Below are 112616 nucleotides of genomic sequence, written 5' to 3' on the forward strand. Positions count from 1 at the left end.
GTCAACGCAAAGCGTTGTTTTGAAAAGGCGTCGGAGGATGAGCATGCGGCTTCCATGTTCAATCTGGCGCTCATTTACGCAGATGAAGCGGCCGACGAGGAGACCCTCGCCCGGGTCAAAGACCTGTATGAGCGCGCTGCCGCTAAAAACCATGCGGACTCGATGTATAACCTCGCCCTCATGTATTACGTGGGTGAGTTCGGTGAGCTCGATCGGTCACAGGCGGCCGCCTGGCTCGAAAAAGCAGCCGGGCTAAGGGATGCTGACGCGATGTTTGTGTTGGCCAAAATGCATAAATTCGACGAGTTTCCGGGCTCCGATGAGCAGAAAGCGCTGGCGCTTTTTTCCGCTGCGGCCGAGTTGGGGCATCCGGAGGCGCCGTCCTTCCTGCCCAACCCGATGATCGCGGCTGTTCTGGCCTCGCTTGAAGCCGAGAAAGTAGAGGCGGAGCTCAGGGCGAAAGCCGCCGTCGCTCTGGAGAATCTCGAAGAAAGGTTTTTCGACCTTCGGAGCAAACATTTGATCCAGGAGCCGGTGACGCTTGCGCATTTCACGACCTGGTCCGCGATCGAGAGCCTGTTGAGCCTGGAACCCGGCAAGGATGGTCGGAACTGCTTGCGCCAGTACCTGGTCGACTACATGAACGATCCGTCCGAGGGGCGGCGGCTGTTGAATTTTTGTGAGCTCGAATCAAGTGCGGAGTTTCCAGACGCTCGCGCAGCCAGTGAACTTCTGCGCGAGCTGTTCGACACCCAGTATTTCGGATCGTTTGCACGGCACAACAGCACCGCGCATCTATTGCCCTCGGTGTTTACCGTCTCGCTCACGCAAGAATCCGACCGTCTCGACCTGTGGCGGGCATATGGCAGGGATGGCGAGGGCTACTGCCTTGTCCTTCCTATTCCGGACAGGGAAAGGTCTGTCGTTCACGTCCGGAACCGGGATTCTTCCAAGGTTTTCCTGCCGGAGCAGTCGGCGACCGACGAGGAAGATGCAGAAGGGCAGCTGCTCGGCAAGATCGTCGTGGAGCCTCCCTTGCTGTATTGGATAAAGTATCAGGACGAAGACGTCGTCGAGCTGCTAGAAGAATTGATGGAACCGCTATCGGCTGTGCTGGAGCTGCAAGCCGCGGTATCCCCGCCCGTCTGGGACCGCATTGCTTCGTGTGCCACGGCGATCTTGCTCGAGCTGCTTTATCTGTTCAAGGATGAGCAGTATTCGACCGAGAAGGAGGCGCGGGCATTGACGGTGATGCGACTGGATAACCCGAAGATCCGGATCGACGAGAGGAAGCCTGGCTGCTTGTATTGCGAAACGCCTGCTTTCCTGTTTGGCGCGCCGCAGTCCGAAGTCATCCTGGGCCCCAAGGTAGACAAACCGACCGCCGCGTTGTGGAATATCCGTTATCGCCTGACCCAATTGGGCTTCGATGGCAACACCGTCGTGAAACGTTCGCGCGTTCCCTACAGGTAGCTCAGTCGGTAGAGCGACGAACTGTTAATCCGCAGGTCCCTGGTTCGCCTCCAGGTCGGGGTGTCAGAATATTGAGAAGGCCGCGTGCGCACGCGGCCTTTTTTGTTTTGCACCCTCGCGTATAGCGTGAACTCCGTTCACGGGGTGGCGCCTGCATGCCGCAAGCGGTGCAACGACGTGCAGGCGAAAAAAATGGCGTCGCGATGGCGCCATGTCGGGAGGCGGGCGGCCAGCCCGTCAGCGGCCCGGCACCGGCTTCACGCAAGCCGCGGCGGCCAGCGCCCGCTCGCGCGCCGTGCCGATGTTGCGCGCCGTCGCCAGCGCCACGCCCATGCGCCGGCGCGTGAAGGATTCCGGCTTGCCGAACAGGCGGATATCGGTCTCGGGCACCGCCAGCGCCTCGGCCACGCCTTCGAACGCGATGCCGGCGGCGTCGATTGCGCCGTAGATGACGGCGGACGCGCCGGGCGTGCGCAGGGCCGTATTCACCGGCAGGCCCAGCACGGCTTTCGCGTGCAGCTCGAATTCGCTTTGCACCTGGGTCGCCATCGTCACCATGCCGGTGTCGTGCGGGCGTGGGCTGACTTCCGAGAACCAGACCATGTCGCCCTTCACGAACAGTTCGACGCCGAACACGCCCAGGCCGCCCAGGTTGGCGGTGACCTTTTCCGCGATCTCGCGCGAGCGTTCCAGGGCCAGCGGCGCCATCGGATGCGGCTGCCACGACTCGACATAGTCGCCCTGCACCTGCTTGTGGCCGATCGGCTCGCAAAAGCCGGTCGTCACGGTGCCATCCGCCGCGCGCGAGCGGACGGTGAGCAGGGTGATCTCGTAGTCGAAGTCGATGAAGCCTTCGGCGATCACGCGGCCGGCGTCGACCCGGCCGCCTGCCGCGGCAGCATCCCAGGCGGCGCGTACGTCGGCCGCGCTGTCGAGTTTCGACTGTCCCTTGCCCGAGGACGACATGACCGGCTTCACCACGCAGGGGAAGCCGACCGCGGCGCAGGCTTCCTCCAGCTCGGCCAGGCTGCTGGCGAAGCGGTAGGGCGAGGTGGCCAGGCCGAGTTCCTCGGCGGCGAGGCGGCGGATGCCTTCGCGGTTCATGGTGAGCTGGGCCGCGCGCGCGGTCGGGATGCAGGCGATGCGGCCGGCCGCTTCGAGCGCGGCCAGCGTGTCGGTGGCGATGGCCTCGATTTCCGGAATCACGAGGTCGGGCCGTTCGCGCTCGATCAGCGCGGCCAGTGCGGCACCGTCGGTCATGTCGATCACGTGAAAGCGGTGCGCCACCTGGTGGCCCGGCGCGTTCGGGTAGCGGTCGACCGCAATGACCTCGACGCCGAGACGTTGCAGGGAAATGATGACTTCCTTGCCGAGCTCGCCGGAGCCGAGCAGCATCACGCGGGTGGCCGATGGGGAGAGGGGAGTGCCGAGAGTGCGGGGTATGGTCATGGTCGTATGCGGGAATCGCGCGTGGTAAGGACGGGTGCCGCGACTATAACAAAGCCGCGCCGGGAAGGTGCGGGACCGCAAAAAACGCTAGCGACAGGGCAGAGCCGGCTTGTATAGCGAGCTCGTCTGTTGACGCAGCTCAGGCGTTTGCCGATTGCCCTTTTTCTCATGGATTTTTCCTCCGGCCACAAACTCTAACTTTGTAACACATCAGCCTGCCGCGACCATGGTGGTCCGGGTGGTTGGTGCGCCTGGCTGGAGTACGAGCTAATCGACACGAAAGAGAGGCAGTCATGACCAAGAATCCGACAGGTTTCCTCAGCTACGCACGCGGCGACGATGTGCACGAGGACGGTCGTCTGACGGAGTTCCGCAGGCGCTTGAGCAGTGAGCTCACCCTGCAAACGGGAGCGCGCGCCGACATCTTCCAGGATACCAGCGACATCGCCTGGGGGCAGGATTGGGAGCAGCGGATCGGCGGCTGCATCGACAGCGCCTCCTTTCTTGTTTGTATGATCACCCCGAGTTTCTTCGGGAGCGAGGCATGTCGCCGGGAAGTGCTGCGCTTTGCCCTGCGCGAGCAAGCCCTGGGGCGTACCGACCTGATCCTGCCGGTGTACTACATCCATTGTCCAGCGCTGGGCGACGAGGCGAGGTGCCGGGACGATCCGGTGCTGCGCCTGATCGGCGCGCGCAACTACGTGGACTGGCGCAGCCTGCGCTTCGAGTCGCACCGTTCGCCGCGCTCGAAGAAGATGTTTGCCCGGCTGGCGGGCGATATCCGCAAGGGCTTCGACCCGACAGTGGGCGCAATCCTGCAGCCCTGACGCGGCCTTGGCGGCCCCTGCATTGAAATTTTCGTACGGGACTCGCCAAACCGCGTTCGGCCCGCTATAATGTTGCCTCAATTCCCTGATAGCTCAGTCGGTAGAGCGACGGACTGTTAATCCGCAGGTCCCTGGTTCGAGTCCAGGTCGGGGAGCCAGAATAAGGAAGGGCCGCGTCGATGACGTGGCCCTTTTTGTTTTCGGGCGAGGTAATTGGTTCGTAGGGTGTAGGGTGGACTCCCGAGTCCACGGCTTGCACGTTGAGCAGTGGTGGACTCGGGAGTCCACCCTACGAGCGGCGCTTCTTGTCGTTCGAGGTGTAGGTGCGGGTATAGAAGTCGGACGGTTTCCTTGCGACCCAGTCGATGAAGGCGCGGATCTCCTCGTGGCCGCGCAGCGCCTCCCAGGTATGGTAGCTACGCAGCAGTTCGCGCTCGGTGAACGCCGAGTGGATCTTGCGGTGACAGATCTTGTGGATCGGGAACTGCTCCTTGCCCTTGAAGCGCTTCGGCACAAGGTGATGGCGGTCGATGTTGACCGTTCCCAGTGCCCGTCCGCACAGCGGACAGCATGCGTCCTGCATAGCCTGGCCTCGATAATGTCGCGTCCCCATGAAGGTGGTGGCGCAGGGCTGCCGTCACAAGGGCCGGGTTCGCGCGCGCCTGGATGTGTGTGTATCGTAGATACATGGTGTAGAATCAACGCTTCACAAAATGCAACATGGCCTCGTTGTTATTGTTAAATGGGGTCTCGACACGATGATCGAAGACGATTCCAGTACCTGCTCGATCCTGCTGATCGATGACGAGCCATTTGCACAACAAATCATCGAGCACGGGCTGAAAACCTGCGTCAAGCATGTGTTGCGCTACGAGTCGGATGCGGCCCGTGCCGTCAGCCTGGCGGCGGAGCTGAACGTCACCGTGGTGCTGGTCGACCTGCGCATGCCCGACCTCGACGGATTCGAATTCACGCGCCGCATGCGCGCCCGTCCCGATACCGAACACATCCCCATCGTCATGCTGTCGTCGGAAGACGACCCCGAGATCAAGGCGATGGCGTTTGCCGCCGGCGCCAACGACTACATGGTCAAGTGGCCGGATCCGCGCGAGCTCGTCGCGCGCGTCCAGTACCACAGCGCCGCCTGCGTTGCCCGGCGCGAGCGCGATGCCGCCTTTGCCTCGCTGCGCGTGAGCCGGGAGCAGCTGGCGGCGAGCGAATCGGCGCTGCACCAGGCGCAGAAGATGGAGGCGATCGGCCAGTTGACCGGCGGCGTCGCCCACGACTTCAACAACGTGCTGCAGATCATCGGCGGCAACCTGCAACTGCTGAAACTCGTCGGCGGCCTGAACGATGCCTCGCGCAACCGCGTCGAGATGGCGCTGGCCGGCGTCGAGCGCGGCGCCAAGCTGTCGGCCCACCTGCTCGCGTTCGCGCGGCGCCAGCCGCTGCAGTCGGTGGTGCTCAATCCCGGCCACCTGCTGCGCGAGATGGACGACATGATGCGCCGCGTGCTGGGCCCGAACGCGCGCATCGTCACCGATATCGACCCCTCGCTGTGGAGCACGGTCGCCGACCCCAACCAGCTCAATAACGTGTTGCTGAACCTGGCCATCAACGCGCGCGACGCGATGGGCGGCAACGGCACGCTGCTGATCCGCGCCAGCAATGCCTCGAGCCGCGCCCAGGGGGCCGGCATGGCCCTGCCGCCTGCCGTGCCGGGAGGCGACTATGTGATGATCGAAGTGGCCGACACCGGCCGCGGCATGGCGCCCGAGATCCTGCAGCGCGCTTTCGAACCCTTCTTCACGACCAAGCCGGTCGGGCAGGGCACCGGGCTCGGCCTGTCGATGGCGTATGGCTTCGTCAAACAGACCGGCGGCGAAATCGTGCTCGAGAGCGAACCCGGCCGCGGCACCAGCGTGCGCATCTTCCTGCCGCGCAGCAGCACCGAGGCGCAGGAGCCGGACAAGGCGCTTGACGCCCCGCTGTACGGCGGGCTGGAGACGATCCTGGTGGTGGAAGACGAAGAAGACGTGCGCAGCGCAACCTGCGCGATCCTGTCCGCGCTCGGCTACCAGGTGCTCGAAGCCTGCGACGCCGCGAGCGCCATCGCCCTCATCGAAAGCGGCCGCCACATCGACCTGGTGTTTTCCGACGTGATCATGCCGGGGCCGGTGAGCAGCCTGCAACTCGGCGAGGCGGTGCGCCAGCACCTGCCCGACGCCCAGATCCTGTATACCTCGGGCTATGCGGAAGGGGTCCTGGCGCACGAGGGCAAGGTCAGCGCCTCGGTGCACCTGTTGCAGAAGCCGTATCACCCGGACGCGCTCAGCGCGCGCATCCGCCACCTGCTGCGGCGCAAGAAGGGTAGCGCCGCCGGCGACGCACAGCGCGCCGCGGCACCTAGCCAACAAGGGGTTTCGTAGGGTGGGCTCTGCCCACGCGGTACGGCGCCTGCGAATCAGCCGGCTTGCAACACCGGTGCCTCTGCGCTCGGGGTGCGACCGCGCGGGCTCGAGAGCCCACCCTGCATCCAATCAGGCCGGCGGCACGTAACGGTGCGAGCCCGGCGGCGGCTCGTTGAGCACCGCCCAGAAAATCCCGAGGTCGGCGATCGCGCGCACGAATTCCTTGAAATCGACCGGCTTGACGACATAGGCGTTCACGCCCAGTTCGTAGCTGCGCACCAGGTCCTGCTCCTCTTTCGAGGAGGTCAGCATCACCACCGGCATTGCCTTCAGGTGCGCGGTGGCGCGGATCGTGGCCAGCACCTCGAGCCCGTCCACCTTCGGCAGCTTCAGGTCGAGCAGGGTGACGGCCGGGTTGCCTTCGTCGCGCGCGGCAAATTCGCCGCGCCGCAGCAGGTAATCGAGCGCCTCGGCGCCGTCGCGCACGACCACGACTTCGTTGGCGAGCTGGCTTTTCGCCAGCGCCACCAGGGTCAGTTCGAGATCGTGCGGATTATCTTCGACGAGCAGAATGGGTTTTAACATGGTTGTGGTCCTCGCCGGTTAGAGTGCGAGTTTTCGCGGGATACTGAAAGAGAAAGTGGCGCCCTGGCCCTGGACCGACTCGGCCCAGGCGCGTCCGCCATGGCGCTCGACGATGCGGCGCACGTTGGCCAGGCCGATGCCCGTGCCCTGGAAGTCTTCCATCCGGTGCAGGCGCTGGAACACGCCGAACAGCTTGTGGACGTAATCCATGTTGAAGCCGGCGCCGTTGTCGGCGATGTGGAAGACCGTCTCCTGCGCGTTTTCCTCGGCCCAGACGCGAATCGTCGCCGGGTCGCGTTGCCCGGTGAACTTGACGGCGTTCGACAGCAGGTTGAGCACCGCCAGGTGCAGGAAGTTCGGGTCGGCCGTGATGCGCGGCAGCGGCGCCAGTTGCCAGTCGATGTTGCGCCCCCGCGTCTCGATCGACAGCTTGTCTATGCAGGAGGCGACCAGCTTCGACATGTCCACTTCGACCGGGCGCAGGGCGGCGCGGCCCATCTGCGAAAAGCTCAGCAGGTCGTCGACGAGCTTGCCGGCCAGGCGCGCCGATTCCTTGATGTTGGTGAGGAAGCGCTGGCGCATGGTGGTGTCTTCGCTGCCGCTCGATTCGAGCAGCAGGTCGGAAAAGCCGACGATGTGGCGCAGCGGGGCGCGCAGGTCGTGCGAGACCGAATACGAAAACGCTTCCAGTTCCTTGTTGGCGCGGCCCAGTTCCTCGGCCAGTTCGGCCATCTGTTCGGCGCGCTCGAGCGCGATGCCGAGCATGGCGGTACGGAATTCGCCGGTCAGCTCGATCTCGGCCGGGTGCCAGGGCAGGCTCACGCCGTGGATCACTTCGCGCCAGGTGGCAAAGCTGGTGCGCGGGGTCAGCTGCACCATCCTGCCCGGCACGGAATCCTTTTCATGCGGGTTGCCGGCCCATTCGATGGTATGGACCACCTCCGGGCGGAACCACAACAGGTAATGCTTGTGCACGCGCGAGATCGACATCGCCAGCAGGCCGCTGGCATTGCGGCGGATCGCCGCGGCCGCCGGGTACAGGTTCGACAGCTGGTCGGTATGGAAGATTTCGTGGCCATGGCCCTGCAGTTCGAGCCAGGACACGAGCTCCTCGATGGCGGGCACGTCGGGGGTGTCGCCGTAGGTCAGCACGCGCTCGTCGGCGACGATCGCGACCCCGCCGGCGCGCGCAAAGCGCAGCAGTTCGGGGAAGACCGAACCCATGTTCTCGATGATGTCGGCACCCTTGGTCAGGTTGCCGAGCATGGCCACCATCATGCGCCGCACGTCGAGGCGGAACTGCAGGTCGCTGGCGTCCTCGCGCGATTCGATGCACAGCGCCAGCACCTGGCCGAGCTGCTCGCAGGCGCTGCGCTTCTCGAAGGGCAGCGGGCAGGGCGACTCGTTGTGGCAGGAGATCAAGCCCCAGAGCCGCCCCTTGACCATCAGCGAGACCGACATCGAGGCCAGCGTCCCCATGTTGCGCATGTATTGCAGGTGGACCGGGGAGACGCTGCGCAGGGCCGCGAACGAGAGGTCGTTGCGCGCGCCGGTGACGGGATTCTCGGGCGGCACCAGCTGCGCGGGCGTGTAGTTGGCGTCCTGGATCAGGCGGATGCGCGAGGCGGCGTACAGCTCGCGCGCCTGGGCAGGAATGTCGCTGGCCGGGAAGCGCTGGCCCAGGTAGGAATGGTAGCTGTCCTCTTTCGACTCGGCCATCACGTGGCCATGGCCGTCGCGGTCGAACTGGTAGACCATCACGCGGCCGAAACCGGTGACCATGCGCACGTGGTGCGCCGCCTGTTCGGCCACCGATTCGACCGTCTGCGTCTGGTCGATCTTCAGGAGGAAGTCGCCGAGCAGGGCGTACAGGTGGCGGAAATCGGCCGCGCCGGCACGCTCGACGGCTTCGAATTCGAGGATCAGCAGATCGTCCCAGCGGTGGCCGAGCACGTCGAAATGGCTGGCATTGCCGGCAGTGATGGTGTCGATATAGAACGGGCGGTTGCCCAGGTCGACGGCCCGCAGCGCGCCGGCCAGGCGTTCGCCGGCCGGCCCGAGGACGTCGGCGAGCGAGCCGCCGATCGCCGCCTGGGCCTCGATTCCCAGCCATTGCGCCAGGTTGGCGCTGGCCTGGAGTACCTGTGTTTCCGCCGACAAGGTCAGCAGGAATCCGTGCGGCTGGATGCTGCCAGGCGTGCGGATCGGTTCCCTGTCGCAACTGGACAGGTCGAGCGGTGCGGATGGAGCTGGATTCATGGGGCGCAGGCGTGGGAACGGCTGGGTTACAAAAGCGCTATTTTAGCCTGAAAGACATGAGTGGAACGGCGTAATGCCAGTCCCTGAAGCGCGCACGGCCACACCGAGTGAAACGTGAAGTTTTTGGGCGGATTAGTGCTTGACTGAATCGTCAATACTTGATTCGCACGCGAAACAGTTGCGTGGGCCCATGCCGGCTTTTGGGGTTATGATGGTGTGTTAGCCAACATTGTCCAGTTCCAGCCACCATGCACAACGCCGTCGAAGCCAAGCAAGAGCTGACCGAAGAACAGCGCGTCCAGTACCTGATCTCGGGGATCAGCGACTATGCAATCTACATGCTCGACCCGGACGGTCGCGTCAGCAGCTGGAACACGGGCGCCCAGCGCTTCAAGGGCTATCAGCAACACGAGATCCTGGGGCGTCACTTCTCACAGTTCTATACGCCCGAGGACCGCGCGGCCAGCCTGCCGGCGCGCGCCCTCGCCACCTCGCTGGTCGAAGGCAAGTACGAAGCCGAGGGCTGGCGCATGCGCAAGGACGGCACCCGCTTCTGGGCCAGCGTGGTGATCGACCCGATCTACGACGAATACGGCACCCTGCTCGGCTACGCCAAGATCACGCGCGACATCACCGCCCGCCGCGACGCGGAAAAGGAACTGCGCGCCAGCGAGGAGCGCTTCCGCCTGCTGGTGCAGGGCGTCACCGATTACGCCATCTACATGCTGTCGCCGACGGGCGAGGTCAATAACTGGAATGTCGGGGCCGAGCGCATCAAGGGCTATATGGCCGACGAAATCGTCGGCCAGCACTTCTCGCGCTTCTATACGGAGGAAGACCGCGTCGGCCGCCTGCCGTGGCGGGCGCTGGCCACCGCCGAGCGCGAGGGCCGCTACGAGGCCGAAGGCTGGCGCCTGCGCAAGGACGGCACCCGGTTCTGGGCCCATGTCGTGATCGATGCCATCCGCGACGAGAGCGGCGAACTGCTCGGCTTTGCGAAAATCACGCGCGACCTGACCGAGAAAAAGGCCGCCGCCGATGCGCTCGCCGAGGCCAATGCCGCCCTGTTCCAGGCGCAGAAGATGGAATCGATCGGCCAGCTCACGGGCGGCATCGCGCACGACTTCAACAACCTGCTGTCGGTGCTGGCCAGCGGCCTCGAAGTGCTGTCCCTCGGCCGCGGCGGCAATGTCGACGGCAAGACCCTCGACAGCATGCGGCGCGCCATCGACCGCGGCGCCACGCTGACCCAGCAATTGCTGGCCTTTGCGCGCCAGCAGCCGCTGCAGGCGGAAACGCGCAGCGTCAACCGTCTCATTTCCGGCTTCGAATCGGTGCTGCGGCGCGGGGTGAACGCCGCGATCGAGTTCGAGCTGCGGCTCGACCCCCACATCCGCAACACCGTCATCGACAGCGCGCGCTTCGAATCGGCCCTGCTGAACCTGGTGGTCAATGCGCGCGACGCCATGCCCGACGGCGGCAGCGTGCACATCGAAACGGCCAACGTCGACCTGGTCGAGCACGAGGTGCGCGGCCTGGCGCCGGGGCCCTATGTGCGCGTGACCGTCAGCGACACCGGCACCGGCATGCCGCCGGAGGTCGCCGCGCGCGCCTTCGAGCCCTTCTATACGACCAAGGAAGTGGGCAAGGGCACCGGCCTGGGCCTGTCCCAGGTCTACGGCTTCATCAAGCAGTCGGGCGGCGAGGTCGTGATCGGCAGCGCGCCCGGCGAAGGCACGGCGATTTCGATCTTCCTGCCGGCCGCGCCGGGCCAGGACCTGGCCACCCAGCGCGAAGCGAACGAGCTGGTGCTGATCGTCGAGGACGAACCGGACCTGATGGACGTGGCAGCGGCCCTGTACATCAGCATGGGTTACGAGGTCGTGACCGCGTCGAACGCCCAGGAAGCGATGAACCTGCTGGCCAGCCGCGACGTCGCCATCCTGTTCACCGACATCATCATGCCGGACGGGATGAACGGCATCGAGCTGGCCGTCTTCACGCGCGACAATTATCCGGGGGTGAAGACCATCCTGGCGTCCGGCTATCCGCTGCCGGCCCTGAAAGTCGACCCGGCCTACCTCAACGAATTCGTCTTCGTGCACAAACCCTACCGGCTGTCGGACCTGGCGCGCGCGCTGCGCACGGCGGCCTGACGGGGACGCGGCGCATGCAGCTTCACCTCGACACGCCCCTGGTCGAATCGAACGCCATGGCTTGCCGCGCGGGCCAGCGCGTCTGGCTCAAGATGGAGGCCTTGCAGCCGAGCGGCTCGTTCAAGCTGCGCGGCATCGGCCACGCCTGCGCACTGCGGGTGGCCGCCGGCGCGCGCCGGATCGTCTCCTCCTCGGGCGGCAACGCCGGGCTGGCCGCAAGCTATGCAGGACGCCGGCTCGGCGTGCCGGTACTGGTCGTGGTGCCGGAAACGACCAGCGCGCGCGCCCGCGAACTGCTGGCGCGCGAGGGCGCCGAGGTGCGGGTGCAGGGGTTGTCCTTCCAGGAAGCGAACGCCCACGCGCAGTCCCTGCTTGGCGCGCACGACGCCTTTATTCACCCGTTCGACGATCCGCTCCTGTGGGAAGGCCATGCCGGGATGATCGACGAAGTGGCACGCGCCGGCCTGCGGCCGGACGCGGTGGTGCTGGCGGTCGGCGGCGGCGGGCTGCTCAGCGGGGTGGTGGAGGGCCTGCGCCGGCAGGGCTGGAACGAGGTTCCCGTGATTGCCGTCGAGACCCGCGGCGCCGACTCCTACGCGCAGTCGCTGGCGGCCGGCCGGCGCATCGAATTGCCGGCCATCGCCAGCATCGCCACCTCGCTCGGCGCGCGGATGGTAGCCGAACATGCCTTGGCGCTGGCCGCCGAACATCCGATCGCCTCCGTCGTCGTCAGCGACCAGGAGGCGGTGGCCGCTTGCCTGCGCTTCATGGACGACCACCGGGTCGTGGTCGAACCGGCCTGCGGCGCGGCGCTGGCGCTGGCCTACGAGGCCGGGGAGCGCCTGGCCCGTTTCGACAATGTGCTGGCCATCGCCTGCGGCGGCGCGACCGCGACGGTGGCGCAACTGCAGGCCTGGGACGCGCAGTTGTCGCAGTTACCGCAAGGGCCGGCAGCTTGAGTACGGCCGTCCTCCTCGAACGCGGACCCTCGCGCCTGCACGCGGCGCTGCTGATTTCCCTGGTCTTTCACGCGCTGCTGCTCAGTATCAGCCTCGGCGGACACAGCTTCGGGCTCCCCGGCCTGAACCTGCCCTGGAAGGAAAAGCGCCTGGGCGCCGACGAGTTGAGCATCGTGCTGGCGCCGGCGCAGCCTGCGTCTTCGGCAAACGAAGCGAAGCCGGCCGCTGAGCCGGCGACACCCGCAAAGACCGCCTCCACTGCGGCGGACAAACCTGCGCCGGCAAGCAGCCCGGCACCCATCGCGCTGCCGGCGCCTGCGCCTGGCGGGGCCAAGCCGCCCGGGGCGGCGGTGCCGCCACCGCCCCCTGCGCCGCCGGCTCCCGTCGCGCCTGCGCCGCCGGTCGCGGTTCCGCCTGCACCCGCGCCCGCACCCGCACCTGCACCTGCACCTGCACCTGCACCTGCACCTGTACCTGCACCGCCACCGCCCCCCGCGCCTGAGCCTGCGCAGCCGGCCGCAGCGGCACCTTTACCTGCCGAGGCCCCTGCGCCAAGCGCGCCCGACGTGCCGCGGGTGGGGGCAACCGCTACCGTGGTGGCGCGCAACACGGCGGACGAGGATGCAGCACTGGCGCGCGAAGCGGCAGAAGCAGCCGAAGCAGCCGAAGCAGCCGAAGCAGCTGAAGCGTCCCGGAAGCAGGATGAACAGATCAAGCAGATCATGCTCGAGCGCGAGCAGAACGCAGAGCGGGAGCGGCAGGCCGAATTGATGGCCCAGGCGCAGCGGGAGGCGAGGCAGGAACAGCAGCGGCAGGAACAGCAGCGCCGGGAGGCCGAGCTGGCCGAGCAGGCAGCGCAGCGCGAGGCGGCGCGGCTGGAGGCGGAACAGGCCGAGCTGGCCCGGCAGGATAGCCTGCGCCGTGACGCACTCCAGCGCGAGCAGGCCAGGCAGGAGGAGGCGTTGCGGCAGGAGGCAGCGCGCCAGGAACAGCAGCGTGCCGAGGCCGCGCGGGCGGACGCCGCGCGGCAGGAACAGGCAAGGCAGGCGCAGCTCGACGCTGCGCGCCAGGCCCAGCAGGAAGCGGCACGGCAGGAGGCCATGAGGCAGGAGGCAGCCCGGCGGGAAGCGGAGACCGCCCGGCAGGCAGCCGCGCGCCAGGAACTCGAACGGGCTGAAGCCGCGCGCCAGGAGCAGGCAAGGCAGGCACAGCTCGAGGCGGCGCGGCAGGAGGCAGCGCGTCAGGAAATCATTCGCCAGGAAGCAGCGCGCCAGGACGCAGCACGCCAGGAAGCAGCGCGCCAGGAAGCGGCACGCGAGGAGGCAGCGCGCCAGGAGGCAGCTCGGCAGGAAGCGGCACGCCAGGAAGCGGCACGCCAGGAAGCAGCTCGGCAGGAAGCGGCACGACAGGAAGCGGCACGGCAGGAAGCGGCACGCCAGGAAGCGGCACGCCAGGAGGCAGCGCGCCAGGAGGCAGCTCGGCAGGAAGCGGCACGCCAGGAGGCAGCTCGGCAGGAGGCAGCTCGGCAGGAAGCGGCACGCCAGGAGGCAGCGCGCCAGGAAGCCGGAAGGCAGGAAGCGGCGCGCCAGGAAGCCGCCCGCCAGCAGCAGGCAAAGCAGGACCAGGCGCAGCGCGAGCGTGCCGAGGAAGAGGCGCAACGCGAGGAGCGACTCCGCGCCATCGGCCGTCAACTCGACAGGGAAGCGGCCCAGCGCGACCCGGCCGCCGCCGGCCCGACGCTGCCGCCCACGACCAGCAGCCTGCGCCGCGGCTGGCTGTTCGGCCGCGCCGACCCGAACGCCGACCTCGTCCAGTACGCCCAGGCCATGAGCCGCAAGATCGAGCTGAACATGACCTTCGACACCGTGCGCGAGCTGGTGAAGCAGCCGCATACCGCGCCGATCGTGACGGTGGCGGTGCGCGCGGACGGCTCGGTGGAGAAGGTGACCTTCGTCGTCTCGAGCGGCGTGCCGGCGCTGGACGAAGCGATCCGGCAAGTCGTCGCCAGCCAGGCCCCTTACGGCGCCTTCCCGCCGGCGCTGGCGCGCCAGTACGACGTGATCGAAATCCGCCGCACCTGGCTGTTCGACACCGCCATCCGCCTGCAATAAGCAGCGCCGCCACCGTCAAAGCGCAAACAGGATCTCGCTGATGCGCTCGTAGATGGGGTCGGCGGGCGGCCCCTTGTTCGGCCAGTTCAGGATGTCGAAGTGGTCGTAGCCGCGGTAGTTACCGAGAAAATTCCAGTAGCCCTTGACCGGCGTGCCGTCGAAGTCGCGCACCGGATGGCCGGCGGGTGCGCGCATGCTGGCCGTGTTGACGACCCCATCGTTGGCGAACCAGGCGCTGTCGATGCGCACCCGCCCCGGGGCGCTTTGCGTATAGCTGCCCATGCCGCGCTGGAGCATCGACGGCACGATCCACTCGCCGGCAAAGCGCTTGTAATAGCCGAACATGTCGGCGCGCGGATACTGGTAGCGCGCGCTCTGGAGCGGGGCGAGGGCGCGGTCGGTGCCGTTGCAGCACCAGGCGCCGGCCTCGGTGGCCAGCGTACCGACCGAAAAATAGTAGATGTGCGGCGAGGTGCGTGCCCAGCGGTTGAAGTTGCGCGCGCCGTCGGGCGCCATCTCCCAGTTGCGCAGGTCGTGCTCCAGCCAGTCGCGCAGGGGCGAGCGCAGCTGGGGCAGGATGTCGAGCACGGCGTCGCGCAGGGTGGTGCCGTTGTGCGGACTCGAGATCGTGGTGACGCTGCGCACCCAGCCGACCTTGCCGCCCTGATACAACTCGCCGTCGCCTTCGCCGGGCGCGCCGTGTTCGAGTAGTTCGACCAGGGCCCGGACGGTCGTGCCGCCCTGGCTGTGGCCGATCATGTGCAGCGGGTGGCGTGCATCCCAGGCCGGGTAGAGCGCCGGCGGATGGCCGAGCGGGTTGCGTGCCGGGTCGGCGGCCCAGCAGCGCACGGGCTTCTTCTCGCCCGCCGCCTCGGCTGCCGTGTCGGCCGCGGTGTCGGTTGCCCCATGGCTGAGCCCATAGTCGACGCAGCCGCCCTTGATCTGCGCGTACAGCTCGGCTGCGCGCTCGCGGTTGCTGGCAATCGCGCCGACGCTGGCCGTCAGCACCGTGTGCGGTCCGTGATGGAGGCGCAGGTGGGCGGCGATGTCGCCATAACCGCCCCAGTACAGGAAGCCGCTGCGCGGAAACTGGTCGGGACCGAAGCCGAGGAAGCCGTGCACCAGCACGATGGGGTCGTTATTGGCGGCGCGTGCGCCGGCAGGCAGCAGGGCCAGCAGCAGGATCAGCAACGGGGTCAGCAAAAACGCCAGCGCTGCAAACAAGGAGCGGAAGCAATGCGGGACCGGCTGCGGCATGACGGGCTCCGAGGGACGAAGGCTTCATTGTCGAAGCGGGCGCACCAAGCCGGTTTGCGCTATGTCGCGTATGGATGAGGAACAAATGACGAGGTAGCAGCATCCGGCGCACCATAAAGGCTGCGCCGGATGCTTGACGAGCTATATATTCCTGGACGGAACGACTTACTGGGCTTTCGGCGCCGGCTGGGCCGGCGGTGCCGCCGGCGCCGGCACCGTGCTGCCGACCGCGCCCGGCGCGCTCGCATCCGGCGGCGGTGCGATCGAGGCGGTCATGCTGGCCTTCTCGGCGGCATCGATGCGCTCGCCGTTCCAGACCACGTAGTCGTCGATCGAATACAGCTTGCAGGGCTCGCTGCTCTTGGACGAGCAGGTGGCCAGCGCGCGCGCTTCCGGCGCTTCGCCTTCCTCGGCCCAGGTCCAGGCGCCGCTCGGCGAGACTGCAAAGGCGCGCGGCGTCATCTTGGTCAGATAGTCCGCGTAGGCCAGGCGCCCGTGTTCCGAGAGGAAGGGCACGGCCTCGACGTCGTCGACGCTGGCGAAATCGGTGCGCGGCGGCATCGGCGGCGCCGGCACCTTGTAGATCTCCTCGGTCGGCATGCCGACGCTGCGCAGGAACTGCATCGTGTCGGCCAGCCAGACTTTTTCGCCGTCGCGGCTGGCCAGCATGCCGTGGGCATCGCGCTTGAAGGACGGGAACTCGACCAGGCGCGCGCGCCCGCCGGCCTGGCTGTAGGCCTCGTGCAGGCGGTTCGCCAGGTCCGGGCCGAACAGCGAGTCGTTCTCGCCGTACATCCACAGGCTGGGCAGCTTGCTCTTCGCGCCGTACTCGGCAAAGGCCGATACCAGCGAGGAGCGCCAGGCGCAGCGGTCGCTGTCGTCGCGCAGGCCGCCGGCAAAATTGATCAGGCCGCGCACGCCCGGCAGGTTCTCGGTGCCGAGCGCCATCGTCGCCAGGCCGCCGTAGGACTGGCCGGCCACGACCACCTGGCCGGCGTTCACCCACTTCTGGGCGCGCGCATAGTCGAGGGTGGCGCGGATGTCGTCGGCCTGCAGGTAGCCGTTGGCGGTCATGTCGCAGCCGCGGTCGCGGTACTGGCCGGTCGAGTTGGCGAAACCCTGGCGCATCGGCACCATCACCGCATAGCCGCGTTTCACGAAGGCCGCGGCCATGTAGTAGAAGCGGTCGCGCGGCTGCGAGCTCGGGCGGCCCGGGTCCTTGCCGTGGTTGATGATCAGGAGCGGGAAGGGGCCGGGCCCGTTCGGCTGGAACACCGTCGTCTCGAGCATCGCGCGGCCACCCGCGGCCGGCACCTGGACGACGCGTTCGTTCATGCGGTGGTCGAGCTGGAGCTCCTGCATGATCGCCACGCCGGGCAGCAGGGCCGTGCCGGCGAGCAAGGCAGTGAGGGACTGGCGGACGGTGAGGCGAACTCTAAACATGGGCGACTCTGGAGTGCTGCCGGTGCGACAGAATTGCTTTAGGGAATAAATTGATTCTAGGCACCTAGAAAGTGCAGGGCAATATCCGAATCGCCAATTCGGGCGCTAAATTTTCGTGTGTGATCAAGATGCTTATGCAGATCGATAAGGAACATGCACCGATGCCCCGTCGAGCCCGCTTTATGCGTTGAAGAACGGCCAATATTGATGAGCAGGCAAGGGCTCTGGGCCGTCGTATTGAAGAGACAAACCGGGCCCCGGCGTGGAAGCGGGCGGGCAACGCCCGTGGAGCAAAACCGGGCTGCTACAATCGCGCCTTTCCTTCCCGTTCGCCGATGACGCCTGCTCCCGTTCCCCGCCGCGCCACCTGCGCCGCCTGCCTGCGCGCGCAGCCAGCCTGCATCTGCCGCTGGGTTGCGCCCGTGCAGAGCGCGGCGGCCTTGCTGATCCTGCAGCACCCGCTCGAGGTCGGCAATGCCAAGAACAGCGCGCGCCTGCTGCACCTGAGCATCCCCGGCAGCGTGCTGGCCGTGGGCGAGGCTTTCGAAGAGACCGAACTGGACACGCTGCTGCATGCCGGCGGCCGCAGCCCGGTGTTGCTGTATCCCGACAGCGCGAATGCTGCTGCCCCGGCCTTGCCGCCCGCCGCCGGCCTGCGCCTGGTGGTGCTGGATGCAACGTGGCGTAAAAGCCGCAAGATGCTGTACCTGAACCCCGCCCTGCAAGGTCTGCCGCGGCTGGCCCTGCGCGACATGCCGGCATCGAGCTACCGCATCCGCAAGGCCCATGCGCCCGACCAGCTCTCGACACTCGAGGCGGCCGCCCACGCGCTGGGACAGGTCGAAGGCGATCGGTCGCGTTTCGCGTCCTTGTTCGATGCCTTCGACGGTTTCGTCGAACAGCAGGCCGCATTCGTGCCGCGCTTGAAATCGCCAGAATAGCCGCGTACCATACTGTATAAATATACAGTCATGGGTGGGCCATGCAACATCGACAGCAGACAATTGACCGGGAATACAGCGCCGAGCAGCCAATCCCGGCTCCGCATCCAGCGCAGGTACAGGCTCCGCGCAAGGGGCGTGGCGCCGTCTCGAATATCCAGGGGCGCTACGAGCTCGAGGGGCGAGAAGGCTTCGACGACGGCTGGGCCAGGGAGGACGCAGAACTGCCCGGCTACAAGACGCAGGTCACCGACGAGATCGCGAAAAGCATCCTGTCGCGTAATGCATCGCCTGACATCCCCTTCAACGTTTCCCTCAACCCCTACCGGGGATGCGAACACGGCTGCATCTACTGCTTCGCCCGGCCTACGCACAGCTATCTCGGCCTGTCTCCCGGCCTCGATTTCGAAAGCCGCCTGTTCGCGAAAGTGAATGCGGCCGACCTGTTGCGCCAGGAACTGGCGCGCCCCGGCTACCAGCCCGAGAACATTGCGATCGGCGTCAACACGGATGCTTATCAACCCTGCGAACGCGAGCACCGCATCACGCGCGAGGTGCTGGAAGTGCTGGGCGAGTGCCGCCATCCGTATGGGCTGATCACCAAGTCGGCGCTGATCGAGCGCGACATCGACCTGATCGCGCCCATGGCGGAGCAGGGCCTGGCCTGCGCGGCCATCACGATCACCACCCTCGACTCCGAGATTTCACGCACCCTCGAGCCGCGCGCGGCGGCACCGGCGCGGCGCCTGCGCGCCATCCGCACCCTGACCGAGGCCGGCATCCCGGTCAGCGTCAGCGTGGCGCCGATCATCCCGTTCGTGACCGAACCGGAAATCGAACGCATCCTGGAAGCGGCGCGCGACGCCGGCGCCGTCGGCGCCCATTACGTGGTGCTGCGCCTGCCCTTCGAAGTCAACCCGCTGTTCCAGGAGTGGCTGGAAGCGCATTTCCCGGAGCGCGCGGCGCGCGTGATGAACCGGGTGCGCGAGATGCGCGGCGGGAAGGATTACGACAGCGATTTCGGCAAGCGCATGCACGGGGAGGGCGTCTGGGCCGACCTGATCCGCCAGCGTTTCAACAAGACCGTGGCACGGCTCGGACTGGGCGGCTTCGGCGGGCGCTTCCAGCGGCTCGATACGAGCCAGTTCCGGCGCCCGCTGGTGGTGCCGCCATCGGTCGTCAAGACCGGTGCGCGGGCAGCGGGGCAGCTCGACCTGTTCTGAGGTCGGCCAAGGTTTGGCAAAGCCACTTTGACGGAACCCATCCAGGTTCGACCGCGATTCGTCCTGAAACGCCCGGAGAGGTCGAATGGGGACGATGGAACGGTGTACTGGTTCAAGCACCGTCTGCTGGGACCGCCCGGCTATGTGCCGCTGGCGGAGGCTGAGGCAAGCCGTTCCGAACAACTGAGCACTCAAGCGATTCCTGGCTGGCAATACGTTCACTGGTTCCGACGAACCTGAGTATGACGCGTTTTACCTGAGTGCGCTCAAGTTGCTGTATAGGCAGGATGTAACGATGAATAAATGTTAGCGATCTGCACGGCGACACGGTCCCACGACATACTTTCCACTTTAGCGCGACAGTCCATTGGGTCGGGCCTGTCCGCCAGGACCTCCAGCACAGTTTCGCGTATGGCCCGTACATCAAATGGATCAACGACGCGTAAGCAGTACCCGTCCGGCTGCAGGTCCAATCCATTGTCGCGCGTAATGATAGCCGGCGTGCCTGCGGCAAGCGATTCGAGCGCCACAAGTGGAGCTGCCTCGGCCTTGCTCGGCATGACAAGCGCGCTGGCTGCAGCATAAGCCCCAGAAAAGGTCGGGCTCGTTCGATCGAGGTTGCCCAGGTAGACGACTTTGGCTGCCGGAACGGCCAGGCAGGCATCGAGTGTCGCGCGGCTTTTCCCATGCAGTGGTCCAGCAAGGACGACGGTGATATTGGTGCCGGCCAGAGCTCTCACCAGAGTCAGCTGATTCTTCCACGATGATATCTGGCCTGGATAGAATACGAAGGGTCCGGTTACGTCGTATTCGGCATGGAAGGCCGCTTTGTCCGGCTCGAAGAATTGCTTGGAGATCCCGTTCGGGACGACAGATACGCGCTTGAAGCCTGTTCCGAACGATTTATTGATCACATCACGCTCCCAATTGCCCAGAGCGATGATGTGGTCGGCGCTGCTTAGTGCGCTGTGAACGCTGCGTAAGTCGGTTTTGACTTTATAACCTGAAATACGGCTAATCAATGACTCGAGAGAGTGTATTAGAGCAAGTCGTAGGGGCGCGTCGATAACGAATGCCGGATTGAGCAAGCTTGATAAAACGACCTTGCAGCCTTTGGCGCGCGCCTGCTCCACCAGCTTTACATTCCCATGTTGGACGGAAAAGACGTGAATAATGCTAAAGTCCGAAAAATCATCGCGCGTGGTGTCGAGGATTTTCACATCAATACCCAATTTCTGTAGTGCAACCTGGGTTTCACGAACCTGAACTTGTAATCCGCCCTCATTTTGAAATAGCGTCGGATAGGAAACGAGACCGACTTTCATGGGATTATCCTGAGGAAGTGCGTTTGGTGAAAAGATCCTATTCGTAAGGCTGTCGCCATGTTTTTCGTCGAAAGGCGAAGACGCAGTTGGTACTGATGGAAATTCCCTTGCGCGATCAGGCGTTCTTTCGCGTGTTTTAAATGTTTCCATAATATTATCGTCACGTTTTATGATTGCATATAGTTTGATGCGAATAATAAAGCCTTTGAGCGGATCATCCAGGAATTAATTTATATGACTGGCGATATATTTTTCCGGAAAGTCTGCCCAAGGGAAATAAATGTTCTCGATCGTCATCAAATTCCCAAGATGAGTGGTCGGGTGCACCCATTTCCAGGATAAGAAGATGGCGTCCCAATAATAAACGTGGCCTTTGGATTAGTGTACGAAATTCGCAGCCGGACCAGGCTGTTTACGTTTATGTAACATGGAAGAGTGGCCACAGCTGTCGTGGAAGGCGAGCTCTGCTCATATCCTGTTTTGGTCCGTTTTGTCTTGCTAGAAAGTTCTCAGCAGTTCTTCCAAGAATTTACTGCTGTTGTCGCCGCCCAAGCATAGTCGTGTCGACCATGTTCCGGAGCGCGTTTGAGTACGGCGGCGAGGTTTGTGCCCCAGGGGCAGCCCGGTTTGTTCGGATACCAGGCAAAGGCGCGCTTCCTGGCACCCAGATGTTCGCGGTCCGTCGCTCAATCGGCTTTCCGGTTGACCGGCAGCGGCTCGATGGGAACGTGACATCTTGTAACGTCCCTTACAACTCTCGGCTGGCGACCAAGCGGCGTTTCCTTTGTAATCAAGGGCTGGCTGACTTCCTAAACCCTTCAAATGAAACAACGCGACCAGCGCCTGTCCCCCTTCCACTGGCCCACCTCCGTTCTTGCGGCGACCTTTCCCTCCGGCAGACATCGCCATCGCGCTGTCGTGCGCTATCCGGAGGCGCTACGGTGACAGGCGATCCGCAGGCAGGCAAGGAGCGCGGCTACGACCGCCGCGATCAGCGGATGTCGAAGCTGGTGTACAAGTCGCAGATAGTCCGCGATGTGTTTGGAGTCCGGCTCGCCCATGTGTTCATGCATCTGATGAAGGTCGATGCCGGCGTGGCACGCCGGGTGCTGGGCGCACCAAGGAACAAAATGCGGCGTTAGCGGCCTGGTGCGATCGAACGCTCGATCGGCAAACCGGCACGACAGGCGCGTTCCGGAACGGCCAATACCGCTTCGGTGTCCCAGGGGGAGGGGCGAGCGCGTCCAGCGTTCCCAAAGGCGAAGCGGCCGCACCGAGCAAGATCCATAACATTTCTTCCCTGGGGCGGGAGCCGCTGTGCAAAGTGCATAATGCTGGATCGTCCCACCCTCACCATGAAGGAACCAGCATGAGCAGCACCCGCACACCCGATTACCCCATCGACCGGCAGTTCGTCGAGCGCTGGTCGCCGCGCGCCTTTGCCGATCGTCCAGTGACGCAGGAACAGGTCCTGACCGTCCTGGAGGCGGCGCGCTGGGCGCCATCGGCGTCCAACCTGCAGCCCTGGCGCTTTTTCTATGGCGTGCGCGGTGAGCCCGAGTTCGACACGCTGCTCAGCCTGCTGGTGCCTTTCAACGAAGGCTGGGCCAAGGACGCGGGAGCGCTGATCTTCATCACCTCGATCACCTCGTTCGACGGCACGCGCCAGATTCCCACCCACAGTTTCGACGCCGGCTCGGCCTTCATGTCGCTGTCGCTCCAGGCGCACAGCATGGGCCTGGTGGCGCACGGCATGGCGGGCATCGAGTTCGACAAGGTGCCGCTGGTGCTGCGCCTGCCCGATAATCTGAAGGTCGAGGCCGCCGTCGCCATCGGCTACCAGGGCGACGCGGCCGCCTTGCCGGAAGCCCTGCAAAAACGCGAAACCCCGTCGCAAAGGCAAGCCTTGTCCGAGATGGTCTTCAAGGGCCACTTCAAGGGCGAGATCAAGGCGCCTTGACCGATAGCCCGGCGGCGCCGCGCGCCGCCTGCTAACCCTGGCGTCGGGCCTGCGCCGGCCGCTCCCTCGAGCCCATCGACTTCCCGGTTGCTCCTCAGGTATTCGTGTCCTGCGGCGCGATCCCGCCGGGAATCGGCGCCGCCGCGCCGCCGCCGGTGCCTGCCATGGCGGGATCGCATCCGAGCACGAAGCTGGTCATGGTCAGCGCGCCCATCACGCCGCCCTCGACCAGCACCTGTGCGCCTTCGCCGGCCGCGCTGGCCAGGCCGGCCAGGTAGGCCAGCGGCAGGAAGTGCTCCGGCGTCGGCACCGCCAACCGGTAGGCCGGGTGGCTGGCGAGGCGGGCCAGTGCGCCCGGACTGGCGGTCATCAGCTGCCGGGCCTGGGCGTCGAAGTCGGCGGCCCAGTCGAAGGCGGTGTCAGGCATGCTGCGTTCGACCAGGCGCAGGTTGTGCACCACGTTGCCGCTGCCGACGATTAGGATGCCGCGCTCGCGCAGCGGCGCCAGTTGCCGGCCGAGATCGACGTGGTAGGCGATGTCCTCGCCGGCATGGATCGACAACTGCAGCACCGGCACGTCCGCTTGCGGGAACATGTGGGCCAGCACCGACCAGGTGCCGTGGTCCAGGCCCCAGCTGTCGCGGTCGAGGGCAACGGCGCCGGGACGCACGGCCGCGGCGATTTCCTCGGCGATGTCGGGCGCGCCGGGCGCCGGATAGTCGAAGTCGAACAGTGCCTGCGGAAAACCATAAAAATCGTGGATCACGCGCGGGTTCGCCATGGCCGTGAGGGCGCTGCCGCCGATGAACCAGTGCGCGGAGACGACCAGGATGGCGCGCGGGCGCGGCACGGCCTGTCCGAAGCGGCGCCAGGCTTGCGTGTAGCGGTTCGACTCCAGCGTGTTCATGGGGCTGCCGTGGCCGATGAAGGCGGCGGGCATGCGGGATGGTGTCATGGATTCGCTCCTGGAAGGGGAATGCGCAACATGCGCCGCAGCAGGACGCCCAGCCTGTGGCGCAGGCGCGGGCTGTGCAGGCAGGCGGCGCCGCCCAGGCCGATCGCGCAGCCGAGCACCGTGTCGAGGAAGCGCGCGCGGATCAGCAGCGCGGCCGGGGTGTGGCCGAGGGTCGCTGCCTCGGCCAGCAGGATCGTCAGCGGCGTGATGAGGGTCGCGGCCAGCGCGTAATGGCGCACGATCAGCGACTCGATCAGGAAAGTGAGCAGCATGACGGCCATTGCGATCGCCCACTGGCCGAGCGGCAGCGAGAGCAGGCCCCAGGACAGCAGCAGGCCGGCCGCCGTGCCGATCACGCGGTGCAGCTGCTTGGTCCAGACCGCCCGCAGGCTCGCTCCCTGGATCACGGCAAGGCAGCTGACCGGCACCCAATACGGCTTTTCCAGCTGGAAGGCCTGGGCCACGGCGAGCGAGACGCCGACCGCGAGGCCGATGATGAGCGCATCGACCACGACGAAGTCGAAGGCGGGCGGCGGCCCCGCGTAGGGCGGCTTGGGCGGGATTTTTCGCAGCATGAACAGGCTGTAGACGAAGCCGACCAGGCAGGCCACCATGCAGCCCAGGGCGAACAGCCCGACCATGCGCGGCCATTCCGGCACCGCCACCGGAGAGTAGGCGCCGATCGAGGCCACCATCACGAAAAACAGGCTGCCGGGCGGCCCGACGTTGTACAGGCGGCACATCATCGTCACCAGGATGGTGATGCAGACCAGGGTCGGCAGTATCAGCGGCGGCACCAGCTGGCTGGCCAGCCCGAGCGCGTAGCAGGCCAGCATGCCGAAGGAGCAGGCCATGATCACCACCATCCGGTGCGACAAGGGCGTCACCGGCAGGTAGAGGAAGGCCAGGCCGCCGATCGAGCCGACCAGGCCGTACCCGATCTGGCCGAACCAGGCGCCGGCCACCAGCGGCAGGCCGGACGAGAGCGCGGCCGCGAGCGGCATCTGCCAGCTGCGCTCGCTCTTCTGGAAGACCAGCAGCTGGCGCCATTGGGCCAACAGTAGCGCCTTGAGGCGGGCCAGCGGACCGCTGTGCGCCAGGTCGGCGCGGCTATCGTCCACGGGACGTTCCGCAGCCCGCCTGGGCGCCGGTATGCAGGAAATGATTCATGTTATTCGGGCGTGAAACCTTGAGGTGCGCGCGCGCAAGGGCGCTGCCGCTGATGGTGTGCAAATTGTAACGCCCTTCGGCGAGAGCGGTCGCCCGGTGCATCCTAGATCGCCAGCTCCGCGATCACATTCCTCAGCCATTGATTACCCGGTTCCTTGTGGAAGCGCGCATGCCAGAACAGGTTGACGTCGAACTCCGGCACCGGCACCGGCAAGGGCAGGTAGGTCAGATTGAAGGGCGCCATGCTTTCGCGCAGGTAGCGCTCCGGCACGGTGGCGATCAGGTCGGTGCTGGAGAGGATGTTGCCGAGGGCGATGAAGTGCGGCACGCTCAGGCGCACGTTGCGCCGGATGCCGCGCCGCGCGATGGTCTCGTCGACCATCGCGTGCCCGGTGCCGCCGGCCACCACCACCACGTGCTGGGCGCCTTCGAAATCGTCGAGCGACATGCTGCCCCGGTCGAGCCGGTGGCCCTTGCGGAAGATGCACACATAGCGCTGCCGGAACAGCAGGCGCTGGAAGAAGCCTGCCTTCAGCTGCGGCAACAGGCCGATCGCGATGTCGACCCGGCCCGATTCCAGCTCGTCGCCCAGGTTGACGCTGGTATTGCGCACGGTGCTGATCGTCACGCCGGGACCGACCTCGGCCAGCCTGCCCATCAGGCGCGGCAGGAAGTGGACTTCGCCGAGGTCGGTCATGGCCAGCGTGAAGGTGCGCTCGCTGGCGACCGGGTCGAATTCGAGCTGGCGCTCGAGCGTGTCGCGGATCGAGGCCAGGGCATTGGCGATCGGCTCGGCCAGGTAGCTGGCATAGGGCGTGGGCTCCATGCCGCGCCCGGTGCGCAGGAACAGTTCGTCGCCCAGCATCTTGCGCAGGCGGGCCAGGGCATTGCTGACGGCCGGCTGGGTCAGCCCCAGGGTCTCGGCCACCGCCGCCACCCGCCGTTCCTTGTACAGCTGCTGGAACACCACCAGCAGGTTGAGGTCGATGTCTCTCAGGTTCAGCATCTCATTTCCGACATTCATAAAATCTATTTTGATGATTCACGGGATTTTGTTTTTTTATTTTAGTGCAAAACCTATACTTTCTTCCAATAACGCATAACCGATATAGCAAGACCGTATGACATTGCCGTCGCTTCCATTGCGCCGGCATGACACAAGGAGACCAGATGGACATGCAAGCAAGCGGCACGCTGGCCGACAAGGACAACGTGAAGGAACAGCGCGCCGAGTTCTACCGGCGCATCGGCGGCGACAACATGACCCCGCTGTGGGAAGTGCTCGGCGCCCTGGTGCCGAAGGCGCCGACCTCGCCCGTGGCCCCGGCCCTGTGGCGCTACAGCGAGGTGCGCGGCCACGTGATGGAAGCGGGCCGCCTGATCACCGCCGAAGAGGCCGAGCGCCGCGTGCTGGTGCTGGAAAATCCCGCACTGCGCGGCAATTCCTCGATCACCCAGTCGCTGTATGCCGGCCTGCAGCTGATCATGCCGGGCGAAGTCGCGCCGGCCCACCGCCACAGCCAGTCGGCGCTGCGCCTGGTGCTCGACGGCGAGGGCGCCTACACCGCGGTCGACGGCGAACGCCACACGATGCGCCGCGGCGACTTCATCATCACCCCCTCCTGGACCTGGCACGACCACGGCAACCTCGGCAGCGAGCCGGTGGTCTGGCTCGACGGCCTCGACATCCCGACCGTGCGCTTCTTCGACGCCGGCTTCGCCGAGCACGGCAGCGCCGCGTCGCAGCAGACGGCGCGCCCGGAAGGCGACGCGCTGGCGCGCTACGGCCACAACATGGTGCCGGTCGACCTCCAGCAGGCCCCGTCCGACCCGACCAAGGTCTTCGTGTATCCGTTCGCCGAGACGAAGGAAGCGCTCGAAGGCATCGCCCGCACCGCGCCCGACGCCCACTTCGGCCACAAGCTGCGTTACGTGAATCCGGCCACCGGCGCCTCGCCGATGCCGACCATCGGCGCCTTTGCCCAGCTGCTGCCGGCAGGGTTCGCGAGCCAGCCTTACCGCAGCACCGACTCGACCGTCTACGTCTGCCTGGAAGGCGAGGGCAGCGCCCAGGTCGGCGACGAAACCTATACCTTTGGTCCGAACGACATCTTCGTCGTGCCGTCCTGGCACACGCTGCGCCTGCAGGCACAGGCGAACACGATCCTGTTCAGCTTCTCGGACCGGCCCATGCAACAGGCACTCGGCCTGTGGCGCGAAGAAAAAATACAGTAACCCCTCATTGGAGAACAACATGGAATACGCAGTAGCGCCGTCCCCGGTGTACGGCTTGCCGGTCGCCGGCAGCAACGAGCAGTTTCCCGTCAACCGCATCTTCTGCGTCGGCCGCAACTACGCCGCCCATGCGCGCGAGATGGGCAAGGACCCGGACCGTGATCCGCCGTTCTTCTTCATGAAGCCGGCCAACGCGACGGTTGTCTGCGGCGCGCAGGAAACGACGATCCCGTATCCGCCGAAGACGAACAACTTCCACCACGAGATCGAGCTGGTGGTCGCGATCGGCAAGGGCGGCGCCGACATCGCCGTCGAAGCAGCGCTGGACCACGTCTACGGCTATGCCGTCGGCCTGGACATGACGCGCCGCGACGTGCAGCTCGAAGCGCGCGACAAGGGCCGGCCATGGGAGTTCGGCAAGTCCTTCGCCAAGTCGGCGCCGATGGGCCCGGTCCACCGCGCCGCCGATGTCGGCCACATCGCCGAGGGCGAGATCGCCGTCACCGTCAACGGCGAAGACCGCCAGCGCTCGGACGTCTCCAAGCTGATCTGGTCGGTGGCCGAGTCGATCGCCTACCTGTCGGAATACGAGACGCTCGAACCAGGCGACATCATCATGACCGGCACCCCGGAAGGCGTGAATTCGGTCAAGCCGGGCGACCTGATGGTCGGCACGATCGCCGGCCTGGGCGAGATCCGCGTGCGCGTGGCCGGCTAAGGTAATACTGGAGTAGAGGAGACAATCATCATGGGCGACACCCCAGTCGTATTCCCGATCCGCCCGGTGTGGGAATCGAAAGAAAGCAGCAGCCGCATCCCGTTTGCGGTGTACACCGACGAGGAACTGCACAAGCGCGAACTCGAGCGCCTGTTCTACCACGGCCACTGGTGCTACATCGGCCTCGAAGCCGAAGTGCCGGAGGAGGGCGACTTCAAGCGCACCGTGGTCGGCGAGCGCTCGGTGATCATGGTGCGCGGCGCGGACGGCGCCATCAACGTGGTCGAGAACGTGTGCGCCCACCGCGGCATGCAGTTCTGCCGCGAGCGCCACGGCAAGAAGAAGGAATTCGTCTGCCCCTACCACCAGTGGAACTACAAGCTCAATGGCGACCTGCAGGGCGTGCCCTTCCGGCGCGGCGTCAAGCAGGACGGCAAGGTTCAGGGCGGCATGCCGAAGGAATTCAAGCCCGAGGAGCACGGTCTCACCAAGCTGAAGGTGGCGGTGCGCGGCGGCGTCGTGTTCGCCTCCTTCGACCATGAGGTGGAGTCGCTGGAAGACTACCTGGGCCCGGACATGCTCGGTTATTTCGACCGCCTGTTCAACGGCCGCCAGCTCAAGATCCTCGGCTACAACCGCCAGCGCATTCCGGGCAACTGGAAGCTGATGCAGGAAAACATCAAGGACCCCTACCATCCGGGCCTGCTGCACACCTGGTTCGTCACCTATGGCCTCTGGCGCGCCGACAACAAGTCGCAGCTGGTGATGGACGAGCACCACCGCCATGCGGCGATGGTCTCGACCCGCGGCACCGGCGGCGCCAAGTCCGAAGTCACGGCCGGCGTCACCAGCTTCAAGGAAAGCATGGAGATCGAGGACAAGCGCCTGCTCGACATCGTGCCCGAGGACTGGTGGGGCGGCCCGACCGCGGTGATGATGACGGTGTTCCCGAGCGTGATCTTCCAGCAGCAGGTCAACAGCGTCTCGACCCGCCACATCCAGCCGGACGGCAAGGGCTCCTTCGACTTCGTCTGGACCCACTTCGGCTTCGAGGACGACACGCCCGAGATGACGGAGCGCCGCCTGATCCAGGCCAACCTGTTCGGACCGGCCGGCTTCGTCTCTGCCGACGACGGCGAGGTGATCGAGCTGTCGCAGATGGGCTTCGAGCAGAAACCCTTCCACCGGGCGCTCGCCGAACTGGGCGGCTACGGAGAAGAGAATACCGACCACATGGTGACGGAAACCCTGATCCGGGGCATGTACGGCTACTGGCGCAAGGTGATGGAGGATTGAAGATGACTGACAAAGACGACATCCAGACCTATCTGGCGCTGGCCGCCCTGAATGCCGACTACGCGGCCGCCATCGATTCCCAGGACTGGGACCGCTGGGTCGGGTTCTTCACCGAGGACTGCGAGTACAAGGTGCAGCCGCGCGAGAACTACGAGCGGGGCTTCCCGCTCGCCACCCTCGCGCTGCTCAGCCGCGGCATGCTGCGCGACCGCGTCTACGGCATCAAGGAGACGCTGTTCCACGACCCGTACTACCAGCGCCACGTGGTCGGCCTGCCGCGCATCCTGCGCCGCGAGGGCGACCTGATCGAGGCCGAGACCAACTACGCCGTGTTCCGCACCAAGCTGAGCCAGGAGACCACGGTGTTCAACGTCGGCCGCTACCTCGACCGCGTGCGGGTCACGCCCGAGGGGCTGAAACTGGCATCGCGGCTGTGCATCTATGACACCGAGATGATCCCGAACTCGCTGATTTATCCGATTTAAACGGTAAGGCGTATGAAGGCCCGGGCTTGCCCGGGCCTTTGTACATGCAAGCACCACCTCGTTTCAAGGAGTACCCATGTCTGCCGCAGCACGCATCGACGTCCAGAAGCTGATCGATACCGGTCGCTTCTCGGGCTATCAGTTCCTCGTCGCCTTCCTCTGTTTCGTGATCATCGCCATCGACGGCTTCGACACGGCCATCATCGGCTTCATCGCCCCCTCGCTGCGCACCGAATGGGGCCTGTCGCCGGCCCAGCTCGCGCCGCTGCTGTCGGCCGGCCTGGTCGGCCTCGCGGTCGGCTCTTTTGTTGCCGGCCCGCTCGGCGACCGCATCGGTCGCAAGGCCATCCTGGTGCTCTCGGTCCTGTTCTTCGGCATCTGGACCCTGGCCTCGGCCTACGCCGATTCGCTGTTCACCCTGACCCTGTTCCGCTTCCTGACCGGCCTCGGCCTGGGCGGCGCCATGCCGAACGCGATCACGCTCACCTCCGAATATTCTCCCCAGCGCAGCAAGTCGGTGGTGGTGACGATCATGTTCTGCGGCTTCACCCTCGGCTCGGGCCTGGGCGGCCTGCTGGCCGCGCAGATGATCCCGGACTACGGCTGGCGCAGCGTGCTGCTGCTCGGCGGCTACCTGCCGATCGGCTGCGCCTTCCTGCTCTGGTTCCTGCTGCCCGAATCGGTGCGTTTCCTGGTGCTGCGCCGGCCCGACAGCGCCAAGATCGCGGCCATCCTGCGCCGCATCGCGCCGGGCGCCTCAAGCGTGACGCTCAGCGGCGCCAGCTTCTTCATTCCCGAGCCGCCGGCCACCTCGAAACGCTCGCCGGTGGCGCAGCTGTTCTCGCCCCAGCTCGGCTTCGGCACGCTGGCCCTGTGGGCGGCTTTCTTCATGAGCCTGCTGATCGTCTACCTGCTCACCAACTGGCTGCCGACCCTGTTCAAGGACGCCGGCTTCCCGCTGGCCAAGGCGGCGCTGGTGGCGGCCATGTACCAGGTCGGCGGCACCGTCGGCGCGATCGCCATCGGCTGGCTGATGGACCGCTACAACCCCTACCGGGTGCTCGCCGTCTCCTACCTGACGAGCATTGTCTTCATCGCCCTGATCGGTTTCATGTACACGGATCTCGTGGTGCTGAACCTGGCGGTGGCCGGCGTGGGCTTTTGCATCAGCGGCTCGCAGGTCGGCGCGAACGCGCTGGCCGCCTCGTTCTACCCGACCAGCAACCGCGTCACCGGCGTCAGCTGGGCGCTGGGCGTCGGCCGCTGCGGCGCCATCCTCGGCTCGCTGATGGGCGGCGCGCTGCTCGGCGCCGGGCTGGGCTTCTCGGCGATCATCCTGCTGCTGGCGCTGCCGGCCCTGCTGGCGTCCATGGCGATTTTTGCGATGGCGCGGAAATATGCACACGGCCGCGCGGCACCGGCTCCAGCGGCGGACGCAACCTCAACTCAGGAAATCAAACATGAAACTGCATAGCTTCTTCAACAGCTCGACCTCGTTCCGGGTGCGCATCGCGCTCGCCCTGAAAGGCCTGCCTTACGACTACGCCGCCGTCAACCTGCGCGCCGGCGAGCAGAACCAGGACGCGCACCGCGGCCTGAGCCCGGCCGGGATCGTGCCGGTGCTGGTCGACGGGGAGGTCTCGTTGACCCAGTCGCTGGCGATCATCGACTACCTCGACCGCCGCTACCCCGGGCCGCGCCTGCTGCCCGAGGACGACCTGTTGCGCGCCCGGGTGCTGGAGATCGCGCAGACCATCGCCTGCGAGATCCACCCGATCAACAACATCCGCGTCCTGAAATACCTGACCGGCACGCTCGGCGTGAGCGAAGAGCAGAAGAACGCCTGGTATGCGCACTGGGTGGAGGAGGGCCTGGGTGCGGTCGAACGCCTGCTGGAGAAGCTGCCGGCCGCACCTTACTGCGTCGGGGACACGCCGACCCTGGCCGACTGCTGCCTGGTGCCGCAGGTAGCCAACGCCCAGCGCATGGGCTGCGACCTGTCGCGCTTCACGCGGGTGATGGCGGTATACGGGCATTGCATGCGCCAGGACGCCTTCGTGCAGGCGGCGCCTGCGATGCAGCCGGATTTCGTCGGCTGAGGACTGGACGTACGGCACGTAGGGTGGACACCCGTGTCCACGCGTGCATGCGTCTCGTTGGCGCATCCTTACGCGTGGAGTCGGGACTCCACTCCAGCCACCCGCGAGTGGAAAGTCCATGGACATATAGAATCCCTAGTAGTCATCAGTGTTCTTGCAAACCAACCATGCCCATGGTTAGAGTCGCAAAACTGGTTTCCATGTTGGCTACGTCCATACCTATCTCTGCGAAAAATCCGATGCAAACGTAGCCATACCTGGCCCTTGGCGTCTCGGCGCGAGTGCGAAGGAGATCTCGAACTTCGATCTGAACCGGTCGGCAACAGAGGGTTTCGGTATACTGGGTAGGCGCCTTAAACACGTCTGAGCGAGTGCGCTGCTGGCCTTGCAGATCGTGCTCCGCCGATGGTTCTCAACGCCGCCAGGGCTGCGGGCCTAGAAATGGCGGATGTTTCAAACGGTCGCACGTCATCATCCGTTACGCCAGTGAACTTCGGAAAGGACCTAATGTTCTTTTCAGGGCAGAAAAGCATAGGCGGCAGTTGACTGCGTTCAAAAAAGCGACCATATTTCCGGTGAGATCAATGAGAGACAGACTTAGTAAATCTAGTGTCAGCGAAGTTGCTCCATTAACCTTTAGCGAGGATCTTTCGTTCTGGGAGTGCGAAAATTTTGTATTGGAGACAGCAGTAACGAAACACAATTTTGCTTACTGGGCTGCGCATGTGCTTTATTTGCCTCTGTATTTTGACAAGTCAAAGGACCACTACTCTGCGCAAAACGATTTTCCACGGGTGAAAGACCTAATTCTGCACGGGCTGAAGTCTCATGGGTTCGACATTCAACATGATGAAATCTCCGCTTGCAAGAGCGAAGCGGAGATGAATAAGACGATCATTCAACAATATACAGCGGCGTCCGACTTGTATTCTCGCGTGAATGAACTGCTTCGAATGGGGAATCTTGGAAAGGATGTGGGCGACGATCCTCTAGTTCCATGGATCCTGCATCTCAACGCGATATTGCGAAAAGAGGAGGAGCACCACGGCGTCGTCTACCGTGGGTCCAATATGTCAAGAAGCGACATAGACAAATACGTCGTCGGAGAGCAGTTCGTCTGGTCCTCCTTCACCTCCCTGTCGATGAATCGACTAAACTGCATTAATGGAAATGTATTATTTACTATAACGCCGAAAAGTTCGTTGTCGACCTACGGCAAGAGAGCCGCTAGAATAATTTCACATTATTCTTATTTTCCCGAAGAGGAAGAGGCGCTGCTACCGATTGGGTGCGCGTTCCGCGTGGAAGGCAAGCGAAAGGTAGCGGGAAACAAGTTCGAAATCGACCTCGCTCTGTACGATCATCTGTGACATCGACATCGACATCGACATCGACATCGACGAATGCGAAAGGTCTTCTTGACGGAAACCCTTTCCGCAACAGCTCTCATCCGGGCGCAGCGCTACAGCGTTGCGTCATCAGATGCATTTCTGTAAATTGACGATTTCAGAATCTGCGACGCAGTCCATACTGTGTCGAGGTGCATGGCGATAATGCTCTGGGTCTTCAAGGGAAAGGCGCTGACGGCTTTAGACAGAACGCCGATGAACGGTATGAGACCGTGCTGCAGCGGACTCTCTAGTTGAATCCGCGAGTGAACTCGACTTGCCGAAATGCTACAGCTGCTCGTTTCTTTACGCCCGCACGCCCACGTTTACGTTCGGAGACCATCTTTGAATAAATCCATCTTCATAAGCCATGCGACAAAAGACAAGGAGCTCGTGTCCGCCCTCGTAGAATTTCTCGAGAACGGCATGGGCGTTCCCGAAGCCGAAATTTTTTGCAGCTCTCTTGACGGCTACGGAATACCAACTGGCGAAAATTTTCTCGATTTCATCAAGTCGCAAATTCAAGAACCTAAGGTTGTCATTCTTCTCCTTACTCCAAGCTATTTCAAAAGCAATTTCTGCCTTTGCGAAATGGGGGCGGCGTGGGCGAAATCTCACAAGAAATTCCCAATTCTCGTTCCGCCGTTGACCTATGCCGACGTGAAAGATGTTCTCGCGTCAACCCAAGCGGCCAAGATAGACGATGACATAAAATATAACGAGTTGCGCGATTATTTGCAGAACGTGGTCGAACTGGTGCGGACTACAAACACGAAATGGGACACAAAGAGGAGGGCTTTTCTCAAAAAACTGCCGGCGCTGCTCGAAAAGCTGTCGGTCCCTAAGGAGGTAACGGCATCCGAATACGCGGAACTAAAGCAGCGATTCGGCGAGGCCGAAGCCGCGCTTCTCGAATATGATGCAGAAAATACGAAACTGAAGGAATACGTTAAGAAACTCGAGAATGTCAAAGACCGCGAAGAGGTAAAGAAGATCAAGGTGGAATCTGCGGACAATGGACGCATCGAGAGGACAGAAGAATTGTTAGAGGAAATCTCGGCAATGCGCCAAAATTTGGGTGGCGCCGAAGTGCTCAAGTTTATCTTATGCGACTACTACCAAAAGCCTTACCAAATAAATCATCGCGAATTCGGAGAAGCGTTCGCTCAAGCAGTCAGATATAACTTATTGACAACTGACGATGGCGATCGACCCAATTGGGACAACGCCAAATTGAAAAAATTGCGGAAATACTTGGATAAGTTAAGCCGTCTCGTCGAGACCGATGACGAAGGAGAGCTGCATGAATATTTCCGGAACGAATACAACGCCGAGCTAGAGCCCGATAACCAAGAATTTTGGGAGTTCCACTACGCGATTTAGCAATAAGCATGTGCATAAATAGTCGCCAAAGCACTCTCGCGATCTGTGCAAGAGGGGCAAGAGCGGGCCTGAGCAAGGGCTGGGCGCGTGATCCTCGACGAAGCGGACCAGCCGCTGCCGTTCGGCCAGTCCGGCGAGATCGCCGTACGTGGCCCGCAGGTGACGGCCGGCTACTGGCAGCGCGACGACGAGACGGCAAGGTAATGACGCGCGACGGCTTCATGAAGACCGGCGACATCGGCATCATGGACGAGCGCGGCTACACCCGCATCGTCGACCGCAAGAAGGACATGATCCTGATCTCGGGTTTTAATGTGTGTCCGAACGAAGGCGAGAACGTGGTCGCCCTCGCACCCGGGCGTGCTGGAAGTGGCCTGCGTCGGCGTGCTGGACAAGCATTCGGGCGAAGCGGTCAAGCTGTACGTGGTGAAGAAAGCCCCTTCATTGACTGTCGAGGCGCTGATGAACTTCTGCAAGGAAGAGCTGACCGGCTACAAGCGCCCGCGCCTGATCGAGTTCCGCGACACGCTGCCGAAGACGGATGTGGGCAAGATCTTGCGGCGCGAGCTGCGGGACGAGAAGCAGCCGGCGTAAGCCGCTGCGGGACTGGAGCGTCACTCGCGTTCGACGCGTGGCGCTCCGTCGTCCACCGAGAACGCCGCCAGCTGCGCCTGCCCCGAGTGCGCATTGCGCACATCGTCCAGTCCCATGAAACGCGCCTTCGCCGCTTGCGGCGTTATCTCCAGCAGCATGTAGCCGCAGCGGTCGCTGCGCCCGTACAGCATGTGGGGATTACGCTCGACGTTCTCTTGCGTGCGGGCCTGCGGCCGTGAACTCGACGTGATCAAGGTCCCGCAGAATTCGGGCGCGACGGTCGGATTCGAGGTCGACACTGGCCGCGAAAATCGCGCCGCAGCTCGCTCGCATAAAACGTGTGCACGTCGCCGGCCAGCACCAGCGGATTGCCGGCGCCGCTTTTCACCAGCGCGTCCAACAGGCGCCGGCGCGCCAGCGGGTAGCCATCCCAGCCATCGGTCCAGAATCGCCCATCTTCGGGCGAGCGTACCGGCACGCCGCTCGACTGTGCCATCGGCGTCTGGTGCGCCAGGATGTTCCAGCGAGCGCGCGAAGACGTATCAACAAAGCGCGAAGTTGTAGTTTCGTCGCGCCAAAGGCAGTCAAGCGACCTGGAGCGCGTAACAAAACTAGTTACTTGCTCTGAGAGCAACAACCTCATACACTGAGCCATTCCGACCGTCCGCTAGAGACCTATTTTTGAGAAACTCGACTTCGTTACCTCACGGATGCAGAGGAGCGATAACTCGACTGTCTAGAACGGCCCCTACGGACCGAACGCGTATCAGTTGATCAGTTGGAGTCTTTACCCTGTCATAGTCTGCTTAAAAAGTTGCTCCGGGCTTTTTCAATGGAAGTTCGCAAGCGGCGCGCCTCATACTCATCGAAACGCCGGACCATCTGGCTCGATTACTATCACGTATCACGGAAGAAATAATGGGAATCACAAACCACGGCCTAGAACTTATGGGATTTACTCAACTTCCTGACGGCGAGTCTATAAGCGGTGTTTTTAATAAACTATACATATTTAGTGTCGAAGGCTTGAACTTCGATGATGATGCACTAGCGCCAAGCACGGGCGCTATCGACGGTCAGACCTACCACATCGGCTTCGGCACGAAGCTTAATGCAATTTGCAACAAGTTGGTTGATGATGACTTCATTGACGACGAAGCGAAATGGGTGAAAGAAAATCAGGCATCTGCGCCATTCGCTATCGTCCAACTGGGCCCGACGGGCTTACATACAAGCAGCTCGCGTTACGGTATGGAGGTTAATGGCGAGCTTCATACTCACGATGGTTTTGCAACGGCACGTCAAGAAATAAAAGTAATGGAATCGGGAGTGATTCCACCACTATTAGCAGCGCTTGAGTCGACTTTTAGTGCTGATGGCCATAGGGTTCGATTCCGCTCTATAGCAGAGACATTTTATGGAACTTCACCTGATGGCCGTACAATTCATGACTTCAAGATCTCATTTAATGGAAGAATGATTGTTTCAAGAAAATTGACCGAACGTGATTTCGATGTAACCTTGAAAAACGCCATTCAGTTCGCATCAAGGTTAAACCCTCGAGTCGCAAGCTTTATGCACCTCGGATTCCAAGAGAAGGATCGGCTGAAGAAGTTTCTTAATTTCTTTCTCTCAATCGAAATTGAAACGCACGCGACTTTTAAAACGATTGAACACGAAAAGTGCTTAACCGATCTGATAGCATTTCCTTCTGATCAGATCAAAAACACGGTAAGTTCACTCTTCCTCGCGCAGCACAGCAAACTGAACTCCCTAAAGGAACGTTTTATTTGGTGCGTTATCTGCAAGTGGAAACATTTATCTGACCTTGACGTTGAAACGTTCAGCAAGCTGAAGAAGATTCGCGACGACATTGCCCATGGCAATATATCGGTGCTCCCTGCCGGGGCAGAACATGATGCAGAAGAATTTGTCATTAAGATTCAAGCTCGTCGTTGAGCGCTGCCTTCTAGAGGCGTGGAGGCGTGACTATATAAAAGACCGACCTTGGGTCTATTGAACGGGTGTCGGAAGCATTGATGAGGGAGCGGTGACCGAAGGCCTGTTCCGCAGGCAGCGCGCGCTAAGTCAAGTATGCCCATGCCTTCGTTCGACAGCCTTCTGCGCTGGCGTGCACCCTCGAGCTTAACGAAGAAAAACGCCACCGTAGGGAAAAGCGATTATCGTGCGGTGAAGTTCTTACAAGAAAAAATTACTGCTCAACTGGAGAACACGATGAAAAGATGCCAGGGAATCACTGAGCCCTTCTGGTCAACTCTTTCGGAAGACCATCGGCTCGCTTGGAAGTACGCCAGCAGGACAATTGGACTGGTCATGGCGCTTCTGATGACGCTTCTAGTTGCGAAGACCGGGAACATATATATGGACTGGGGTCTAACTGCGGTAACTGCGATCTTTCTTGTGATCGCGATTGAAACGCAGCGCTCGTACAGCAAACTGAGTCCACCCCTGCGGAAAGCCAACATCCGTATCCTTATTTTTCTGGGTAGCTGGGGTATCGCATTCATCGGTATCGCGTATTTCTCGCAAACAGCCTTTATCGCATGCGTGAAGGTGTTTGCCGGTGAAGTATGGCCCATTCTAGGCCTGAACCGCCATGTCTTAATTTCCTACGTCTTCATGGTCATCTTCGTGATCGGCGCACCGGTTGCAGTCATCAGGGTAATTCGCCAACTCAGCGTCGAACAGCTCATCTATCATTTGCCCCGGCAAGGGCTCAAGAGGATGTTCATGCGGAGACCATATAAAGCTACTTCGTTTGCGATGTTTGCATACTTCGAATTGGCCCTACTTGTGGTGTGCCTAATATATACCTCAGTAGTGGTAATGCTGGTAAAAAGCTTTCTGTTCATCGTTAGCGCGTTGTCTGGTGCGTAAGCTCTGGATTGCCAGGACATAGCCGAGCGTTTCGCCAAAACCGCCGTCGAGTATTTGACCATACTCGACGTCTCAGAGTGGACCAGCACCACAATCCGGACTGGCTCAGCACTGGACGTTAAGCTGTCTAGCGTTCCGCTGACGAGAACTGAGCAATCCATTGATCAAAGCGTTCATCTGGAGTGTGGTCGTAGTGCAAACCACCATTGAATCTGCCGGATTGCTAGCCCAACTGCGTCCACATCAGCTCACACCAGTAAATTCGTACTTCGCCCCCTTTTTCTGGTAAGTGACAACCTTGATGTCCGCCTTGCCAGAAATTGCCTTGCTATGGCTAGTCTTCGGCTCTCCAGGCAGGACCAGGTAGCGTCGCACCTCGAGTCCGAGCAGTTCCTCGATGCACTCTCCGTGGATGACCAACTGGCCGACCCCCGTGTACACGTCTGTCGTTCGAGCAGAGGTCTTTACCTCGAAGAGGGCGACCTTGGTCGGTGCGATGACAGCCAGATCGATGGCCTGCGCTTTCTGGCTGCTCCCTCTGCTTCGAAGCAGAAGTTCCAAGGCTCGGACGACCGCACCATGCTCGACGGTGCGCCTGCCGCCACCATGCCCTTTTGTCTGTCCCTCACCAGAATATTCGTCGAAGTAATCCCGTAGCGTTAGGAGGCGCTCTGCGGGCGACGTACGCTGTTGGCCGCTTCTATCGTCGCCATTTGCCCTGCCAGGACGACCAATACCGCGAATGACCGCTCCATCTGATGGTACTTTACCGGCGGAATGGCGCTTCTCATCTCCATGCAGTTCCTCACCGAGCCGAGTGGCGACCTCTCGAGCTTCCTCCGCGAACTTCCATAGCTGGTCGGCAAGCTCCGGGTCTTTCAACCCAGCAATTAGAATAACCCTCGAGGTCTTGCCGTTGTCAGCAGCCTCGACTGTCGCGGCTGCGAACTCGCGGAAGACCTTGTCCTTCGGAAGCCCCGCATTACCCTTTGTCAGCTTGCCGCGATGCGCCACGAAAATTTCGCCGCTGCCATCCTTTACAAAAGCGCCGGCCATACGCCGGTTATAGGTGCCAGCCGGGAAGTTCAACTGAACGGCTATCTCAATCCATTTCGTACTTCTTGGCTCTGCAGAGAGCACGAAATTCAGCAGTTTGTCCAAAGTGGTATGCGGCGACCAAGCACGGACGTTCGTGCCAGCCGGTGCTTCGAAATACACCGTCCCAGTGTGGTGGCCGGCTGGGTAGGTTATCTCACGGCTCTCCTTGTACTGGAAGGTCGCGCGCAATTGCTTCGCAAGTTGCTTATTCAATCGCGAGATTTCGGTGACATCTGTGACCACCTCGAATGCTTCGTCCACTGTTATTCCCTGCTGTCTTGGTTCCCTGAGTCTCCATCTTGCCAGAGGGAGGGCCGAGCAACCACATAGATTGGAAACTTTCCGTTGAACGACCACATCCTGTTGGCGGATTTGCCAATAAGTGGATTTGTAAGGGGGGCGATTGCGGCCGTTCAGGGCCGTCAGCAATCGGCCGAAGAGGACACTCAAGTCGACGATTTAGATAATCTACTGCGGCTTCAGTTCCAGAGCAGAGAATAATAGCTTTCGACTTTACGCCTGATCTCAGCTTAGATATTCTTGCACTTCGGCCAATAAACCATGCCAAAATAGTCATATCGGCTCTGGCTTGGAACTTCTAGGGCTGGAGACAAAACTCTCTATGAGGAACCACCGACGTGACGAGCATTGGAAAGAATATGCGAATTCTTTGTAGTAGCAACTTCGACCGTACAGTTAAGGCGAGGCATTGGCTTTGGGGCGGTCAGCGTTGAGTTCTATTCTCGCATCGTCTGCAAAGTCGCCGCCCCGCGATCGCGTGATTTCACTAGGGAGTGGCTTACCAGTCGTGCCGGAAAGGCTGTTGCTTGCGCACGCCCGTGGCCAAGTCCTTTTCATTGCTGGAGCGGGTGTGTCGATGCCTGCTGGCTTGCCCGACTTCCGCAAGCTGGTTGTTGATGTTTATGCGAAGCTTGACACTGGAGTACACACTGTACTTACAGGTAGCAAAGATGACGAAGCCGGCGACCTCAGTGGCTTGACCAGCCAGCAAATTGCTGAAGTTAAAAGGTTCAAACGACGGGACTACGATGTCGTACTAGGCATGCTCGAACGTAGGATCGACGACAAGCCCTCGGGTACCAGTCGCGTCAGGGCGACGGTCACCGAAGTCCTGCGTGCCGCAGGCACGAAACCGGCCCCTATTCACAGAGCGCTCATGCAACTGGCCGATCGGGGCGGCGCTTCCACTATCGTCACCACGAACTTTGATCTCCTGCTACAGAACGGTGCGAACAGGAAGACAAAGCTGCAAACGTACTCGCTCGGGGGGATTCCACGACCAGGACGAAGTAGCGAGTTCGCTGGTATTCTTCATATCCATGGTGCATTGGACCGGAATTCCAAAAGAATGTCCGATCTCGTCTTTACTGATCGGGACTTCGGCGAGTTCTATATGCGTAGGCGCACTGTGCCAGACTTCATTTACGATGCAGCTAGGCTGTTTCATTTGGTGCTCGTTGGCTATAGCGCCGACGACCCTCCCATGCGCTACCTTTTGAATGCCATTGCGGCCGATGGAGTACGCTTCGATGATCTCAAGGAGCGTTTCACGTTTGTCGGCGTCGAAACGCCGGACCCGGTCCTTGTCGAGGACTGGAAAGGCCGCGGCATCACGCCAATTGCATATGACAGTAAAGATCATCACCAATCGCTTCTAAATTTACTGGAGCGCTGGGCTGCCCTCTCCGCTGTAAACGGCAAGCCCGGAAAGGTTGATGCCGAAATTAAGCGAATCGTCAGGTCACCGAGGAGCGCTGCGGATGAGTCCGACCGCGATCTGTTCGACCACTTAGTTCGCCGTGGAAACACTAGCGACCGCATAAGGCTCTCTAGTTTAGCTTCTAAAGCTGGAGCAGACACCGGCTGGCTGGACGCCATCGCGGAAATTGCGTTCGAGCGAGAGAGCGAGGCGTCGATATGAAATCTTACTGGCCCTTGCTCAACGACAAGTATTCGGATGCGGTCCGAACGCTGATTGCGTTTCTACATGGGCGGCTTTCAGAACGGCACATTATCGATTGGGCGCTGAGAATCAAACCGCATGAAACCATTAAACGCACCGCTGTCCTGCAATCTCTAGAACGTCTAGCTGCGAAGCAGCTCAAGGATCCTTGGCTCTCAGCGTGGCGCTTGATTGAGGAGGGTTGGGACCGGGAGCCGCCACAGTCATCGGGAACCGTTGCCTACCGCGTCCAGCCGCGCATCGTTGCCGGCGAGCGCTCGGGCTCCCTTATCTCCGCTATCACCGATACAGTCCAACCGTGGCTCAAGGTCAGCGCTCGATCTGAATCATCTACTACAGTCACATCCAAACGCCCGCGCCGGGTTGAGGATCTCCTCCTCGCATCACTTAGTAGTCATAAGCTGGCCAAACTCGACATCTATCGGCTCGACAGCATCAAGGAGGTTGACTTCCTCGTCGCGCTTGGTGTCTCCCTCGACGGAGTGGTGAACTACGGCATCGCTCTAGGCTACAGGCTGGGATGGCAGGGAGACCACAAGTTCTGGCGGCTGGGAGGGCTGTACTACGCCGGCTATCGGGTAAAAAATGGGGCAGAACGCGACTGGGACGTGGACAAGTTCCATGAGGGGATCGCGCCGTCAGTTAAACTCCTTGACGCTGTCGTGAAGAGGATAGGAGCGCTTGATCCAGGAAAGGCTCAAGCGTTTGTATCCCGCTGGAGACAGATGTCAACTCCCGTTCACTTACGGCTTTGGGCCTCGCTTTCGCAGATCGCCGAACTCACGTCGGCGGCCGAATTGTCCGATACCCTACCACTACTAGAGGATCGTTCGTTCTGGGACATTCATGCATTCCCAGAGATCGCCGAGTTACGCGCGCTTCGCTTTAACGATGTTACAGAGGATGCACGGAACCGGATGCTGGTCCGCATCAAGAGAGGCCCATCCCGTACATTTTGGCCACGGAACTCGGATCGTGCTCTCGTCAAAAGAGCGCAGCAATATTGGTCGACACGCGAGCTGCGTCGCATCGAGGTAGCTGGGGGGCGGCTTCCAGCATCAGCCTCTAGTTGGCTGGCAGTCCATCTGCAAGATTTCCCGGACCTGAACAGCATGGATTCAGTCCAATTCGGATTTTTGTCTTCTGGGATCTCAAGATGGGTCGAAGTGGAGCCGGACGATCACTTCAGCGACCTTGGTGGCGAAACGCGGTTGCGCGCCCTAGAGGCGGCACTATCCTCTGTTAGCCGAAGTTGGAACGACGATCCCGCCGAGCGCGCATTCAATTGGATTCGGAGCGGTGAAAACGCCAGCTTGATTCTGTCCGATTTTGAGGCCACGCCGGGTGGCGGCGCCGAATTCCCTAACACTTGGGATCGTTTCGGCTGGTCACACAAGGCGCTGAATGGGGATAGAAAGGCTACTCTAAAAAACCGGCGTATGGGAGATCGCGTTCTGGCGCTGTTAGAGCTATTGCCGACCACTACGATCGAGCCAGCTATCGAGGGAGTTACGCACTGGATCTCGTCGTGGGAGCACATCGTCGCGAAATCGCCAGGACTTGCAGCCGTATGGATCAAGCTCTGGCCCATTGCGGTAGCGGTCACGAACAAGACAACCGGCGAGACGGAAACCATTGATCTAAACCAACTTATTGTAGACGGCCCCGACTCCGAACCCTCGGATCTGGACACGCTCAACACGGCTGCGGGCAGGCTGGTTGGTGTTTTCCTTGTGTTGTGCCCCAACATCCAAGGCGGTCGGAATCCATTCAAGAAAAGTGATTTGCTGCGCGTCATGCGTGACTCGATCATTGCCGCGGGCGGCAAGGCGGGCCTTATTGGACGGCATCGACTGATTGAAGCGCTTCCATACTTCCTAAAAGCTGACGAGGAATGGTCCAAACATAACCTAGTAACGCCACTGATCGCGAACGACGCGCAATCCTTAGCCCTTTGGCGTGCCATCGCGCGACGCACGCAATTTACTGATGTGCTGAAGGTAATCGGCCACCAGTTCGCGGACAGGGCGACCGATCGCCGATTGGGGCGCGAAACGCGAAGCTCCCTACTGTCCAGCCTTGTACTTGAATCCCTGCATGCATTCCGCGAAGGAAGGGATCCGGTGATTGCGAATGCGAAAGTCCAGCAAACGCTGCGCGCTGTGGATGACGAAGTGCGAGCCAATGCTGCACAAACGGTACAACGCTTCCTGAGCTCGATGGCGAGTAACACGAAAATTCAACCGCGGCAGTCCGCAGGCGAGGTATTTCATCTTGCCGTAGCGCCTTTCCTCAAAAACGTCTGGCCGCAGGAGCATTCGCTGTCCACGCGCGGCGTCAGCGCAGCATTCGCAGACCTGCCTGCTGCGTCGGGCGAGGCGTTTAGCGAGGCGGTCAGCGCCGTTGAGCGCTTCCTAGTGCCGTTTGATTGCTGGTCAATGTACGATTTCGGGTTGGGGGGCGACGTTGACGGAGTTCCTCAGCTCGCATCGATTAATACGCCAGAGATGGCAGCCGCACTCCTGCGTCTGCTGGACTTGAGTATTGGCACGGCTGAGGGCTCAGTAGTCCCTATGGACCTCGCTGAGGCACTCGATCGAATCCGATCAGCGGCCGGGAGACTTGGGCAAGATCCAGCATTCCGGCGGTTGGAGACCGTTGCGCGTCGGCGATAGGTAGAAGTCTTATAGGCTGCGTTGCTTTCCTGGTAATGTTCTTCCCGGTAATAAGGTTTGACTATCGGGAGGGCGGCTAGAGGTAGGGGAAGGCCAACACCTGTGTCCACGCGTAACGTATGCGCCAAAGAGACGCATGCTTTACGCGTGGGCGGAGCCTGCGCGGCCCGGCCACACCCTACGCGGCCGCGAAAGCGTTCTTCCCGTCCGCAAACGTCTCGAAAATCAAACTGCGCAACCACTTGTTCGCCGGGTCCTTGTTGAAACGCGCGTGCCAGAACAGGTTGATGTTGATCTCGGGCAGCGCCAGCGGATGCTGGACGTAGCGCAATCCGAACGGTTCGGTGCACGCCATCGCATAGCGCTCGGGCACGGTGGCGATCATGGTGCTCGAGGCCAGGATATGCCCGACCGCGACGAAGTGGGGCACCGTCAGGCAGACCGAACGCTGCACGTTGAGGCGCTCCATGGTCAAATCCACGATCGCGTGCCCGGTGCCGCTCGAGACCACGACCACGTGGTCGGCGGCCTCGAATTCCTCCTGCGTGATCGATTCCTTGTCGAGCGCGTGCCCGGCGCGGAACATGCACACATAGCGCTGGCGGAACAGGCTGCGCTGGAAATATCCCGATTTCAGTTGCGGCAGCAGGCCGATCGCCAGGTCGATCTGGCCCGATTCCATCTCGTCCTGCAGGTTGACCGCCGCGTTGCGCACGGTGCTGACCGAGATTCCCGGTGCGGCCGCACGCAGGGCCGCCATCAGCTGCGGCAGGAAATACACCTCGCCGATATCGGTCATGCCGATCTTGAACTTGCGCCGGCTGGTGGCCGCGTCGAAGTGGCTGACCTCGTTCAAGGAATCGTGGATCGTCGACAGCGCATAGCCGATCGGCTCGGCCAGGGTGCTGGCGTAGGGCGTCGGCTCCATGCCGCGCGTGGTGCGCACGAACAGTTCGTCGCCGAGCAGCAGGCGCAGGCGTTTCAGGGCATTGCTGACCCCGGGCTGGGTCATGCCGAGCGCGTCGGCCACCTTCGACATGCGGCGATGGAGCAGCAACTGGTGAAACACCAGCAGCAGATTGAGGTCGATATCCTTGAGTTGCATGGCTTCCTTACATTGCTGCCAGTGATGTGAAGTATTCGGGACTTTCTATATCGTTATATTAATGGCGTTTCTATACTGAGGGCACTTAATTTATGCATAGAAGATGCCTGCCATGGAAATTGTCGTGCAGCCCCTCGGACGCAAGCTCACCGTCGACGCCGGCGCAAACCTGCTCGACGCCCTGCGTAACAACCAGATCCCGATCTCCTACAGCTGCACCGCCGGCCGTTGCGGCACCTGCCGCTGCAAGGTCGTGCGCGGCGACGTGCTCGAGACCGGGCGCGAATCGAAGATCACCCATCCCGAAGACGAGGGCTACATCCTCGCCTGCATGAGCGTGGTCGCCAGCGACTGCGTGGTCGAAGTGCCGGAACCCGACGAGGTCGTGGTGCACCCGGCGCGCATCATCAAGGCCACCGTCACGGCGATCGAAACGCTCACCCACGACATTCGCCGCCTGCGTTTGAAACCGGCCAAGCCGCTGGAATTCTCGCCCGGCCAGTACGCCAACCTGCAATTCACGCCCGATCACATCCGCCCGTATTCGATGGCGAACGTGGCCGGCAGCGACGAACTCGAATTCCACGTGCGCCTGGTGCCCGACGGCCGCGTCACCGGCTACATCGAAGAGACGCTGAAGGTGGGCGACGCGGTGCGCGTCAGCGGCCCGCTCGGCACCGCCTACCTGCGCACCAGGCACGAAGGCCCGATGCTGTGCGTGGCCGGCGGCACGGGCCTGGCGCCGGTGCTGTCCATCGTGCGCGGCGCGCTGGCGCGGGGCATGACCAACCCGATCCACCTGTATTTCGGCGTGCGCGGCCCGCGCGACGTCTATGGCCTCGAATGGCTCGAGCAGTTGCGGCGCGACCATCCGAACCTGCACCTGCACGTCGTGGTCAGCGCGGGCAACGACAACCCGGCCTGGCGCTCGGGCCTGGTAACCGAGGCCTTCAACGGGGACTGGCCCGACTTTGCCGGGTGGCGCGCCTACCTGTGCGGCGCCCCGCCGATGGTCGAGTCGGCCGCCATGATGATCAAGAAAAAGGGCATCGCGCCCGAACACGTCTACGCCGACGCCTTCTATCCGAGCGGCCTGTAGCCGTCGGGACCGGGGCGTGAGGCCTTCCGAACCACTGATTTGAAAGGAAATACCATGGCTGAAAACTGGATCGACGTCGCCGCCCGCGACGAGGTGCCCGACGACGACGTGACCGCGGCGAATGCCGGCGGCCTCGAGCTGGCGCTGTACGCGGTGGAAGGGCAGGTGTATGCCACCGCCAACATCTGCACCCACGGCCACGCGCGCCTGTGCGACGGCTTCCTGGACGGTCACGAAATCGAATGCCCGCTGCACCAGGGCAAATTCGACATCCGCGACGGCCGCCCGACCTGCGACCCGGTGACCGAGCCTGTGCGCATCTTCCCCGTCAAGATCGAAAACAGCCGCGTGTTCGTCGATCTCGGCTGACCCCATACCCAACTAAGCCACAACAAAGGAGACAAGCATGACGAATAACTATAAACAACTCTGTGCAGCCCTGGCCCTCGCGGTGGCCGCTACCGGCGCCCAGGCGCAAGTCAAGATCGGCCTGTCGGCACCCCTGTCCGGCCCGGTGGCCGTGGTCGGCCAGGACCAGGTCGACGGCTTCATGCTGGCGCTGGAACAGTCCGGCGGCAAGCTCGGCGGCCAGGCGGTCAAGGTCCTCAAGGAAGACGACCAGCTCAAGCCGGAAGTGGGCAACCAGATCACCCGCAAGTTCATCGACAAGGAAAAGGTCCACGCCATCGTCGGCCTCGGCTTTTCGAACGTGCTGATGGCCAGCCTGAAGGTGCTCTCCGATTCGGGCACGCCGGCGATCGCCACCAATGCCGGGCCGTCGCCGATGGCCGGCGCGATGTGCGCGGCCAACGTGTTCTCGGTGGCCTGGCCGAACGACGGCGCGGCCGAAAGCATGGGCAAGTTCATGCAGGAGAAGGGCCACAAGCGGGTCTACCTGATGGCGCCGAACTACCAGGCAGGCAAGGACATGCTGGCCGGCTTCAAGCGCTACTTCAAGGGCGAGATCGTCGACGAGGTCTACACCCAGGTCGGCCAGTCCGACTACTCGGCCGAGATCGCGCAGCTGCAGGCGGCCGCGCCCGACGCCGTGTTCGCCTTCTATCCGGGCGGGATGGGCGTCAACTACGTGCGCCAGCTGAGCCAGGCCGGCCTGCTGTCGAAGATCCCGAACTACTCCGTCTTCACCGTCGACGGCACCACCATGCCGGCCCTGCGCAACGCCGCCACCGGCACCATCTCGGGCGCCATGTGGGACGCCGCGCTCGACACGCCGGAAAACAAGCAGTTCGTGGCCGCCTTCACGGCCAAGTACAAGCGCGTGCCGAGCGAGTACGCCGCGACCGGCTACGATGCGGCGCGCCTGCTCGACGTGGCGATCCGCAAGACCGGCGCCCAGTACGGCGACAAGAAGAAGCTGGCAGCCGCGGTCAAGGCGGCCGGCCAGGAATTCAAGTCGGTGCGCGGCCCGTTCCGCTTCAATAAGAACAACCTGCCGATCCAGAACTACTACGCGTTCCAGGTCACCGGCAGCGGCGCAAACCCGACCGTGAAAATGCTCGGCACGCCGCTGACGAACCACGGCGACGTCTACGTTTCGAAGTGCGCGCTGCCGTAAGGCGGGGCAGGGGAATTTAAGATGAGCTTGAGCCTCGTCCTGACGCAGATGCTGAACGGCCTCCAGTTCGGCGTCCTGCTGTTCCTGCTGGCCGCGGGCCTGACCCTGGTGTTCGGGATCATGAGCTTCGTGAACCTGGCGCACGGCTCGCTGTACATGCTGGGCGCCTATTTCGCCGCCACTGCCTGGCAGCGCACCGAGTCCTTCGGGCTGGCGGTGCTGGCGGCGGTGGCCGGCTGCACGCTGCTCGGGCTGCTGCTGGAACGGACCGCGATCTCGCGCCTGTACCGGCGCGACCACCTCGACCATGTGCTGGCGACCTTCGGCCTGGTGCTGTTCTTTAACGAGCTGACGCGCATCGTGTGGGGCCCGCAGCCTTACTTCCTGCCGCTGCCGTCCTTCCTCGAGGGCACGGTGGACCTGCTCGGCGTGAGCTATCCGGGCTACCGCTTCGCCATCATCGTGGTCGGCCTGGCCGTCGCGTTCGGCGCCCACCTGCTGATGCACCGCACCCGCCTCGGCATGCTGATCCGCGCCGGCGCCAGCAATCCGGCCATGGTGGCGGCGCTCGGCGTCGACATCAAGCTGCTGAACTCGATCCTGTTCGCCCTCGGCGCGGCCCTGGCCGGATTGGCCGGCGTGATGGCCGGGCCGATCATGTCGATCCAGACCGGGATGGGCGAGCCGGTGCTGATCACGGCGCTGGTCGTCATCGTCATCGGCGGCATCGGTTCGGTCAGCGGCGCCTTCTACGCCTCGCTGATCGTCGGCATCGCCGACACGCTGGGCCGGGCCTTCCTGCCGACCCTGCTGCGCGAAGTCGCCAGCCGCGACGTGGCGAATGCCGCCGGGCCGGCGCTGGCGTCGATGCTGATTTACTTGCTGATGGCCGTGGTGCTCGCAGTGCGCCCGCAAGGCCTGTTTCCCGCCGGGAGGACTTGATGTTGGATTTACTTCGCAAGCCCGGACACTTCGTGCCGGTGCTGCTGCTGGTGCTGCTCGCTAGCGTGCCCTTCGCGGCCCAGGCTTCCGGCGAGAGCTTCTGGATCGCCTTTTTTGCCCGCATCGTGATCTACGCGATCGCGGCGACGGCGCTCAACCTGGCGCTCGGCTTCGGCGGCCTGGTCAGCCTGGGGCACGCCCTGTTCCTCGGGATCGGCGCCTACAGCGTGGCCATTCCCTCGTTCTACGAGATCGGCAACGGCTGGGTACACCTGGCCATCTGCGTGGTGGTGTGCGCGCTGGTCGGTTTGCTAACGGGCGCGGTCAGCCTGCGCACCAAGGGCATCGGCTTCATCATGATCACCCTGGCTTTTGCGCAGATGGGCTACTTCGTGTTCGTCAGCCTGAAGCAGTACGGCGGCGACGACGGCACCCCGATCACCTACACCAGCGAGTTCTTCGGCGTGAACCTGGGCCAGGCCCAGCCCCTGTACTGGGTGGCGCTGGCGATCCTGTGCCTGCTGATCTGGTGGAGCGCGCGCCTGCGCGTGGCGCCCTTCGGCATGGTGCTGCGCGGCGCGCGCGAGAATGCGCGCCGGGTGAACGCGATCGGCTTCCAGAGCAGCCGCTACCAGCTGGCTGCCTACGTGATGTCGGCGGTGCTGTGCGGGATCGCCGGCATGCTGCTGGCGAACCTGACGGCTTTTGCTTCGCCGTCCACATTGAGCTGGATCGTCTCGGGCGACCTGATCGTGATGATCGTGCTCGGCGGCCTCGGCACCGTGTTCGGCCCCTTCCTGGGCGCGCTGGTGTTCCTCGGCGCCGAGGAAGTGCTCAAGTCGATCACCGAGTCCTGGCAGGCCGTGTTCGGACTCGCCATCTTCCTCATCGCGCTGTTGCGCACCCCCGGCATCGCGGGGCTGCTGGCGAAACTCGGGACGCGCAAGCCCGCTCCGGATCCGGCAGCGCCAATGACCGCGCCGTTAAGCACTTCCAAGGAGCACGCATGAGCATCCTGCGCACCGAAAACCTCGTCAAGCGCTTCGGCGGCATCCTGGTCACCGACCAGGTCTCGCTCGACCTCGCGCCCGGCGAGCTGCACGCCATCATCGGCCCGAACGGCGCCGGCAAGACCACCCTGATCAACCAGCTGTCGGGCGAGATGGCCTCGAACGAGGGCAAGGTGTGGTTCGACGGGGCCGACGTCACCGGCTTGCCGATCCACAGCCGGGCGCGCCGCGGCCTGCTGCGTTCCTACCAGATCACCTCGGTGTTCGATGCCTTCACGGTCCGCGAGAACGCGGCCCTGGCCGCGCTCGGCGCCCAGGAGCACGGCTGGGGCTTCCTCCAGCCGCTGCTCTCGCGCAGCAAGCCGGCCAAGGCGGCGGACGAAGCGCTCGAAGCCTGCGGCCTGGCCGCGCGCGCCGACGTGCCGGCCGCCGACCTGGCCTATGGCGAACGGCGCCAGCTCGAAATGGCGATGGCCCTGGCCGCCAAGCCCCGCTTCCTGCTGCTCGACGAGCCGATGGCCGGCATGAGCGTGCAGGAATCGGCGGCCGTGGTGGCCATGCTCAAGCGCCTGAAGGGGCGCTACTCGATCCTCCTCATCGAGCACGACATGGAAGCCGTGTTCGCGCTGGCCGACCGCATCACGGTGCTGGTCTACGGGAAGGTCATGTTTACCGGAACGCCCGACGAGATCCGAGAACATCCGGAAGTCAGGGCCGTGTATCTCGGCGAAGGAGACGATGAATGAGCGTGCTGCTCGACATGAAGGACGTGCATGCCTCGTACGGACAGGCGCAAGCCCTGTTCGGCATGGGCTTCGAGGTGAAGGAGGGCGAGGTCGTCACGCTCCTCGGGCGCAACGGCATGGGGCGCTCGACCACGATCAAATGCCTGTTCGGGATGCTCGCGCCGAGCGCGGGGACGATCCACTTTGCCGGCCAGGCGCTGGCGGGCATGCCCTCGCACGGCATCGCCCGGCTCGGCCTGGGGCTGGTGCCGGAGGGACGGCAAGTGTTCCCGGATCTCTCGGTCGAGGAAAACCTGATCGCGACCGCGCGCGCGCCGCGCCACGCCAATCCGGCCTTGCGGCCCTGGGACCTGGCGCGTGTCTACGCCTTTTTCCCGCGCCTGAAGGAAAGGCGCAACAACCACGGCTGGCAGCTCTCGGGCGGCGAGCAGCAGATGCTGGCGATCGGCCGCGCGCTGATGACCAATCCGCGCCTGCTGGTGCTCGACGAAGCGACCGAAGGCCTGGCCCCGATCATCCGCCAGGAGATCTGGACGGCGCTGGCGGCCCTGAAGCAGGAGGGCCTGTCGCAGATCGTGATCGACAAGAACGTCGGCGCCCTCATGAAGTTCGCCGACCGCCACTTTGTCATGGAAAAGGGCAGGGTGGTCTGGCAAGGCAGTTCGGAGCGCCTGCGCGCCGAGCCGGCCATTGTCCAGCAATACATGGGCGTCGCTTAGTATAAAGTTCAATAGATTAATAGATTGCAAGGACGGATTGCGACGCCGTGCCGGCTTTGACGAAGCCGGCGAAAGATGCGCCGGCGGATGCCGCCTTCCGCTCGCATGACTAGAGCAACAAGATCAACAAGATCAACAACTGGAGATATCCTCATGAAGAAGAACACCATCTGCGCCGCCATTGCTGTTTTGACCTGCCTTGCGGCGCAGCCGGTCCTGGCCCAGACTTCGGTCGCCGTCTACGGCGTCCTCGACAGCGGCGTGGTGCACACCAACCACGTCAACGCCGCCGGCGACTCGCAGACGAAAATCCCCGGCCTGACCGGCAGCGTGCCCTCGCGCATCGGCTTCCGGGGCACCGAGGACCTGGGCGGCGGCCTGCAAGCCCTGTTCGTGCTCGAAGGCGGGGTCAACGTCGACACCGGCACCAGCGGCCAGGGCAACCGCCTGTTCGGGCGCCAGGCCTTCGTCGGCCTCAAGGGCAACTTCGGCACCGTGACGGTCGGGCGCCAGACCAACATGACCTTCCATTCGATGCTCAAGACCGACGTCATGGGCCCGAACATCTTCAGTATCTCGAGCATCGACCTGTACATCCCGAACGCGCGCAGCGACAACGCGATCGGCTACATGGGCAACTTCGGCAACTTCACGGCCGGGGCCACCTACAGCTTCGGGCGCGACGCTTCGAATGCCGGCGGCCCGGCGGCGACCAACTGCGGCGGCGAGGTGCCGGGCAACTCGAAAGCCTGCCGCCAGGTGACGGCGCTGCTGGGTTACGACAACAAGACCTGGGGCGTGACGGCCTCGTATGACCAGATGCACGGCAACACCGGCGCCGCCGCCGGCCTGACCACGGCCGACAGCCGCGACCGCCGCACGACGCTGAACGCCTACGCGATGGCCGGCGCCACGAAAATCGGCGCCGGCATCATGGCGCGCCGCAAGGACGCGGCAACCCCGGCCTTCGACCTCGACTCGAACCTGGTCTACCTGGGCGCAAGCCATCCGGTGGCGCCGGCCCTGGTGCTCGACGCCCAGGTGGCGCGCCTTGACGTCAAGGACAGCGCCAACGATTCGACCTTGCTGGTGGCGCGCCTGACCTACAGCCTGTCCAAGCGCACCGCGCTCTACAGCTCGCTCGGCCACATGCGCAACAAGGGCGCGGCTGCCATCGCGCTCGACGTCGGCGGCACCGTCGGCGCCGGCATGAACCAGTCCGGCGTCTCGGTCGGCGTGCGCCACGCGTTCTAAGAACTGGCCCGCCTGAAAGAAAAGGCCCGATGCCGCGCACATGGCGGCATCGGGCCTTGTCGTTTGCGGTTTCGCTTACTGGCCGAGGCAGATGATCCTGGTCGCGTACTCGTGGGCGTTGCTTTTCTTCTTGCCGGCCCAGTCGATGACTTCCTGGGCCTGGGCGACGGTCATGACGGTCGCCTTTTCCTTGTTCCTGATGAAGGACACGCCTTCGAACTTGCCCTCCTTGCTGCGCATGACCTTGGCAAAGACGGGTGGCTTCTTGTCGCCGTCGGCGATCTTGTTTTGCTGGACGAGGTAACGCTGGTCGTTGTTTTCCATGGCAGGCTTCGAAAGTAAATAAAAGGCAGGCGCCATTGTACGGCGTCGCGCCGATCGGCGAGGCCAACGCTAAGGGAAAGGCGTAGGCGCAAGGCGGATGCGCTTTCCCGGCCGCCGGGCGATACTCCGCTGGCCAGCCGGGCCGGCTCCGGATTGCCGGCTCGCGCGACGGGCGATGTGTTCGCAGTTTTCGACAAGGAGGCGTGATGACTACCACCGCAAGATCGAGCATTCCAAGTATTCCGACCATGGCCGTACGAGGCGCCTGGGTGCCGACGGAAGAAGAGATCCTGGCGATGAGCAGCCGTGACTACATGAATGCGGCCCAGCGCGCCTTTTTCCGGCAGCGCCTGCACGAACTCGAACAGGAACTGCTGAAGAACGCTGGCGAAACCGAGGCGCTGCTGCGCGAAACCGTGGTCGTGCCCGACCCGGCCGACCGCGCCACGATCGAGGAGGTCCAGGCGCTGGAACTGCGCACGCGCGACCGCGAGCGCAAGCTGCTCAGGAAGATCCAGCAGTCCCTGCAAGCGATCGAGAACGAGGAGTACGGCTGGTGCGAAGAAACCGGGGACCCGATCGGCATCGAGCGCCTGCTGGCGCGCCCGACCGCCACCCTGTGCGTGGAGGCGCAGGAGCGGCTCGAACTGAGGCGCAAGCTGTACGGCCATTGAGCCGCGCGCGCTGAAGCGCGCAAGGAAGCAAGGGGGGATGCGCTGCATCCCCTTTTTCATTGGGCCGGGCTTCAGCCCGCCAGTTGCGCCAGGTGGCGTTCGATCTCGAACACGTGGGCGTCGGGCTTGCCCAGTTCGCGCAGGGCCCGGGCCAGCTCCAGCAGGTATTCGCTGTTCGGTCCGCTCGGGCCGCGCGCGCCGGCGATCTGGCGCGCGATGTCGAGTTCGCTCGCAGGGCCGAGGTAGGCCGCATTCTCGTGGGTGGCGATGTAGACCAGGCCCTCCACGCTGGCGCCGTCGTCGAAGGCGATCTCGGTCGCCAGGCGCAGGTAGCCGTTCTTTTCGCGGTGGTCGAGGTGGGCGAATTCCTCGGGCGTGACCAGGTAGGCCATCCCGTGGCAGAGCGCGCCTTCGTCCGGCACCAGGGTGACGACGCGGCCCGGCGCCGTCTCGGTGCCGCGGTGGTCGTGCGAGCCCTGCCAGAAGCGCCGGCTCCAGCCGCGGATGGCGGCCGGGCGGCGCTCGATGAAGGGGAAATCGGCCTTGAAGATCAGCGAGCCGTAGCCGAACAGCCAGACCCGGTGGTGGCCGTCGAATTTGTCCATGCGCTGGTTGATCGCCATGGTGTTGAGGGACATCTGTAAAACTCCGGCAAAAACAGGTGGGCCGATTCTAGCGCATCGCTGCCGGCGGCGTGATCGACAGAGCGCCGACCTGGCTACAGGCCGGACGGTAGAAGAATCCTGCAATCATTTTACTTCTGGTTGGTAATGATAATTGCTATCTGCCGGAAAATGTTGTGCTATTCTCATCCCGTTTCCTTGGCTTTTCGATGAGATAAGGGTTTCAGGCAGGCGCATCAAACATCCAAGCCGCATGCCACAGCAGGCAGATAAATGAAAAAGAGATCGATTGTCATACCGTGTTTGTTGGTGCTGATCGTGATCGGAGCATGTGCGATGTCCGGGTGGCAGGGCTTTTGGCAAAAAACGGGGGCGCATCCGGAAGCTGTGCTCGATCGCGCGATGCGGGTAAACACGATCGACACGCTGGTGGCGAAGCTGAATGCGCATTATGTCTTTCCCGACAAGGCCAAAAAAATGGAGGCGGTTCTGCGCCAGCGCCTGCAGGAGGGCAAATACGACGGGATCAGCAACGGCTATCGGCTGGCGCGACAGCTCACGGCCGACATCCATGGTGTCGTCAGGGACCGGCATCTGAAAGTGGGCTTCCATCCGAAGCTGGCCCTGCCCGCCGAGGCGGATGGGCCTGCGCCGGCGACGCAAGCGCAGTGGGAGCAGCGCACCAACTTCGTCACGCGCCTCATCATGCGCCGCACGGCGAGCCGTAGCGTCAAGAGGGTCGAGCGCCTGGGCCCCAACATCGGCTACCTGAAGATTTCCAGTTTCCCTGTGGCTTACCTGGTGGCCGGCAAGTACGCCGCAGCGATGGATGAACTTGCCGGCACCGACGGCCTCATCATGGACCTGCGCCAGAACGACGGCGGCGACCCGCAAGCGGTGGCCTTGTTGATCAGCTATTTCGTCGACCGGCGTACCCGCCTCAACGACATCTGGGATCGTGAGACCGGCAATACCGTCGAGCACTGGACGGATGACAAGCTCCACGGCAAACGCTATGGCGGCAAGAAGCCGGTCCTGATCCTGGCCGGCCCGCGCACGGCGTCCGCCGGTGAAGACTTCGCGTACACGATGCAGGCACTCAAGCGCGCCACCGTCATCGGCGAGCGGACCTGGGGCGGAGCCCACCCTGCGGCTCTTCATGGCATTGGCGGACATTTTTTTGCCACGATACCCGGCCAGCGCAGCATCAGTCCGATTACCGGTACCAACTGGGAAGGCGTCGGCGTCACGCCGGATATCGCAGCGACGCAGGACATGGCGCTTGCCGTGGCCATGAAGCTGATGCGCCGCCGCCTTCACGGAAGCGCCCCGCTGGTTGCCGCGGGACACTGACGCCGCGCCCATTTTTCGCGTCGCGCGACGGGAAATACCGCCATATTCTGGCTTCCACACGTACGGCTGTCAGTCATTCAATCCGGGTTCGCTCTCGCGTCTGGCGCATCCCTGCCGCGATCTTGCGTGCACCGGCCTTAGCCGCCCAGCGCCTCGCGCGCCAGGCCGCGCTTGGACTCGACATACGGGAACAGGAAGTCGATGAAACTCTCGGCCGCCGGCGACAGCGAGCGTCCGGCGCGGGTGTAGACGAAGAAGCGGCGGGTCAGCACCGGTTCCTCGAGCGGACGCATGCGCAGGCGGTAGAGCTGGGCCAGCGGCTGCGCGTAGGGCAGGCAGACGGTAATGCCGAGCCCGGCGCTGACCATGGCCAGCGCGGTCGTCATGAAGGTCACCTCGTTGGCCGGTTTCAGGGGCACGTCGCGCAACAGGGCGTGCATGTCGGCCAGCAGGCGCTCGGTAAATTGCCCCTGCAGGGCGATGAAGGGATAGCGCGCCACGTCCTGCCAGGTGACGCGCTCGGCCTGCTCTAGCGGGTGGCCTTCGGGAAATACCAGCGCGAAGGGCATCTCGAACAGCTCGCGCGCCTGCAGCTGCGGCATCGGGTCGCGTTCGGGGCCGATCCCGATGTCCGACTCGCCCGACAGCACGCGTGCAATCACGCTCTCGACCGCGCTGTCGGCTACCCGTACGTCGATCTCGGGATGCAGGGCGCGGTAGGCAGCCATTGCCTCGGGCACCAGGGTGCAGCACATCAGTTGCGGGGCGGCAATCCGAACAATGCCTTTTCGGAGCTGTGTATGGTCCGCGACGTTCGCCAGCGCACCGTCGAGGTCATCGATCATCTGGCTAAATAGCGGATACAGCTCGCGCCCGATCTCGGTCAGGGTGATGCGCCGGGTCGAGCGGTCGACGACGCGCGCTTCCAGCGTCTGCTCGAGTTCCTTGATCAGGCCCGACAAGGCGGACTGCGTGACGTGCATGGTCTGGGCAGCCAGGGTGAAGTTGCCGGTCTTGGCAAGCGCGACGAAGGCGCGCATCTGGCGCAAGGTAGGATTCATAAGCTAATCCGATAAATGAGCCTGAAAATATTGTTTGTATGATAGTCCGAATTGATCTTTAATGGCGGCAACCAATCAAAGACCAAGGAATACGCGATGAAACTCGCCTCACTCAAGACTGGCGGCCGCGACGGTACATTGGTCGTCGTCAGCCGCGACCTCGTGACCTGCCAGGCCGTGCCCAGGATTGCGCGCACGCTGCAGGCCGCGCTCGACGACTGGGACGCCGTCGCGCCGCAGCTCGAAGCCGTCTACCAGCGCCTGAATCTCGGCACCGCCGACAAGGCCGAATCCTTTATCGAGATGGAATGCCACTCGCCGCTGCCGCGCGCCTACCAGTGGTGCGACGGCTCGGCCTACATCAACCACGTCGAGCTGGTGCGCAAGGCGCGCAACGCCGAGGTGCCGGCCTCCTTCTATACCGACCCGCTGATGTACCAGGGCGGCTCGGACCGCTTCATCGGTCCCTGCGACCCGATCGCCGTGCTGAGCGAGGACTGGGGCGTCGACCTCGAAGCGGAAGTCGCGGTCGTCACCGGCGACGTGCCGATGGGCGCCAGCCTGGAACAGGCGGCGCAGGCGATCCGCCTCGTCATGCTGGTCAACGACGTCTCGCTGCGCAACCTGATCCCGAACGAGCTGGCCAAGGGCTTCGGCTTCTACCAGTCGAAGCCGGCCAGCGCCTTTTCGCCGGTGGCGGTCACGCCCGACGAGCTCGGCGCAGCATGGAAGGACAGCAAATTGTGCCGGCCCCTGCTCGTCACGCTCAACGACGAGCCTTTCGGCAAGCCGAACGCGGGCGAAGACATGACCTTCAGCTTCGCGCAGCTGGTCGCGCACGCGGCAACAACGCGCGAGCTGGGCGCCGGCAGCATCGTCGGTTCCGGCACGGTATCGAACAAGCAGGGCAGCCTGCATGGTTCCAGCATCGCCAACGGCGGCGTCGGCTATTGCTGCCTGGCCGAGCTGCGGATGTACGAAACGATCGAGCACGGCGCCCCGAAGACGCCGTTCCTGCGCTTTGGAGACAGTGTGCGCATCGAAATGCTCGATGACGAAGGCGCCAGCATCTTCGGCGCCATCGATCACGAAGTAGCGCATTACCACGGGAGGAAAGAATGAAGCTCTACACGTATTTCCGCAGCTCTGCCGCCTACCGCGTCCGGATCGCCCTGAACCTCAAGGGGCTGGCCTACGATGCGGTGCCCGTGCACCTGCTCAAGGACGGCGGCCAGCAGCGCCAGGAAGACTACCGCAAGATCAACCCGAGCGGCCTGGTGCCGGCTTTCCAGGACGACCGCATCACGCTGACCCAGTCGGCGGCGATCATCGAATACCTCGACGAGCGTTTCCCGGCCGTGCCGCTGATGCCGCAGGACGTGGCCGGCCGCGCCCGCGTGCGCGAACTGGCCCAGATCATCGCCTGCGACATCCACCCGCTGAACAACCTGCGCGTGCTGCGCCACCTGGTGCACGAGCTCAAGCTGAGCGAAGAAGCGAAGACCGAGTGGATCCGCCACTGGATCCGCGAAGGCATGGCCTCGCTCGAGGCGCACCTGGCGCGCGACCCGGCCGCCGGCCCCTTCTGCCACGGCCCCGCGCCGACCATGGCCGACTGCTTCCTGGTGCCGCAGGTGTTCAACGCCAAGCGCTTCGACATCGACGTCGATGCCTACCCGAACATCGCGCGCATCAACGCGCTGTGCGTGGACATGCCGGCCTTCGCGGCCGCGCATCCGTCGAAGCAGCCCGACGCGGAGTAAGGGAATCCGGCGCTAGACAGGACGAATTCATGTAAAACGGGCAGGCTTTGGCCTGCCCGTTTGCGTTTGGGTGCGTATCAGGCACGGATCCGGGTGGCGGTGCGTGCCTTATCGATCCGGCTCCGACGGCGTCGAGATCTCGTCGAGCGTCCGATCGACGTCGGCCGAGTGCTTGGTCGCCACGTCGCCCAGCGAGACGATGCCGACGATCTTGCCGGAATCCTCGTCGAGCACGGGAATGCGGCGCACCTGTACGCCGGCCATCTGGCTGAGCACGTCGTCGACGCTCTGGCGCGTGGTGCAGGTGCGCACGTCGGTGCTCATCACATCGCCGACCCGGGTCGCGCCCGGGGCCTGGCCGGCGGCGGTCGAGCGCACCGTGATGTCGCGGTCGGTGATCATGCCGACCAGCTTGTCGGCTTCGAGCACGGGGATGGCGCCCACGTTCAGTTCGTCCATCAACTGCGCCGCGCGCTGCACCGTTTCCTGCGGCGAAACGGTTTGCACGTCGCGGGTCATCACATCCTGGATCGTTTGCATTGCTGGTCTCCTCGTCAGTGGTTGGCGGACGGTGCATACATCCCGTCCGCAGGGATGGCTCATCATGCGCCGTTTTGCCGATCGGGCTCGCCAGCTTGAAAGGCGACAATCTTGCTCCGGCCAGGGCCGGGCGCAGGTACAATCCGCTTCTTTTTTGCCATGTCCGCCATGACCAGTCCGACCATTCCCCCCGTCATCCTCGACATGCTGGCCCTTGCCGATCCGTCCTGGCGGCCGCACCTGGTGCGCGGCCTGGAGGCGGTGGCGCGCGCCAATCCCGGCTACCTGCCGGCGCTGGCCCTTGATGACTACCTGCCGACCGAAGGCCGTCTGTTCGCCGCCTTTGCCCAGCCGCTCGACAAGGTGCGCTATGTGCTGGTAGGGGAGGGACCGTATCCGCGTGCCGCGAGCGCGACCGGGGTTTGCTTCATGGACGGCGCGGTGGGCGAACTGTGGAGCGAAGCCGGGCTGTCCAAGCCGGTCAACCGCGCGACCTCGCTGCGCAACTTCATGAAAATGCTGCTGGTGGCCGACGGGCAGTTGCAGCCGGGCGCGACCGGCGGGGCGGCGCTGGCGCCGGTGGCGCTTGCCGCGCGCGGCAACGGGTCCATCCAGCGCCTGTCGCAGTTGCAGGACAATCTCGTCGCCGAAGGCTTCCTGCTGCTCAATGCCGCCCTGGTGTTTCGCAAGCACGTGGCGCCGGCGGTCGATGCGCGCGCCTGGCTGCCCTTCCTGCAGACGGTGCTGGCGGTGCTGGCCGAACGCGATCCGCCGCCGACGCTGGTGTTGTGGGGAAAGATTGCCGAGCAGTTGAGGAGTTTGCCGGAGACGGCGCGCTTTCCCCAGGCCGCCGCCGAGCATCCCTACAACCTCTCCTTCATCGGGCACGCGGGGATGCAGGCCTTGTTCGGGCCGATGGGTTTGCTACGGGCGAGGTGAGGGGCGGATTTGCCCCGGAGACCGGGCGAAAACGCCGCGCCGGACCCCTTCGGCGTTTTTGGGGCCTCCAAGACAAGCCCCCCGGAATTTGCTATACTTGACTAAATCGTTCAACTAATCCGGTTTTTATCCCGCCTCGGCGGCGGTGTGATTAGTGAACAAGAGCAATATTCTAACATTACCGGGGTTGTGATGCGTCTGACCACCAAAGGCCGTTTTGCTGTTACTGCGATGATCGATCTTGCCCTGCGCCAGGGCAATGGTCCCGTCACGCTGTCGGGCATCAGCCAGCGCCAGGCCATTTCGCTGTCCTACCTGGAGCAGCTGTTCGGCAAGCTGCGCCGCCATGCGATCGTCGACTCGATCCGCGGCCCTGGCGGCGGCTACAGCCTGGCCCGGCCGGCGCACAAGGTGACGGTGGCCGACATCATCATTGCCGTCGACGAGCCGCTCGATGCGACCCAGTGCGGCGGCAAGGAAAATTGCCACGGGTCCGATGCCGCCAGCGGCATCCGCTGCATGACGCACGACCTGTGGACCACGCTCAACGCCAAGATGGTCGATTACCTGGACTCGGTTTCCCTGCAAGACCTGGTCGACCAGCAAAAGCACAAAGAACAGAACGTCGTGGTGGTGCACCGCAGCGCCGCCGCCAAAATTGAAGCATGACTGGAGTGAACTGATGAACGCGCCTTTGGACAAAAAAATCGAGCAGAGCTTCGTGACTGCACCCCATTTCCCGGTCTACATGGACTATTCGGCGACCACGCCGATCGATCCGCGTGTCGCCGACAAGATGATTCCCTTCCTGCGCGAGCAGTTCGGCAATCCGGCCTCGCGCAGCCACATGTACGGCTGGTCGGCCGAGGCGGCCGTGGAAGAGGCGCGCGGCCACGTCGCGGCCCTGGTCGGCGCCGATCCGCGCGAAATCATCTGGACCTCCGGCGCCACCGAATCGAACAACCTGGCCATCAAGGGCGCGGCCCAGTTCTACAAGACCAAGGGCAAGCACATCATCACGGTCAAGACCGAGCACAAGGCCGTGCTCGACACCGTGCGCGAGCTGGAGCGCGTCGGTTTCGAGGCGACCTACCTCGAGCCGCAAGATAACGGCCTGATCACGGTCGAGCAGCTGGAAGCGGCCATCCGCCCGGACACGATCCTGGTGTCGGTCATGCTGGTGAATAACGAAATCGGCGTGATCCAGCCGATCGACGCCATCGGCGAACTGTGCCGCGCGAAAGGCATCATCTTCCACTGCGACGCCGCCCAGGCGACCGGCAAGGTCCATATCGACCTGAGCAAGACCAAGTGCGACCTGATGACCTTCACCGCGCACAAGACCTACGGTCCGAAGGGCATCGGCGCCCTGTACGTGCGCCGCAAGCCGCGCGTGCGCCTGGAAGCGCAGATGCACGGCGGCGGCCACGAGCGCGGCCTGCGTTCGGGCACGCTGCCGACCCACCAGATCGCCGGCATGGGCGAAGCCTTCCGCATCGCCAAGGAAGAGATGGATACCGAAGTCGTGCGCATCAAGGCGCTGCGCGACCGCCTGGCCAAGGGCCTGCTGGAGATCGAAGAGGTCTACATCAACGGCGACATGGAGCACCGCGTGCCGCACAACCTGAACGTCTCGTTCAACTATGTCGAAGGCGAGTCGCTGATCATGGCGATCAAGGACATCGCCGTCTCGTCCGGTTCGGCCTGCACCTCGGCCAGCCTGGAACCGTCCTACGTGCTGCGCGCCCTGGGCCGCAGCGACGAGCTGGCGCACAGCTCGATCCGCTTCACCATCGGCCGCTTCACGACCGAGGAAGACATCGACTTCACGATCGAACTCTTGAAGTCGAAGGTCGGCAAACTGCGCGAACTGTCGCCGCTGTGGGACATGTTCAAGGAAGGGATCGACCTGAACTCGATCCAATGGGCAGCCCACTAATTCAAGCATTCTAGGAGCATCAAAATGGCATATTCGGACAAAGTACTCGACCACTACGAAAACCCGCGCAACGTCGGCGCCTTTGAAAAGGGCGACGAATCGGTCGGCACGGGCATGGTCGGCGCCCCGGCCTGCGGCGACGTGATGAAGCTGCAGATCAAGGTGAACGAGCAGGGCCTGATCGAAGACGCGAAGTTCAAGACCTATGGCTGCGGTTCGGCCATCGCCTCGAGCTCGCTGGTGACCGAATGGGTCAAGGGCAAGACCCTGGACCAGGCGCTGTCGATCAAGAACACCCAGATCGCCGAAGAACTGGCGCTGCCGCCGGTGAAGATCCACTGCTCGATCCTGGCCGAAGACGCGATCAAGGCGGCCGTGGCCGACTACAAGACCAAGCACGCAACTGCGTAAGATAAACCCGAGCTGGAGGAACGAATGGCAGTCACACTGACCGAAAAAGCGGCGAAGCACATCAACCGCTACATCGAGCGTCGCGGCAAGGGCCTCGGTTTGCGTTTCGGCGTGCGCACCACCGGCTGCTCCGGCCTGGCCTACAAGCTGGAGTACGTCGACGAGGCGGCGGCCGAGGACAATGTCTTCGAGTCGCATGGCGTGAAGGTCTTCGTCGACCCGAAAAGCCTGCCTTACATCGACGGCACCGAACTCGATTTCGCCCGCGAGGGACTGAACGAAGGCTTCCGCTTCAACAACCCGAACGTCAAGGACAATTGCGGTTGCGGCGAGAGCTTCCGGATCTGATCGCTCATTAAGCTACTCATGCAGAATCACTTCGAGCTGTTCGGGCTGCCGGCCCGTTTCGACGTCGACATGGCCGCGCTGGACGCGGCCTATCGCGAGGTCCAGGGCCGGGTCCACCCGGACCGCTTCGTCAACGCCAGCGACGCCGAAAAGCGCGTCGCCATGCAGTGGGCCACGCGCGCCAACGAGGCCTACCAGACCCTGAAAAACCCGCAGAAGCGCGCGCACTACCTGTGCGAGCTGAACGGCGTCGACCTGCAGACGGAATCGAACACGGCCATGCCGATGGCCTTCCTGATGCAGCAGATGGAGTGGCGCGAGGAACTGGGCGATGCGCGCGCGGCCAAGGATGCCGGCGCGCTCGATGCCCTCGATGCGCAAGTGCGCGGCGAACGCAAGACGATGCTGGCGCAGGTCGGCAAGCAGCTCGACGCCGGGGAGTTCCAGAAGGCGGCCGAGGGCGTGCGCGCGCTGATGTTCCTCGATAAGTTCGGGGACGAAGTGCAGTACGCGTTCGAGGCGATCGAGGGGTAGAACAGCGGCACGGTATTCCGAAGGGACGTAGGGTGGACGGCTATGCCGTCCACGCGTTCAATCAGCCCATGAATATTCGGGATGCATGGGATTGCCCAGGCTGTGACATGCGCCAGGCGCGAACGATTCGATGGGCGGACGTGCGTTGAACGCGTGGACGGCAAAGCCGTCCACCCTACAGTTCAAGCGCACAAGCGGTCGGCTCCAGCGGCACCACAGAACAACAACCAGGTAACACGAACATGGCACTTTTGCAGATTTCCGAACCCGGCATGTCGACCGCACCGCACCAGCACCGGCTGGCGGTGGGCATCGACCTGGGCACCACCAATTCGCTCGTCGCCACCGTGCGCAGCGGGATTCCCGAAGTGCTCAGCGACGAGGACGGCCGCGCGCTGCTGCCATCGGTCGTGCGTTATCTGCCGAACGGCAATGCCAACATCGGCTACAAGGCGCAAGCCCACCGCACCACCGACCCCAAGAACACCATCGTCTCGGTCAAGCGCTTCATGGGCCGCGGCCTGAAGGACATCGCGCACGCCGAGAACCTGCCATACGATTTTGTCGACGCCCCCGGCATGGTGCAGATCAACACCGTCGCCGGCGTGAAAAGCCCGGTCGAGACCTCGGCCCAGATCCTGGCGACCCTGCGCCAGCTGGCCGAGGATTCGCTCGGCGACGAGCTGGTCGGCGCGGTGATCACGGTCCCGGCGTATTTCGACGACGCCCAGCGCCAGGCCACCAAGGACGCGGCCCAGCTGGCCGGCCTGAACGTGCTGCGCCTGCTCTCGGAGCCGACCGCGGCCGCCATCGCCTATGGCCTCGACCATGCGTCGGAAGGCGTGTACGCCGTGTATGACCTCGGCGGCGGCACCTTCGACATCTCGATCCTGAAGCTTTCGAAGGGCGTGTTCGAAGTGCTCTCCACCGGCGGCGATTCGGCGCTGGGCGGCGACGACTTCGACCATCGCCTGTTCTGCTGGATCCGCGAGCAGGCCAAGCTGGCGCCGCTGTCCGAGGAAGATACCGCGACCCTGATGGTCAAGGCGCGCCAGGCCAAGGAATTGCTGTCGGTCGACGACGAAACGACGGTCGAAGCCATCCTCAGGTCCGGCGAAATCGTGCAGGTGAAAATCACCGCCGCCACCTTTGCCGAGATCACCAAGCACCTGGTGGCGAAAACCATGAACGCGATCCGCAAGGCCATGCGCGACGCCAACGTGACGGTCGAAGACGTCGACGGCGTCGTGATGGTCGGCGGCGCCACGCGCATGCCGGTCGTGCGCCGCGCCGTCACCGAGTTCTTCCACACGATCCCGCACGCGAACATCGATCCGGACAAGGTAGTGGCGCTGGGCGCCGCCATCCAGGCCAACCTGCTGGCCGGTAACCGCGCCTCGGGCGACGACTGGCTGCTGCTGGACGTGACCCCGCTCTCGCTGGGCATCGAGACCATGGGCGGCCTGGTCGAGAAGATCATCCCGCGGAACTCGACGATCCCGTGCGCTAGAGCCCAGGAATTCACCACCTTCAAGGACGGCCAGACGGCCCTTGCCGTGCACGTGGTCCAGGGCGAGCGCGAGCTGGTGTCCGATTGCCGCTCGCTGGCGCGTTTCGAATTGCGCGGCATCCCGCCGATGGCGGCCGGTGCGGCGCGCATCCGCGTGACCTACCAGGTCGATGCCGACGGGCTGCTGTCGGTCTCGGCGCGCGAGACGCGCTCCGGCGTGGAAGCCTCGATCACGGTCAAGCCGTCCTACGGCCTGGGCGACGACGAGGTGGCGCGCATGCTGCAGGATTCCTACAGCTCGGCCGAGGTCGACATGCAGATGCGCGCGCTGCGCGAAGAGCAGGTCGAGGCCGAGCGCATCCTGCTGGCGACGCAATCGGCGCTCGACACCGACCGCGACCTGCTCGGCGCCGACGAGCAGGAAGCGCTGGCGGCGCTGGTGCAGGGCGTGGCCGCAGCGATCGCGGCCTCGAACGATGCGAACGTCGAGCCGGGCGCGCGCCAGAACGCGCTGCACGCCGCGGTCCAGGCGCTCGCGCACGGCACCGAAGACTTTGCCGCGCGGCGCATGGACAAGAGCGTGCGCAGCGCGCTGGCCGGGAAGTCGCTGGACGAGGTGTAACAGAGCTTGGCGAAGGACGTAGGGTGGACGGCTTCGCCGTCCACGCGTTCAACCGCCGCCCGAATGAGCGCGGCATCATGAGCACCGCGACGAATCAAACGAACGTTGAACGCGTGGACGGCAAGCCGTCCACCCTACGGTTCAGAGAATAAATTGAAGAGGTAATAACGTGCCACAAATCGTCATCCTGCCCCATCCGACCTACTGCCCGGACGGCGCCGTCCTCGAAGCTCCGGCCGGCAAATCCGTCTGCGATGTCATGTTAGAGAACGACATCGAGATCGAACACGCCTGCGACCGCGTCTGCGCCTGCACCACCTGCCACGTGATCGTGCGCGAAGGCTTCGACTCGCTGAACGAACTCGAGGAAAAAGAAGAAGACATGCTGGACAAGGCCTGGGGCCTGGAGCCGAACTCGCGCCTGTCCTGCCAGGCGATCGTGGCCGAGGAAGACCTGGTGGTCGAGATCCCGAAGTACACGATCAACCACGCCGCCGAAAAGAACCACTGATCCACGATATGAAGCGCGCCGAGAACACGAAAAAGCCGGTCACGACGCCCGAGCTCCCGCCGGAAGTGCGTCCCGGGCAATCGATCGAGCTGCTCAAGGAGCTGCACATCCTCACGCGCGACGGCAAGCTCAACCAGGACAGCCGCCGCAAGCTGAAACAGGTCTACCACCTGTATAACTTCATCGAGCCGCTGCTGGGTGACGTACGCGCGGAAAAGAACGGCGTGTCCCTGGTCGACCACGGGGCAGGCAAGTCCTACCTCGGCTTCATCCTGTACGACCTGTTCTTCAAGCAGCTCGACGACGCCTCCCACATCTACGGCATCGAGACGCGCGAGGAACTGGTCAGCAAATCGACCGAGCTGGCGGCCCGCCTGGGCTTTGCCAACATGTCCTTCCTGCCGCTGTCGGTGGCCGAGTCGACCACGTCGAGCAAACTGCCGCAAACCATCGACATCGTCACCGCGCTGCACGCCTGTAACACGGCCACCGACGACGCCATCGACTTCGCCCTCAAGAAGAAGGCGAAACACATGGTGCTGGTGCCGTGCTGCCAGGCCGAGGTGGCCTCTTTCCTGCGCAAGAACAAGGGCAAGGATCTCGGCAAGAGCGCGCTCACCGAGATCTGGCGCCACCCGATCCACACCCGCGAATTCGGCAGCCAGGTCACGAACGTGCTGCGCTGCCTGCAGCTGGAAGCCCACGGCTACCAGGTGACGGTGACGGAACTGGTCGGCTGGGAGCATTCGATGAAGAACGAGCTGATCGTCGCGACCTACAAGAACCTGCCGCGCCGCCGTCCGAGCGAGCGGCTGCAGGAAGTGCTGTCCACGCTGGGACTGGAAGAGATGGGCCAGCGTTTCTACACTTCGCAGACGGAAAACGCGGCGCAAGCCGAAGCCCTTTCAACCGACAATTGAACACCATGAGCGACACCCAACACTGGATCGACCTGCGCAGCGACACCGTCACGCAACCGTCGCAGGCGATGCGCGCCGCGATGGCGGCCGCCGAGGTCGGCGATGACGTCTACGGCGACGACCCGGCCGTGAACCGCCTGCAGGACTTCGCGGCCGACCTGTTCGGTTACGAGGCCGGCATGTTCGCGCCGAGCGGCACCCAAACCAACCTGATCGCCCTGATGACCCACTGCGGCCGCGGCGACGAATACCTGGTCGCCCAGGAAGCGCACACCTACAAATACGAAGGCGGCGGCGCCGCGGTGCTCGGCTCGATCCAGCCGCAGCCGATCGCCAACCAGCCGGACGGCAGCATTGCACTGGCGGACATCGAGGGCTATATCAAGCCCGACGACATGCACTTCGCCCGCACCCGGCTGCTGGCGCTGGAAAACACGATCGGCGGCCGCGTGCTGGGCCAGGACTACGTCCAGGCCGCGACCACGCTGGCGCACGCCAGGGGCCTCGCCACCCACCTCGACGGCGCGCGCGTGTGCAACGCGGCCGTCAAGCAGGGCATCAGCCTGCGCGAGGTGGTGAAGGGCTTCGATACCGTCTCGGTCTGCCTCTCGAAAGGGCTGGGCGCGCCGGTCGGCTCCGTGCTGCTGGGCCCCAGGGCCTTCATCGAGCAGGGCAAGCGCTGGCGCAAGATGCTGGGTGGCGGCATGCGCCAGGCCGGCGTCATCGCGGCGGCCGCGCAGCACGCGCTGCAGCACAACGTCCAGCGCCTGGCCGAGGACCACGACAATGCCTTCGTACTGGCGCGCGGCCTCGGCGAGATCGAGCAGTTGAACGTCACGGCGCCACAGACCAACATCTTCTGGCTGGACATGCCGGCGGCAGCCTGCGAGCCGCTGCGCGCCGCGCTGGCGCAGCAGGGCATCCGCGCCACGGTCGGCCCGCGCATGCGCCTGGTGACCCACCTGGACATCTCGCGTGCCGACATCGACAAGGTCGTTGCCGCCTTCAAGACCTTCTTCCTGGATTGGCGCGCCTGATGAGTAGCCAAGGAAATGAGGGAGCAAATACGGAAGGCATCCGCCTCGCCAAGCGTGTGGCCGAATTCGCGGCGTGCTCGCGGGCGGAAGCGGAACGGTACATCGCCAATGGCGGCGTCAGCGTCGACGGCGCCGTGGTCGAAGACCCGGCCACCCGCGTGCTGCCGTCGCAAACGGTGGCCTTGCTGCCGGGCGCCAGCATGGAAGAGGCGCCGCCGGTGACGATCCTGCTGAACAAACCGTCCGGCATGAATGCCGGCGTCGGCGCACGCGGCGCCAGCGCCATCGACTGCCTGAGCCAGGAGACCCTGGTGGCCGGCCTGCATGGCGCGCCGCGCTTTTTGAAACGCCACCTGGCGCGCCTGACCTTGACCACGCCGATCGAGACCGATGCCAGCGGCCTGGTGATCTACACCCAGGACTTCCGCGTCGCGCGCAAGCTGCTCGACGACGGCGAGCGCGTCGAGCACGAATACGTGGTCGATGTCGCCGGCGCGATCCAGGAAGGCGGCCTGGCGCTGCTGAACCACGGCCTGACCTTCAGCGGCAAGCCGATCAACCCGATGAAGGTCAGCTGGCAGAGCGAAGGCCGGCTGCGCTTCGCCGCCAAGGGCGTGCGGCCCGGCCAGATCGAGCACATGTGCGCGGCGGTCGGGCTGCAGGTGACGGACATCAAGCGCCTGCGCGTGGGGCGGATCTCGATGGGCGCGCTGCCGGAAGGGCAGTGGCGTTACCTGGCGGAGTACGAGCGGTTCTGATTTTCGCAGCAAGCCCAGGCTACCGGGTTTGCGGCCGTTCCACGGCGTGGACTCGGGAGTCCACCCTACGGACCCCGATCATCCACGCACGAAGGCCTGCACCAGCCGGTTGAACGCCGCCGCGTGCGTCACGTTCATCCCATGCGATGCCCCTGCAATCGAGCGCTTGTCGACGTGCCTGATCCAGCCGGCGAGCGCCGCCACGTTATCGCGGTACATGCGCGGGCTGCGTTCGCCTTCGATCAGCAGCGTCCTGCAGGAGAGGGCGGCGGCATCGGCGCGGGTGTAGGCCGGCAAGGGATCGCGGAACTGCTTCGGCAGCGTGGCCGCGTTGTCGAGCGCCATCCTGCGAAATCCCGGACGGCTGCGGCGCCAGATCCCGGGCATGCTGACCGAGTCGACGAACATCTCCACACCGGCCTCGACCGCACCACTTTCGACTAGTTCGGCAACCGTCGCGCGCAAGGCCTCGGTCGCCGCCGGCAGGCCGGCTTGCGGCACGCCGGCCACCTGCAGCGGGCCGCCGGGATCGGCGAGCGTCAAGCTCTTCACGAGCTCCGGATAGGCGCGCGCCAGGTGGAAGGCGACACAGGCGCCGCGCGAGTGGCCCACCAGGTGCACCGGGCCGAGACCGAGCGCCACGATCAACTCGGCGAGTTCATCGACGTGCATCTTCCAGCCGAAGGCCCGCTGGCCGGCGGCGCCGGCCGCCGGCCAATAGTGGCTGAGGCTGACCGACAGGCAGGTGAACTGCTTCGACAGGATGCTCGCCTGGCCGTCCCAGTAGCGGTAGTCGCACAGCGAACCGTGGACGAACAGCAGCGGCTCCCCGGTGCCGGACGCCACATACGGAATGCGGATGCCGGACGGGAGGGCGGCGAAGCGCAGTTCGGGGGCGGCGAAGAAGGGGGGATCGATGCGTGCGTTCATGAGTGGACTCCTTTCCGATACTATGCACGATGGCGCGCTAGAAGAAAATCGCATAATATTGATCGATACTATTCGATTATCTGATACCAATGAAATCACTCGACCTGGACGTGCTGGCCATGATCGTGGCGGTGGCCGATACCGGCAACATCAGCCGCGCGGCCGAAGTCGTCCATCGCTCGCAATCGGCGGTCAGCATGCAGATCAAGACGCTCGAAAGCGCGCTCGGCAAACCGCTGTTCGTGCGCGGGTCGCGCAGCGTCACGCCGACCCAGGACGGCGAGGTGCTGCTCGCGTTCGCGCGGCGCATGCTGGCCCTGCGCGACGAGGCCTGGGCGGCCGTGGTGCGGCCCGACATCACCGGCCGTGTCGTGATCGGCGTGCCCGACGATTACGCGTCCTCGCTGCTGCCCTCGATCCTGAAGAGCTTTTCGAGCACCTACCCGAAGGTCGAGATCCAGGTCGTCGGGCTGCCGAGCGTGGCGCTGGCGCCAATGGTCAAGGACGGCTCGGTCGACCTGGTCTGCGCGACGCGCGTGAAGGGCCTGCCGGGGGAGTTCATCCGCTTCGAGCCGACCGTCTGGGCCGCGTCGCCCGGCGCGCCCGAGATCTGGCGCGAGCGGCCCTTGCCGATCGCCGTCTTCTTGCCCGGCAGCGTGGCGCGGGAAAACGCGATCCGCAGCCTGGAGCGGGCGAAGATCACCTACCGGACCTCGTACGAGAGCCCGAGCCTGATGGGGCTGCTCAGCATGGTGGAAGCGGGTCTGGCGGTGGCGCCGCTGGCGCGCTGTGCGGTGCCGGCGCACCTCAGCCTGCTCGGCCAGGCGCAGGGCTTGCCGGAGATGGCGCCGCTCGAACTCATCCTCGCGCGCAGCAGCAAATCGCGGCGCCCGCCCTGCGATTTCCTGGCCGAGAAGATCATGTCGGAACTGCGGCGCTAGGCGCCGCAGCCATCAGGGCATTATTTGCCGCCCGCTTTCGGCAGCGCGATCAGGCGCGTCCCCGCGATCCGGTCGTGCAGGAACTGCCGGTCCTTGTCGAGGAAGGCCGTCAGGCCCCAGGCTACCAGGCCGGCGCCCAGCAGCAGGGCCCATTCCTTGACGCCGTGCAGGTCGAGCAGGGCGCCCACCAGCAGGGCCGGCGCGAACCAGCCCCAGGCCAGCAGGTAGCGGATGGCCGCATTCTTGAAGGGCACCTTCGCGTGGCCGACCTTCACCAGCTTGATGCGCCAGGTCTTCATCGCCAGGGTAAAACCGCTGCCGCTCCAGGCGTGCACGAAATAGGCGGCCGTCACCAGGAACAGGAAGACCATCAGCGCCGCGCGGAAGACGGGCTCCTGGCGGTTGCCGGTGGCGAAAATGAAGAGGAAGACGGCGAGCGCCTCGACCGCAACCAGCAGGAAGGCTTCGTACACCATCGCGACGACGCGGCGCTTGACGGTCGGCGTGCCGATCGCGGCAGGGGCAGTCGAGGCAGTTGAGGCAACTGAGGAGGCAACTGAGGCAACTGAGGCAGCCGAGGCGCTTGATTTATCCGTTTGCATTCGATGCGGTGGGGGCGGCGGTGGAGGGGGCGGCGCCGACCGCGGCCGGGGCCGGCGCCGCCGGCGTCGCGGCGGGCGCAGTGCCGGGCACGGCGGCGGGCGTGGGTGCGGGCGTAGAGGTGGGCGCACCGGGCTGCGTGATGGCCGGCGCTGCCGGCAGGCTGGCCGGCGGCTCGAGCGACATGCAGGAGGCGCCGCGGCGCGTGGTGCCGGGCGGGCAGCTGGTCGGCGCGACGATCATCGTCGAGGACGGCATCGAAGGCGCGGCCGGGTTCTTGCGGGCGGACTGGGCCAGGCGCTGTTTCTGGTCGGGCGTCAATTGCTTGTAGCTTTCCCAGGTCGCGGCCTTTTCGCCGGGCGCGAGCTTGCGCGTGCGGGTGTAGTTTTCGCGTGCGAGGTTGCGCTGCTCGGGCGTGAGGCGCACCCACTGGCGCATGCGGTCGTGCACGCGGTCCTGCTCCTCCGGGCTCATCGAGGCAAAGCGGCGCGACATCTCGAGCCATTTGCGCTTGCGCGTGCCCTCCATCACATCCCACTCGTCCTTCAGGGGTTGCAACGCGAGTTGCTGGGTCTTCGTGAGATCGTTCCACAGCGGTTTGTGGAACAGTTGCGGGCCGCCCTTGCCGGGGATGCCGGCCGGCGCGCCGGCAGCCGTCGCGGCGGGTGCGTTGCCTGCGGCGCCACGGTGGCTATCGGGCCAGAAAAACCAGGCTGCCAGGGCAGCCAGCAGCAGCGCCGCGACGGCGACCAGACCGGCGCGGCGGGGCTTGGAGTGCGGTGTCGTCATTGGTGGCGCTGTTGCGACTCCAGGTAGGCATTGAAGCCATGGTCGAGGTAAGCCGTCAGCGGCAGTTCGTCGGCCAGCATGGCCGCGTCGAGCTCGGCCAGTTCGTCGATGCGCTGCTGCTGGTCGTACTGGTAGAGCCCGCCGAGTCCGACGACCAGCGCCAGCAAGGGCAGGGCGACGCCGAGGCGGCCCAGGCCCATGCCGGAGACGTGGAAATCGACACCAAGGAAGCGGCGCAGGCCGCCCTGCGCGCGGACCGGCGCATCGGGCTTCTTGCGCGACAGCGCGAGTTTGCGGGCCGCGGCCAGGCGCTCGGTGGTCGAGGCAGGCAGCGACTCCAGGTTCTCGTTCAAGGCGTGGCGCAGCTTGTACGCCAGGTTGATGTCGTCGTTGTTCATAATTTTATTCCCTTGGCCCGCAGGGCATCGGCAAGGGTATGCGTAGCGCGAGAGCAATGCGTTTTGACACTGCCCTCCGAGCACCCCATCGCGGCGGCCGTTTCGGCCACATCCATATCCTGCCAGTAACGCATAAGGAAGGCTTCCCGTTGACGCGCCGGGAGCTTTTGTATCTCCTCGTCGATCAGGCGCAGGGTCTGGGCCCGTTCGACCTGGTCTGCGCTCGACTCGGCAGCGGCCGAGCCCTCCTCGGATTCGTACGAGTTCAGTATATCAAAGTCCTCGTCCTCGCCCTCGCGGCGGCCGAGGCCCGAAAACAGGCTGACCCAGGTATTGCGGACCTTCTCGCGGCGGAAATAATCGAGGATGGTGGTCTGCAGGATGCGCTGGAACAGCATCGGCAATTCGGCGGCAGGCTTGTCGCCGTATTTCTCGGCGAGCTTGATCATCGCGTCCTGCACGATGTCGAGCGCCGACTCGTCCTTGCGCACCGCATACACGGCCTGCTTGAACGCCCGGCGTTCGACATTCTCGAGGAAGTCGTTGAGTTCTTTGTCTGTCGCCATGCGATGGAAGGAGGTAGGCGCCCGGGTGCGTAGCCCGTGCTTTATGGAAACCCACGAATCCTAGCAAAAAACCACCGTGCATGCATGGTAATTGCTCAGTGGGGCGCGGGCGGGCTGTGCAGGCGTCGGCAAAGTGTGCGCAGACGGCGAGGGGCGAACGCGCGGAAAGGTGGGCCCGTCATGGATGCCACCGGCATCCATGACTCCGCCTTACGGCCGTCGCTGCACTGCACGATCGTCCTGTATCGACGGCCCCGCTGTGCACCGAAACCGGGCGCCGGGGCTTTTCCATTTTTTATCTTGACCAAAATGGTGCAACGCAGTAAGGTGTTTCTTACGCTTTGCACACCGAAGCTCCAACGTCAGCCAGACCGGCACACAAGGCCCGCCCGGCATGACACGCTTTCATTTGTAGGCAGTTTGCTCCAACCCGCGCCACAAGCGCGAGAGATGCGTCGAGCCGCCACAGACACTCAGCCAAACGAGTTGCGCCCAGCGCCGTAACGAAGGATATCAATCGATATCCGGGAGTACGTCGTGACCGCAGAAAGAAGGGAAGCTCGAGCGTTGTGGGGTAAACCGTATTTCGTTAGGAACGAGCATCCGATCAATCGCCCAATGGGTTTTGAAAGGAAATGATTCATGAATAACGAAGCCTCAGGCTCCGGATCATCCGGAGTGACGGGTCCCATCACGGGCGCAGAAATCGTCGTCCGTTGCCTGGCCGAAGAGGGCGTGAAACACGTCTTTGGCTATCCCGGCGGCGCAGTGCTGTACATCTACGACGCCATCTTCCAGCAAGACAAATTCCAGCACGTATTAGTACGCCACGAGCAGGCAGCCGTGCATGCGGCCGACGCCTACTCGCGCAGCTCGAACACCGTGGGCGTCGCCATCGTCACCTCCGGCCCGGGCGTGACCAATGCCGTGACCGGCCTCTCGACCGCCTACATGGATTCGATCCCGATGGTCGTCATCAGCGGCCAGGTGCCGAGCAATGCGATCGGCCAGGATGCCTTCCAGGAATGCGACACGGTCGGCATCACCCGCCCCGTGGTCAAGCACAACTTCCTCGTCAAGGACGTGAAGGAGCTGGCCTCGACGCTCAAGAAGGCGTTCTTCATCGCGCGCACCGGCCGCCCCGGCCCGGTCCTGGTCGATATCCCGAAGGACATCAGCATGCACAAGTGCATGTTCGAGTATCCGCGCGAGATCGAAATGCGTTCCTACAAGCCGGTCGACAAGGGCCACACCGGTCAGATCCGCAAGGCCGTGCAGCTGCTGCAGGGCGCCGAACGGCCGATGATCTATGCCGGCGGCGGCGTCATCCTCGCCAACGCTTCCCAGGAGCTGAACCGCCTGGTCGACAAGCTCGGCGCGCCGGTCACCAATACCCTGATGGGCCTGGGAGGCTCGCGCTCGAGCAGCGCGCAGTTCGTCGGCATGCCGGGCATGCACGGCACCTATGAAGCGAACATGGCGATGCAGCACTGCGACGTCCTGATCGCCATCGGCGCCCGTTTCGACGACCGCGTGATCGGCAACCCGAAGCACTTCGCCAGCCACCCGCGCAAGATCATCCACATCGACATCGATCCGTCCTCGATCTCGAAGCGGGTGAAGGTCGACATCCCGATCGTCGGCAACGTCAAGGACGTGCTGGTCGAATTCCTGGCCCAGCTCGAAGCCGCCGGCAGCAACCGTCCGAACCCGGATTCCCTGCGCGGCTGGTGGAAGCAGATCGACGAATGGCGCGGCCGCGAGTGCCTGAAATACGAGGATTCGGATCTCCTCATCAAGCCGCAATCGGTCGTCGAAAAGCTGTGGAAGGTCACCAAGGGCGACGCCTTCATCACCTCCGACGTCGGCCAGCACCAGATGTGGGCCGCCCAGTACTATCCCTTCGACAAGCCGCGCCGCTGGATCAATTCCGGCGGCCTGGGCACGATGGGCGTCGGCCTGCCGTATGCGATGGGCGTGCAGATGGCCAATCCCGATGCGACGGTGGCCTGCGTGACGGGTGAAGGCTCGATCCAGATGTGCATCCAGGAACTCGCCACCTGCAAGCAGTATCACCTGACGCCAAAGATCATTCTCCTGAACAACCGCTTCCTGGGCATGGTGCGCCAGTGGCAGCAGATCGACTACGGCTCGCGCTATTCCGAATCGTACATGGATTCGCTGCCGGACTTCGAGAAGCTGGCCGAGGCCTACGGCCACGTCGGCATGCGCATCGAGAAGCCGGGCGACGTGGAAGGGGCACTGGTCGAAGCCTTCGGCATGAAGGATCGTCTGGTATTCATGAACTTCATCACCGACCAGAGCGAGAACGTCTGGCCGATGGTCAAGGCGGGCAAGGGCCTGTCCGAAATGCTGCTCGGCTCGGAGGATCTGTAAATGAGACACATCATCTCGGTTCTCCTGGAGAACGAAGCCGGCGCCCTGTCGCGCGTGGTGGGCCTGTTCTCGGCACGCGGCTACAACATCGAAACCCTGACCGTGGCGCCGACCGAAGACGCAACGCTGTCGCGCATGACGATCGTGACCTCGGGCTCGGACGACATCATCGAGCAGATCACCAAGCACCTGAACCGCCTGATCGAAGTGGTGAAGGTGGTCGACCTGACCGAAGGCGCCCACATCGAGCGCGAGCTCATGCTGATCAAGGTGAGGGCGGTCGGCAAGGAGCGCGAGGAAATCAAGCGCACCGCCGACATCTTCCGCGGCCGCATCATCGACGTCACGGAAAAGACCTACACGATCGAGCTGACCGGCGCCAAGAGCAAGCTCGACGCCTTCATCGACGCCATCGACCGCACCTCGATCCTGGAGACCGTCCGTACCGGCGGCTCGGGCATCGGCCGCGGCGAGCGCATCCTGAAGGTGTGATGGGTCCGGGGGACCCATCACAAAACGACACGCAAATATTCGGCGCCGCTCATGCGTAACGCCCGCACATAACGAACATATAAAACAAAGGAATGACCATGAAAGTTTTCTACGACAAAGACTGTGACCTCTCCCTCGTCAAAGGCAAGAACGTCGCCATCATCGGCTACGGCTCGCAAGGCCACGCCCACGCCCAGAACCTGAACGAATCCGGGGTGAACGTGACCGTCGGCCTGCGCCGCGGCGGCGCCTCCTGGGGCAAGGTCGAGCAGGCCGGCCTGAAGGTGGCCGAGGTCGACGAGGCAGTCAAGAATGCGGACATCATCATGGTCCTGCTGCCTGACGAAAACATCGCCCAGGTCTACAAGGAAAACATCGAGCCGAACGCGAAGCAGGGCGCCGTGCTGGCCTTTGCCCACGGCTTTAACGTCCACTACGGCCAGGTCGTGCCGCGCGCCGACCTCGACGTCATCATGATCGCGCCGAAGGCGCCGGGCCACACCGTGCGCGGCACCTACCGCCAGGGTGGCGGCGTGCCCCACCTGGTCGCCGTTTACCAGGACAAGTCCGGCTCGGCGCGCGACATCGCGCTGTCGTATGCCATGGCCAACGGCGGCGGCCGCGCCGGTATCATCGAGACCAATTTCCGCGAAGAAACCGAGACCGACCTGTTCGGCGAGCAGGCCGTGCTGTGCGGCGGTACCGTCGAACTGATCAAGGCCGGCTTCGAGACCCTGGTGGAAGCCGGCTATGCGCCGGAAATGGCCTACTTCGAGTGCCTGCACGAATTGAAGCTGATCGTCGACCTGATCTATGAGGGCGGCATCGCCAACATGAACTACTCGATCTCGAACAACGCGGAATACGGCGAGTACGTCACCGGCCCGAAAGTGGTCACCTCGGCCACCAAGGAAGCGATGCGCCAGTGCCTGAAGGACATCCAGACCGGCGAATACGCGAAGAGCTTCATCCTCGAGAACAAGGCCGGCGCACCGACCCTGATTTCGCGGCGTCGCTTGACGTCGGAACACCAGATCGAAGAGGTCGGCGCCAAGCTGCGCGCGATGATGCCGTGGATCGCCAAGAACAAGCTGGTGGACCAGTCGAAGAACTAAGCAGGAGAAGGGACCGCGGACTCCAACTCTACCGTTTTGCAACTTTCCATTACAAAAACACGATGGAAGTCGCGGGAGCGGTAACGTATAAGGGTTGCATTATTTAACCTGGAGAAAAACATGTCCCTTCCAAAAATGTTCCTGATCGCCAGCCTGGTGCTGGCGGCCCACACCGGCGCGGCGGCGCAGGCCGCTGCGCCGACGGTCGCTACCACTGGCACGCTGGTGATCGTGCCGGCAAATGGCGAAGTGCGCCACGCCAACGACCAGGCGACCGTGAGTTTTGCCGTCGAGGAATTTGACAAGGACAAGAACGCGGCCGCCGCGCGCGTGAACCGCAAGATGAAAGAGGGCACCGAGGTCGTGCGCCGTGCCGATCCGAAAGCCGAACTGAAGACGCAGGGCTATTACACCTATCCGGTCTACCCGGAACCGCCGGTGCAGCCGCTGCCGGCGAGCCGGACACCGGTCCAGCCCGTCAAGCCGGTGCCGATCGGCTGGCGCGTCGGGCAATATCTGGAAGTGAAGACGACGAATTTGGCCGACCTGCCGAAAACGGCAGCGGCGGCGCAAAAAGTGCTGTCGATTAACGGCATCAACTTCGGCCTGGCTCCGGCGACGGAAAAGTTGCTGGACGACCGACGCATTGCCGAGACCTACCGCAACCTGAACGAGCGCATCGCCTCGATCGCACGCGCCATGGGCCGCAACCCGTCCGACGCCGTGCTCGACACGGTCGACTTCGAGGGCTCGGGCAATTACGCGCCGCAGGCCGAGGTGCGGATGATGGCCAGCCGCGCGAGCATGAAGGCCGACGGCGAGATGCCGGAACCGAGTTTTGAACCGGGGGAGACGACGCTGCAGATGCGGCTGGTTGGGAAAGTAAAGTTCAAGTAACACTGTCCGATCGCTAACGAGGCCGTTGCCCCTCTATAATGGGGAAACGGCGCCGTTGGCGCGACAACTATTTGAATACGGAACTTTATGCCATCCTTCCCACGACGCAAGAAAACTGGCGGAGCGCCAAGGGCGCCACGATTCTCCCGCCTCAAGCGCTTCGGCCGCCGGGCCGAGGACAAGGGCGGGCCGCGCGGACGCGGCATTTACCTGCTGCCGAACGCGTTTACGACCGGGGCCCTGTTCTGCGGTTTCTACGCGATCGTGATGGCAATGAACCAGCGCTTCGAGCACGCCTGCTGGGCCGTGTTCATCGCGATGGTGCTCGATGGGTTGGACGGGCGCGTTGCGCGCCTGACGAATACGCAGTCGGAGTTCGGCGCGCAGTACGACAGCCTGTCGGACATGGTGTCGTTCGGGGCGGCGCCGGCACTGGTGATCTATGAATGGTCGCTGCGCGGCCTGGGCAAGCTGGGCTGGATCGCGGCCTTCGTCTACTGCGCCGGCGCGGCGCTGCGCCTGGCGCGCTTCAACACCAACATCGAAGTGGTGGACAAGCGCTTCTTCCAGGGGCTGCCCAGCCCGGCGGCAGCGGCGCTGGTGGTCGGCTTCATCATGATGATGACCGACCCGGACATCAACGTCAGCGCGCGCCAGGTGGACTGGGTGAGCTGGTGCCTGGCCGTGTTCGCCGGCCTGACGATGGTGTCGAACGTGCCGTTTTATAGCTTCAAGGACGTGAACTTCCGCAAGTCGGTACCGTTCATCGTGGTGTTCCTGATCGCGCTGGGCTTTGCCCTGGTGGCGATCGACCCGCCCAAGGTCCTGTGGCCGATTTTTGTAGTGTATGGATTGTCGGGGTATGTGGTGTTTGCGATCCAGCGTGCCAAGGGCAAGCGGGTTTCCATCATCCCTACCGACGATATCGACGAAACCGAGCGCCCGTAGGTTCCTGATAGCACCAGGATGGCGCTCGTTGATTAACAAGCGCTGACTGGAGTTGTCATGATTGACCCGAATCGCCTCATTATTTTCGATACCACCCTGCGCGACGGCGAGCAATCGCCGGGCGCGTCGATGACCAAGGACGAAAAGGTGCGCATCGCGCGCCAGTTGGAGCGGCTACGGGTCGACGTCATCGAAGCCGGCTTCGCCGCCGCCTCGCCGGGCGACTTCGAGGCCATCCGCGCCATCTCGGCCGCCGTGCGCGAGTCGACCATCTGCTCGCTCTCGCGCGCCAACGACCGCGACATCGCGCGCGCCGCCGAAGCCCTGCAGCCGGCCGCCAGAAAGCGCATCCACACCTTCATCGCCACCTCGCCGCTGCACATGCAGATGAAGCTGCGCATGGAGCCGGCGCAAGTGCTGGAACAGGCGAAACTTGCCATCCGCTATGCCCGCAACCACACCGACGACATCGAATTCTCGCCCGAGGACGGCAGCCGCTCGGAAGAGGATTTCCTCTGCCGCGTGCTGGAAACCGTGATCGCCGAAGGCGCCACCACCATCAATTTCCCCGACACGGTCGGCTATGCCACGCCCGAGGTATTCGGCGAGACCATCCGCCGCCTGCGCGAGCGCGTCCCGAATTCCGACAAGGCGATCTGGTCGGTGCACTGCCATAACGACCTCGGTCTTGCGGTCGCCAATTCGCTGGCCGGCGTCGCCATCGGCGGCGCGCGCCAGATCGAATGCACGATCAACGGCTTGGGGGAGCGCGCCGGCAACACGGCGCTGGAAGAAGTGGTGATGGCGCTGCGCACTCGCGCCGACTACTACAAGCTGACTGTCGGCATCGACACCACGCAGATCGTCCCGGCCTCGAAGATGGTGTCGCAGATCACCGGTTTCGCGGTGCAGCCGAACAAGGCCGTGGTCGGCGCGAACGCCTTCGCGCACGCCTCGGGCATCCACCAGGACGGCATCCTCAAGGCGCGCGAGACCTACGAGATCATGCGCGCCGAAGACGTCGGCTGGCACGCCAACAAGATCGTGCTCGGTAAACTGTCGGGGCGCAACGCCTTCAAGGCGCGCCTGCAGGAGCTCGGCATCGACCTCGACTCGGAAACCGAAGCCAACGATGCGTTCGCCCGCTTCAAGGAACTGGCCGACCGCAAGAGCGAGATCTTCGACGAGGACATCATGGCCCTCGTCTCTGCGGCCGACCATGCCCAGGAAGGGGAGTATTACCGTTTCGTGTCGCTGGCCCAGCGCTCCGAAACCGGCCAGCTGCCGCACGCGCGCGTGGTCTTCGCCATCGACGGCCAGGAGCATGCCTGCGAGGGAACCGGCGACGGCCCGGTCGACGCCACCGTGAACGCCATCGAGAGCGAGGCGAAGTCGGGCGCCGAGCTGATCCTCTTCTCGATCAACGCGATCAGCAACGGCACCGAGTCGCAGGGCGAAGTGACGATCCGCCTGTCGCGCCAGGGGCGCATCGTCAACGGCGTCGGGGCAGACCCGGACATCGTCGTGGCCTCGGCCAAGGCCTACCTGTCGGGGCTGAACAAACTGCACTCGAAGGTGGAGAAGGCCCATCCGCAGCTGTAGGGCGGACGGCTCGACCCGGGCGGCCGTGCTCACCTTGCGTGAGCGCCGCCCGAGGGGGGGCCCTAATTCCATTTCTGGACCGTCGGCTTCTGCTCGTCCTCGTCGCAGGTGGTCATTTTCGGCGGGATACCGTTGCGCATCGAATCGCGGCCGTCAGGCGCGTGGTTCGACTCGTAGGTGACGCAATAGGTGCCCATGGCCGTCGTCACGCGGTAGCGCCGGCGTCCATAACCGCCCGGGTCGATGATTTCCTCGGTCTTCGGCACCTGGTACCACTTGTTCGGCGCCAGCTCGGCCGCCCGCGCGATGCCGCGTTCGAGCTTCATTTGCGGCGTGACGACCGGGGCCTGGATCCCGCGCCGCGGGTTTTCCTGGCGCAGGGCGCGGTCGATGCCGGCGACGGCGGCTTTCGACCGGGCCAGCAGATCGGCGCTCGACACGGGTGGGCTTGCCGGAGGGGCGGCGGCTTCGGGCGGCGGGGCGACTGCCGGCGGGGCCTCGGCTGCCGGCGCCGGCGCGGCTTGTTGTGCCGCCTCCCTGCGCGCCGGTGCCGGCAAGGACAGCGTCGGCGGCCGTGCCTCGACGCGCGGAGCCGGCACGATCCGGAACGGCACCACCTCCATCTCGCGCGGCGCCTCGTCCACTGACGCAATAGGCCGCGACAACTGCCACAGCACGATCAGCAGCACATGCACGCCTAGCGAAATGGCGATCCCGGCAAGGTGACGCGGCGGCGGGAAGGGCGGCTGTGCGATATTCATATCGCAACAGTATATTGTTCGTTACTGTACTTGCGGTAACAATCGTGTATGTACGCACAGACCGTAGGGTGGACGGCTGCACCCGGACGCTCGTGCTCACGCTGCGTGAACGCCGCCCACGCGTTCAACGAACGGTTGCGAACCGCAGCGCGGCCAGGCATCCGCTGCTTGAGCGCGTGGGCGGCGGTGGAGCAACAGGTAGGCCCACGCCCGGGTATAGCCGTCCACCCTACGTCCCTCCGCTTTCGTTGCGCGGATCATCAAAACGGAAAGCGGTCCCTCGGCTCGAACAGCGGATCGGGCCCGTTGAGCATCTGCCGCACGATCCCGTTCTCGTCGAAATGCACGTGCATCAGCGAGTTCCACACGCCCGCTTCCTTGTAGCGGTAGGACCAGACCTCGTAGTTGTGCATGGCGACGCGCGAACGCTCGGCGGGGTGGCCGATGGTGCGCAGCACGTCTGCCTTGGTCGCCTGGTCGATCTTGATCGTCGCGAATTTCTCGCCGGTCAGCACCTGCTCGTAAGACGCCAGCCGCCCGTCCGGGCCGATGCGCGCCATCCAGGTAAACTGGCCCATCGGTCCGGTGGCGTACTCGAGGATCTGCCCGTCGGGAGCAGGGTAGACGGCGGTCGGTTGCCCGAGCTTGGCGATCACGGCAGCCACCGGTTCGCCGACGTTCGGGGCCTCGCGAAACAACGGCCCGGCGCAGCCCGCCAGCATCAGCGCCGTGCAAAGTGTTGCAATTTTTATCATGGTGCGCATGGAAGGCCTCGCGAAAAGCGTCGAAAACGCCATGATGCCCTAGCGGCGGCGCAGCAAATGCTGGTGACGCCAACTGTTTTCGCATATACTGGCGCGTCTGTCCGCAGGGGCAGGTTTTTTAATCAAATCACGGTGCGCTGGGTTGCGACTCTTGCACCGCATGTGAAAGGTAACATCATGTCCGTAGAAAACATCAACAAAGCGGCGATCATCGCCGACAACGCACGTGGCCAGAACGATACCGGCTCGCCGGAAGTCCAGGTCGCACTGCTGACTGCACGCATCAACGAACTGAACGGCCACTTCAAAGCCCACCAGAAAGACCACCACTCGCGCCGCGGCCTGATCATGATGGTCAACCGTCGTAAGAGCCTGCTGTCTTACCTGAAGAGCAAAGACCTGAACCGTTACCGCGACCTGATCGCCAAACTCGGCCTGCGTAAGTAATTTTTGCGCCAGACGGTTTAGTCAAAGAAATGCCTGCGTCAGTCTAGCTGTCGCGGGCATTTTTTGTTTTACCTAGTGTTTCTGTTGTAAGCGGTTTTAGAGCGTCTAACAAAAGCCTCAGGGCAAGGGATGCGGCCAACCGACGCAGCGTCGCAGACAGTACGTTGGTACGGCAAGACGCTGCAACGCCGCCATGAGGTTTTTGTTAGACGCTCTTAGTGGTGAGGTGAACGACAGCTCCTGAAAATCTGTCGGCAAATAGAAAGGGATTACCAATGTTTAACAAAGTTACGAAGACCTTCCAGTACGGCCAACACACCGTCACTCTGGAAACCGGTGAAATCGCCCGTCAAGCCTCCGGCGCCGTCATGGTGTCGGTCGAAGACACCGTGGTGCTGGCTACCGTCGTCGCCAAGAAAGACGCCAAGCCGGGCCAGGATTTCTTCCCGCTGACCGTCGATTACATCGAGAAAACGTACGCTGCCGGTAAGATCCCGGGCGGTTTCTTCAAGCGCGAAGGCCGTCCTTCTGAAAAGGAAACGCTCACCTCGCGCCTGATCGACCGTCCGATCCGTCCGCTGTTCCCGGAAGGCTACCTGAACGAAGTCCAGGTCATCATCCACGTGCTGTCGGTCAACCCTGAAATCGATCCGGACATCCCTGCGATGATCGGCGCCTCGGCCGCCCTGTGCGTCGCCGGCATCCCGTTCAACGGCCCGATCGGCGCCGCCCGCGTCGGCTACGCGAATGGCCAGTACATCCTGAACCCGAGCACCACCCAGCTCAAGACCTCGCAGATGGACCTGGTCGTCGCCGGTACCGAAACGGCCGTGCTGATGGTCGAATCCGAAGCACAGCAGCTGTCGGAAGAAGTCATGCTGGGCGCGGTCGTCTTCGGCCACGACCAGATGCGCGCCGTGATCGATGCGATCCACGCCTTGGTCGAAGAAGGCGGCAAGCCGGAAGTCGAGTGGACCGCCCCTGCCAAGAACGAAACCCTGATCGCCCAGGTGACCGAGCTGGCTGCCGACAAGATCCGCGACGCCTACCAGACCCGCGAAAAATCGGCGCGCCAGCAAAAGCTGAAGTCGCTGTCGTCGGAAGTCATGGCTGCCCTGGCGGCGCAAGGCGTCGAGGCCGATGCGGCCGACGTCGGCAACATCCTGTTCGACATGGAAGCCAAGGTCGTGCGTACGCAGATCCTGGACGGCGAGCCGCGCATCGACGGCCGCGACACCCGCACCGTGCGCCCGATCGCGATCCGCACCGGCGTGCTGCCGCGTACCCACGGCTCGGCCCTGTTCACCCGCGGCGAAACCCAGGCGCTGGTCATCGCGACCCTGGGCACCGCCCGCGACAGCCAGAAGATCGACGCGCTGATGGGCGAGTACACCGACGACTTCATGATGCACTACAACATGCCTCCGTTCGCCACCGGCGAAACCGGCCGTGTAGGCACCCCGAAGCGCCGCGAAATCGGCCACGGCCGCCTGGCCAAGCGCGCACTCGTTGCCGCGCTGCCATCGCCGGAAGAGTTCAGCTACTCGGTGCGCCTGGTGTCGGAAATCACCGAATCGAACGGTTCCTCGTCGATGGCATCGGTCTGCGGCGGCTGCCTGGCACTGATGGACGCCGGCGTGCCGATGAAGGCGCACGTCGCCGGCATCGCCATGGGCCTGATCAAGGAAGGCGGCAAGTTCGCCGTCCTGACCGACATCCTGGGTGACGAAGACCACCTGGGCGACATGGACTTCAAGGTCGCCGGTACCACCGCAGGCATCACCGCGCTGCAGATGGACATCAAGATCATGGGCATCACCAAGGAAATCATGCAGGTGGCACTGGCGCAAGCCAAGGAAGCCCGCCAGCACATCCTGGGCGAGATGCAGAAGGCCGTGCCGACCGTGAAGACCGAACTGTCGGACTTCGCGCCACGCCTGATCACGATCAAGATTAATCCAGAGAAGATCCGTGACGTCATCGGCAAGGGCGGCGCCGTCATCCGCGCGCTGACCGAAGAGACCGGCACCCAGATCGACATCACCGACGAAGGCGTGGTCACCATCGCTTCCGTCGACGCTGCCGCCGGCCAGGAAGCCAAGCGCCGCATCGAAGAGCTGACCGCCTCGGTCGAAGTGGGCAAGACCTACGACGGCACCGTGCTGAAGCTGCTGGACTTCGGCGCCATCGTGCAAGTCATGCCGGGCAAGGACGGCCTGCTGCACATCTCGCAGATCGCCAACGAGCGCGTCAACGCAGTCGCCGATTACCTGAAGGAAGGCCAGCAAGTACGCGTGAAGGTCCTCGAGACCGACGAGCGCGGCCGCCTGAAGCTGTCGATGAAGGCTGCCGATCCGGTCGAAGCCGCAGCGCAGTAATCAGTCTGGAACCCGGCGCTTCGGCGCTGGAAAATAAAAACCGCCAGTGCGTGAGCCTGGCGGTTTTTTGTTGCGCCAGCCAGCGCCGGCTGGCCGGGGCTCGTCCTGAGCCACCGGCGTGCTCAGGCCAGCTTGAGGGCCACCAGTGCCAGCAGCGCCAGGGCGATGCCGAACTTTGTGCCCGAAATAAAGCTGTCATACAGCGGATTGCGCCGGTAGATGAATTTTTCACGCCGGTTGAACAGGTGTCTCATGAGGCTTCCCCCTTCGGGTGACGGGCCACCGCGCCATGAACGAGCGGGTCCATGCCGCGCCGGCGGTGGCCGTATTGGCGCGACACAACAGCGTAACAATTCCGCCGCAACTGACTTTTGTTGCTAATCAAGGTTCCAAACGCATGGTCACGGTAAACGGCGCCGCTGCAGCCGCCTGCGGGCGCTGACAAGCCCTCAAAGTACGGGGCGCACACGCCTCGATTGTGAAATGGAAATCTAGCAAGAAGTGTTATAGTTAATGACTTTCAATTTGGAGCAGCTCGTTCATTTAAGTCGGGCGCATCCACGACTGCAATAACAAAACAAGGAATGTACCGATGACCACGAAGGACAACGCCGCCCGCATCAGCCAGCTCATTCAGGAACACGAAGCCGAAATCGGCTCGCAGTGGATCGACCAGCTCGAAGCCCTGCTGGTGCGCGGCACCAGCAGCTCGAAGGAACAGCTGCGCACCCATTGCCAGCAGTTCCTGGCGGCCTTTGCGGCGGCGACCCGCTCCGGCGAGCTGGAAAATGTCGAGCATCGTTCGTGGGACGAGGTGCGTGACCTGCTCAGCGAGATCTCGTCGAGCCGTGCGAAAAGCGGTTCCACCCCGGCCGAGACGGCCAGCTTCGTGTTCTCGCTCAAGCAGCCGCTGTTCTCGCAGCTGACCGCCGGTTTCGCCGACGACGCGGTGGCGCTGGCCGCGGCCTCGTGGTCGGTCAGCTCGCTGCTCGACAAGCTCGGCCTGTACACGATCGAAGTGTTCCAGAAGGCGAAAGACCAGATCATCGTGCGCCAGCAGCAGGAGCTGCTCGAGCTGTCGACCCCGGTCGTCAAGCTGTGGAACGGCATCCTGGCGCTGCCCCTGATCGGCACCCTGGATTCGGCGCGTACCCAGGTGGTGATGGAAAACATCCTGCAAAAGATCGTCGATACCGGCGCCATCATCGCCATCATCGACATCACCGGCGTGCCGATGGTCGACACCCTGGTGGCTCAGCACCTGATGAAGACCATCGCCGCCGCGCGCCTGATGGGCGCCGACTGCATCATCAGCGGCATCCGCCCGCAGATCGCGCAGACCATCGTCCACCTGGGCGTGAACCTGGAAGACGTGGTCACCAAGGCCACGCTGGCCGACGCCTTCCTGGTCGCCCTGGAACGCACCGGCACCTCGGTCGTCGTCACCAACAAACCTTAAGAAGAACCGGGACGACGATGGAACGCATTCCTATCCTGCGGATGGGTGACCTGCTGCTGGTCACCATCCAGGTCGACATGCACGACCGCCTTGCCATGACCTTGCAGGACGACCTTACCGAGCGTATCGTCCGCGATAGCGCCAAGGGCGTGCTGATCGACATTTCGGCGCTCGACCTGGTCGACTCCTTCATCGGGCGCATGATCAGCAACACCGCGGCCATGGCGCGCGTGCTCGACGCCCAGACCGTGGTGGTCGGCATGCAGCCGGCCGTCGCCATTACGCTCGTCGAACTGGGGCTGACCCTGCATGGCGTGAAAACCGCATTGAACGTCGAAAAGGGCATGGCCCTGCTCGGGAAGAACCTCAACAGATGAGCACTACGACTGATTCAGTCGGATTCGAGACCGACCTGGTCGAACGCCACGCCCGGCTGCGCGCCGACCGGGCCCAGCTGCCGCTGCGCAGCGACGAGGACGTGGTCGGCCTGCGCCGCCATGTGCGCGAGCGCGCGGTCGGCATCGGACTGTCGCTGGTCGACCAGACCAAGCTGATCACGGCGGCAAGCGAACTGGCGCGCAACACCATCAAGTACGGCAACGGCGGCGTGGTCTACCTCGACAAACTGGTCGACGGCCTGCGCCAGGGCGTCGGCCTCGTGTTCGTGGATGCCGGCCCCGGCATTCCCGACCTCGAGCAGGCCCTGCGCGACGGTTTCACGACCGGCGGCGGCCTCGGCCTGGGGCTGGGCGGCTCCAAGCGCCTGGTCGACGAATTCGACATCGACACCCGCCCGGGAGAGGGGACCGCGATCGCGGTCGTGAAATGGAAACGCTGATCAGTTCCCTCAACACCCAGCTGGCGTTTGCGATTACCCACGCGAGCGACATCGCTGCGGCACGCCGCGCCGGACAAAAGCTCGCGCTCGAACTCGGTTTCAACGAAACCCGGGCCGGCCAGCTGGCCCTGATCGTCACCGAAGCCGGCACCAACCTGCTCAAGCACGCGGGCGAGGGCACGCTCTACCTGAACGTGGCGCAGTCCGAAGGCGTGCCCGGGGTCGACGTGCTGGCGGTCGACAACGGCCCCGGCATTCTCGATCTCGATGCCTGCCTGCGCGACGGCATGTCCACCACCGGCACCTCGGGCACGGGCCTGGGCGCGCTGCGCCGCCTGTCCGATGAGTTCGACGTCTATTCCACGCCCGGCAACGGGGCCTTGTTCTTCATGCGCCTGTGGCGCGACGAAGCGCCGCCGCCCCTGTGCCGGGTCGAGGTGGGCGCGCTGGCGGTGCCGCTGGCCGGCGAGGACGCCTGCGGCGACGGCTGGGGCGTGGCCTGCGACGGCGCGGGCGCCACCCTGCTGGCCGCGGATGGCCTCGGCCATGGACCGGAGGCGGCGCTGGCCGCGCACGCGGCGATCCGCGAGCTCGCGCATCGTCCTTCGTCGGAGCCGGGCGCGCTGGTCGACGCCGCCCACACCGCGCTGCGCATCACGCGCGGCGCCGCGCTGGCGGCCGCGCGCATCGACTTCGAGGCCGGCGTGGTGCGCTTCGCCGGCGTCGGCAACATCGGCGCCTATGTGATCGACGGCGACACCCGGCGCGCGCTGATCTCGCACAACGGCATCGTCGGCCACAACATGCGCAAGGTGCAGGAGTTTACGGTGCCGTGCCCGCCCGGCGCGATGTGCATCCTGCACTCGGACGGCATCCAGACCCAGTGGGACCTGGACAAGTATCCGGGCCTGCTGGCGCGCAGCCCGGCGCTGGTCGCGGCGATGCTGATGCGCGACTACATCCGCCGCCGCGACGACGCGATGGTGCTGGTGGTGCGCCGCAGGCACGGCGGACAGCGCGGGGGACAGCCGTGACGCATCGCATCCTCAACGTTGCGCTCGAGAGCGACAAGGACGTGGTGCTGGTGCGCCAGCGCGCGCGCCAGGTGTCGGCCTTGCTCGGCTTTGCCAAGCAGGACCAGGTGCGGATCGCCACCGCCGTCTCGGAAGTGGCGCGCGCCGCCTACCTGGGCGGCAGCGGCGCCCGCGCCGCCTTTGCGCTGGCCGATGGCCACGCCCGCCAGCATCTGGAGGTGACGGTCAGCGCGGCACGCGCCGCGCCCGCCGGCAGCGAGGGCGCGGCCGTGGTCGACCATGCCATGGTGACGGCGCATCGCCTGATGGACGCGTGCGAGGCCGGCGCCGGCCCCGGCGCGCCGTCGGTGCGGATGCGCAAGGCGCTGCCGCCGCAACTGCCGGTCAGCCCGGCGCGGCTGGCCCAGCTCAGCGCCGAACTGGCGGCCACGCCCGCCGCCAACTCGTACGAGGAAGTGCAGCAGCAGAACCGCGAGCTGGTCGAGACCCTGGCCGAATTGCGCGAGCGCCAGGAAGACCTGCTCTCGCTCACGCGCGAGCTGGAAGACACCAACCGCGGGATCGTCGCCCTCTACGCCGAGATCGAGGACAAGGCCGAGCGCCTGCGCCGCGCCGACGAAATGAAATCGCGCTTCCTGTCGAATACCAGCCACGAGCTGCGCACGCCGCTGTCCTCGATCCGGGCGCTGTCCAAGCTCCTGCTCGATCGGATGGACGGCGACCTGACCGAGGAGCAGGAACACCAGGTCTCCCTCATCGAACGCACCGCCACCGAGATGTCGGACCTGGTCAACGACCTGCTCGACCTGGCCAAGATCGAGGCCGGCCGGGTCGAGGTGCAACTGGCGCCGGTCGTGGTCGAGAACCTGTTCCGCGCCCTGAAAGGGATGATGCGCCCGCTGGTCGACGCCAGGAGCGTGGAGCTGGTGTTCGACGACGGCGGCATCGCCGAGCCCTTCGATTCGGACGAGGGCATGCTGTCGCAGATCCTGCGCAACTTCATCTCGAATGCGCTCAAGTTCACCGAGCAGGGCTCGGTGCGCGTGAGCGCGGCCGAGGATACGGCTGGCGGGACGCTCACCTTTGCCGTCACCGACACCGGCATCGGCATCGATGCCGAGCACCTGCAGCTGATATTCGAGGAATTTACCCAGGTCGAGAACCCGCTGCAGCGGCGCAGCAAGGGCACCGGCCTGGGCCTGCCGCTGTGCCGGCGCCTGGCCGAATTGCTGGGCGGGTCGGTCGACGTGACCAGCCGGCCCGGCATCGGCTCGACCTTCATGCTGACGCTGCCGCGCCAGTTTCCACATCCGGCGGCGAACCCCTGACGACACCGCGCCTGACGAACCGCGCTACACAACCGACCCATGACAGCCAACCCAATCTCTATCCTCAACGTCGACGACAACGATGGCGCGCGCTACGCAAAGACGCGCATCCTGCGCAGCGCCGGCTTCCATGTGCTGGAGGCGGCCAACGGCACCGACGCCCTGGCCATGGTGCGCGACGACGAGCCGGCGCTGGTGCTGCTGGACGTGAAGCTGCCCGACATTAACGGCATCGAGGTGTGCCGCCGCATCAAGGCCGACCCCGACACCAGCGGCGTGCTGGTGCTGCAGACCTCGGCCGCGCTGACCAACCGGGCCGACAAGATCCGCGGCCTGGAGGGCGGCGCCGACAACTACCTGGCCGCGCCGATCGAGGCCGACGAGCTGATCGCCAACGTGAATGCGCTGCTGCGCATGCGCCAGACCCAGGACGAGCTGCGCGAGAGCGAGGAGCGATTTCGCCAGCTGACCGACAATGTCGAGGACGTGTTCTGGATGTTCTCGGCGCCGGACGGGGTGCTGGCCTACGTCAGCCCGGCCTACGCCACCATCTGGGGCCGCAGCTGCGACTCGCTCAAGCGCCACCACGCCAGCTGGCTCGACGCCGTGCACCCGGACGACCGGGCGCGCCTGGCCGGGCGCTGGGCGGCGCTGGCGACCCAGCCGCACTACGAAGAGGAATACCGCCTGGTGCTGCCCGACGGCGCGACGCGCTGGGTGCGCGACCGCCTGTTTGCCGTGCGTAACGCGCGCGGCGAGGTGTACCGGGTGGCGCGCGTGACCAGCGACGTGTCGGCGCGCAAGGAAATGGAAGCGCTGCTGCGCGCGGCCGACGCGAACAAAAACCAGTTCCTGGCGACCCTCGCGCACGAGCTGCGCAATCCGCTGAGTCCGATCCGCAACGCCGCGGCCCTGCTGGGCGTGAGCGGCGAGAACACGACCGAGCGCCAGGGCCGCGCGCGCGAAGTCATCCTGCGCCAGGTCGAGCACCTGGCGCACCTGGTCGACGACCTGCTCGACGTGGCGCGCATCTCGGAGGGCAAGATCGTGCTGCGGCGCGAGGAGGTCAATTTGGGCGCCGTCATCGAGCAGGCGATCGAGACCGCCGGCCCGCTGATCGCGGCGCGCAGCCACCGGCTGGAAGTGCGGCAGGCCGGCTGCCAGGTCTGGGTCGCGGGCGACCCGGTGCGCCTGGCGCAGTCGATGGGCAACCTGCTGCACAACGCGGCCAAGTTCACTCCGGTCGGCGGCGAGATCCGGCTGGAAGTGTCGCTGCACGGAGACAACGTGCACATCGCCGTGATCGACAACGGCATCGGCATCGCCGAGGACAACCTGTCGCGCATCTTCGGCATGTTCGCGCAGGCGGCGGTGCCGCCCGACCGCGCGCCCGAAGGCCTGGGCATCGGCCTGTCGCTGGTCTCGCGCCTGCTCGAAATGCACGGTGGCGGCCTGCGCGCCGAAAGCCCGGGCATCGGCATGGGCTCGACCTTCACGGTCGAGCTGCCGGTGCTGCGCACCAGCGGCATGGAGTCGGCGGCCGGCGCGGCCGTGGAGAAGGGCGCCAGCGGCGGCGGCCTGCGCGTGCTGCTGGTCGACGACAACGTCGACGCGATGGAGATGATGGGTTTCCTGCTGGCCGAAATGGGCCACGAAACCTGGACCACCTCGGACGCCGGCAAGATCGAAGAGATGGCGCTGCGCCACCGGCCGCAGGTGATCGTGCTCGACATCGGCCTGCCCGGCGCCGACGGCTACCAGCTGGCGCGCATGCTGAAACGCCACCCGCAGCTGAAACACATCCGTCTGGTGGCCCACACCGGCTACGGCTCGCCCGAAGACCGCCGCAAGGCACAGGAGGCCGGCTTCGACGCCCACCTGGTCAAGCCGGCCGAGCTGGAAGACCTGGAGAAGGCGCTGCGCGGCTAGGGCATGCCGGCGCCCGCCGGCTGCCGTTCGTGTCCTGGCGACCACGTTCCCGAACCGCCAGGAAATTTCGGGATGGAAATCACGAGAGCGCTCCCATCTTTTTAGCTAGAATGGGTCAAGCCCTGGCGCCGCAGGACGGCACCGTGCCCACACGCCTGCCGCTGGCAGGTCCGCCCCGTCACTTGCACGAGTGAACATGTCAGGCGATAACACCCTCGACGAGTGCCGCTTGCGGTCGCTCGATGCCTATCAAGCCTGGGGCAGCGATGTCCAGGCGGACCTCGACCGCCTGGTGCGCCTGGCCGCCCACGCCTGTGCCGTGCCGATGGCAGCCCTCAGCTTCGTCGGGCGCGATGGCGAACGCTGCGCGTGCGCGGTCGGCCTGGACCCGGCGCGGCTCGCCCAGCACGCTCCGTGGGGCAGGCAGGTCGTCGCCAGCCGGCGCGAACTGGTTATCCCGGAGGCGCGCCGGGCGCAGCAGCAGGCATCCGGGCAGGCTTCGCCGGACACGCGCTTTTATGCCGGGGTGCCGGTCGAAACCCCGGACGGCTTCATCCTGGGCACCCTGGCGGTCATGGATCGCATCCCGCGTACGCTCGCGCCCGAGCAGTTCGAGGCGCTGCGCACGCTCGCCGCCCAGGTCATGGCGCAGTTGGCGCTGCACCGCCAGCTGCGCGAGGCCGGCCCCGGGAGCGAGCTGCGCTTTCGCCAGCTGGCCGACGCCTTGCCGTATATCGTCTGGTCGGCTACTGCGGAAGGCGTGATCGATTATGCCAACATGAGCGTGGTCGACTACGGCGGCTTGCCGAACGCCGACCGCATCGCCGAACAGTGGATCGCGCTGCTCCATCCGGACGACGTCGCCCACACGATGGCTGCCTGGGTCCGTTCGGTGAAGACCGGCGAGGTATTTTCCTGCGAATACCGCTTGCTGCGCGCGGCCGACTGCCGCTACCGCTGGCACCTGGCCAAGGGCATGCCGATCCGCGCCGGCAGCGGCGCGATCGTCAAGTGGTACGGCACCACGATGGACATCCACGACATGAAGCTGGCCCACGAGGAGATCGGCAGGCTGGCGTTTTACGACACGCTGACCCGGCTGCCGAACCGCCAGCTGCTGATCGACCGTCTCGGGCATGCGCTGACCACCCATGCGCGCCGCGGCCGCATCGGCGCCGTGCTGCTGATCGACCTGGACAACTTCAAGACCATCAACGATACGATCGGCCACGACAAGGGCGACCTGCTGCTCGACCTGGTCGGGCAGCGCCTGGTGGCGAGCGTCAGCGAGCGCGACACGGTTGCCAGGCTCGGCGGCGACGAATTCGTCATCGTGCTGGAGGACCTCGGATTCTCGGAAGACGCGGCGGCAGGCAAGGCGGCGCTGGTCGCGCGGCGCGTGCTCGATGCCCTCAAGGGGTCGTTCAAGCTCGCCGGCCACGAGCGCCACATCACGCCCAGCATGGGCTTGACGCTGTTCGGCGGCGGCGCGCACGGCACGAACGAGCTGCTCAAGCGCGCCGACCTGGCGATGTACCAGGCCAAGGCGGCCGGGCGCAACACGCTGTGTTTCTTCGACCCGAAGATCCAGGCGGCGGCCGTGGCCCGTGCCGGGCTGGAATCGGAACTGCGGCATGCGCTGCAGCGTAACGAATTCCTGTTGCACTACCAGCCGCAACTCGACAGCGAAGGGCGGGTCACCGGCATCGAGGCGCTGCTGCGCTGGCAGAATCCGGTGCGCGGCCTTGTGTCGCCGGCAGAGTTCATCCCGCTGGCCGAGGATACCGGGCTGATCCTGCCCTTGGGACGCTGGGTGCTGGAGCAGGCCTGCATCAAGCTGGCGCGCATGGCGCAGGATCCGTCGACCGGCCACGTGAGCGTCGCCGTGAACGTCAGCGCGCTGCAGTTTCGCCAGCCCGGCTTCGTCGCCGACGTGCTGGCGGTGCTGGCGCAGACCGATGCGGACCCGCATTGCCTGAAGATCGAGCTGACCGAAACCCTGCTGCTGGAAGACGTGGAAAGCGCCGTCGAGAAGATCGTGCTGCTGCAGGAGCGCGGCGTGTGCCTGGTGCTCGACGATTTCGGGACCGGTTACTCCTCGCTGTCCTACCTCAAGCGGCTGCCGCTGCACCAGATCAAGATCGACCAGTCCTTCGTACGCAACCTCCTGAGCGACCCGCGCGACCTGGCGATCGTCAACACCATCCTTGCGCTGGGCCAGGCGCTGGGCATCGGGGTGATCGCGGAAGGGGTGGAGACGCTCGAGCAGCGTGAACTGCTGGCCAGGTGCGGGTGCCGGCACTTCCAGGGCTACCTGTTCAGCCGCCCCTTGCCGGAGGAGGCGCTGGGCTTGTACCTGCAGCGCGAGCGCGTCCGCTGAGCGCTTTCGCGCCACATAAAAAAAGGCGCTGTTCGCGTTAAGTATGGAATCTTCGGATACGGCTGAGGTCCAACTTGGACCCACGATGCCGGAGGCGCCATGCAAGCACGTCCGTTCAAGCAATTGCTCACCCGTATTGCCTCGTTGACGCGGCGCCAGCGCGAGCAATTGCTCGGCTTGCTGCTACCCGCAGCCAAGCTCGACAAGGTGGCCGACCTGGTCGAGCAGGCCAGCGCCGACAGATTGGCTTGCCCCGCATGCAGCTCGCGGCAGTTGTACCGGCACGGACGGGCCAATGGCCTGCAGCGCTATCGCTGCAAGGAATGCGGACGCACCTGCAACGCCCTGAGCGGCACGGCGCTGGCGCGCCTGCGCCACAAGGAGCGCTGGCTCGATTACTTACAAACCATGCTCGATTCGCGCAGCGTGCGTCGCAGCGCTGGTGATCTGGGTGTCGCCGGTGCCACCAGCTTTCGCTGGCGCCATCGCTTCCTGAGTACGAGCAAGCACGACCGGGCAGCACGCCTGTCCGGCATTGCCGAAGCCGACGAGATGTATCTGCTCGAATCGCACAAGGCATCCGGCGTGCGACACCCGGCATTTCCACACTTAACGCGAACAGCGCCTAAAAAAATGCCCGCACGCGGCGGGCATTCCCGAAGGACCGGAAAGCGGTCCTATTTCTCGACCACCTTGAACTCGCCGAAAGGCTTCAACTGCGCGCCCACCGCTTGCGGGTCGCCGACCACGACGATCGACTGCGCCTCGGGGGCGAAATACTTCTTCGACACCTCGCGCACCTGCTGCGGCGTGATCTTCTGGATCAGCGGGACGTACTGGCCGAGGAACTCCGGCGGCAGGCCGTTCAGCCAGTTCTGCGCCAGCGTCTGGGCCACCGCGCCCTGCAACTGGTTGCTGATCAGGTAGCCGCCGGCGACGTAGCGCTTGTTCATCGTCATCTCGTTGGGCGGGACCAGTTCGGTGCCGATGCGCTTGTACTCGTTCAGGTATTCGGTCAGGGCCGCGCCCGTCACTTCGTTGCGCACGTCGGCGCCGCCGACGATCGCGCCGCCGGCGCGGTTCATGCGCGCGCCGGCCGAGGCGCCGTAGGTATACCCCTTTTCCTCGCGCAGGTTGATGTTCACCCGGCTCGAGAAGCCGCCGCCGAGGATGGTGCTGGCCAGGCGCAGCGGCACCTGCTCCTCGGCGCTGGCGGCAATGCCCGGGCCGCCGACGCGGATGGTCGACTGCACGCTGCCGCCGCGCGGCAGCAGGATGCGCGCCGGTGCCGCAGGAGGAGCCGGCGGCGCCGTTTCCGGCAGCGCCTGGCCGGTCGCCTTCCAGTCGCCGAAGGCGGCCTGGGCCAGCTTCATCGCCTCGGCTTCCTTGACCGGGCCGGTGATCACGAGCAGCGCGCGATCGGGACGGAAGCGCTTCGCGTGCTCGCCGACCAGCAGGTCGCGGGTAACCGAGGCGATGGCTTCGTCCGTCGGCTGGGTGTGGCCATAGGGGTGCGCGCCATACACGGCCTGGTTGATCGCGCGCTCGGCGCGGAAGCGCGGGGTGGCCTCGGCCGCGCGCAGCTGCTGCAGCGCGTTGGCCTTGGCCAGCTCGACTTCCTTGGCCGGGAAGCTCGGCGTGCGCGCCACTTCGGCCAGCAGGGCCATCATCGGGGCGGCTTGCGAGGCGACCGCGTTGGCCTGGACGTAGACGCCGTCGGACGCCGCGCCGGCGGCCACCGAGCCGCCCATGCCCTGGGCCGCCTCGGCGATGGCACGCGAGTCGCGCTTGGCGGAGCCTTCGTTGATCATGCCTGCGAACAGGTTTGCGAAGCCCGGATGGGCGCGGTCGTCGGCGGCATAGCCGGCGCCGCGCACGGCCAGCACGTAGTCCACGCGCGGCAGGCCCTTGCGCGGCACGACCCAGACGGTCATGCCGTTGGCGAGGGTCTTCTTGACGATGGTCGGCGTCGGGATCGGCTTGTCCTTGCCGTAGGGCGGCATGGCGGAGGCGGCGGCAGCCGGGGCCTTGGCCGCGGCCGGCGCATCGAACGCGAAAGCGCCTGGGGCGAAGGCCATCGAAACGGCCAGTGTCAGCATCAGCTTTTTCATCGATGCGCTCCTTATTTCTTGTCGCCGGCAGGCGCCGGGGTCGGGTTGGCGGCAGCGGGTGCGGCCGGCGCGGCGGCCTTGGCGACCGGCTTGCGGTCGATGACGGTGCGGTTGGTCGAGACCAGGTAAGTGGAGGCCGCGCGCTGGATGTCGCTTGAGGTCACGCCTTCGATCCAGCCCGGGATCTTGTTGACGACGTTGGCGTCGCCCCACAGGGTCTGCAGGCGCGCCAGGGTGTCGGCGCGGCTGATGAAGCTTTCCAGCCCGTTGTTCCAGTCGGCCAGCATGCGCGTCTTGACGCGTTTGAGCGTGGCGTCGTCGACGCCGTTCTTGACGATCTTCGCGATTTCCTCGTCCATGGCGGCGAGGATGGTGTTCGCGTCGGTGGTCGGCTTGTACATCGCGTATACGGTGAACAGGGTCGGGCCGTCGTATTCCCATGGGCTGGTCAGGCCGAACAGCACGTCCACGTTCAGCGCCAGTTCGCGGCCCTTGACCAGGCCCTGGTACAGGCTTGATGCGTCGCCACCGGCGAGCAGTTCGCCCAGCACGGCCATCGGCGCCTGGTCGCGGCTGCCGCGTTCGGGCATCTTCCAGGCCGCGGCCAGGGCCGGCACCTGGGCCAGCGCGTCGCTCTGCTCGACGCGTTTCTCGACCTTGTTGAGCGGCTCGGAAAAATCGCCGCCCTTCGGCACCGGGCGCGCCGCGATGCCGCCGAAGTATTTCTGCGCCAGCGCGAAGCCCTGGGCCGGGGTCACGTCGCCGGCAATCGCGAGCACCGCGTTGTTCGGGCCGTAGTAGTCGCGGTGGAAGGCGCGCACGTCTTCCAGGCTGGCGTTCTCGAGGTCCTCGAAGCTGCCGTAGCCGTCGTGGTTGTTCTCCCATTTCTGGAAGGCGTGCTGGCCGATGTCGATCCACATGAAGCCGCCGTAGGGCTGGTTCTTCACGTTGACGCGGATTTCTTCCTTGACCACGTCCTGCTGGTTCTTCAGGGTGGCGGCGTTGAAGTCGAGCGTCTTCATGCGGTCCGCTTCCAGCCACAGGATCGGCTCGAGCGCGGAGACCGGCGCGGTCTCGATGTAGTTGGTGAAGTCGGCGCGGGTCGAACCGTTGTTGCGCCCGCCCCCGGCGGTGATGGTTTTATCGAACACGCCTTTCGGCGCGTTCGGGGTCCCCTGGAACATCAGGTGTTCGAACAGGTGGGCGAAGCCGGTGCGGTTCTTCGGCTCGAGGCGCATGCCGACGTGATACACGACCGAGACGCCGACGGTCGGCGAACTCGGGTCCGGCGTCACGATGACGGTCAGGCCGTTGTCGAGTTTCTTGGTATGGACCGGCAGGTCCCAGCGGTCGCTGCTTGCCGCGCTTGCAAACGCGGCGGAGAGCGACAGGCTGAGCCCGGCCAGCAGGACGGGAAGATGGCGCATGCGCATTGATGACCTCAAAAAAAGTACTGACTCGAGTGGAAAACAAAGCGATTCATCTTAGCGCAACAGCATGTTAAAAAGTAATTATTTTGCATATGTATGCCAGCCGAAAGCGGGGCATGGCGGGGCGAATGCGTCATCCAGGGCCTGTTTTTTGCAGTCTGTCGCAATCCGGGGCGATGCCGGCAGGCGCCTCGCTATAGTGGCGCCAGTGGAAAATGTATAAGAATTGTCGGGCATGCACGGTTTTGCTGGAGCCCGGCCCGGCTTGCTGGTAGGGTGCCGCCAGGTGGGTATGTATTGACACGGCGGTGCGCATCGAGAGAGATGAAACGGAAACACGGAGAACATCGCATGACCCATTATTTGAAGTCCGGCCTGCTGGCCTTGTGCGTGCTGGCGCTGGCTCCCCTGGGCGCGGCGGCGCAGGATGCGAATGGCGATACTCGCGACAGCCGCCCGCTCGACGCGCGCGTGGTGCGGGTGAAGGTCGAGGGCGTGGTCGACCTGCGGGTGCGCCAGGGCAGCCCGGCCTCGCTGGTGTTGACGGGCGACCCGCGCTGGCTGGCGAAGCTGACGACGGTGCAGAGCGGCGACACCCTGGTCATCGGCAGCGACATGCAGGGCGCGCGCCTGCAGCGCCAGCATCCGGTGCGCGCCGAGATGGTGCTGCCGGACCTGCGCGAAGTGAGCTCCGAAAGCATCGGCAACACCGACATCACGGGCTTTCGCGGCGAGGAACTCGAGCTCTCGCTCGACGGCGCCGGATCGATGAGCGTGAACGCGAATTACCGCCTGATCAGCGCCAGCCTGGGCGGCGTGGGCAACATGAAGCTGGCCGGCATGAACAGCGAAGGCATCAACGTCGACGTGCAGGGCGCCGGCTACGTGACCCTGAACGGGCGCAGCAAGTGGCTCAAGGCCGAGCTGGGCGGCCTGGGCGGGCTCGACGCGCAGGGATTTACGGCCGACAGCGTGGTGCTCGAACTGTCGGGCCTGGGCAACGCGACGGTGACGGCGCAGCAGAGCGCGAACCTGAACCTGTCGGGCATGGGTTCGGTCACAGTCTACGGCAAGCCCCTGAACCGCAAGGTGAGCGTCGATGGCCTGGGCAAGGTGAGCTGGAAGTAAGCAGAAAATAAGCCGGAAGCAAGCATCGGAAAAAACGATAGGGTGCATCGTCGCACGAGGATAGAAAGTCCGGTTCCACGCACGAGACAATGAAAAAACATACCGTAGCGATCCTGTCGGCCCTGGTACTGGCCATGGGCCTGTATGGCACGGCGCAGGCAGGCTTCCCCGAAGGAGCGAGTGCCTACAATGCGCGCAATTACGCGCTGGCGCTGAAGGAAATCACGCCGCTGGCGCGTGCCGGCCATCCCGATGCCCAGCATTTGCTGGGCTTGATGTATTACATGGGCCGCGGCGTCCCGCGCGACTACAAGCAGGCCTTTGCCTGGCACCTGAAGGCGGCCCAGCAGGGCAAGGCCGACGCCCAGTACGTGGTCGGCGCGATGTACTACACCGGCAACGCCGTGCCGCAGGACCAGAAACACGCCGTCACCTGGTTCCGCAAGGCGGCCGAGCAGGGCCACGCCGAGGCCCAGCACGCGCTCGGCCTGATGTACCGCTACCACGTGGCCGGGGTGCCGGGCGATCCGGTGATCGCCTACATGTTGTGGAACCTGGCGGCCGCCAGCGGCAACCACAACGCGGTCGGCCAGCGCGCGGCCATCGCCAAGCAGATGACGCAGGCGCAGATCGAGGAGGCGCAAGCGCTGTCGCGTACGTGGAAGGTGGGGACGAGCCTGCCGACGCAGTCGAAGACGGGCGGGGGCTAGCGCCGCGCCGCCCGCACGCGGCATGTCACGTGCTCGACGCGAGACGTAGGGTGGGCTCTTGAGCCCACGCGGTCTGGCGTTCGATCAGCTGCGCAGCACCGGGTATCCGCGGCGCGGGCAAACCCGTATGGTGCGTATGGGCGAACGGTGAAACCGCGTGGGCACGAGTGCCCACGCCGGCCGCGCCCACCCTACAATTACAACCCCTACTGCGCCTGCGCCGCCTTGGCCGGCGCCGCGGCCGTCACCCCCAGCGACCTGAACAGCGATACTGGCACCGCATTGCCCATCGCCTGGTAGCCCAGGTCGTTCGGGTGCAGGTGGTCGCCGCTGTCGTAGGCCGGCAGGAAGCGGGTTGGATGGGCCGGGTCGCGGGTGGCGAGGTCGAAGTCGATCACGGCGTCGAACTCGTCGCTGGAGCGGATCCAGTTGTTCACCGCCTGGCGCACCACCTCTTTCTGTGGCGAGTAGTAGCCGGCGCCTTCGAAGGGCGTGAGCGTCGCGCCGAACACGGCGATGCCCTTGGCGTGGGCGCGCGCGATTACCTGGCGGTAGCCGGCGATCAGTTCCGCGGGCGAGATCGGATTGTCGTTCGGGCTGTTGCCGATGTCGTTAATGCCGATCATCAGCGTCATGTAGCGCACGCCGGCGGTGGCGATCACGTCGCGGTCGAAGCGCTCGAGGATCGGGCGGCCGGCCAGCAGGTTGGTCGGATCCGACAGCAGGCGGTTGCCGCTGATGCCGCGGTTGACCACGCCCAGGCGGGCGTTGAGGCCTTGCACCGGGTCGCGCACCGTCTGCAGGCGGCGCGCCAGCCAGTCGGGCCAGCGGTTGTTGGTGTCGACCGTGCTGCGGGTGCCGTCGGTGATCGAGTCGCCCAGGGTGACGATCGCCGGGCCGGCGCTGTCGACGTCGACTTCGGTCAGGAAGGGCCAGGAGGTGATGGTACGCGCCACCGGCAGCGTGGCCGCGCCCGTGAAGTTGCCCGGCAAGGACACGTAATTCGTTTGCAGGCCGGTCTGGTGGATCGTGTTGGCCTGCACCGTGCCCGGCAGGTAGAGGCTGATCGCGAGGTCGCCGAGGGCGGGCACGTTCAGTTCGACCGGGTCGGACAGCACCGGGGCGCCGGCCGGGACCGTGATCGAAGGGTTACCGCTGAAGGTCAGCACGCGGTCGGTGCCGGGGGCGACCTCGGCACCGGTGCCGCGCACGCCGATGCGGGCGGCGCCGATGCGCAGGGGTGTGGTGCCGAACTCGTTCGAGACGCGGATGCGCACCCGGTTGCCGCCGATGCTGGTATGCACGATCAGGCGCAGGGTCTGGTCGTTGAAGGTTTCCAGGTTGGCGGGCGCCGGCGGCCCGGCCGGTGCCGTGCCCCAGGTCCCGGTCCAGCGTTCGCTGCTCCAGTTCTGGGCGCCGACCGGCTGGCCGGGCAGGGCGAGGGCGACGGCCAGCGCGGCGCCGGCCAGCAGCATGTTCCGGCGTGGGCGGTTGGCCTGGGTCGGACGGTGGAAGGCGGCCAGGGTACGGCGCGCAAGGTCGAACAGGGCAGGCTGCATGATCGTGCTCCTTCGAGGGTTGGGGAAACGGCTCCGTGCAGATGGACGTGCAGCTGAGCTCGCGTCCTCCAATCTATGCGGTGCGAATACCGCGGACAAGACGGCTACGGACGAGTTCGTTGTGCTAGCTCTAAAGTTCCCCCAAAAGCTCGTGCACTGAAGAATTTGTTTGCGCCACGCCAAAAGGCGTCGCCATACGAATGGGAAATAGTTTCGCCGTAGCGCAACAAAACTGCAGGCGTGAGCTGGCGTACAATTGTCTTTTTCGTCATTGGAGACTCACCATGCGCGCAATTGAAATCACCCAGTTCGGCAAACCCGAGGTGTTGCAGGTCTGTGAACGGCCGCTGCCGGAACTGAAGGCAGGCGAAGTGCTGATTCGCGTGCATGCGACCGGCATCAACCGTCCGGACGTGCTGCAGCGCATGGGCCACTATCCGGTGCCGCCCGGCGCCTCCGACCTGCCGGGACTCGAAGTGGCGGGTGAGATCGTCGACGGCGACTTGCAAGGCAGCGGTTTCGCCAAGGGCGACATGGTGTGCGCGCTGGTGCAGGGCGGCGGCTATGCCGAATACTGCGCGGCGCCGGTGGCGCAGTGCCTGCCGATCCCGCAGGGACTCAGCGCGGTCGAAGCCGCCTCGCTGCCGGAGACCTTCTTTACGGTCTGGACCAACGTGTTCGAGCGTGCCGCGCTTGCCGAAGGCGAGACCCTGCTGGTGCAGGGCGGCACCTCGGGCATCGGCGTGACCGCGATCCAGATGGCGAAGGCGATGGGGCACCGGGTGTTCGCCACCGCCGGCAGTGCCGATAAATGCCGCGCCTGCGAAGAGCTCGGCGCCGAGCGCGGGATCAATTACCGGGACGAGGATTTCGTCGAGGTCGTGAAGTCCCTGACCGGTGGACGCGGCGTCGACGTGGTGCTCGACATGGTTGCCGGCGACTACGTGGGACGCGAGATCAATTGCCTGGCCGACGACGGCCGCATCGCGCTCATCGCCCTGCTCGGCGGGGCGAAGGCGAACGTCGACCTCGGGCAGGTGCTGCGCCGGCGCCTGACGATCAGCGGTTCGACCCTGCGGCCGCGCCCGGTCGCCTTCAAGGCGGCGATTGCGCGCCAGCTGCGCGAGCGGGTCTGGCCGCTGGTCGAGCAAGGGCGCATCAAGCCGGTCATCTATAAAGTGTTCCCGCTGGAAGAGGCGGCCGCGGCGCATGCGCTGATGGAGTCGAGCACGCACGTCGGCAAGATCGTGTTGCAGGTGGTGTGAGGCGCCTGGCCCCGGCTGCGTATTCACAACACGATGCGGGCTGCACGCGTGGGCACGGAGTGCCCACGCTCAGCCATTGTTTGACCGGCCCCGGAACGGGAGCTAGAATAGCGGGTTATTTGACTGTGGGGTAATATGCGTCGCAAACTCGTCGTAGGTAACTGGAAGATGAACGGCAGCCGCGCGAACAACGCGACGCTGCTCGCTGGTATTGTCGCCGGGCTCGAAGGCGCGAAAGCCACCTGTGCCGTCTGCGTGCCGGCTCCCTATTTGCAGCAATGCGCCGATGCGCTGGCCGGAACCGCGCTCGCCTGGGGTGCCCAGGACGTGTCGCGCCACGCCAGCGGCGCCTATACGGGTGAAGTGGCGGCCTCGATGCTGGCCGACTTCGGCTGCGGCTACGTGATCGTCGGCCACTCGGAGCGCCGCGCCTACCATGGCGAGAGCGACGAGCTGGTGGCGCAGAAGGCGGCCGCGGCGCTGGAGGCGGGCCTGACCCCGATCGTCTGCGTCGGCGAAACGCTCGACGAGCGCGAAGCCGGTCAAACAAATGTTGTAGTTGGCCGACAATTGTCGGCCGTGCTGGCGCTGCTTGACGCGGCGGCCATCGAGCGTATCGTGGTGGCCTACGAGCCAGTCTGGGCGATCGGCACCGGCAAGACGGCCACCCCGGCCATGGCGCAAGAGGTGCATGCCCAGCTGCGCGGCCAGCTGCGCGAGCGCAGCGCCGAGGCGGCCGAGAAGGTCGCGATCCTGTACGGCGGCAGCATGAAGCCGGACAATGCGGCCGAACTGATGGCGCAGGGCGACATCGACGGCGGCCTGATCGGTGGCGCCTCGCTCAAGGCGGCGGATTTCCTGGCGATCATCGCCGCCGCTTGAACGCGGTCTGAAACGAATTTGCAACGTAGTTAACTTGGAATGGAACTGTAATGAACGTGTTGTCCAATTTTGTGATCGTCGTGCAGGTCGTCTCGGCGCTGGCCATCATCGCCCTGGTGCTGCTGCAGCACGGTAAGGGTGCCGACATGGGCGCCGCTTTCGGCTCCGGCGCTTCGGGCAGCCTGTTCGGTGCCAGCGGCTCGTCGAACTTCCTGTCGAAGTCGACCGCGGTGGCCGCGGCCATCTTCTTCGCGTCGACCCTGGCGCTGGCCTACATGGGCAGCACCCGCAGCGGCGACGCCGCACCGAGCGGCGGCGTGATGGAGCGTATGGCGGCGCCTGCGAACGGCGTGCCGGCCAACGCGCCTGCACAAGTTCCTGCGAATTCGACGGCCGACGTGCCTGCGCCGACGGCGGGCGTGCCGGCGGCACCGGTGACCGACGTGCCGGCTGCGCCTGCGCAGACCGTGCCTGCGGCTCCGGCACCGGCTGCTCCGGCACCGGCGGCTCCGGCTACCCAGCAGTAAATAATCGTTCCGATGGTTTGACGCGGGCTGGCTTGGCTGGCTTGTGTCGGACCTTGTAGTGGCAGGGCAGCAGGGCGGTTGTGCGGGTGGGGCAGCCGTCGGCAAGTTCGGAAGTGGTGGCGATGTTGTTCGGGAGATTGGCTGAGCCGATGTCTACTGAACGCGTGGACGGCGAAGCCGTCCACCCTACATCCTTCCAGCGTTGTTTCAGGTGATCGCGCTCATGAGCGTCCGCCAAAGTTTGTCCCGGCTTTGTCCGGATAAGGTGACTGCAAGCGGCCGCAAGGCCGTGGAAGTCCCCTTGCAGTACCCCGGCGGCGCCTTGAAATAGGTGCATGTCGGGTGCTTGAACCCCTTGGTTCGTGTTTTCAAACACGCAACCAAGAAAAGTTTGAGAAAAAACCAGTTTTTTCTTGCGATGCATCAATTGAGCATTGAAATAAGGTGCTAAAGCAGGGTAGAATACTGGTCTCCAGCCGACGTGGTGAAATTGGTAGACACGCTATCTTGAGGGGGTAGTGGCGCAAGCTGTGCGAGTTCGAGTCTCGCCGTCGGCACCAAGATACAGAAAAAGCCAGCAAGGGCAAACGAGCGATTGCTCTCATGCCTCAGCTGGCTTTTTTACGAGGATCATTCGTACGGTCCTGGTGGTACGAGGCCAGGATTGCGCGATACGGCGCTGCAGGCATGCAGTGGTTTCATTAACCGATCGTTCAAATAGGCTCCATCGTGAACCTCGAAAATTACTTCCCCGTTCTTCTCTTCATCCTGGTTGGCATCGGTGTCGGTGTCGCCCCGCAGGTGCTCGGCTATCTCCTCGGCCCGAACCGCCCCGACGCGGCAAAACTCTCCCCTTACGAGTGCGGCTTCGAAGCCTTCGAAGACGCCCGCATGAAATTCGACGTCCGGTACTATCTGGTCGCGATCCTCTTTATTTTGTTTGATCTGGAAACGGCATTCTTCTTCCCATGGGGCGTCTCGATGCGCGAACTGGGATGGACCGGCTTCATCACGATGATGGTGTTTATCGCCGAGTTCGTGGTCGGGTTCTGGTACATCTGGAAGAAAGGTGCCCTTGATTGGGAATAAGCCATGGCTATTGAAGGCGTCTTAAACGAAGGTTTCATTACCACCACAGCCGATAAGCTGATCAACTGGGCGCGCACGGGATCGATGTTCCCGATGACGTTTGGCCTGGCCTGTTGCGCGGTCGAGATGATGCATGTGGGCGCAGCCCGCTATGACCTCGACCGCTTCGGCATTGTGTTCCGCCCATCGCCACGCCAGTCGGACGTGATGATCGTGGCCGGCACCCTGTGCAACAAGATGGCGCCGGCGCTGCGCAAGGTCTATGACCAGATGGCCGAGCCGCGCTGGGTCATCTCGATGGGTTCCTGCGCCAACGGCGGCGGCTACTACCACTATTCGTACTCGGTGGTGCGCGGTTGCGACCGCATCGTGCCGGTCGACGTCTACGTGCCGGGCTGCCCGCCGACCGCCGAAGCTCTGCTCTACGGAATCATGCAGCTGCAGAACAAGATCAAGCGCACCAACACCATCGCGCGTTAAATAAAGCTGGATTCACCATGACGACAAAACTCGAAGTCCTCCAGCTCGCCCTGGAAAAAGCACTGGGCGAGGGCGCTTCCATCAGCGCCGCGCTCGGCGAAGTGACCGTGGTGGTCAAGGCCGCCGACTACGCGCAGGCCATGCAGACCCTGCGCGACGACCCGACGCTCGCATTCGAAGAAATGATCGACCTGTGCGGCGTCGATTATTCCGAATACGGCGAAGGCACCTATGACGGCCCGCGCTACGCGGTGGTCGTGCACCTGCTGTCGCTGGCGAACAACTGGCGCGTGCGCGTGCGCACCTTCTGCCCGGACGACGAGATGCCGATCGTGCAGTCGATCACCGGCATCTGGCGCGCCGCCAACTGGTACGAGCGCGAGGCGTTCGACCTGTACGGCATCCTGTTCGACGGGCACGGCGACCTGCGCCGCATCCTGACGGACTACGGCTTCATCGGCCACCCGTTCCGCAAGGACTTCCCGATCTCGGGCTATGTCGAAATGCGCTACGACCCCGAGCAGAAGCGCGTGATCTACCAACCCGTGACGATCGAGCCGCGTGAAAACATTCCGCGCGTGATCCGCGAAGAAACCTACGGGATGAAATAATGGCTGAGCTTAAGAATTACACCCTGAACTTTGGTCCGCAGCACCCGGCAGCGCACGGCGTGCTGCGCCTCGTGCTCGAACTCGACGGCGAAGTGATCCAGCGCGCCGACCCGCACATCGGCCTGCTGCACCGCGGTACCGAGAAGCTGGCGGAAACGCGCACCTACCTGCAGTCGGTCCCGTACATGGATCGCCTCGACTACGTGTCGATGATGTGCAACGAGCACGGCTACGTGCTGGCCATCGAAAAGCTGCTCGGCATCGAAGCGCCGATCCGCGCCCAGTACATCCGCGTCATGTTCGACGAGATCACGCGCCTGCTGAACCACCTGATGTGGCTGGGCGCGCACGCGCTCGACATCGGCGCCATGGGTCCCTTCCTGTACGCGTTCCGCGACCGCGAAGACCTGTTCGACGTCTATGAGGCGGTGTCGGGCGCGCGCATGCACGCGGCCTACTACCGCCCGGGCGGCGTGTATCGCGACCTGCCGGACTTCATGCCGCAGCACAAGGAATCGATCATCCGCTCGAAGAAGGCGATCGCCCAGCTCAACGAAGACCGCCAGGGTTCGGTGCTCGATTTCATCGAAGCCTTCACCAAGCGCTTCGACGGCTATGTCGACGAATACGAGACGCTGCTGACCGATAACCGTATCTGGAAGCAGCGCACGGTCGGCATCGGTGTCGTGAGCCCGGAAGACGCGAAGGCGATGGGCTTCACCGGCGCCATGCTGCGCGGTTCGGGCGTGGCCTGGGACCTGCGCAAGACCCAGCCTTACGCCGTCTACGACAAGCTCGAGTTCGACATCCCGGTCGGCACCAACGGCGACTCCTACGACCGCTACCTGGTGCGCGTGGAAGAGATGCGCCAGGCAAACCGCATCATCAAGCAGTGCATCGCCTGGCTGCGCGTGAACCCGGGGCCGGTCATGATCGACAACCACAAGATCGCTCCGCCTGCGCGCGAAGAGATGAAGTCGAACATGGAATCGCTGATCCACCACTTCAAGCTGTTCACCGAAGGCTTCCACGTCCCGCCGGGCGAGGCGTATGCCGCCGTCGAACACCCGAAGGGCGAATTCGGCATCTACATCGTTTCCGACGGCGCCAACAAGCCGTACCGCTTGAAGATCCGCACCCCGGACTATGCCCACCTGCAGAGCCTGGACGAGATGGCGCGCGGCCACATGATCGCCGACGCCGTCACGATCATCGGTACCCAAGACATCGTTTTCGGCTCCATTGACCGATAAGTCCGAAAGGCAGAAAAGATTATGTTGTTATCAGAGCAGTGCTATAAAAAAATCGATCGCGAATTGGCCAAGTACCCGGCCGACCAGCGCCAGAGCGCCGTGATGGCCGCGCTGGCGCACGCCCAGGTCGAACTGGGCTGGCTGTCGCCGGAAACGATGCAGGAAGTCGCCGACTACATCGGCATGCCGGCCATTGCCGTGCAAGAAGTGGCGACCTTCTACAACATGTACAACATCCGCCCGGTCGGCACGCACAAGATCACCGTGTGCACCAACCTGCCGTGCGCGCTGTCGGGCGGCGAACGTGCCGCCAAACACCTGAAAGACAAGCTCGGCGTCGAGTTCCGCGGCACCACCGAAGACGGCCAGTTCACCGTGATGGAAGGCGAATGCATGGGCGCCTGCGGCGACGCGCCGGTCATGCTGGTGAACAACCACCGCATGTGCTCGTTCATGAGCAACGACAAGATCGACGCCCTCGTTGAGGAACTGAAGAAATGACCAGCCTGCACGACCGTCACATCAATCCGCTGATCCTGAAGGATCTGAACGGCGAAAACTGGCACCTCGAGGACTACGTCAAGCGCGGCGGCTATTCGGCCCTGCGGCGTATCCTGGACGGGGGAATCACCCAGGAACAGGTCATTGCCGACCTGAAGGCCTCGGGCCTGCGCGGCCGCGGCGGCGCCGGTTTCCCGACCGGCCTGAAGTGGAGCTTCATGCCGCGCCAGTTCCCTGGCCAGAAATACCTCGTCTGCAACACCGACGAAGGCGAGCCGGGCACGTTCAAGGACCGCGACATCATCCGCTACAACCCGCACGCGCTGATCGAAGGCATGGCCATCGGCGCCTACGCGATGGGCATCACCGTGGGCTACAACTACATCCACGGCGAGATCTTCCAGGAATACCTGCGTTTCGAAGAAGCGCTGGAAGAGGCGCGCGCCGCCGGCTTCCTGGGCGACAAGATCATGGGTTCGGAGTTCAATTTCCAGCTGCATGCGGCCCACGGCTACGGCGCCTACATCTGCGGCGAAGAGACCGCACTGCTGGAGTCGCTGGAAGGCAAGAAGGGCCAGCCGCGCTTCAAGCCGCCGTTCCCGGCCTCGTTCGGCCTGTACGGCAAGCCGACCACGATCAACAACACCGAGACCTTCGCCGCCGTCCCGTTCATCATGAACGTCGGCCCGGAGAACTACATGGGCATGGGCAAGCCGAACAACGGCGGCACCAAGATCTTCTCGATCTCGGGCGACGTCGAGCGTCCGGGCAACTACGAGATCCCGCTGGGCACGCCGTTCGCCAAGCTGCTCGAGCTGGCCGGCGGCATGCGCGGCGGCAAGAAGATCAAGGCCGTGATTCCAGGCGGTTCGTCGGCACCGGTGATCCGCGGCGAAGTCATGATGGAAACCGACATGGACTACGACTCGATCGCGAAAGCAGGATCGATGCTCGGTTCCGGCGCCGTCATCGTCATGGACGAGACGCGCTGCATGGTCAAGTCGCTGCTGCGCCTGTCCTACTTCTACTACGAAGAATCCTGCGGCCAGTGCACGCCGTGCCGCGAGGGCACCGGCTGGCTGTACCGCATGGTGCACCGTATCGAGAACGGCCAGGGCCGTCCGGAAGACATTGAATTGCTGAACAACGTGGCGTTCAACATCAAGGGCCGCACCATCTGCGCACTCGGCGAAGCTGCCGCGATGCCGGTGGAGGCCATGATCAAGAACTTCCGCGAGGAATTCATTCATCACATCGAGCACAAGCAATGTCTCGTGCCCACATACCTTTAAGCCAGGTCAGGTAACGATCAAATGGTTGAAATTGAATTAGACGGCAAGAAAGTCGAAGTCGCACCAGGTTCCATGGTGATGGACGCCGCAAACAAACTCGGGACCTATATCCCGCACTTCTGCTATCACAAGAAATTGTCGATCGCAGCCAACTGCCGCATGTGCCTGGTCGAAGTCGAAAAGGCACCGAAGCCGATGCCTGCCTGCGCCACGCCAGTGTCGCCGGGCATGATCGTGCGCACCCACAGCGACAAGGCTGTGGCGGCGCAGAAGTCGGTGATGGAGTTCCTGCTGATTAACCACCCGCTCGATTGCCCGATCTGCGACCAGGGCGGCGAATGCCAGCTCCAGGATCTCGCGGTCGGCTACGGCAAGAGCGAGTCGCGCTACAACGAAGAGAAGCGCGTGGTGACCCCGAAGGAAGCCGGCCCGCTGATCTCGATGGAAGAGATGAGCCGCTGCATCCAGTGCACCCGTTGCGTGCGTTTCGGCCAGGAAGTGGCCGGCGTGATGGAATTCGGCATGCTGGGCCGCGGCGAGCATTCGGAGATCACGACCTTTGTCGGCAAGACCGTCGACTCTGAAGTGTCGGGCAACATGATCGACCTGTGCCCGGTGGGTGCGTTGACGTCGAAACCGTTCCGCTACTCGGCCCGTCCCTGGGAACTGCAGCGCCGCAAGTCGGTCTCGCCGCACGATTCGCTCGGTACCAACCTGATCGTCCAGGTCAAGGGCGGCAAGGTGATGCGCGTGCTGCCGCTCGAGAACGAGAACATCAACGAGTGCTGGCTGTCGGACAAGGACCGCTTCTCCTACGAAGCGCTGGACAATGCCGACCGCCTGATCAACCCGATGATCAAGCAGGGCGGCAACTGGATCGAGACCGACTGGCAGACGGCGCTGGAATACGTCGCCCACGGCCTGCGTAACATCCGCCACGAACATGGTGCCGACAGCATCGCTGCCGTCGCTACTGCCCACTCGACCGTGGAAGAGCTGTACCTGCTGAACAAGGCCATGCGCGGCTTCGGCGTGAACAGCGTCGACTTCCGCCTGCGCCAGAGCGATTTCGCGCTGGACGGCCAGGTCACGCCATGGCTGGGCATGCCGATCGCCGAACTGTCGAACCTGAAGCGCGCCTTCATCGTCGGCTCGTTCCTGCGCAAGGACCACCCGCTGGTCGCCACCCGCCTGCGTACCGCCGTCAAGGCCGGCGCCAAGCTGTCGATCCTGCACGGCTCGGACGAAGACAACCTGATCCCGACCGCGAACAAGCTGATTGCCGCGCCAAGCGACTGGCTGGCCGTGCTGTCGGAAGTCGTGTCGGCCGTCGCCGCTGCCAAGGACATCGCTGCCCCTGCCGGCTTCGAGAACGTGCAGGCCGGTGACGCGGCGAAAGCCATCGCCGCGTCGCTCGTCGCCATCGACGGCGACGTTCCGGGCGCCGTGCTGCTGGGTAACGCCGCTTCGCATCATCCTGAAGCGTCGAAGATCCACGCTGCCGCGCAATGGATCGCCAACGCCACCGGCGCCAAGTTCGGCTCCTTCGTGGAAGCGGCCAACACGGTCGGCGGCTACCTGGTCGGCGCGACCAGCAACACCGACCTGTTCAGCGTACCGAAGAAAGCTTATGTGCTGCTTAACGCCGAGCCGGAACTGGACGCGGCGAATCCGCAGCAGGCCGTCGCCGCGCTGGCCGGCGCCGAAATGGTCGTCGCCATGTCGCCGTTCAAGCATGGCTTCGAGTATGCCGACGTGCTGCTCCCGATCTCGCCGTTCACCGAGACCGCCGGTACTTTCGTCAACTGCGAAGGCCGCGCACAAAGCTTCAACGGCACCGTGAAACCGCTGGGCGAGACCCGTCCGGCCTGGAAAGTGCTGCGCGTGCTGGGCAACCTGCTCGGCCTGCAAGGTTTCGAGTACGACACCGCCGAAGCGATCCGCGAAGAAGCGCTGGGCAAGGGCGCGACCGACCTGCAAGCGAAGCTGAACAACGTGGCCAAGCTGGCACCGACCGCAGCTTCGCGTTCGGAAGAGCAGGGCGCGCTGCAACGCCTGGCCGACGTGCCGATCTACTTCGCCGACGCGATCGCGCGCCGCTCCGAGCCGCTGCTGCGCACGGCCGACGGCCAGCAGCCGCTGGCACGCCTCCCGAAAGCCCTGGCCGAGCGCCTGGGCGTGAAGGCCGGCGACGTCGTCAAGGTCACGCAAGGCAATGGCAGCGCGCTGCTGGTCGCCGACATCGACGCCCGCCTGCCGGCGAACGTCGTGCGCGTGGCCGCCGCGCATCCGGCAACCGCGACGCTGGGCGCCATGTTCGGTTCGATCAATGTTGAAAAAGCAGGGGAGGGCAAGTAATGGCAACGCCCGGTTTTATCGATAACATCACCACCTCCGGCGAATCGCTGCTGGGTCCGGTCTGGCCGCTGGCCTGGACCATGGTCAAGATCCTGTGCGTGCTGCTGCCGCTGATGGGTCTGGTTGCCTACGCCACCCTGTGGGAACGTAAGCTGATCGGCTGGATCCACATCCGCCAGGGCCCGAACCGTGTCGGTCCGGGCGGCCTGCTGCAGCCGATCGCCGACGCCTTGAAGCTGCTGTTCAAGGAAATCGTGATCCCGACCAAGGCCACCACCAAGCTGTTCGTGCTGGGCCCGATCATGACGATCATGCCGGCGCTGGCCGCCTGGTCGGTCGTGCCTTTCGGTCCGGACGCGGCGCTGGCCAACGTGAATGCCGGCCTGCTGCTCCTGCTGGCGATCACCTCGATCGAGGTGTACGGCATCATCATCGCCGGCTGGGCCTCGAACTCGAAGTACGCCTTCATGGGCGCGATGCGCGCTTCGGCCCAGATGATTTCCTATGAAATCCCGATGGGCTTCGTGATGGTCGTGGTGCTGATGGTGACCGGCAGCCTAAACTTCTCGGACATCGTCGCCAGCCAGGCCGTCGGCATGGCAGCCTCGAATGGCCTGAACTTCCTGTCGTGGAACTGGCTGCCGCTGTTCCCGCTGTTCCTGATTTACTTCATTTCGGGCCTGGCAGAGTGCAACCGCCACCCGTTCGACGTGGTGGAAGGCGAGTCGGAAATCGTGGCCGGTCACATGGTCGAGTACTCGGGCATGTCGTATGCGATGTTCATGCTGGCCGAATACGCCAACATGATGCTGATCGCCACCCTGGCTTCGATCATGTTCCTCGGCGGCTGGCACGCACCGTTCGGCTTCCTGGAATTCGGCGGCGCCTTCGGCGGCTTCTTCTGGCTGTTCCTGAAGATGTTCATGCTGGTCTCGGCCATGGTCTGGGTCCGCGGCACCTTCCCGCGCTACCGCTATGACCAGATCATGCGTCTCGGCTGGAAAGTGTTCATTCCAATCACGCTGGTATGGCTGGTGCTGGTCGCCGGCGTCATGCAGACGTCCTGGAATATTTGGAAGTAAGGAAGCGCTCAATGAACCGAATTAAAGAAATCCTCGGCAGCCTGATGCTGACCGAGCTGGTCAAGGGCCTGGCCCTGACCGGCAAGTACGCCTTGTCGCGCAAGATCACCGTGCAGTACCCGGAAGAGAAGACGCCGATGTCGAACCGCTTCCGCGGCCTGCACGCCCTGCGCCGCTACCCGAACGGGGAAGAGCGCTGCATCGCCTGCAAGCTGTGCGAAGCGGTCTGCCCGGCCATGGCGATCACGATCGAGTCGGCGCAGCGCGAGGACGGCACCCGCCGCACCACGCGCTACGACATCGACCTGACCAAGTGCATCTTCTGCGGTTTCTGCGAAGAGTCTTGCCCGGTCGACTCGATCGTCGAGACCCACGTGCTGGAATACCACGGCGAAAAGCGTGGCGATCTCTACTACACGAAAGAGATGCTGCTGGCCGTGGGCGACCGCTACGAAGCCGACATCGCCGCCGCACGCGCGGCCGATGCCAAGTTCCGTTAATGGGCGGCGCTAAGCGCTAACAACAAAAGGGTCATGGGTTAGTCATGCAATTTACAACTGTTCTGTTCTACGTGTTCGCGGCCGTCATGGTGCTGTCCGCGCTGCGCGTCATTACCGCCAAGAACCCGGTGCACGCGGCGCTGTTCCTCGTGCTCGCGTTCTTCAACGCGGCCGGCATCTGGCTGCTGCTGAAGGCCGAGTTCCTCGCCATCGTGCTGGTGCTGGTCTATGTCGGCGCCGTCATGGTGCTGTTCCTGTTCGTCGTGATGATGCTCGACATTAACGTCGACCGCATGCGCGAAGGCTTCTGGGGTTACCTGCCGATGGCCCTGCTCATCGGCGCCGTGATCGTGATCGAAATGGCCCTGGTGCTGTGGAACGGCTACGGCAACTTCGCCCAGACGCCGGAAGCGGCTGCGCTGAACATCGGCGGCACCCGCGAACTGGGCCGCCTGATCTACACCCAGTACATCTACGGCTTCGAAATCGCGGCCGTGATCCTGCTGGTGGCGATCATCGCCGCCGTGGCGCTGACCCTGCGCAAGCGCAAGGACAGCAAGGCAATCGACCCGGGCGCCGCCGTCCGCGTCAAGCGTAACGACCGCCTGCGCATCGTCAAGATGGAGTCGGTGAACCAGCGCGCCATCGACGAAGCAGCGCTTGCTGCCGCTGCGACGGCCGCGCAGAACAAGGAGCAGAACTCGTGACTTTATCGCTCGCACACTACCTGGTCCTGGGCGCGATCCTGTTCGCGATCTCGATCGTCGGTATTTTCCTGAACCGGAAGAACATCATCATCCTGCTGATGGCCATCGAACTGATGCTGCTGGCAGTGAACCTGAACTTCATCGCCTTCTCGCATTACCTGGGCGATGCGGCAGGGCAGATCTTCGTGTTCTTCATCCTGACCGTCGCCGCTGCCGAATCGGCAATCGGCCTGGCGATCCTGGTGGTCCTGTTCCGTAATCTGGACACGATCAATGTGGAAGACCTCGACAGCCTCAAGGGCTGAGCGGTCTCGGCAAGTTAAAAAATAACGATTAAGGTTCAACATGGCGGGGCAACTCTCTTCCTCACTCTTACTTGCGGTGCCGCTGGCGCCGCTGGCAGGTTCGGCAATCGCCGGCCTGCTGGGCACCAAGTTCTTCGGTAACGTGGTCGGCCGCAAGG

The 112616-nt window shown here is 64.2% G+C and carries 109 protein-coding genes, 2 tRNA genes and 2 pseudogenes (2 of these 113 cut by a window edge); 83 read left to right on the top strand and 30 right to left on the bottom strand.

From position 1 onward, the window contains the following. Positions 1 to 1473, top strand: the 3' portion of a protein-coding gene (locus ACFPAH_RS09635) for a tetratricopeptide repeat protein (RefSeq protein ID WP_379744122.1). Its footprint begins 504 nt before the window's first position; 1473 of the gene's 1977 nt are visible here — the last part of the coding sequence; its start codon lies beyond the left edge, outside the window; the stop codon is at positions 1471 to 1473. 237 nt (positions 1474 to 1710) lie between these two features. Here the strand turns inward: ACFPAH_RS09635 and purT are convergent, their stop codons facing one another. Then, complete coding sequence (gene purT, locus ACFPAH_RS09640) at positions 1711 to 2922, bottom strand: formate-dependent phosphoribosylglycinamide formyltransferase (RefSeq protein WP_379744124.1); 1212 nt, start codon at positions 2920 to 2922, stop codon at positions 1711 to 1713. A gap of 293 nt (positions 2923 to 3215) precedes the next feature. Between purT and ACFPAH_RS09645 the strand changes: the two genes are divergently transcribed. Both ACFPAH_RS09645 and ACFPAH_RS09650 read left to right on the top strand, forming a co-directional pair. Beyond that, entirely contained in the window at positions 3216 to 3749 is a 534-nt protein-coding gene (locus ACFPAH_RS09645) for a toll/interleukin-1 receptor domain-containing protein (RefSeq protein ID WP_379744126.1), read from the top strand. A gap of 82 nt (positions 3750 to 3831) precedes the next feature. After that, positions 3832 to 3907, top strand: a tRNA-Asn gene (locus ACFPAH_RS09650). A gap of 131 nt (positions 3908 to 4038) precedes the next feature. Here ACFPAH_RS09650 and ACFPAH_RS09655 read toward each other — a convergent pair. Continuing rightward, positions 4039 to 4332, bottom strand: a complete 294-nt coding sequence (locus ACFPAH_RS09655; RefSeq protein WP_379744128.1) for an HNH endonuclease signature motif containing protein — start codon at positions 4330 to 4332, stop codon at positions 4039 to 4041. Between the two features lie 130 nt (positions 4333 to 4462). Between ACFPAH_RS09655 and ACFPAH_RS09660 the strand changes: the two genes are divergently transcribed. Beyond that, positions 4463 to 6178: a response regulator gene (locus ACFPAH_RS09660; protein ID WP_379744130.1), complete on the top strand. Its 1716-nt coding sequence runs from the start codon at positions 4463 to 4465 to the stop codon at positions 6176 to 6178. A gap of 111 nt (positions 6179 to 6289) precedes the next feature. On the opposite strand, the gene ACFPAH_RS09665 is transcribed toward ACFPAH_RS09660, so the two are convergent. Further along, complete coding sequence (locus tag ACFPAH_RS09665; RefSeq protein ID WP_379744132.1) at positions 6290 to 6745, bottom strand: response regulator; 456 nt, start codon at positions 6743 to 6745, stop codon at positions 6290 to 6292. 18 nt (positions 6746 to 6763) lie between these two features. Then, positions 6764 to 9004 (bottom strand): ATP-binding protein, encoded by a 2241-nt coding sequence (locus tag ACFPAH_RS09670; RefSeq protein ID WP_379744134.1) that lies wholly within the window; start codon positions 9002 to 9004, stop codon positions 6764 to 6766. A gap of 248 nt (positions 9005 to 9252) precedes the next feature. Here ACFPAH_RS09670 and ACFPAH_RS09675 point away from each other — a divergent pair, with 248 nt between their 5' ends. The 3 genes from ACFPAH_RS09675 to ACFPAH_RS09685 are packed head-to-tail and all read left to right on the top strand — an operon-like array spanning position 9253 to position 14230. Then, positions 9253 to 11160, top strand: coding sequence for a hybrid sensor histidine kinase/response regulator (locus ACFPAH_RS09675; RefSeq protein WP_379744136.1), 1908 nt, complete (start codon positions 9253 to 9255; stop codon positions 11158 to 11160). Positions 11161 to 11174: 14 nt separating this feature from the next. Then, entirely contained in the window at positions 11175 to 12119 is a 945-nt protein-coding gene (locus ACFPAH_RS09680) for a pyridoxal-phosphate dependent enzyme (protein WP_379744138.1), read from the top strand. Further along, positions 12116 to 14230 (top strand): histone H1-like repetitive region-containing protein, encoded by a 2115-nt coding sequence (locus ACFPAH_RS09685; RefSeq protein WP_379744140.1) that lies wholly within the window; start codon positions 12116 to 12118, stop codon positions 14228 to 14230. The genes ACFPAH_RS09680 and ACFPAH_RS09685 overlap by 4 nt, the downstream gene beginning before the upstream one ends. Positions 14231 to 14245: 15 nt before the next feature. On the opposite strand, the gene ACFPAH_RS09690 is transcribed toward ACFPAH_RS09685, so the two are convergent. Further along, on the bottom strand, positions 14246 to 15487 hold the full coding sequence (locus ACFPAH_RS09690) for an esterase/lipase family protein (protein ID WP_379744142.1): 1242 nt from the start codon (positions 15485 to 15487) through the stop codon (positions 14246 to 14248). 165 nt (positions 15488 to 15652) lie between these two features. After that, positions 15653 to 16930 (bottom strand): dienelactone hydrolase family protein, encoded by a 1278-nt coding sequence (locus tag ACFPAH_RS09695; RefSeq protein ID WP_379744144.1) that lies wholly within the window; start codon positions 16928 to 16930, stop codon positions 15653 to 15655. Between the two features lie 335 nt (positions 16931 to 17265). On the opposite strand from ACFPAH_RS09695, the gene ACFPAH_RS09700 reads away from it, so the two are divergent. Together ACFPAH_RS09700 and ACFPAH_RS09705 are read left to right on the top strand one after the other, a co-directional pair. Continuing rightward, a complete protein-coding gene (locus tag ACFPAH_RS09700) occupies positions 17266 to 17871 on the top strand; it encodes a tRNA-uridine aminocarboxypropyltransferase (RefSeq protein ID WP_379744146.1) in 606 nt (201 codons plus the stop codon). A 41-nt stretch (positions 17872 to 17912) separates the two neighbouring features. Further along, positions 17913 to 19094, top strand: a complete 1182-nt coding sequence (locus ACFPAH_RS09705) for a PA0069 family radical SAM protein (RefSeq protein ID WP_379744148.1) — start codon at positions 17913 to 17915, stop codon at positions 19092 to 19094. A 266-nt stretch (positions 19095 to 19360) separates the two neighbouring features. Here ACFPAH_RS09705 and ACFPAH_RS09710 read toward each other — a convergent pair whose 3' ends face one another. Further along, a complete protein-coding gene (locus ACFPAH_RS09710; protein WP_379744150.1) occupies positions 19361 to 20569 on the bottom strand; it encodes a glycosyltransferase family 4 protein in 1209 nt (402 codons plus the stop codon). Positions 20570 to 21360: 791 nt separating this feature from the next. On the opposite strand from ACFPAH_RS09710, the gene ACFPAH_RS09715 reads away from it, so the two are divergent. Together ACFPAH_RS09715 and ACFPAH_RS09720 are read left to right on the top strand one after the other, a co-directional pair. Then, positions 21361 to 21561 (top strand): hypothetical protein, encoded by a 201-nt coding sequence (locus ACFPAH_RS09715; RefSeq protein WP_379744152.1) that lies wholly within the window; start codon positions 21361 to 21363, stop codon positions 21559 to 21561. A gap of 227 nt (positions 21562 to 21788) precedes the next feature. Further along, positions 21789 to 22379: a nitroreductase family protein gene (locus tag ACFPAH_RS09720; RefSeq protein ID WP_379744154.1), complete on the top strand. Its 591-nt coding sequence runs from the start codon at positions 21789 to 21791 to the stop codon at positions 22377 to 22379. Between the two features lie 94 nt (positions 22380 to 22473). On the opposite strand, the gene ygiD is transcribed toward ACFPAH_RS09720, so the two are convergent. The 3 genes from ygiD to ACFPAH_RS09735 form a co-directional block, all read right to left on the bottom strand. Next, the gene (gene ygiD, locus ACFPAH_RS09725; RefSeq protein ID WP_379744156.1) at positions 22474 to 23334 is read right to left on the bottom strand and encodes a 4,5-DOPA dioxygenase extradiol; all 861 of its coding nucleotides are present in this window, start codon (positions 23332 to 23334) and stop codon (positions 22474 to 22476) included. Then, entirely contained in the window at positions 23331 to 24455 is a 1125-nt protein-coding gene (locus ACFPAH_RS09730; protein ID WP_379744158.1) for an FUSC family protein, read from the bottom strand. Before ACFPAH_RS09730 ends, ygiD begins: the two co-directional genes overlap by 4 nt. A gap of 152 nt (positions 24456 to 24607) precedes the next feature. Further along, positions 24608 to 25507, bottom strand: coding sequence for a LysR family transcriptional regulator (locus ACFPAH_RS09735; RefSeq protein ID WP_379744399.1), 900 nt, complete (start codon positions 25505 to 25507; stop codon positions 24608 to 24610). Positions 25508 to 25680: 173 nt separating this feature from the next. On the opposite strand from ACFPAH_RS09735, the gene gtdA reads away from it, so the two are divergent. The 9 genes and pseudogenes from gtdA to ACFPAH_RS09780 form a co-directional block, all read left to right on the top strand. Beyond that, positions 25681 to 26739 carry a gentisate 1,2-dioxygenase gene (gene gtdA, locus ACFPAH_RS09740; protein ID WP_379744401.1) on the top strand — a complete coding sequence of 353 codons (1059 nt, stop codon included), beginning with the start codon at positions 25681 to 25683 and terminating at the stop codon, positions 26737 to 26739. A 19-nt stretch (positions 26740 to 26758) separates the two neighbouring features. Further along, a complete protein-coding gene (locus tag ACFPAH_RS09745; RefSeq protein WP_379744160.1) occupies positions 26759 to 27457 on the top strand; it encodes a fumarylacetoacetate hydrolase family protein in 699 nt (232 codons plus the stop codon). A gap of 30 nt (positions 27458 to 27487) precedes the next feature. Continuing rightward, on the top strand, positions 27488 to 28753 hold the full coding sequence (locus ACFPAH_RS09750; RefSeq protein WP_379744162.1) for an aromatic ring-hydroxylating dioxygenase subunit alpha: 1266 nt from the start codon (positions 27488 to 27490) through the stop codon (positions 28751 to 28753). Positions 28754 to 28755: 2 nt separating this feature from the next. After that, entirely contained in the window at positions 28756 to 29238 is a 483-nt protein-coding gene (locus tag ACFPAH_RS09755) for an aromatic-ring-hydroxylating dioxygenase subunit beta (protein ID WP_379744164.1), read from the top strand. A 76-nt stretch (positions 29239 to 29314) separates the two neighbouring features. After that, positions 29315 to 30712, top strand: coding sequence for an MFS transporter (locus ACFPAH_RS09760; protein WP_379744166.1), 1398 nt, complete (start codon positions 29315 to 29317; stop codon positions 30710 to 30712). Beyond that, positions 30699 to 31337, top strand: coding sequence for a maleylacetoacetate isomerase (gene maiA / locus ACFPAH_RS09765; RefSeq protein ID WP_379744168.1), 639 nt, complete (start codon positions 30699 to 30701; stop codon positions 31335 to 31337). The genes ACFPAH_RS09760 and maiA (ACFPAH_RS09765) overlap by 14 nt, the downstream gene beginning before the upstream one ends. A 584-nt stretch (positions 31338 to 31921) precedes the next feature. Further along, positions 31922 to 32707 (top strand): ADP-ribosyltransferase domain-containing protein, encoded by a 786-nt coding sequence (locus ACFPAH_RS09770; protein ID WP_379744170.1) that lies wholly within the window; start codon positions 31922 to 31924, stop codon positions 32705 to 32707. 363 nt (positions 32708 to 33070) lie between these two features. After that, the gene (locus ACFPAH_RS09775; RefSeq protein WP_379744172.1) at positions 33071 to 34108 is read left to right on the top strand and encodes a toll/interleukin-1 receptor domain-containing protein; all 1038 of its coding nucleotides are present in this window, start codon (positions 33071 to 33073) and stop codon (positions 34106 to 34108) included. Positions 34109 to 34222: 114 nt separating this feature from the next. Beyond that, a pseudogene (locus tag ACFPAH_RS09780) lies at positions 34223 to 34702 on the top strand (AMP-binding enzyme); the annotation flags it as partial. Between the two features lie 20 nt (positions 34703 to 34722). Here ACFPAH_RS09780 and ACFPAH_RS09785 read toward each other — a convergent pair. Continuing rightward, positions 34723 to 34956 (bottom strand): hypothetical protein, encoded by a 234-nt coding sequence (locus tag ACFPAH_RS09785; protein WP_379744174.1) that lies wholly within the window; start codon positions 34954 to 34956, stop codon positions 34723 to 34725. Beyond that, the gene (locus ACFPAH_RS09790) at positions 34953 to 35198 is read right to left on the bottom strand and encodes an alkaline phosphatase D family protein (protein WP_379744176.1); all 246 of its coding nucleotides are present in this window, start codon (positions 35196 to 35198) and stop codon (positions 34953 to 34955) included. The genes ACFPAH_RS09785 and ACFPAH_RS09790 overlap by 4 nt, the downstream gene beginning before the upstream one ends. A gap of 422 nt (positions 35199 to 35620) precedes the next feature. On the opposite strand from ACFPAH_RS09790, the gene ACFPAH_RS09795 reads away from it, so the two are divergent. Together ACFPAH_RS09795 and ACFPAH_RS09800 are read left to right on the top strand one after the other, a co-directional pair. Then, positions 35621 to 36661 carry a hypothetical protein gene (locus ACFPAH_RS09795; protein WP_379744178.1) on the top strand — a complete coding sequence of 347 codons (1041 nt, stop codon included), beginning with the start codon at positions 35621 to 35623 and terminating at the stop codon, positions 36659 to 36661. A gap of 141 nt (positions 36662 to 36802) precedes the next feature. Beyond that, positions 36803 to 37600, top strand: coding sequence for a hypothetical protein (locus ACFPAH_RS09800; RefSeq protein WP_379744180.1), 798 nt, complete (start codon positions 36803 to 36805; stop codon positions 37598 to 37600). 243 nt (positions 37601 to 37843) lie between these two features. Here the strand turns inward: ACFPAH_RS09800 and ACFPAH_RS09805 are convergent, their stop codons facing one another. Then, positions 37844 to 38959, bottom strand: coding sequence for a hypothetical protein (locus ACFPAH_RS09805; protein WP_379744182.1), 1116 nt, complete (start codon positions 38957 to 38959; stop codon positions 37844 to 37846). An 84-nt stretch (positions 38960 to 39043) separates the two neighbouring features. Here ACFPAH_RS09805 and ACFPAH_RS09810 point away from each other — a divergent pair, with 84 nt between their 5' ends. The 3 genes from ACFPAH_RS09810 (at position 39044) to ACFPAH_RS09820 (ending at position 43357) form a co-directional block, all read left to right on the top strand. After that, positions 39044 to 39199 carry a hypothetical protein gene (locus tag ACFPAH_RS09810; protein WP_379744184.1) on the top strand — a complete coding sequence of 52 codons (156 nt, stop codon included), beginning with the start codon at positions 39044 to 39046 and terminating at the stop codon, positions 39197 to 39199. Between the two features lie 322 nt (positions 39200 to 39521). Then, positions 39522 to 40640 (top strand): SIR2 family protein, encoded by a 1119-nt coding sequence (locus ACFPAH_RS09815; protein ID WP_379744186.1) that lies wholly within the window; start codon positions 39522 to 39524, stop codon positions 40638 to 40640. After that, positions 40637 to 43357 (top strand): hypothetical protein, encoded by a 2721-nt coding sequence (locus ACFPAH_RS09820; protein WP_379744188.1) that lies wholly within the window; start codon positions 40637 to 40639, stop codon positions 43355 to 43357. The genes ACFPAH_RS09815 and ACFPAH_RS09820 overlap by 4 nt, the downstream gene beginning before the upstream one ends. Before the next feature lie 178 nt (positions 43358 to 43535). Here the strand turns inward: ACFPAH_RS09820 and ACFPAH_RS09825 are convergent, their stop codons facing one another. Beyond that, on the bottom strand, positions 43536 to 44462 hold the full coding sequence (locus tag ACFPAH_RS09825; protein ID WP_379744190.1) for a LysR family transcriptional regulator: 927 nt from the start codon (positions 44460 to 44462) through the stop codon (positions 43536 to 43538). Positions 44463 to 44574: 112 nt separating this feature from the next. Between ACFPAH_RS09825 and ACFPAH_RS09830 the strand changes: the two genes are divergently transcribed. The 8 genes from ACFPAH_RS09830 (at position 44575) to ACFPAH_RS09865 (ending at position 51808) form a co-directional block, all read left to right on the top strand. Then, positions 44575 to 45561 carry a 2Fe-2S iron-sulfur cluster-binding protein gene (locus ACFPAH_RS09830; RefSeq protein WP_379744192.1) on the top strand — a complete coding sequence of 329 codons (987 nt, stop codon included), beginning with the start codon at positions 44575 to 44577 and terminating at the stop codon, positions 45559 to 45561. 54 nt (positions 45562 to 45615) lie between these two features. Further along, positions 45616 to 45930: a non-heme iron oxygenase ferredoxin subunit gene (locus ACFPAH_RS09835; RefSeq protein ID WP_379744194.1), complete on the top strand. Its 315-nt coding sequence runs from the start codon at positions 45616 to 45618 to the stop codon at positions 45928 to 45930. Positions 45931 to 45967: 37 nt separating this feature from the next. Further along, entirely contained in the window at positions 45968 to 47137 is a 1170-nt protein-coding gene (locus ACFPAH_RS09840) for an ABC transporter substrate-binding protein (protein WP_379744196.1), read from the top strand. A 21-nt stretch (positions 47138 to 47158) separates the two neighbouring features. Next, positions 47159 to 48079 carry a branched-chain amino acid ABC transporter permease gene (locus ACFPAH_RS09845; RefSeq protein WP_379744198.1) on the top strand — a complete coding sequence of 307 codons (921 nt, stop codon included), beginning with the start codon at positions 47159 to 47161 and terminating at the stop codon, positions 48077 to 48079. Continuing rightward, positions 48079 to 49089 (top strand): branched-chain amino acid ABC transporter permease, encoded by a 1011-nt coding sequence (locus ACFPAH_RS09850; RefSeq protein WP_379744200.1) that lies wholly within the window; start codon positions 48079 to 48081, stop codon positions 49087 to 49089. The genes ACFPAH_RS09845 and ACFPAH_RS09850 overlap by 1 nt, the downstream gene beginning before the upstream one ends. Further along, positions 49086 to 49835, top strand: a complete 750-nt coding sequence (locus ACFPAH_RS09855) for an ABC transporter ATP-binding protein (protein WP_379744202.1) — start codon at positions 49086 to 49088, stop codon at positions 49833 to 49835. The genes ACFPAH_RS09850 and ACFPAH_RS09855 overlap by 4 nt, the downstream gene beginning before the upstream one ends. After that, complete coding sequence (locus tag ACFPAH_RS09860) at positions 49832 to 50554, top strand: ABC transporter ATP-binding protein (protein ID WP_379744204.1); 723 nt, start codon at positions 49832 to 49834, stop codon at positions 50552 to 50554. Before ACFPAH_RS09855 ends, ACFPAH_RS09860 begins: the two co-directional genes overlap by 4 nt. A 153-nt stretch (positions 50555 to 50707) precedes the next feature. Next, positions 50708 to 51808, top strand: coding sequence for a porin (locus ACFPAH_RS09865; RefSeq protein WP_379744206.1), 1101 nt, complete (start codon positions 50708 to 50710; stop codon positions 51806 to 51808). A 75-nt stretch (positions 51809 to 51883) separates the two neighbouring features. Here ACFPAH_RS09865 and ACFPAH_RS09870 read toward each other — a convergent pair whose 3' ends face one another. Beyond that, positions 51884 to 52132: a hypothetical protein gene (locus tag ACFPAH_RS09870; protein WP_379744208.1), complete on the bottom strand. Its 249-nt coding sequence runs from the start codon at positions 52130 to 52132 to the stop codon at positions 51884 to 51886. Positions 52133 to 52380: 248 nt separating this feature from the next. On the opposite strand from ACFPAH_RS09870, the gene dksA reads away from it, so the two are divergent. Next, the gene (dksA, locus tag ACFPAH_RS09875) at positions 52381 to 52806 is read left to right on the top strand and encodes an RNA polymerase-binding protein DksA (protein WP_379744403.1); all 426 of its coding nucleotides are present in this window, start codon (positions 52381 to 52383) and stop codon (positions 52804 to 52806) included. 71 nt (positions 52807 to 52877) lie between these two features. Here the strand turns inward: dksA and ACFPAH_RS09880 are convergent, their stop codons facing one another. Continuing rightward, a complete protein-coding gene (locus tag ACFPAH_RS09880; RefSeq protein ID WP_379744210.1) occupies positions 52878 to 53444 on the bottom strand; it encodes a gamma-glutamylcyclotransferase in 567 nt (188 codons plus the stop codon). Positions 53445 to 53702: 258 nt separating this feature from the next. Between ACFPAH_RS09880 and ACFPAH_RS09885 the strand changes: the two genes are divergently transcribed. Continuing rightward, positions 53703 to 54782: a S41 family peptidase gene (locus ACFPAH_RS09885; protein ID WP_379744212.1), complete on the top strand. Its 1080-nt coding sequence runs from the start codon at positions 53703 to 53705 to the stop codon at positions 54780 to 54782. Positions 54783 to 54919: 137 nt separating this feature from the next. Here the strand turns inward: ACFPAH_RS09885 and ACFPAH_RS09890 are convergent, their stop codons facing one another. Further along, entirely contained in the window at positions 54920 to 55843 is a 924-nt protein-coding gene (locus tag ACFPAH_RS09890; protein ID WP_379744214.1) for a LysR family transcriptional regulator, read from the bottom strand. A gap of 96 nt (positions 55844 to 55939) precedes the next feature. Between ACFPAH_RS09890 and ACFPAH_RS09895 the strand changes: the two genes are divergently transcribed. After that, positions 55940 to 56965: a fumarylacetoacetate hydrolase family protein gene (locus ACFPAH_RS09895; protein ID WP_379744216.1), complete on the top strand. Its 1026-nt coding sequence runs from the start codon at positions 55940 to 55942 to the stop codon at positions 56963 to 56965. After that, positions 56962 to 57606 carry a maleylacetoacetate isomerase gene (gene maiA / locus ACFPAH_RS09900; RefSeq protein WP_379744218.1) on the top strand — a complete coding sequence of 215 codons (645 nt, stop codon included), beginning with the start codon at positions 56962 to 56964 and terminating at the stop codon, positions 57604 to 57606. The genes ACFPAH_RS09895 and maiA (ACFPAH_RS09900) overlap by 4 nt, the downstream gene beginning before the upstream one ends. A gap of 108 nt (positions 57607 to 57714) precedes the next feature. Here maiA (ACFPAH_RS09900) and ACFPAH_RS09905 read toward each other — a convergent pair whose 3' ends face one another. After that, the gene (locus tag ACFPAH_RS09905) at positions 57715 to 58146 is read right to left on the bottom strand and encodes a CBS domain-containing protein (RefSeq protein ID WP_379744220.1); all 432 of its coding nucleotides are present in this window, start codon (positions 58144 to 58146) and stop codon (positions 57715 to 57717) included. A 168-nt stretch (positions 58147 to 58314) separates the two neighbouring features. Here ACFPAH_RS09905 and ACFPAH_RS09910 point away from each other — a divergent pair, with 168 nt between their 5' ends. From ACFPAH_RS09910 to ACFPAH_RS09960, 11 genes are all read left to right on the top strand, one after another. Beyond that, a complete protein-coding gene (locus ACFPAH_RS09910; RefSeq protein WP_379744222.1) occupies positions 58315 to 59085 on the top strand; it encodes a uracil-DNA glycosylase in 771 nt (256 codons plus the stop codon). 192 nt (positions 59086 to 59277) lie between these two features. Further along, on the top strand, positions 59278 to 59754 hold the full coding sequence (gene iscR, locus ACFPAH_RS09915) for a Fe-S cluster assembly transcriptional regulator IscR (protein ID WP_379744224.1): 477 nt from the start codon (positions 59278 to 59280) through the stop codon (positions 59752 to 59754). Between the two features lie 13 nt (positions 59755 to 59767). Beyond that, entirely contained in the window at positions 59768 to 61024 is a 1257-nt protein-coding gene (locus tag ACFPAH_RS09920; protein WP_379744226.1) for an IscS subfamily cysteine desulfurase, read from the top strand. Positions 61025 to 61048: 24 nt separating this feature from the next. Beyond that, on the top strand, positions 61049 to 61435 hold the full coding sequence (gene iscU / locus ACFPAH_RS09925; RefSeq protein ID WP_379744228.1) for a Fe-S cluster assembly scaffold IscU: 387 nt from the start codon (positions 61049 to 61051) through the stop codon (positions 61433 to 61435). A gap of 24 nt (positions 61436 to 61459) precedes the next feature. Then, positions 61460 to 61783: an iron-sulfur cluster assembly protein IscA gene (iscA, locus tag ACFPAH_RS09930; protein WP_379744230.1), complete on the top strand. Its 324-nt coding sequence runs from the start codon at positions 61460 to 61462 to the stop codon at positions 61781 to 61783. Positions 61784 to 61801: 18 nt separating this feature from the next. Next, entirely contained in the window at positions 61802 to 62317 is a 516-nt protein-coding gene (gene hscB, locus ACFPAH_RS09935) for a Fe-S protein assembly co-chaperone HscB (protein ID WP_379744232.1), read from the top strand. A gap of 242 nt (positions 62318 to 62559) precedes the next feature. Further along, the gene (gene hscA / locus ACFPAH_RS09940) at positions 62560 to 64449 is read left to right on the top strand and encodes a Fe-S protein assembly chaperone HscA (protein WP_379744234.1); all 1890 of its coding nucleotides are present in this window, start codon (positions 62560 to 62562) and stop codon (positions 64447 to 64449) included. Between the two features lie 169 nt (positions 64450 to 64618). Beyond that, a complete protein-coding gene (fdx, locus tag ACFPAH_RS09945) occupies positions 64619 to 64960 on the top strand; it encodes an ISC system 2Fe-2S type ferredoxin (protein WP_379744236.1) in 342 nt (113 codons plus the stop codon). Between the two features lie 8 nt (positions 64961 to 64968). Beyond that, positions 64969 to 65880: a class I SAM-dependent methyltransferase gene (locus tag ACFPAH_RS09950; protein ID WP_379744238.1), complete on the top strand. Its 912-nt coding sequence runs from the start codon at positions 64969 to 64971 to the stop codon at positions 65878 to 65880. Positions 65881 to 65885: 5 nt separating this feature from the next. Then, positions 65886 to 66917 carry a low-specificity L-threonine aldolase gene (gene ltaE / locus ACFPAH_RS09955; RefSeq protein WP_379744240.1) on the top strand — a complete coding sequence of 344 codons (1032 nt, stop codon included), beginning with the start codon at positions 65886 to 65888 and terminating at the stop codon, positions 66915 to 66917. Further along, complete coding sequence (locus ACFPAH_RS09960; RefSeq protein ID WP_379744242.1) at positions 66917 to 67675, top strand: rRNA pseudouridine synthase; 759 nt, start codon at positions 66917 to 66919, stop codon at positions 67673 to 67675. Before ltaE ends, ACFPAH_RS09960 begins: the two co-directional genes overlap by 1 nt. Before the next feature lie 78 nt (positions 67676 to 67753). Here the strand turns inward: ACFPAH_RS09960 and ACFPAH_RS09965 are convergent, their stop codons facing one another. Then, positions 67754 to 68605 carry an alpha/beta fold hydrolase gene (locus ACFPAH_RS09965; RefSeq protein WP_379744244.1) on the bottom strand — a complete coding sequence of 284 codons (852 nt, stop codon included), beginning with the start codon at positions 68603 to 68605 and terminating at the stop codon, positions 67754 to 67756. Positions 68606 to 68694: 89 nt separating this feature from the next. Here ACFPAH_RS09965 and ACFPAH_RS09970 point away from each other — a divergent pair, with 89 nt between their 5' ends. Next, on the top strand, positions 68695 to 69546 hold the full coding sequence (locus ACFPAH_RS09970; RefSeq protein WP_379744246.1) for a LysR substrate-binding domain-containing protein: 852 nt from the start codon (positions 68695 to 68697) through the stop codon (positions 69544 to 69546). Between the two features lie 20 nt (positions 69547 to 69566). Here ACFPAH_RS09970 and ACFPAH_RS09975 read toward each other — a convergent pair whose 3' ends face one another. From ACFPAH_RS09975 to ACFPAH_RS09990, 4 genes are read right to left on the bottom strand one after another with little or no spacing between them, the layout of a single operon-like run. Beyond that, positions 69567 to 70148: an RDD family protein gene (locus ACFPAH_RS09975; RefSeq protein ID WP_379744248.1), complete on the bottom strand. Its 582-nt coding sequence runs from the start codon at positions 70146 to 70148 to the stop codon at positions 69567 to 69569. Further along, positions 70135 to 70935, bottom strand: a complete 801-nt coding sequence (locus tag ACFPAH_RS09980; protein WP_379744250.1) for a DUF3106 domain-containing protein — start codon at positions 70933 to 70935, stop codon at positions 70135 to 70137. Before ACFPAH_RS09980 ends, ACFPAH_RS09975 begins: the two co-directional genes overlap by 14 nt. After that, positions 70932 to 71333: a DUF3619 family protein gene (locus ACFPAH_RS09985; RefSeq protein ID WP_379744252.1), complete on the bottom strand. Its 402-nt coding sequence runs from the start codon at positions 71331 to 71333 to the stop codon at positions 70932 to 70934. The genes ACFPAH_RS09980 and ACFPAH_RS09985 overlap by 4 nt, the downstream gene beginning before the upstream one ends. Then, positions 71330 to 71899, bottom strand: coding sequence for an RNA polymerase sigma factor (locus ACFPAH_RS09990; protein WP_379744254.1), 570 nt, complete (start codon positions 71897 to 71899; stop codon positions 71330 to 71332). Before ACFPAH_RS09990 ends, ACFPAH_RS09985 begins: the two co-directional genes overlap by 4 nt. A 642-nt stretch (positions 71900 to 72541) precedes the next feature. On the opposite strand from ACFPAH_RS09990, the gene ACFPAH_RS09995 reads away from it, so the two are divergent. The 6 genes from ACFPAH_RS09995 (at position 72542) to ACFPAH_RS10020 (ending at position 79350) form a co-directional block, all read left to right on the top strand. Continuing rightward, complete coding sequence (locus tag ACFPAH_RS09995; protein WP_379744256.1) at positions 72542 to 74296, top strand: acetolactate synthase 3 catalytic subunit; 1755 nt, start codon at positions 72542 to 72544, stop codon at positions 74294 to 74296. Further along, positions 74297 to 74788: an acetolactate synthase small subunit gene (gene ilvN / locus ACFPAH_RS10000; protein ID WP_379744258.1), complete on the top strand. Its 492-nt coding sequence runs from the start codon at positions 74297 to 74299 to the stop codon at positions 74786 to 74788. 98 nt (positions 74789 to 74886) lie between these two features. After that, positions 74887 to 75903, top strand: a complete 1017-nt coding sequence (gene ilvC / locus ACFPAH_RS10005; RefSeq protein WP_379744260.1) for a ketol-acid reductoisomerase — start codon at positions 74887 to 74889, stop codon at positions 75901 to 75903. A gap of 120 nt (positions 75904 to 76023) precedes the next feature. Further along, entirely contained in the window at positions 76024 to 76800 is a 777-nt protein-coding gene (locus tag ACFPAH_RS10010) for an SIMPL domain-containing protein (protein ID WP_379744262.1), read from the top strand. Positions 76801 to 76887: 87 nt separating this feature from the next. Continuing rightward, positions 76888 to 77748, top strand: a complete 861-nt coding sequence (gene pssA / locus ACFPAH_RS10015) for a CDP-diacylglycerol--serine O-phosphatidyltransferase (protein WP_379744264.1) — start codon at positions 76888 to 76890, stop codon at positions 77746 to 77748. Between the two features lie 57 nt (positions 77749 to 77805). After that, positions 77806 to 79350, top strand: a complete 1545-nt coding sequence (locus ACFPAH_RS10020; protein WP_379744266.1) for a 2-isopropylmalate synthase — start codon at positions 77806 to 77808, stop codon at positions 79348 to 79350. Between the two features lie 62 nt (positions 79351 to 79412). Here the strand turns inward: ACFPAH_RS10020 and ACFPAH_RS10025 are convergent, their stop codons facing one another. Beyond that, a complete protein-coding gene (locus ACFPAH_RS10025; protein ID WP_379744268.1) occupies positions 79413 to 80111 on the bottom strand; it encodes a hypothetical protein in 699 nt (232 codons plus the stop codon). A gap of 260 nt (positions 80112 to 80371) precedes the next feature. Continuing rightward, entirely contained in the window at positions 80372 to 80866 is a 495-nt protein-coding gene (locus ACFPAH_RS10030; RefSeq protein ID WP_379744270.1) for a hypothetical protein, read from the bottom strand. Between the two features lie 186 nt (positions 80867 to 81052). Between ACFPAH_RS10030 and rpsO the strand changes: the two genes are divergently transcribed. Both rpsO and pnp read left to right on the top strand, forming a co-directional pair. After that, a complete protein-coding gene (rpsO, locus tag ACFPAH_RS10035; RefSeq protein WP_379744272.1) occupies positions 81053 to 81322 on the top strand; it encodes a 30S ribosomal protein S15 in 270 nt (89 codons plus the stop codon). A gap of 275 nt (positions 81323 to 81597) precedes the next feature. Then, positions 81598 to 83700 carry a polyribonucleotide nucleotidyltransferase gene (gene pnp, locus ACFPAH_RS10040; RefSeq protein WP_379744274.1) on the top strand — a complete coding sequence of 701 codons (2103 nt, stop codon included), beginning with the start codon at positions 81598 to 81600 and terminating at the stop codon, positions 83698 to 83700. Positions 83701 to 83822: 122 nt separating this feature from the next. Here the strand turns inward: pnp and ACFPAH_RS10045 are convergent, their stop codons facing one another. Next, positions 83823 to 83954 carry a hypothetical protein gene (locus tag ACFPAH_RS10045; RefSeq protein ID WP_379744276.1) on the bottom strand — a complete coding sequence of 44 codons (132 nt, stop codon included), beginning with the start codon at positions 83952 to 83954 and terminating at the stop codon, positions 83823 to 83825. A 338-nt stretch (positions 83955 to 84292) separates the two neighbouring features. Between ACFPAH_RS10045 and ACFPAH_RS10050 the strand changes: the two genes are divergently transcribed. From ACFPAH_RS10050 to ACFPAH_RS10085, 8 genes and pseudogenes are all read left to right on the top strand, one after another. After that, positions 84293 to 85159: an STAS domain-containing protein gene (locus ACFPAH_RS10050; protein ID WP_379744278.1), complete on the top strand. Its 867-nt coding sequence runs from the start codon at positions 84293 to 84295 to the stop codon at positions 85157 to 85159. Between the two features lie 17 nt (positions 85160 to 85176). Then, on the top strand, positions 85177 to 85536 hold the full coding sequence (locus tag ACFPAH_RS10055; RefSeq protein ID WP_312550807.1) for an STAS domain-containing protein: 360 nt from the start codon (positions 85177 to 85179) through the stop codon (positions 85534 to 85536). Then, positions 85533 to 85997 (top strand): anti-sigma regulatory factor, encoded by a 465-nt coding sequence (locus ACFPAH_RS10060; RefSeq protein WP_379744280.1) that lies wholly within the window; start codon positions 85533 to 85535, stop codon positions 85995 to 85997. The genes ACFPAH_RS10055 and ACFPAH_RS10060 overlap by 4 nt, the downstream gene beginning before the upstream one ends. Beyond that, on the top strand, positions 85985 to 87031 hold the full coding sequence (locus ACFPAH_RS10065) for a SpoIIE family protein phosphatase (protein ID WP_379744282.1): 1047 nt from the start codon (positions 85985 to 85987) through the stop codon (positions 87029 to 87031). Before ACFPAH_RS10060 ends, ACFPAH_RS10065 begins: the two co-directional genes overlap by 13 nt. Then, a complete protein-coding gene (locus ACFPAH_RS10070) occupies positions 87028 to 88359 on the top strand; it encodes an ATP-binding protein (RefSeq protein WP_379744284.1) in 1332 nt (443 codons plus the stop codon). Before ACFPAH_RS10065 ends, ACFPAH_RS10070 begins: the two co-directional genes overlap by 4 nt. Positions 88360 to 88398: 39 nt before the next feature. After that, positions 88399 to 90288 (top strand): response regulator, encoded by a 1890-nt coding sequence (locus ACFPAH_RS10075; RefSeq protein ID WP_379744286.1) that lies wholly within the window; start codon positions 88399 to 88401, stop codon positions 90286 to 90288. A gap of 196 nt (positions 90289 to 90484) precedes the next feature. Then, complete coding sequence (locus ACFPAH_RS10080) at positions 90485 to 92668, top strand: putative bifunctional diguanylate cyclase/phosphodiesterase (RefSeq protein WP_379744288.1); 2184 nt, start codon at positions 90485 to 90487, stop codon at positions 92666 to 92668. Positions 92669 to 92767: 99 nt separating this feature from the next. Beyond that, positions 92768 to 92992 (top strand): annotated as a pseudogene (locus ACFPAH_RS10085) (transposase-like zinc-binding domain-containing protein); the annotation flags it as partial. 353 nt (positions 92993 to 93345) lie between these two features. Here ACFPAH_RS10085 and ACFPAH_RS10090 read toward each other — a convergent pair. Continuing rightward, entirely contained in the window at positions 93346 to 94779 is a 1434-nt protein-coding gene (locus ACFPAH_RS10090; protein WP_379744290.1) for a M16 family metallopeptidase, read from the bottom strand. An 11-nt stretch (positions 94780 to 94790) separates the two neighbouring features. Beyond that, entirely contained in the window at positions 94791 to 96206 is a 1416-nt protein-coding gene (locus ACFPAH_RS10095) for a M16 family metallopeptidase (RefSeq protein ID WP_379744292.1), read from the bottom strand. A 354-nt stretch (positions 96207 to 96560) separates the two neighbouring features. Here ACFPAH_RS10095 and ACFPAH_RS10100 point away from each other — a divergent pair, with 354 nt between their 5' ends. Further along, a complete protein-coding gene (locus ACFPAH_RS10100) occupies positions 96561 to 97337 on the top strand; it encodes a GIN domain-containing protein (RefSeq protein ID WP_379744294.1) in 777 nt (258 codons plus the stop codon). A gap of 89 nt (positions 97338 to 97426) precedes the next feature. Then, positions 97427 to 98047 (top strand): tetratricopeptide repeat protein, encoded by a 621-nt coding sequence (locus tag ACFPAH_RS10105; protein WP_379744296.1) that lies wholly within the window; start codon positions 97427 to 97429, stop codon positions 98045 to 98047. Between the two features lie 206 nt (positions 98048 to 98253). Here the strand turns inward: ACFPAH_RS10105 and ACFPAH_RS10110 are convergent, their stop codons facing one another. Further along, positions 98254 to 99606, bottom strand: coding sequence for an SGNH/GDSL hydrolase family protein (locus tag ACFPAH_RS10110; protein WP_379744298.1), 1353 nt, complete (start codon positions 99604 to 99606; stop codon positions 98254 to 98256). Positions 99607 to 99890: 284 nt separating this feature from the next. Here ACFPAH_RS10110 and ACFPAH_RS10115 point away from each other — a divergent pair, with 284 nt between their 5' ends. From ACFPAH_RS10115 to secG, 3 genes are all read left to right on the top strand, one after another. Next, the gene (locus tag ACFPAH_RS10115; RefSeq protein ID WP_379744300.1) at positions 99891 to 100871 is read left to right on the top strand and encodes an NAD(P)H-quinone oxidoreductase; all 981 of its coding nucleotides are present in this window, start codon (positions 99891 to 99893) and stop codon (positions 100869 to 100871) included. A 135-nt stretch (positions 100872 to 101006) separates the two neighbouring features. Further along, positions 101007 to 101753, top strand: a complete 747-nt coding sequence (gene tpiA / locus ACFPAH_RS10120) for a triose-phosphate isomerase (protein WP_379744302.1) — start codon at positions 101007 to 101009, stop codon at positions 101751 to 101753. 50 nt (positions 101754 to 101803) lie between these two features. Further along, positions 101804 to 102280, top strand: a complete 477-nt coding sequence (gene secG / locus ACFPAH_RS10125; RefSeq protein ID WP_379744304.1) for a preprotein translocase subunit SecG — start codon at positions 101804 to 101806, stop codon at positions 102278 to 102280. Here the strand turns inward: secG and ACFPAH_RS10130 are convergent. Beyond that, positions 102267 to 102704, bottom strand: a complete 438-nt coding sequence (locus ACFPAH_RS10130) for a hypothetical protein (protein WP_379744306.1) — start codon at positions 102702 to 102704, stop codon at positions 102267 to 102269. The two genes, secG and ACFPAH_RS10130, sit on opposite strands and share 14 nt — an antisense overlap. A gap of 51 nt (positions 102705 to 102755) precedes the next feature. Here ACFPAH_RS10130 and ACFPAH_RS10135 point away from each other — a divergent pair. The 13 genes from ACFPAH_RS10135 to nuoL all read left to right on the top strand — a co-directional run. Beyond that, positions 102756 to 102840, top strand: a tRNA-Leu gene (locus ACFPAH_RS10135). A 169-nt stretch (positions 102841 to 103009) separates the two neighbouring features. After that, positions 103010 to 103369: an NADH-quinone oxidoreductase subunit A gene (locus tag ACFPAH_RS10140; protein WP_305823063.1), complete on the top strand. Its 360-nt coding sequence runs from the start codon at positions 103010 to 103012 to the stop codon at positions 103367 to 103369. A gap of 3 nt (positions 103370 to 103372) precedes the next feature. Then, on the top strand, positions 103373 to 103849 hold the full coding sequence (locus ACFPAH_RS10145; RefSeq protein WP_020654624.1) for a NuoB/complex I 20 kDa subunit family protein: 477 nt from the start codon (positions 103373 to 103375) through the stop codon (positions 103847 to 103849). Positions 103850 to 103866: 17 nt separating this feature from the next. Continuing rightward, positions 103867 to 104460, top strand: coding sequence for an NADH-quinone oxidoreductase subunit C (locus ACFPAH_RS10150; RefSeq protein WP_379744308.1), 594 nt, complete (start codon positions 103867 to 103869; stop codon positions 104458 to 104460). Next, complete coding sequence (locus ACFPAH_RS10155) at positions 104460 to 105713, top strand: NADH-quinone oxidoreductase subunit D (protein ID WP_379744310.1); 1254 nt, start codon at positions 104460 to 104462, stop codon at positions 105711 to 105713. The genes ACFPAH_RS10150 and ACFPAH_RS10155 overlap by 1 nt, the downstream gene beginning before the upstream one ends. A gap of 21 nt (positions 105714 to 105734) precedes the next feature. Further along, the gene (gene nuoE, locus ACFPAH_RS10160) at positions 105735 to 106214 is read left to right on the top strand and encodes an NADH-quinone oxidoreductase subunit NuoE (RefSeq protein WP_379744312.1); all 480 of its coding nucleotides are present in this window, start codon (positions 105735 to 105737) and stop codon (positions 106212 to 106214) included. Then, on the top strand, positions 106211 to 107506 hold the full coding sequence (gene nuoF, locus ACFPAH_RS10165) for an NADH-quinone oxidoreductase subunit NuoF (protein ID WP_379744314.1): 1296 nt from the start codon (positions 106211 to 106213) through the stop codon (positions 107504 to 107506). The genes nuoE and nuoF overlap by 4 nt, the downstream gene beginning before the upstream one ends. Before the next feature lie 21 nt (positions 107507 to 107527). Next, positions 107528 to 109864, top strand: coding sequence for an NADH-quinone oxidoreductase subunit NuoG (gene nuoG, locus ACFPAH_RS10170; RefSeq protein WP_379744316.1), 2337 nt, complete (start codon positions 107528 to 107530; stop codon positions 109862 to 109864). Next, entirely contained in the window at positions 109864 to 110946 is a 1083-nt protein-coding gene (gene nuoH, locus ACFPAH_RS10175) for an NADH-quinone oxidoreductase subunit NuoH (RefSeq protein WP_379744318.1), read from the top strand. The genes nuoG and nuoH overlap by 1 nt, the downstream gene beginning before the upstream one ends. An 11-nt stretch (positions 110947 to 110957) precedes the next feature. After that, on the top strand, positions 110958 to 111446 hold the full coding sequence (gene nuoI, locus ACFPAH_RS10180; protein WP_379744320.1) for an NADH-quinone oxidoreductase subunit NuoI: 489 nt from the start codon (positions 110958 to 110960) through the stop codon (positions 111444 to 111446). A gap of 44 nt (positions 111447 to 111490) precedes the next feature. Then, positions 111491 to 112153, top strand: a complete 663-nt coding sequence (locus ACFPAH_RS10185; protein ID WP_379744322.1) for an NADH-quinone oxidoreductase subunit J — start codon at positions 111491 to 111493, stop codon at positions 112151 to 112153. Then, a complete protein-coding gene (gene nuoK / locus ACFPAH_RS10190) occupies positions 112150 to 112458 on the top strand; it encodes an NADH-quinone oxidoreductase subunit NuoK (protein ID WP_056333562.1) in 309 nt (102 codons plus the stop codon). Before ACFPAH_RS10185 ends, nuoK begins: the two co-directional genes overlap by 4 nt. A gap of 40 nt (positions 112459 to 112498) precedes the next feature. Continuing rightward, positions 112499 to 112616, top strand: partial view of an NADH-quinone oxidoreductase subunit L gene (gene nuoL / locus ACFPAH_RS10195; RefSeq protein WP_379744324.1) — the beginning only. It continues 1946 nt past the right edge of the window; only the first 118 of its 2064 coding nucleotides appear in the window; its start codon is at positions 112499 to 112501; its stop codon lies beyond the right edge, outside the window.

The organism is Massilia sp. GCM10023247 (assembly GCF_042653325.1).
In the GTDB taxonomy this organism is placed as follows: domain Bacteria; phylum Pseudomonadota; class Gammaproteobacteria; order Burkholderiales; family Burkholderiaceae_D; genus Telluria.

Bases quoted from the DNA above. Each gene is read 5' to 3' on its own strand.
- purT (WP_379744124.1), bottom strand. From the start codon at position 2,922: ATGACCATACCCCGCACTCTCGGCACTCCCCTCTCCCCATCGGCCACC.
- ACFPAH_RS09645 (WP_379744126.1), top strand. From the start codon at position 3,216: ATGACCAAGAATCCGACAGGTTTCCTCAGCTACGCACGCGGCGACGAT.
- ACFPAH_RS09655 (WP_379744128.1), bottom strand. From the start codon at position 4,332: ATGCAGGACGCATGCTGTCCGCTGTGCGGACGGGCACTGGGAACGGTC.
- ACFPAH_RS09660 (WP_379744130.1), top strand. From the start codon at position 4,463: ATGCAACATGGCCTCGTTGTTATTGTTAAATGGGGTCTCGACACGATG.
- ACFPAH_RS09665 (WP_379744132.1), bottom strand. From the start codon at position 6,745: ATGTTAAAACCCATTCTGCTCGTCGAAGATAATCCGCACGATCTCGAA.
- ACFPAH_RS09670 (WP_379744134.1), bottom strand. From the start codon at position 9,004: ATGAATCCAGCTCCATCCGCACCGCTCGACCTGTCCAGTTGCGACAGG.
- ACFPAH_RS09675 (WP_379744136.1), top strand. From the start codon at position 9,253: ATGCACAACGCCGTCGAAGCCAAGCAAGAGCTGACCGAAGAACAGCGC.
- ACFPAH_RS09680 (WP_379744138.1), top strand. From the start codon at position 11,175: ATGCAGCTTCACCTCGACACGCCCCTGGTCGAATCGAACGCCATGGCT.
- ACFPAH_RS09690 (WP_379744142.1), bottom strand. From the start codon at position 15,487: ATGCCGCAGCCGGTCCCGCATTGCTTCCGCTCCTTGTTTGCAGCGCTG.
- ACFPAH_RS09695 (WP_379744144.1), bottom strand. From the start codon at position 16,930: ATGTTTAGAGTTCGCCTCACCGTCCGCCAGTCCCTCACTGCCTTGCTC.
- ACFPAH_RS09700 (WP_379744146.1), top strand. From the start codon at position 17,266: ATGACGCCTGCTCCCGTTCCCCGCCGCGCCACCTGCGCCGCCTGCCTG.
- ACFPAH_RS09705 (WP_379744148.1), top strand. From the start codon at position 17,913: ATGCAACATCGACAGCAGACAATTGACCGGGAATACAGCGCCGAGCAG.
- ACFPAH_RS09710 (WP_379744150.1), bottom strand. From the start codon at position 20,569: ATGGAAACATTTAAAACACGCGAAAGAACGCCTGATCGCGCAAGGGAA.
- ACFPAH_RS09720 (WP_379744154.1), top strand. From the start codon at position 21,789: ATGAGCAGCACCCGCACACCCGATTACCCCATCGACCGGCAGTTCGTC.
- ygiD (WP_379744156.1), bottom strand. From the start codon at position 23,334: ATGACACCATCCCGCATGCCCGCCGCCTTCATCGGCCACGGCAGCCCC.
- gtdA (WP_379744401.1), top strand. From the start codon at position 25,681: ATGCAAGCAAGCGGCACGCTGGCCGACAAGGACAACGTGAAGGAACAG.
- ACFPAH_RS09745 (WP_379744160.1), top strand. From the start codon at position 26,759: ATGGAATACGCAGTAGCGCCGTCCCCGGTGTACGGCTTGCCGGTCGCC.
- ACFPAH_RS09750 (WP_379744162.1), top strand. From the start codon at position 27,488: ATGGGCGACACCCCAGTCGTATTCCCGATCCGCCCGGTGTGGGAATCG.
- ACFPAH_RS09755 (WP_379744164.1), top strand. From the start codon at position 28,756: ATGACTGACAAAGACGACATCCAGACCTATCTGGCGCTGGCCGCCCTG.
- ACFPAH_RS09760 (WP_379744166.1), top strand. From the start codon at position 29,315: ATGTCTGCCGCAGCACGCATCGACGTCCAGAAGCTGATCGATACCGGT.
- maiA (WP_379744168.1), top strand. From the start codon at position 30,699: ATGAAACTGCATAGCTTCTTCAACAGCTCGACCTCGTTCCGGGTGCGC.
- ACFPAH_RS09770 (WP_379744170.1), top strand. From the start codon at position 31,922: ATGAGAGACAGACTTAGTAAATCTAGTGTCAGCGAAGTTGCTCCATTA.
- ACFPAH_RS09790 (WP_379744176.1), bottom strand. From the start codon at position 35,198: ATGGCACAGTCGAGCGGCGTGCCGGTACGCTCGCCCGAAGATGGGCGA.
- ACFPAH_RS09795 (WP_379744178.1), top strand. From the start codon at position 35,621: ATGGGAATCACAAACCACGGCCTAGAACTTATGGGATTTACTCAACTT.
- ACFPAH_RS09800 (WP_379744180.1), top strand. From the start codon at position 36,803: ATGCCTTCGTTCGACAGCCTTCTGCGCTGGCGTGCACCCTCGAGCTTA.
- ACFPAH_RS09820 (WP_379744188.1), top strand. From the start codon at position 40,637: ATGAAATCTTACTGGCCCTTGCTCAACGACAAGTATTCGGATGCGGTC.
- ACFPAH_RS09825 (WP_379744190.1), bottom strand. From the start codon at position 44,462: ATGCAACTCAAGGATATCGACCTCAATCTGCTGCTGGTGTTTCACCAG.
- ACFPAH_RS09830 (WP_379744192.1), top strand. From the start codon at position 44,575: ATGGAAATTGTCGTGCAGCCCCTCGGACGCAAGCTCACCGTCGACGCC.
- ACFPAH_RS09835 (WP_379744194.1), top strand. From the start codon at position 45,616: ATGGCTGAAAACTGGATCGACGTCGCCGCCCGCGACGAGGTGCCCGAC.
- ACFPAH_RS09840 (WP_379744196.1), top strand. From the start codon at position 45,968: ATGACGAATAACTATAAACAACTCTGTGCAGCCCTGGCCCTCGCGGTG.
- ACFPAH_RS09845 (WP_379744198.1), top strand. From the start codon at position 47,159: ATGAGCTTGAGCCTCGTCCTGACGCAGATGCTGAACGGCCTCCAGTTC.
- ACFPAH_RS09850 (WP_379744200.1), top strand. From the start codon at position 48,079: ATGTTGGATTTACTTCGCAAGCCCGGACACTTCGTGCCGGTGCTGCTG.
- ACFPAH_RS09855 (WP_379744202.1), top strand. From the start codon at position 49,086: ATGAGCATCCTGCGCACCGAAAACCTCGTCAAGCGCTTCGGCGGCATC.
- ACFPAH_RS09860 (WP_379744204.1), top strand. From the start codon at position 49,832: ATGAGCGTGCTGCTCGACATGAAGGACGTGCATGCCTCGTACGGACAG.
- ACFPAH_RS09865 (WP_379744206.1), top strand. From the start codon at position 50,708: ATGAAGAAGAACACCATCTGCGCCGCCATTGCTGTTTTGACCTGCCTT.
- ACFPAH_RS09870 (WP_379744208.1), bottom strand. From the start codon at position 52,132: ATGGAAAACAACGACCAGCGTTACCTCGTCCAGCAAAACAAGATCGCC.
- dksA (WP_379744403.1), top strand. From the start codon at position 52,381: ATGGCCGTACGAGGCGCCTGGGTGCCGACGGAAGAAGAGATCCTGGCG.
- ACFPAH_RS09880 (WP_379744210.1), bottom strand. From the start codon at position 53,444: ATGTCCCTCAACACCATGGCGATCAACCAGCGCATGGACAAATTCGAC.
- ACFPAH_RS09885 (WP_379744212.1), top strand. From the start codon at position 53,703: ATGAAAAAGAGATCGATTGTCATACCGTGTTTGTTGGTGCTGATCGTG.
- ACFPAH_RS09890 (WP_379744214.1), bottom strand. From the start codon at position 55,843: ATGAATCCTACCTTGCGCCAGATGCGCGCCTTCGTCGCGCTTGCCAAG.
- ACFPAH_RS09895 (WP_379744216.1), top strand. From the start codon at position 55,940: ATGAAACTCGCCTCACTCAAGACTGGCGGCCGCGACGGTACATTGGTC.
- maiA (WP_379744218.1), top strand. From the start codon at position 56,962: ATGAAGCTCTACACGTATTTCCGCAGCTCTGCCGCCTACCGCGTCCGG.
- ACFPAH_RS09905 (WP_379744220.1), bottom strand. From the start codon at position 58,146: ATGCAAACGATCCAGGATGTGATGACCCGCGACGTGCAAACCGTTTCG.
- ACFPAH_RS09910 (WP_379744222.1), top strand. From the start codon at position 58,315: ATGACCAGTCCGACCATTCCCCCCGTCATCCTCGACATGCTGGCCCTT.
- iscR (WP_379744224.1), top strand. From the start codon at position 59,278: ATGCGTCTGACCACCAAAGGCCGTTTTGCTGTTACTGCGATGATCGAT.
- ACFPAH_RS09920 (WP_379744226.1), top strand. From the start codon at position 59,768: ATGAACGCGCCTTTGGACAAAAAAATCGAGCAGAGCTTCGTGACTGCA.
- iscU (WP_379744228.1), top strand. From the start codon at position 61,049: ATGGCATATTCGGACAAAGTACTCGACCACTACGAAAACCCGCGCAAC.
- iscA (WP_379744230.1), top strand. From the start codon at position 61,460: ATGGCAGTCACACTGACCGAAAAAGCGGCGAAGCACATCAACCGCTAC.
- hscB (WP_379744232.1), top strand. From the start codon at position 61,802: ATGCAGAATCACTTCGAGCTGTTCGGGCTGCCGGCCCGTTTCGACGTC.
- hscA (WP_379744234.1), top strand. From the start codon at position 62,560: ATGGCACTTTTGCAGATTTCCGAACCCGGCATGTCGACCGCACCGCAC.
- ACFPAH_RS09950 (WP_379744238.1), top strand. From the start codon at position 64,969: ATGAAGCGCGCCGAGAACACGAAAAAGCCGGTCACGACGCCCGAGCTC.
- ltaE (WP_379744240.1), top strand. From the start codon at position 65,886: ATGAGCGACACCCAACACTGGATCGACCTGCGCAGCGACACCGTCACG.
- ACFPAH_RS09960 (WP_379744242.1), top strand. From the start codon at position 66,917: ATGAGTAGCCAAGGAAATGAGGGAGCAAATACGGAAGGCATCCGCCTC.
- ACFPAH_RS09965 (WP_379744244.1), bottom strand. From the start codon at position 68,605: ATGAACGCACGCATCGATCCCCCCTTCTTCGCCGCCCCCGAACTGCGC.
- ACFPAH_RS09970 (WP_379744246.1), top strand. From the start codon at position 68,695: ATGAAATCACTCGACCTGGACGTGCTGGCCATGATCGTGGCGGTGGCC.
- ACFPAH_RS09975 (WP_379744248.1), bottom strand. From the start codon at position 70,148: ATGCAAACGGATAAATCAAGCGCCTCGGCTGCCTCAGTTGCCTCAGTT.
- ACFPAH_RS09980 (WP_379744250.1), bottom strand. From the start codon at position 70,935: ATGACGACACCGCACTCCAAGCCCCGCCGCGCCGGTCTGGTCGCCGTC.
- ACFPAH_RS09985 (WP_379744252.1), bottom strand. From the start codon at position 71,333: ATGAACAACGACGACATCAACCTGGCGTACAAGCTGCGCCACGCCTTG.
- ACFPAH_RS09990 (WP_379744254.1), bottom strand. From the start codon at position 71,899: ATGGCGACAGACAAAGAACTCAACGACTTCCTCGAGAATGTCGAACGC.
- ACFPAH_RS09995 (WP_379744256.1), top strand. From the start codon at position 72,542: ATGAATAACGAAGCCTCAGGCTCCGGATCATCCGGAGTGACGGGTCCC.
- ilvN (WP_379744258.1), top strand. From the start codon at position 74,297: ATGAGACACATCATCTCGGTTCTCCTGGAGAACGAAGCCGGCGCCCTG.
- ilvC (WP_379744260.1), top strand. From the start codon at position 74,887: ATGAAAGTTTTCTACGACAAAGACTGTGACCTCTCCCTCGTCAAAGGC.
- ACFPAH_RS10010 (WP_379744262.1), top strand. From the start codon at position 76,024: ATGTCCCTTCCAAAAATGTTCCTGATCGCCAGCCTGGTGCTGGCGGCC.
- pssA (WP_379744264.1), top strand. From the start codon at position 76,888: ATGCCATCCTTCCCACGACGCAAGAAAACTGGCGGAGCGCCAAGGGCG.
- ACFPAH_RS10020 (WP_379744266.1), top strand. From the start codon at position 77,806: ATGATTGACCCGAATCGCCTCATTATTTTCGATACCACCCTGCGCGAC.
- ACFPAH_RS10025 (WP_379744268.1), bottom strand. From the start codon at position 80,111: ATGAATATCGCACAGCCGCCCTTCCCGCCGCCGCGTCACCTTGCCGGG.
- ACFPAH_RS10030 (WP_379744270.1), bottom strand. From the start codon at position 80,866: ATGATAAAAATTGCAACACTTTGCACGGCGCTGATGCTGGCGGGCTGC.
- rpsO (WP_379744272.1), top strand. From the start codon at position 81,053: ATGTCCGTAGAAAACATCAACAAAGCGGCGATCATCGCCGACAACGCA.
- pnp (WP_379744274.1), top strand. From the start codon at position 81,598: ATGTTTAACAAAGTTACGAAGACCTTCCAGTACGGCCAACACACCGTC.
- ACFPAH_RS10045 (WP_379744276.1), bottom strand. From the start codon at position 83,954: ATGAGACACCTGTTCAACCGGCGTGAAAAATTCATCTACCGGCGCAAT.
- ACFPAH_RS10050 (WP_379744278.1), top strand. From the start codon at position 84,293: ATGACCACGAAGGACAACGCCGCCCGCATCAGCCAGCTCATTCAGGAA.
- ACFPAH_RS10055 (WP_312550807.1), top strand. From the start codon at position 85,177: ATGGAACGCATTCCTATCCTGCGGATGGGTGACCTGCTGCTGGTCACC.
- ACFPAH_RS10060 (WP_379744280.1), top strand. From the start codon at position 85,533: ATGAGCACTACGACTGATTCAGTCGGATTCGAGACCGACCTGGTCGAA.
- ACFPAH_RS10065 (WP_379744282.1), top strand. From the start codon at position 85,985: ATGGAAACGCTGATCAGTTCCCTCAACACCCAGCTGGCGTTTGCGATT.
- ACFPAH_RS10075 (WP_379744286.1), top strand. From the start codon at position 88,399: ATGACAGCCAACCCAATCTCTATCCTCAACGTCGACGACAACGATGGC.
- ACFPAH_RS10080 (WP_379744288.1), top strand. From the start codon at position 90,485: ATGTCAGGCGATAACACCCTCGACGAGTGCCGCTTGCGGTCGCTCGAT.
- ACFPAH_RS10090 (WP_379744290.1), bottom strand. From the start codon at position 94,779: ATGAAAAAGCTGATGCTGACACTGGCCGTTTCGATGGCCTTCGCCCCA.
- ACFPAH_RS10095 (WP_379744292.1), bottom strand. From the start codon at position 96,206: ATGCGCCATCTTCCCGTCCTGCTGGCCGGGCTCAGCCTGTCGCTCTCC.
- ACFPAH_RS10100 (WP_379744294.1), top strand. From the start codon at position 96,561: ATGACCCATTATTTGAAGTCCGGCCTGCTGGCCTTGTGCGTGCTGGCG.
- ACFPAH_RS10105 (WP_379744296.1), top strand. From the start codon at position 97,427: ATGAAAAAACATACCGTAGCGATCCTGTCGGCCCTGGTACTGGCCATG.
- ACFPAH_RS10110 (WP_379744298.1), bottom strand. From the start codon at position 99,606: ATGCAGCCTGCCCTGTTCGACCTTGCGCGCCGTACCCTGGCCGCCTTC.
- ACFPAH_RS10115 (WP_379744300.1), top strand. From the start codon at position 99,891: ATGCGCGCAATTGAAATCACCCAGTTCGGCAAACCCGAGGTGTTGCAG.
- tpiA (WP_379744302.1), top strand. From the start codon at position 101,007: ATGCGTCGCAAACTCGTCGTAGGTAACTGGAAGATGAACGGCAGCCGC.
- secG (WP_379744304.1), top strand. From the start codon at position 101,804: ATGAACGTGTTGTCCAATTTTGTGATCGTCGTGCAGGTCGTCTCGGCG.
- ACFPAH_RS10130 (WP_379744306.1), bottom strand. From the start codon at position 102,704: ATGCATCGCAAGAAAAAACTGGTTTTTTCTCAAACTTTTCTTGGTTGC.
- ACFPAH_RS10145 (WP_020654624.1), top strand. From the start codon at position 103,373: ATGGCTATTGAAGGCGTCTTAAACGAAGGTTTCATTACCACCACAGCC.
- ACFPAH_RS10150 (WP_379744308.1), top strand. From the start codon at position 103,867: ATGACGACAAAACTCGAAGTCCTCCAGCTCGCCCTGGAAAAAGCACTG.
- ACFPAH_RS10155 (WP_379744310.1), top strand. From the start codon at position 104,460: ATGGCTGAGCTTAAGAATTACACCCTGAACTTTGGTCCGCAGCACCCG.
- nuoE (WP_379744312.1), top strand. From the start codon at position 105,735: ATGTTGTTATCAGAGCAGTGCTATAAAAAAATCGATCGCGAATTGGCC.
- nuoF (WP_379744314.1), top strand. From the start codon at position 106,211: ATGACCAGCCTGCACGACCGTCACATCAATCCGCTGATCCTGAAGGAT.
- nuoG (WP_379744316.1), top strand. From the start codon at position 107,528: ATGGTTGAAATTGAATTAGACGGCAAGAAAGTCGAAGTCGCACCAGGT.
- nuoH (WP_379744318.1), top strand. From the start codon at position 109,864: ATGGCAACGCCCGGTTTTATCGATAACATCACCACCTCCGGCGAATCG.
- nuoI (WP_379744320.1), top strand. From the start codon at position 110,958: ATGAACCGAATTAAAGAAATCCTCGGCAGCCTGATGCTGACCGAGCTG.
- ACFPAH_RS10185 (WP_379744322.1), top strand. From the start codon at position 111,491: ATGCAATTTACAACTGTTCTGTTCTACGTGTTCGCGGCCGTCATGGTG.